This is a genomic window from Actinomadura sp. RB99, assembly GCF_014706005.1.
In the GTDB taxonomy this organism is placed as follows: domain Bacteria; phylum Actinomycetota; class Actinomycetes; order Streptosporangiales; family Streptosporangiaceae; genus Spirillospora.
The window spans coordinates 1-111,888 of record NZ_JABMCA010000013.1; the positions used below are offsets into that span (position 1 = coordinate 1).

General features: G+C 74.1%; 112 protein-coding genes. 74 read left to right on the forward strand and 38 right to left on the reverse strand.

Annotated features, from left to right (window positions below; all coding sequences use genetic code 11):
- Positions 1–133: 133 nt before the first annotated feature.
- The 4 genes from amrb99_RS14435 to amrb99_RS14450 form a co-directional block, all read right to left on the reverse strand.
- Positions 134–628: a tetratricopeptide repeat protein gene (locus amrb99_RS14435; RefSeq protein WP_190856462.1), complete on the reverse strand. Its 495-nt coding sequence runs from the start codon at positions 626–628 to the stop codon at positions 134–136.
- A gap of 171 nt (positions 629–799) precedes the next feature.
- On the reverse strand, positions 800–1,492 hold the full coding sequence (locus amrb99_RS14440) for an MFS transporter (RefSeq protein ID WP_190856463.1): 693 nt from the start codon (positions 1,490–1,492) through the stop codon (positions 800–802).
- A gap of 507 nt (positions 1,493–1,999) precedes the next feature.
- A complete protein-coding gene (locus amrb99_RS14445) occupies positions 2,000–2,524 on the reverse strand; it encodes a GNAT family N-acetyltransferase (RefSeq protein ID WP_190856464.1) in 525 nt (174 codons plus the stop codon).
- Between the two features lie 22 nt (positions 2,525–2,546).
- Positions 2,547–3,410 (reverse strand): NAD(P)H-binding protein, encoded by an 864-nt coding sequence (locus amrb99_RS14450; protein WP_190856465.1) that lies wholly within the window; start codon positions 3,408–3,410, stop codon positions 2,547–2,549.
- 89 nt (positions 3,411–3,499) lie between these two features.
- On the opposite strand from amrb99_RS14450, the gene amrb99_RS14455 reads away from it, so the two are divergent.
- On the forward strand, positions 3,500–3,940 hold the full coding sequence (locus tag amrb99_RS14455; RefSeq protein ID WP_190856466.1) for a MarR family transcriptional regulator: 441 nt from the start codon (positions 3,500–3,502) through the stop codon (positions 3,938–3,940).
- 90 nt (positions 3,941–4,030) lie between these two features.
- Entirely contained in the window at positions 4,031–4,825 is a 795-nt protein-coding gene (locus tag amrb99_RS14460) for a hypothetical protein (RefSeq protein ID WP_190856467.1), read from the forward strand.
- A gap of 25 nt (positions 4,826–4,850) precedes the next feature.
- Here amrb99_RS14460 and amrb99_RS14465 read toward each other — a convergent pair whose 3' ends face one another.
- Both amrb99_RS14465 and amrb99_RS14470 read right to left on the reverse strand, forming a co-directional pair.
- Positions 4,851–5,585: a maleylpyruvate isomerase family mycothiol-dependent enzyme gene (locus tag amrb99_RS14465; RefSeq protein WP_190856468.1), complete on the reverse strand. Its 735-nt coding sequence runs from the start codon at positions 5,583–5,585 to the stop codon at positions 4,851–4,853.
- 110 nt (positions 5,586–5,695) lie between these two features.
- A complete protein-coding gene (locus tag amrb99_RS14470) occupies positions 5,696–6,577 on the reverse strand; it encodes an NAD(P)-binding domain-containing protein (protein WP_190856469.1) in 882 nt (293 codons plus the stop codon).
- Between the two features lie 93 nt (positions 6,578–6,670).
- Here amrb99_RS14470 and amrb99_RS14475 point away from each other — a divergent pair, with 93 nt between their 5' ends.
- The 7 genes from amrb99_RS14475 to amrb99_RS14505 all read left to right on the forward strand — a co-directional run bounded on the left by amrb99_RS14475 (position 6,671) and on the right by amrb99_RS14505 (position 14,900).
- Positions 6,671–7,090 carry a helix-turn-helix domain-containing protein gene (locus amrb99_RS14475; protein ID WP_190856470.1) on the forward strand — a complete coding sequence of 140 codons (420 nt, stop codon included), beginning with the start codon at positions 6,671–6,673 and terminating at the stop codon, positions 7,088–7,090.
- On the forward strand, positions 7,084–7,710 hold the full coding sequence (locus amrb99_RS14480) for a LysE family translocator (RefSeq protein WP_190856471.1): 627 nt from the start codon (positions 7,084–7,086) through the stop codon (positions 7,708–7,710). Before amrb99_RS14475 ends, amrb99_RS14480 begins: the two co-directional genes overlap by 7 nt.
- Before the next feature lie 30 nt (positions 7,711–7,740).
- Positions 7,741–9,042, forward strand: a complete 1,302-nt coding sequence (gene murA / locus amrb99_RS14485) for a UDP-N-acetylglucosamine 1-carboxyvinyltransferase (RefSeq protein WP_190856472.1) — start codon at positions 7,741–7,743, stop codon at positions 9,040–9,042.
- A 106-nt stretch (positions 9,043–9,148) separates the two neighbouring features.
- On the forward strand, positions 9,149–10,309 hold the full coding sequence (locus amrb99_RS53120) for a cytochrome P450 (protein WP_190856473.1): 1,161 nt from the start codon (positions 9,149–9,151) through the stop codon (positions 10,307–10,309).
- Between the two features lie 49 nt (positions 10,310–10,358).
- Positions 10,359–11,237 carry a hypothetical protein gene (locus amrb99_RS14495; RefSeq protein ID WP_190856474.1) on the forward strand — a complete coding sequence of 293 codons (879 nt, stop codon included), beginning with the start codon at positions 10,359–10,361 and terminating at the stop codon, positions 11,235–11,237.
- Between the two features lie 129 nt (positions 11,238–11,366).
- Positions 11,367–12,893 carry an FAD-dependent monooxygenase gene (locus tag amrb99_RS14500; protein WP_190856475.1) on the forward strand — a complete coding sequence of 509 codons (1,527 nt, stop codon included), beginning with the start codon at positions 11,367–11,369 and terminating at the stop codon, positions 12,891–12,893.
- A gap of 51 nt (positions 12,894–12,944) precedes the next feature.
- Positions 12,945–14,900 carry an aconitate hydratase gene (locus amrb99_RS14505; RefSeq protein WP_190856476.1) on the forward strand — a complete coding sequence of 652 codons (1,956 nt, stop codon included), beginning with the start codon at positions 12,945–12,947 and terminating at the stop codon, positions 14,898–14,900.
- A gap of 83 nt (positions 14,901–14,983) precedes the next feature.
- On the opposite strand, the gene amrb99_RS14510 is transcribed toward amrb99_RS14505, so the two are convergent.
- Positions 14,984–15,391, reverse strand: coding sequence for a DUF2795 domain-containing protein (locus amrb99_RS14510; protein ID WP_190856477.1), 408 nt, complete (start codon positions 15,389–15,391; stop codon positions 14,984–14,986).
- Between the two features lie 97 nt (positions 15,392–15,488).
- On the opposite strand from amrb99_RS14510, the gene amrb99_RS14515 reads away from it, so the two are divergent.
- Positions 15,489–15,839 carry a hypothetical protein gene (locus amrb99_RS14515; RefSeq protein ID WP_190856478.1) on the forward strand — a complete coding sequence of 117 codons (351 nt, stop codon included), beginning with the start codon at positions 15,489–15,491 and terminating at the stop codon, positions 15,837–15,839.
- A gap of 331 nt (positions 15,840–16,170) precedes the next feature.
- Here amrb99_RS14515 and amrb99_RS14520 read toward each other — a convergent pair whose 3' ends face one another.
- Positions 16,171–17,574: a cytochrome P450 gene (locus amrb99_RS14520; protein WP_190856479.1), complete on the reverse strand. Its 1,404-nt coding sequence runs from the start codon at positions 17,572–17,574 to the stop codon at positions 16,171–16,173.
- Between the two features lie 143 nt (positions 17,575–17,717).
- On the opposite strand from amrb99_RS14520, the gene amrb99_RS14525 reads away from it, so the two are divergent.
- A complete protein-coding gene (locus amrb99_RS14525; protein WP_190856480.1) occupies positions 17,718–17,906 on the forward strand; it encodes a DUF5302 domain-containing protein in 189 nt (62 codons plus the stop codon).
- A gap of 104 nt (positions 17,907–18,010) precedes the next feature.
- On the opposite strand, the gene amrb99_RS14530 is transcribed toward amrb99_RS14525, so the two are convergent.
- On the reverse strand, positions 18,011–18,655 hold the full coding sequence (locus amrb99_RS14530; RefSeq protein WP_190856481.1) for a pyridoxamine 5'-phosphate oxidase family protein: 645 nt from the start codon (positions 18,653–18,655) through the stop codon (positions 18,011–18,013).
- A gap of 125 nt (positions 18,656–18,780) precedes the next feature.
- Between amrb99_RS14530 and amrb99_RS14535 the strand changes: the two genes are divergently transcribed.
- Positions 18,781–19,626 carry an amidohydrolase family protein gene (locus amrb99_RS14535; RefSeq protein ID WP_190856482.1) on the forward strand — a complete coding sequence of 282 codons (846 nt, stop codon included), beginning with the start codon at positions 18,781–18,783 and terminating at the stop codon, positions 19,624–19,626.
- A gap of 131 nt (positions 19,627–19,757) precedes the next feature.
- On the forward strand, positions 19,758–20,366 hold the full coding sequence (locus amrb99_RS14540) for a TIGR03086 family metal-binding protein (protein WP_190856483.1): 609 nt from the start codon (positions 19,758–19,760) through the stop codon (positions 20,364–20,366).
- Here amrb99_RS14540 and amrb99_RS14545 read toward each other — a convergent pair.
- From amrb99_RS14545 to amrb99_RS14555, 3 genes are all read right to left on the reverse strand, one after another.
- Positions 20,348–21,385, reverse strand: a complete 1,038-nt coding sequence (locus tag amrb99_RS14545; protein WP_190856484.1) for an MBL fold metallo-hydrolase — start codon at positions 21,383–21,385, stop codon at positions 20,348–20,350. The genes amrb99_RS14540 and amrb99_RS14545 overlap by 19 nt on opposite strands.
- A 144-nt stretch (positions 21,386–21,529) precedes the next feature.
- Positions 21,530–22,462: a hypothetical protein gene (locus amrb99_RS14550; RefSeq protein ID WP_190856485.1), complete on the reverse strand. Its 933-nt coding sequence runs from the start codon at positions 22,460–22,462 to the stop codon at positions 21,530–21,532.
- Between the two features lie 29 nt (positions 22,463–22,491).
- Entirely contained in the window at positions 22,492–23,064 is a 573-nt protein-coding gene (locus amrb99_RS14555; protein ID WP_190856486.1) for a TetR/AcrR family transcriptional regulator, read from the reverse strand.
- A gap of 104 nt (positions 23,065–23,168) precedes the next feature.
- Here amrb99_RS14555 and amrb99_RS14560 point away from each other — a divergent pair, with 104 nt between their 5' ends.
- From amrb99_RS14560 to amrb99_RS14575, 4 genes are all read left to right on the forward strand, one after another.
- Positions 23,169–24,080: a TIGR03620 family F420-dependent LLM class oxidoreductase gene (locus amrb99_RS14560; protein WP_190856487.1), complete on the forward strand. Its 912-nt coding sequence runs from the start codon at positions 23,169–23,171 to the stop codon at positions 24,078–24,080.
- 92 nt (positions 24,081–24,172) lie between these two features.
- Positions 24,173–24,817, forward strand: coding sequence for a PadR family transcriptional regulator (locus amrb99_RS14565; RefSeq protein ID WP_190856488.1), 645 nt, complete (start codon positions 24,173–24,175; stop codon positions 24,815–24,817).
- 150 nt (positions 24,818–24,967) lie between these two features.
- A complete protein-coding gene (locus tag amrb99_RS14570; RefSeq protein ID WP_190856489.1) occupies positions 24,968–25,969 on the forward strand; it encodes an ATP-binding cassette domain-containing protein in 1,002 nt (333 codons plus the stop codon).
- A complete protein-coding gene (locus amrb99_RS14575) occupies positions 25,966–26,742 on the forward strand; it encodes an ABC transporter permease (protein ID WP_190856490.1) in 777 nt (258 codons plus the stop codon). Before amrb99_RS14570 ends, amrb99_RS14575 begins: the two co-directional genes overlap by 4 nt.
- Before the next feature lie 31 nt (positions 26,743–26,773).
- Here amrb99_RS14575 and amrb99_RS14580 read toward each other — a convergent pair whose 3' ends face one another.
- Complete coding sequence (locus amrb99_RS14580; RefSeq protein WP_347256683.1) at positions 26,774–28,060, reverse strand: M20/M25/M40 family metallo-hydrolase; 1,287 nt, start codon at positions 28,058–28,060, stop codon at positions 26,774–26,776.
- Between the two features lie 299 nt (positions 28,061–28,359).
- On the opposite strand from amrb99_RS14580, the gene amrb99_RS14585 reads away from it, so the two are divergent.
- The 9 genes from amrb99_RS14585 (at position 28,360) to amrb99_RS14625 (ending at position 38,822) form a co-directional block, all read left to right on the forward strand.
- Positions 28,360–29,982: an ABC transporter substrate-binding protein gene (locus amrb99_RS14585; protein WP_190856492.1), complete on the forward strand. Its 1,623-nt coding sequence runs from the start codon at positions 28,360–28,362 to the stop codon at positions 29,980–29,982.
- Between the two features lie 6 nt (positions 29,983–29,988).
- Complete coding sequence (locus amrb99_RS14590; protein WP_190856493.1) at positions 29,989–30,915, forward strand: ABC transporter permease; 927 nt, start codon at positions 29,989–29,991, stop codon at positions 30,913–30,915.
- A 19-nt stretch (positions 30,916–30,934) separates the two neighbouring features.
- The gene (locus tag amrb99_RS14595; protein WP_194736841.1) at positions 30,935–31,915 is read left to right on the forward strand and encodes an ABC transporter permease; all 981 of its coding nucleotides are present in this window, start codon (positions 30,935–30,937) and stop codon (positions 31,913–31,915) included.
- Between the two features lie 7 nt (positions 31,916–31,922).
- The gene (locus amrb99_RS14600) at positions 31,923–32,957 is read left to right on the forward strand and encodes an ABC transporter ATP-binding protein (RefSeq protein ID WP_190856494.1); all 1,035 of its coding nucleotides are present in this window, start codon (positions 31,923–31,925) and stop codon (positions 32,955–32,957) included.
- Complete coding sequence (locus tag amrb99_RS14605) at positions 32,941–33,960, forward strand: dipeptide ABC transporter ATP-binding protein (protein ID WP_190856495.1); 1,020 nt, start codon at positions 32,941–32,943, stop codon at positions 33,958–33,960. The genes amrb99_RS14600 and amrb99_RS14605 overlap by 17 nt, the downstream gene beginning before the upstream one ends.
- 66 nt (positions 33,961–34,026) lie before the next feature.
- Positions 34,027–34,887, forward strand: a complete 861-nt coding sequence (locus amrb99_RS14610; RefSeq protein WP_190856496.1) for a fused MFS/spermidine synthase — start codon at positions 34,027–34,029, stop codon at positions 34,885–34,887.
- Positions 34,888–35,847, forward strand: coding sequence for an RNA polymerase sigma-70 factor (locus amrb99_RS14615; RefSeq protein WP_241755562.1), 960 nt, complete (start codon positions 34,888–34,890; stop codon positions 35,845–35,847).
- An 18-nt stretch (positions 35,848–35,865) separates the two neighbouring features.
- Positions 35,866–36,639 carry an SDR family oxidoreductase gene (locus amrb99_RS14620; protein WP_190856497.1) on the forward strand — a complete coding sequence of 258 codons (774 nt, stop codon included), beginning with the start codon at positions 35,866–35,868 and terminating at the stop codon, positions 36,637–36,639.
- A 179-nt stretch (positions 36,640–36,818) separates the two neighbouring features.
- A complete protein-coding gene (locus amrb99_RS14625; RefSeq protein WP_190856498.1) occupies positions 36,819–38,822 on the forward strand; it encodes a SpoIIE family protein phosphatase in 2,004 nt (667 codons plus the stop codon).
- An 18-nt stretch (positions 38,823–38,840) separates the two neighbouring features.
- Here amrb99_RS14625 and amrb99_RS14630 read toward each other — a convergent pair whose 3' ends face one another.
- The 5 genes from amrb99_RS14630 to amrb99_RS14650 all read right to left on the reverse strand — a co-directional run bounded on the left by amrb99_RS14630 (position 38,841) and on the right by amrb99_RS14650 (position 44,728).
- Positions 38,841–40,016 (reverse strand): hypothetical protein, encoded by a 1,176-nt coding sequence (locus amrb99_RS14630; RefSeq protein WP_241755563.1) that lies wholly within the window; start codon positions 40,014–40,016, stop codon positions 38,841–38,843.
- A gap of 101 nt (positions 40,017–40,117) precedes the next feature.
- Positions 40,118–40,504: a DUF2267 domain-containing protein gene (locus amrb99_RS14635; protein WP_190856499.1), complete on the reverse strand. Its 387-nt coding sequence runs from the start codon at positions 40,502–40,504 to the stop codon at positions 40,118–40,120.
- Between the two features lie 101 nt (positions 40,505–40,605).
- On the reverse strand, positions 40,606–42,240 hold the full coding sequence (locus tag amrb99_RS14640) for an ATP-binding cassette domain-containing protein (protein WP_190856500.1): 1,635 nt from the start codon (positions 42,238–42,240) through the stop codon (positions 40,606–40,608).
- A 196-nt stretch (positions 42,241–42,436) separates the two neighbouring features.
- The gene (locus amrb99_RS50075; RefSeq protein ID WP_206699940.1) at positions 42,437–43,405 is read right to left on the reverse strand and encodes a hypothetical protein; all 969 of its coding nucleotides are present in this window, start codon (positions 43,403–43,405) and stop codon (positions 42,437–42,439) included.
- Positions 43,406–43,453: 48 nt separating this feature from the next.
- The gene (locus amrb99_RS14650) at positions 43,454–44,728 is read right to left on the reverse strand and encodes a cytochrome P450 (protein ID WP_190856501.1); all 1,275 of its coding nucleotides are present in this window, start codon (positions 44,726–44,728) and stop codon (positions 43,454–43,456) included.
- Positions 44,729–44,926: 198 nt separating this feature from the next.
- Here amrb99_RS14650 and amrb99_RS14655 point away from each other — a divergent pair, with 198 nt between their 5' ends.
- On the forward strand, positions 44,927–45,184 hold the full coding sequence (locus amrb99_RS14655) for a hypothetical protein (protein WP_190856502.1): 258 nt from the start codon (positions 44,927–44,929) through the stop codon (positions 45,182–45,184).
- 60 nt (positions 45,185–45,244) lie between these two features.
- Here the strand turns inward: amrb99_RS14655 and amrb99_RS14660 are convergent, their stop codons facing one another.
- A complete protein-coding gene (locus amrb99_RS14660; RefSeq protein WP_190856503.1) occupies positions 45,245–46,390 on the reverse strand; it encodes an acyl-CoA dehydrogenase family protein in 1,146 nt (381 codons plus the stop codon).
- 67 nt (positions 46,391–46,457) lie between these two features.
- On the opposite strand from amrb99_RS14660, the gene amrb99_RS14665 reads away from it, so the two are divergent.
- A complete protein-coding gene (locus amrb99_RS14665; RefSeq protein WP_241755564.1) occupies positions 46,458–47,084 on the forward strand; it encodes a TetR family transcriptional regulator in 627 nt (208 codons plus the stop codon).
- A gap of 25 nt (positions 47,085–47,109) precedes the next feature.
- Here amrb99_RS14665 and amrb99_RS14670 read toward each other — a convergent pair whose 3' ends face one another.
- From amrb99_RS14670 to amrb99_RS14685, 4 genes are all read right to left on the reverse strand, one after another.
- Positions 47,110–47,970, reverse strand: coding sequence for a DUF4253 domain-containing protein (locus amrb99_RS14670; RefSeq protein WP_190856504.1), 861 nt, complete (start codon positions 47,968–47,970; stop codon positions 47,110–47,112).
- Positions 47,971–48,093: 123 nt separating this feature from the next.
- Complete coding sequence (locus amrb99_RS14675; RefSeq protein WP_190856505.1) at positions 48,094–48,276, reverse strand: hypothetical protein; 183 nt, start codon at positions 48,274–48,276, stop codon at positions 48,094–48,096.
- 14 nt (positions 48,277–48,290) lie between these two features.
- Positions 48,291–50,732, reverse strand: coding sequence for an ABC transporter permease (locus amrb99_RS14680; RefSeq protein WP_190856506.1), 2,442 nt, complete (start codon positions 50,730–50,732; stop codon positions 48,291–48,293).
- Positions 50,729–51,451, reverse strand: a complete 723-nt coding sequence (locus amrb99_RS14685) for an ABC transporter ATP-binding protein (protein WP_190856600.1) — start codon at positions 51,449–51,451, stop codon at positions 50,729–50,731. The genes amrb99_RS14680 and amrb99_RS14685 overlap by 4 nt, the downstream gene beginning before the upstream one ends.
- 197 nt (positions 51,452–51,648) lie before the next feature.
- On the opposite strand from amrb99_RS14685, the gene amrb99_RS14690 reads away from it, so the two are divergent.
- The 3 genes from amrb99_RS14690 to amrb99_RS14700 are packed head-to-tail and all read left to right on the forward strand — an operon-like array spanning position 51,649 to position 54,037.
- Positions 51,649–52,878, forward strand: coding sequence for a sensor histidine kinase (locus tag amrb99_RS14690; RefSeq protein ID WP_190856507.1), 1,230 nt, complete (start codon positions 51,649–51,651; stop codon positions 52,876–52,878).
- Positions 52,866–53,504 carry a response regulator gene (locus amrb99_RS14695; RefSeq protein WP_190856508.1) on the forward strand — a complete coding sequence of 213 codons (639 nt, stop codon included), beginning with the start codon at positions 52,866–52,868 and terminating at the stop codon, positions 53,502–53,504. Before amrb99_RS14690 ends, amrb99_RS14695 begins: the two co-directional genes overlap by 13 nt.
- Positions 53,501–54,037, forward strand: a complete 537-nt coding sequence (locus tag amrb99_RS14700; RefSeq protein WP_190856509.1) for an NUDIX hydrolase — start codon at positions 53,501–53,503, stop codon at positions 54,035–54,037. Before amrb99_RS14695 ends, amrb99_RS14700 begins: the two co-directional genes overlap by 4 nt.
- Here amrb99_RS14700 and amrb99_RS14705 read toward each other — a convergent pair.
- The gene (locus amrb99_RS14705; protein WP_206699942.1) at positions 53,985–55,319 is read right to left on the reverse strand and encodes an aminotransferase class I/II-fold pyridoxal phosphate-dependent enzyme; all 1,335 of its coding nucleotides are present in this window, start codon (positions 55,317–55,319) and stop codon (positions 53,985–53,987) included. The genes amrb99_RS14700 and amrb99_RS14705 overlap by 53 nt on opposite strands.
- Positions 55,320–55,448: 129 nt before the next feature.
- On the opposite strand from amrb99_RS14705, the gene amrb99_RS14710 reads away from it, so the two are divergent.
- The 5 genes from amrb99_RS14710 to amrb99_RS14730 are packed head-to-tail and all read left to right on the forward strand — an operon-like array spanning position 55,449 to position 59,901.
- Positions 55,449–56,387: a hypothetical protein gene (locus tag amrb99_RS14710; protein WP_190856511.1), complete on the forward strand. Its 939-nt coding sequence runs from the start codon at positions 55,449–55,451 to the stop codon at positions 56,385–56,387.
- A complete protein-coding gene (locus amrb99_RS14715; protein ID WP_190856512.1) occupies positions 56,384–57,193 on the forward strand; it encodes a carbon-nitrogen hydrolase family protein in 810 nt (269 codons plus the stop codon). The genes amrb99_RS14710 and amrb99_RS14715 overlap by 4 nt, the downstream gene beginning before the upstream one ends.
- Positions 57,190–58,140 carry an ABC transporter substrate-binding protein gene (locus amrb99_RS14720; RefSeq protein WP_190856513.1) on the forward strand — a complete coding sequence of 317 codons (951 nt, stop codon included), beginning with the start codon at positions 57,190–57,192 and terminating at the stop codon, positions 58,138–58,140. The genes amrb99_RS14715 and amrb99_RS14720 overlap by 4 nt, the downstream gene beginning before the upstream one ends.
- Positions 58,141–58,153: 13 nt before the next feature.
- Entirely contained in the window at positions 58,154–59,092 is a 939-nt protein-coding gene (locus amrb99_RS14725) for an amino acid ABC transporter permease (RefSeq protein WP_190856601.1), read from the forward strand.
- 56 nt (positions 59,093–59,148) lie between these two features.
- Positions 59,149–59,901: an amino acid ABC transporter ATP-binding protein gene (locus amrb99_RS14730; RefSeq protein ID WP_190856602.1), complete on the forward strand. Its 753-nt coding sequence runs from the start codon at positions 59,149–59,151 to the stop codon at positions 59,899–59,901.
- Positions 59,902–59,980: 79 nt separating this feature from the next.
- On the opposite strand, the gene amrb99_RS14735 is transcribed toward amrb99_RS14730, so the two are convergent.
- Complete coding sequence (locus amrb99_RS14735) at positions 59,981–60,649, reverse strand: TetR/AcrR family transcriptional regulator (protein ID WP_190856514.1); 669 nt, start codon at positions 60,647–60,649, stop codon at positions 59,981–59,983.
- Positions 60,650–60,722: 73 nt separating this feature from the next.
- On the opposite strand from amrb99_RS14735, the gene amrb99_RS14740 reads away from it, so the two are divergent.
- On the forward strand, positions 60,723–62,300 hold the full coding sequence (locus amrb99_RS14740; protein ID WP_190856515.1) for an ATP-binding cassette domain-containing protein: 1,578 nt from the start codon (positions 60,723–60,725) through the stop codon (positions 62,298–62,300).
- Between the two features lie 83 nt (positions 62,301–62,383).
- Positions 62,384–63,262, forward strand: a complete 879-nt coding sequence (locus amrb99_RS14745) for an alpha/beta hydrolase (RefSeq protein ID WP_347256678.1) — start codon at positions 62,384–62,386, stop codon at positions 63,260–63,262.
- Here the strand turns inward: amrb99_RS14745 and amrb99_RS14750 are convergent, their stop codons facing one another.
- Complete coding sequence (locus amrb99_RS14750; protein WP_190856516.1) at positions 63,263–64,192, reverse strand: LysR substrate-binding domain-containing protein; 930 nt, start codon at positions 64,190–64,192, stop codon at positions 63,263–63,265.
- Positions 64,193–64,307: 115 nt separating this feature from the next.
- Between amrb99_RS14750 and amrb99_RS14755 the strand changes: the two genes are divergently transcribed.
- The 8 genes from amrb99_RS14755 (at position 64,308) to amrb99_RS14790 (ending at position 71,153) form a co-directional block, all read left to right on the forward strand.
- The gene (locus amrb99_RS14755) at positions 64,308–65,744 is read left to right on the forward strand and encodes a 2-hydroxymuconic semialdehyde dehydrogenase (protein ID WP_190856517.1); all 1,437 of its coding nucleotides are present in this window, start codon (positions 64,308–64,310) and stop codon (positions 65,742–65,744) included.
- 10 nt (positions 65,745–65,754) lie between these two features.
- Complete coding sequence (locus amrb99_RS14760; protein WP_190856518.1) at positions 65,755–66,570, forward strand: fumarylacetoacetate hydrolase family protein; 816 nt, start codon at positions 65,755–65,757, stop codon at positions 66,568–66,570.
- Positions 66,570–67,316 (forward strand): fumarylacetoacetate hydrolase family protein, encoded by a 747-nt coding sequence (locus amrb99_RS14765; protein ID WP_190856519.1) that lies wholly within the window; start codon positions 66,570–66,572, stop codon positions 67,314–67,316. The genes amrb99_RS14760 and amrb99_RS14765 overlap by 1 nt, the downstream gene beginning before the upstream one ends.
- Complete coding sequence (locus amrb99_RS14770) at positions 67,313–67,747, forward strand: Rid family hydrolase (protein ID WP_190856520.1); 435 nt, start codon at positions 67,313–67,315, stop codon at positions 67,745–67,747. The genes amrb99_RS14765 and amrb99_RS14770 overlap by 4 nt, the downstream gene beginning before the upstream one ends.
- Complete coding sequence (locus amrb99_RS14775; RefSeq protein WP_190856521.1) at positions 67,744–68,316, forward strand: 3-hydroxyanthranilate 3,4-dioxygenase; 573 nt, start codon at positions 67,744–67,746, stop codon at positions 68,314–68,316. The genes amrb99_RS14770 and amrb99_RS14775 overlap by 4 nt, the downstream gene beginning before the upstream one ends.
- 25 nt (positions 68,317–68,341) lie before the next feature.
- On the forward strand, positions 68,342–69,448 hold the full coding sequence (locus amrb99_RS14780; RefSeq protein WP_190856522.1) for an amidohydrolase family protein: 1,107 nt from the start codon (positions 68,342–68,344) through the stop codon (positions 69,446–69,448).
- The gene (kynU, locus tag amrb99_RS14785; RefSeq protein WP_190856523.1) at positions 69,445–70,713 is read left to right on the forward strand and encodes a kynureninase; all 1,269 of its coding nucleotides are present in this window, start codon (positions 69,445–69,447) and stop codon (positions 70,711–70,713) included. The genes amrb99_RS14780 and kynU overlap by 4 nt, the downstream gene beginning before the upstream one ends.
- Before the next feature lie 236 nt (positions 70,714–70,949).
- Positions 70,950–71,153, forward strand: coding sequence for a cold-shock protein (locus tag amrb99_RS14790; protein WP_067639228.1), 204 nt, complete (start codon positions 70,950–70,952; stop codon positions 71,151–71,153).
- Between the two features lie 60 nt (positions 71,154–71,213).
- Here amrb99_RS14790 and amrb99_RS14795 read toward each other — a convergent pair whose 3' ends face one another.
- Positions 71,214–72,059 (reverse strand): SDR family NAD(P)-dependent oxidoreductase, encoded by an 846-nt coding sequence (locus amrb99_RS14795; protein WP_190856524.1) that lies wholly within the window; start codon positions 72,057–72,059, stop codon positions 71,214–71,216.
- A 95-nt stretch (positions 72,060–72,154) separates the two neighbouring features.
- On the opposite strand from amrb99_RS14795, the gene amrb99_RS14800 reads away from it, so the two are divergent.
- Complete coding sequence (locus amrb99_RS14800) at positions 72,155–72,991, forward strand: helix-turn-helix transcriptional regulator (RefSeq protein WP_190856525.1); 837 nt, start codon at positions 72,155–72,157, stop codon at positions 72,989–72,991.
- Here the strand turns inward: amrb99_RS14800 and amrb99_RS14805 are convergent.
- Entirely contained in the window at positions 72,980–74,158 is a 1,179-nt protein-coding gene (locus amrb99_RS14805) for an MFS transporter (protein WP_206699943.1), read from the reverse strand. The two genes, amrb99_RS14800 and amrb99_RS14805, sit on opposite strands and share 12 nt — an antisense overlap.
- A 73-nt stretch (positions 74,159–74,231) precedes the next feature.
- On the opposite strand from amrb99_RS14805, the gene amrb99_RS14810 reads away from it, so the two are divergent.
- Positions 74,232–75,272 (forward strand): ROK family transcriptional regulator, encoded by a 1,041-nt coding sequence (locus tag amrb99_RS14810; RefSeq protein ID WP_347256679.1) that lies wholly within the window; start codon positions 74,232–74,234, stop codon positions 75,270–75,272.
- A 59-nt stretch (positions 75,273–75,331) separates the two neighbouring features.
- On the opposite strand, the gene amrb99_RS14815 is transcribed toward amrb99_RS14810, so the two are convergent.
- On the reverse strand, positions 75,332–76,117 hold the full coding sequence (locus amrb99_RS14815) for a TetR/AcrR family transcriptional regulator (protein WP_241755565.1): 786 nt from the start codon (positions 76,115–76,117) through the stop codon (positions 75,332–75,334).
- Positions 76,114–77,337, reverse strand: coding sequence for an acyl-CoA dehydrogenase family protein (locus tag amrb99_RS14820; protein ID WP_190856528.1), 1,224 nt, complete (start codon positions 77,335–77,337; stop codon positions 76,114–76,116). The genes amrb99_RS14815 and amrb99_RS14820 overlap by 4 nt, the downstream gene beginning before the upstream one ends.
- Before the next feature lie 45 nt (positions 77,338–77,382).
- Here amrb99_RS14820 and amrb99_RS14825 point away from each other — a divergent pair, with 45 nt between their 5' ends.
- Positions 77,383–78,129, forward strand: coding sequence for an SDR family NAD(P)-dependent oxidoreductase (locus amrb99_RS14825; protein ID WP_190856529.1), 747 nt, complete (start codon positions 77,383–77,385; stop codon positions 78,127–78,129).
- 47 nt (positions 78,130–78,176) lie between these two features.
- A complete protein-coding gene (locus amrb99_RS14830) occupies positions 78,177–79,133 on the forward strand; it encodes an NADPH:quinone oxidoreductase family protein (RefSeq protein WP_190856530.1) in 957 nt (318 codons plus the stop codon).
- Between the two features lie 32 nt (positions 79,134–79,165).
- Here the strand turns inward: amrb99_RS14830 and amrb99_RS14835 are convergent, their stop codons facing one another.
- Positions 79,166–79,846 (reverse strand): response regulator, encoded by a 681-nt coding sequence (locus amrb99_RS14835; RefSeq protein WP_190856531.1) that lies wholly within the window; start codon positions 79,844–79,846, stop codon positions 79,166–79,168.
- Positions 79,847–79,868: 22 nt separating this feature from the next.
- Entirely contained in the window at positions 79,869–81,116 is a 1,248-nt protein-coding gene (locus tag amrb99_RS14840) for a sensor histidine kinase (protein ID WP_190856532.1), read from the reverse strand.
- 304 nt (positions 81,117–81,420) lie between these two features.
- Between amrb99_RS14840 and amrb99_RS14845 the strand changes: the two genes are divergently transcribed.
- From amrb99_RS14845 to thrS, 3 genes are all read left to right on the forward strand, one after another.
- On the forward strand, positions 81,421–81,936 hold the full coding sequence (locus amrb99_RS14845) for a cysteine dioxygenase family protein (RefSeq protein ID WP_190856533.1): 516 nt from the start codon (positions 81,421–81,423) through the stop codon (positions 81,934–81,936).
- Positions 81,937–82,075: 139 nt separating this feature from the next.
- Positions 82,076–83,545: a sugar porter family MFS transporter gene (locus amrb99_RS14850; protein WP_190856534.1), complete on the forward strand. Its 1,470-nt coding sequence runs from the start codon at positions 82,076–82,078 to the stop codon at positions 83,543–83,545.
- Between the two features lie 302 nt (positions 83,546–83,847).
- The gene (gene thrS, locus amrb99_RS14855; RefSeq protein WP_190856535.1) at positions 83,848–85,833 is read left to right on the forward strand and encodes a threonine--tRNA ligase; all 1,986 of its coding nucleotides are present in this window, start codon (positions 83,848–83,850) and stop codon (positions 85,831–85,833) included.
- A gap of 54 nt (positions 85,834–85,887) precedes the next feature.
- On the opposite strand, the gene amrb99_RS14860 is transcribed toward thrS, so the two are convergent.
- On the reverse strand, positions 85,888–87,030 hold the full coding sequence (locus amrb99_RS14860) for a hypothetical protein (RefSeq protein ID WP_190856536.1): 1,143 nt from the start codon (positions 87,028–87,030) through the stop codon (positions 85,888–85,890).
- Positions 87,031–87,126: 96 nt separating this feature from the next.
- On the opposite strand from amrb99_RS14860, the gene amrb99_RS14865 reads away from it, so the two are divergent.
- A complete protein-coding gene (locus tag amrb99_RS14865; RefSeq protein ID WP_190856537.1) occupies positions 87,127–87,693 on the forward strand; it encodes a TetR family transcriptional regulator in 567 nt (188 codons plus the stop codon).
- Between the two features lie 92 nt (positions 87,694–87,785).
- Entirely contained in the window at positions 87,786–88,409 is a 624-nt protein-coding gene (locus amrb99_RS14870) for a hypothetical protein (protein ID WP_190856538.1), read from the forward strand.
- Between the two features lie 35 nt (positions 88,410–88,444).
- Here the strand turns inward: amrb99_RS14870 and amrb99_RS14875 are convergent, their stop codons facing one another.
- Complete coding sequence (locus amrb99_RS14875) at positions 88,445–89,011, reverse strand: Asp23/Gls24 family envelope stress response protein (protein ID WP_206699944.1); 567 nt, start codon at positions 89,009–89,011, stop codon at positions 88,445–88,447.
- A gap of 282 nt (positions 89,012–89,293) precedes the next feature.
- Here amrb99_RS14875 and amrb99_RS14880 point away from each other — a divergent pair, with 282 nt between their 5' ends.
- Positions 89,294–89,806, forward strand: coding sequence for an HIT domain-containing protein (locus amrb99_RS14880; protein WP_347256684.1), 513 nt, complete (start codon positions 89,294–89,296; stop codon positions 89,804–89,806).
- 48 nt (positions 89,807–89,854) lie between these two features.
- Positions 89,855–90,256, forward strand: coding sequence for a DUF393 domain-containing protein (locus tag amrb99_RS14885; protein ID WP_206699945.1), 402 nt, complete (start codon positions 89,855–89,857; stop codon positions 90,254–90,256).
- 44 nt (positions 90,257–90,300) lie between these two features.
- Here the strand turns inward: amrb99_RS14885 and amrb99_RS14890 are convergent, their stop codons facing one another.
- The 4 genes from amrb99_RS14890 to amrb99_RS14905 form a co-directional block, all read right to left on the reverse strand.
- Positions 90,301–91,245, reverse strand: coding sequence for a hypothetical protein (locus amrb99_RS14890; protein WP_190856539.1), 945 nt, complete (start codon positions 91,243–91,245; stop codon positions 90,301–90,303).
- On the reverse strand, positions 91,242–91,697 hold the full coding sequence (locus amrb99_RS14895) for a hypothetical protein (RefSeq protein ID WP_190856540.1): 456 nt from the start codon (positions 91,695–91,697) through the stop codon (positions 91,242–91,244). Before amrb99_RS14895 ends, amrb99_RS14890 begins: the two co-directional genes overlap by 4 nt.
- Before the next feature lie 9 nt (positions 91,698–91,706).
- Positions 91,707–92,513: a polysaccharide deacetylase family protein gene (locus amrb99_RS14900; protein WP_190856541.1), complete on the reverse strand. Its 807-nt coding sequence runs from the start codon at positions 92,511–92,513 to the stop codon at positions 91,707–91,709.
- A 200-nt stretch (positions 92,514–92,713) separates the two neighbouring features.
- Positions 92,714–94,882 (reverse strand): elongation factor G-like protein EF-G2, encoded by a 2,169-nt coding sequence (locus amrb99_RS14905; protein WP_190856542.1) that lies wholly within the window; start codon positions 94,880–94,882, stop codon positions 92,714–92,716.
- A 320-nt stretch (positions 94,883–95,202) separates the two neighbouring features.
- On the opposite strand from amrb99_RS14905, the gene pgsA reads away from it, so the two are divergent.
- From pgsA to amrb99_RS14990, 17 genes are all read left to right on the forward strand, one after another.
- A complete protein-coding gene (pgsA, locus tag amrb99_RS14910) occupies positions 95,203–95,925 on the forward strand; it encodes a phosphatidylinositol phosphate synthase (RefSeq protein ID WP_190856543.1) in 723 nt (240 codons plus the stop codon).
- 76 nt (positions 95,926–96,001) lie between these two features.
- Complete coding sequence (locus tag amrb99_RS14915) at positions 96,002–96,946, forward strand: phosphatidylinositol mannoside acyltransferase (protein ID WP_347256680.1); 945 nt, start codon at positions 96,002–96,004, stop codon at positions 96,944–96,946.
- A complete protein-coding gene (locus amrb99_RS14920) occupies positions 96,943–98,115 on the forward strand; it encodes a glycosyltransferase (RefSeq protein ID WP_190856544.1) in 1,173 nt (390 codons plus the stop codon). Before amrb99_RS14915 ends, amrb99_RS14920 begins: the two co-directional genes overlap by 4 nt.
- 11 nt (positions 98,116–98,126) lie before the next feature.
- Positions 98,127–98,666, forward strand: coding sequence for a hypothetical protein (locus tag amrb99_RS14925; protein ID WP_190856545.1), 540 nt, complete (start codon positions 98,127–98,129; stop codon positions 98,664–98,666).
- 193 nt (positions 98,667–98,859) lie between these two features.
- Positions 98,860–99,891 carry a DUF3048 domain-containing protein gene (locus amrb99_RS14930; RefSeq protein WP_190856546.1) on the forward strand — a complete coding sequence of 344 codons (1,032 nt, stop codon included), beginning with the start codon at positions 98,860–98,862 and terminating at the stop codon, positions 99,889–99,891.
- Positions 99,892–100,017: 126 nt separating this feature from the next.
- Entirely contained in the window at positions 100,018–100,932 is a 915-nt protein-coding gene (gene pdxS, locus amrb99_RS14935) for a pyridoxal 5'-phosphate synthase lyase subunit PdxS (RefSeq protein ID WP_225991471.1), read from the forward strand.
- Between the two features lie 195 nt (positions 100,933–101,127).
- Positions 101,128–101,742 (forward strand): hypothetical protein, encoded by a 615-nt coding sequence (locus tag amrb99_RS14940; protein ID WP_190856547.1) that lies wholly within the window; start codon positions 101,128–101,130, stop codon positions 101,740–101,742.
- A gap of 130 nt (positions 101,743–101,872) precedes the next feature.
- Positions 101,873–102,496 carry a pyridoxal 5'-phosphate synthase glutaminase subunit PdxT gene (gene pdxT, locus amrb99_RS14945; RefSeq protein WP_190856548.1) on the forward strand — a complete coding sequence of 208 codons (624 nt, stop codon included), beginning with the start codon at positions 101,873–101,875 and terminating at the stop codon, positions 102,494–102,496.
- Positions 102,497–102,500: 4 nt separating this feature from the next.
- A complete protein-coding gene (locus amrb99_RS14950) occupies positions 102,501–103,256 on the forward strand; it encodes a YebC/PmpR family DNA-binding transcriptional regulator (RefSeq protein WP_190856549.1) in 756 nt (251 codons plus the stop codon).
- Positions 103,257–103,352: 96 nt separating this feature from the next.
- Positions 103,353–104,507 carry a GNAT family N-acetyltransferase gene (locus tag amrb99_RS14955; RefSeq protein ID WP_190856550.1) on the forward strand — a complete coding sequence of 385 codons (1,155 nt, stop codon included), beginning with the start codon at positions 103,353–103,355 and terminating at the stop codon, positions 104,505–104,507.
- Positions 104,508–104,588: 81 nt separating this feature from the next.
- Complete coding sequence (ruvC, locus tag amrb99_RS14960) at positions 104,589–105,224, forward strand: crossover junction endodeoxyribonuclease RuvC (protein ID WP_190856609.1); 636 nt, start codon at positions 104,589–104,591, stop codon at positions 105,222–105,224.
- Positions 105,221–105,826, forward strand: coding sequence for a Holliday junction branch migration protein RuvA (ruvA, locus tag amrb99_RS14965; RefSeq protein ID WP_190856551.1), 606 nt, complete (start codon positions 105,221–105,223; stop codon positions 105,824–105,826). The genes ruvC and ruvA overlap by 4 nt, the downstream gene beginning before the upstream one ends.
- Before the next feature lie 115 nt (positions 105,827–105,941).
- Entirely contained in the window at positions 105,942–107,012 is a 1,071-nt protein-coding gene (ruvB, locus tag amrb99_RS14970) for a Holliday junction branch migration DNA helicase RuvB (RefSeq protein WP_190856552.1), read from the forward strand.
- A gap of 175 nt (positions 107,013–107,187) precedes the next feature.
- Positions 107,188–107,691 (forward strand): preprotein translocase subunit YajC, encoded by a 504-nt coding sequence (yajC, locus tag amrb99_RS14975; RefSeq protein WP_190856553.1) that lies wholly within the window; start codon positions 107,188–107,190, stop codon positions 107,689–107,691.
- A gap of 48 nt (positions 107,692–107,739) precedes the next feature.
- Positions 107,740–109,536 (forward strand): protein translocase subunit SecD, encoded by a 1,797-nt coding sequence (secD, locus tag amrb99_RS14980; protein ID WP_190856554.1) that lies wholly within the window; start codon positions 107,740–107,742, stop codon positions 109,534–109,536.
- Between the two features lie 3 nt (positions 109,537–109,539).
- A complete protein-coding gene (gene secF / locus amrb99_RS14985) occupies positions 109,540–110,703 on the forward strand; it encodes a protein translocase subunit SecF (protein ID WP_190856555.1) in 1,164 nt (387 codons plus the stop codon).
- A gap of 105 nt (positions 110,704–110,808) precedes the next feature.
- Complete coding sequence (locus tag amrb99_RS14990) at positions 110,809–111,333, forward strand: adenine phosphoribosyltransferase (protein WP_173100828.1); 525 nt, start codon at positions 110,809–110,811, stop codon at positions 111,331–111,333.
- The last annotated feature ends 555 nt before the right edge of the window (positions 111,334–111,888 follow it).

The following is a 111,888-nucleotide window of genomic DNA, read 5'->3' on the forward strand; positions in this document are numbered from 1 at the left end:
ACCCGGAAGTTAAGCCCTTCAGCGCCGATGGTACTGCATGGGAGACTGTGTGGGAGAGTAGGACACCGCCGGACATTTTGTGAGGAAGGCCCCGCCGTTCACGGCGGGGCCTTTCGCATTTTCGGATGTCCGCTCAGGGCTCGATCAGTGCCTTCGCGTAGTTGGACAGGGAGCGGTTGTAGCGCGGCAGATGGCGGGAGAGCGCACCGAGCGCCAGCGCGGCCGCCTCGCGGTCACGGTCGAGATCGGTGAGCGCCAGGGCGAGGAAGGCCGTGACGGCGTCGTCCAGCTCGTCGGAGCCGGCGTCGCGTTCCGCCGTGAGAAGCCTGACGCTCTCCTCCGCCTCGCCGAGGTTGCGGAGGGTGCTGGCGAACTGGATGGTCGCCTGGCGCCGATGCGAATCGGGCAGGCCCTCGGCGAACGCACGACGGTAATGGACGGCCGCCTCGGCCTCATGCCCGGTGGAGTCATAGGCGGAGGCGAGTTCGTACTCGGCGATGGCGTTTCCGGCGGGCAGCTCGCCGGCCAGGTCCTTGACCTTGGCGAGGAAGTCCTGCGGTTCGTGATCATCGAAGGTGGCCCAGAGGTCGGCGATCCGCCGTTGCCACCGTTCGTCCGGAATGGTCATCCGGGAAGCCTTTCACACGACGCCGGTGGTGCGCCCGGCGCGCCCGCTGGGCAGGGACGCAACGCGTGTGCAACGTGTGATGAGTGATAATTAAACTGTCTGGCGATGACCGGACTCATGGTCGCGCCGGTGCCAACCCACACACTGCACCGGCGCGGCCACCGGCCCGTGTCACAGATCGGCGTGGTGGCCGTGCGTGTCGCGGTCAGGAGTAGGTGACGTGCTCCGTCCCGGCAGTCCGAAGAGGGCGATCCCGGCAAGGAAACAGGCCCCGGCGATGATCGGAAGGGCCCCAGGGCCGAGGGAACCGATGGCCCAGCCGCCGAGACCGGCTCCGAGCGACGCACCGAGGTAGACGGCACTACTGCTGAGTGCGAGCGCCTGCGGACCGACTTCAGGACCGGTGAGTGTTAGGACGCGTGCCTGCACGGCCGGCGGTACCGACCAGGCTGCGGCCGACCAGACCAGCAGCAGCGGGACGACCAGGGCCAGGTGGACGGGACGCGCCGGCCAGCACATAGCGAGCCCCGCCATCGCCAGGGCGAACGCCGGCGCGGCCAGGCCGAACGACCGCTGCGGGCCGATGCGGTCGACGAGGGTGCCGCTGAGCCGTGCACCGGCGATACCGGCGAGCCCGGTGAGCGTGAGCAGCAGCCCGAGGCCGGACGGCGTCACACCCGCGAGGCCGTGCAGCAGGGGAGCCAGGTAGGTCTGGATCATCATGTTGCCGAGGACCGCGACGGCCGCGGCCAGCAGGGCGCGGAGGACGGCGGGCGCCGCGAGCGGGCGGAGCCGTTCGCCGAGTCCGGCGAGAGGAGGCGGCGGGACGTCCGGAAGGGTGGCGCGGAGGCAGGCCAGCGCCACCGCGCCGAGGACTCGGGCAGAGCACGCGCGTCCTCACGCATCACTTCGCGGACAAGGACGCGCTGCTGGCGGCGCTGCTGAAGCGGCTCGACGAGGTCCAGCACGAGCAGCTGCGGGCCACCGAGGGCTGGGACGACGCGGACCGGGGGATCGGCGCGATCGTCCGCGACTCGTGGCACCGCCACCTCGCGCCGGAGAACATCGCGCACACGCGGCTGATCCACGAGATCGAGGGGCTCGCGGCGGCGGGCCGCCTCGGCGACCGGGTACCCGCGTTCCTGGCCGCGCGGGCCGAGTTCGTCGCCGGAGCGCTGGTCGCCCGCGGCCTGGGGCCGGACGAGGCCCGCGTCAACGCGACGCTCCTCAACAGCGCCTACTCCGGCCTGCAGGCCGACTTCCTCACGACCGGCGACCGCGAGCGGGTCGAGGCCGCCCTCGACCGGCTCTGCGCCCTCGCCGACTCCTGGACGGCCGGCCGCCCCGGCTGACCGGCGCGGTGCGCGCCGGTCAGGGGGCCGTGTGCGTCCAGGTGAGCAGGGTGAACGAGCGCCGGTCGCCCTCGACGACGGTGGCCGGCGCGTCGGTCGGCCGGTAGCCCGCGGACCGCGCGACCGCGATGCTGGCCTGGTTGTCCGGCTCGATCTCCAGGAGGGTGCGGGGGAGCCCGGCTTCGGCGTGCGCGTAGCGGGTCATCAGCTGGAGAGCGCGCGAGGCGAGGCCCTGCCCCCGGTACCGGGCGCCGACGACGTAGCTGATGGTGCCGAGCAGCCGGTTGAGCCGGATCTCGCCCTTCGCCTCAAGGCCGTCGGTCGTGATCGCGAGCTGGACGCGCTCGCCGCTGCGTCCAGCCTTGCGCGCGTCGTCCAGATAGCGCCGGGCCGCAGCGAGGTCGAAGGGCGAGGGGAGCGGGGTGCGGTGGGCGACCACCGGGTCATCGAGCAGCGCGACGAGGGCGTCCAGATCGCCGTCCGCCCATTCGCGCAGCACCAGTCCGTTCCCGCGCACTCGTCGCGGCGGTGGCGTCTCGTCCATCAGGCACCTCGCTCCGCTCCGGTCAGGCGCCGGGGTCCTCCCGGAACGCGGCGGCGTTGCGGGCGCACCAGTCGGCGAACGTCCGCGGCGCGCGTCCGGTCAGCCGTTCCACCGTATCCGTGCGGAACCCCGTGGTGTCCGCGCGCATCAGCGCGAACCCCTCGACGAGGGCTTCGGCGAGCGCCGGGGGAGCGCCGGCGGGGAACCGGGCGCGCACCGCCTCCTCCGGCGTGCGGACCTCCCGTATCCGCAGGTCGCGGCCGATGGCGCGGGACAGGATGGCGACCTGTTCGGCGACGGTGAGCAGCTCGTCGCCGGTGAGCGCGTACGCCTCGCCCTCGTGGCCGTCCCCGGTCAGGACGGCGGCGGCCACGGCGGCGATGTCGGCGGTGTCGATCGGCGCGAACCGGCCGGGGCCGACCGGGTCGAGGACGTACCCGCCCTCCCGGATGGTCGGCAGCCACTCCAGGGCGTTCAGCATGAAGCCGCCCGGCCGCAGGATCGTGGCGGGGACGCCGGACGCGCGGACCGCCTCCTCCCGCTCGTGGTGCCAGCGGCCCATGGCGGGCATCGGGTCGCCGAGCACGTTCGTCGACGACAGGAGCACGATGTGCCGGACCCCGGCGTCGCGTGCGGCCGCCGCGGCGTTCGCCGCCTGGGCGGTGCCGATGCCCGGGGTGAGGAGGAACAGCCGCTCGGCGCCGCGGAAGGCGGCCGGCAGGGTGGCGGGGTCGTCCAGGTCGCCGACCGCGCGCTCGGCGCGGGCGGGCAGGTCGGCGGCGCGGGCCGGGTCGCGGACGAGGATCCGCACGTCGGCGCCCTTGGCGTCCAGCTCGCGGACGAGGTCGCGGCCGATGTTCCCGGTGGCTCCGGTGACGAGTAGCATGGCCTCTCCAGAAGTCGTTTGCCGTCTAATGAACACGGGGAACGTTAGCCGGTAAATGATTGGCCGTCAATCGATCTTTCGGAGGCCCGATGCCCGAGTTCCTGGACCTGCACGGCAGGACGTCGAAGGCGCTCCGCGCGGCGGCCGACGACGGCATGCGCCGGCACGGGCTGCATCTGGGGCAGAACCACCTGCTCGCCGCCCTCTGGGAACGCGACGGCCGCACCCCCGGCGAGATCGCCGCCGAACTGCGCGTCACCACGCCCACCGTCGTCAAGATGGCCACCCGGATGGCCGCCGTCGGGCTGCTCACCCGCCGCCGCGACGAACGCGACAACCGGCTCGTCCGGCTGTGGCTGACCGACGAGGGGCGGGCCCTCCAGGAACCGGTCGAGGGGGAGCGCCGCGCCTTGGAGGAGGCGGTCCTTGCGGACCTGACCGGGGCGGAGCGCGAGCACCTGATGGCCGCCCTCGAGAAGATCCACCGCGCCGCGACCGCCCTGCTCGAGGACTCCCGCTCGGCGGACTGACCCGTCCCGCCCAGGGGACGTTGCCGGCCGCTCATTCCCTCGTAGAGATCAATTCCGCGTTCTGTCAGAGGCCGTTGTTAGTTTGCGGGCATGACTCTGCTCGGGACGTACGAGGACGGCGATTATCGAGCCGAATTCGGCGCGCTCGTGGTCCGTGGCTTCTGGCCCGCCGGGGTCGGAGGAACGGGCGAACTCCGCCACCTGAATCTGCCCCTTCTCGCGGAGGACGCCTTCGCGGGAGGGGCGCGGAGCGATCTCGCCAGGGCGGGCGCCGGCTGGGTTCTCGGCACCGCGGCCCCGCATGCGCACGTGCGTCTGGAGGCGCATGACGCCCCGCCCGGACGAGGTTCCGGTGGGTGGAGCGATGCGCTCGATACGCCGTTTCTCACTTCGCGCGGCGATATAAAGCTGACCCGCGGGCGCGGCGACGATTCGCCATGGAACCTGAAACTCGCACGGGCCGGGCTGCACCGGCTCCGCGTTCTCCGCCGCCGGACCTCCGACGGGCACCGATGGCTTCTGCAATTCTGGCCGGTGGCCGGTTCTCCCGAACCGCCGCGATTCCTGGCCCGTTCCCGTCCGGCCGTCGCCACCGGCGGTCCGGGGCAGGGGGACAAGCGCTACGGGCCTCTGGCCATGGACGTCCTGTCGGTGGCGCTGTGGTCGCCCGGCCGCCACACCCGCGCCGCCCTGGCGGATCGTCTCATGGCGACCCCCGAGCAGGTCCGCGAGGCGCTCCGGTACCTGACGAGGCGCGGGCTGCTGCGCGTCGGCGGCGCCGACGCCGGTCCCACCTCCACGATCGCCCTGGTTCCCGAACGCCCGCGTCCTCCCGGCGTGAGCGTCCCGTCCCCGGCACGGCCCTGGTCGACGGCCGCACGATGAGCCGGCCCGGCGGGGCGGTGAGGGGTCAGGCGGCGTAGTTGCGGACGAGGCGGAGCGCCTCGGCGGCGTCCGGGCCTTCGGCGGTGAGGGCGGTCTGCTCGGGCGTGAGGCGGCGGGCGCCGACGCGGCAGAAGTCCGCCGCCGGACCGGTGATCCGGTTGGGCGCCGCGGGGTCGCCGAAGGTCCAGCGGGTGCCGTCCGGTGCGGTGAGGTCGCAGTGGACGGCCGCGTCGGGACGGTCCGCGACGGAGAACGCATAGGGAAGGGTCCGGTGGGCCAGCCAGGCGATGTGGCGCAGGCGGCCGGTGTCCGGGTAGTCGATGCCCAGCGGGACGGTGATGTCCTGCGCGTGCGCCCAGTGCTCGGCGAGCCGCGTCGTGGCGAGCGTCCGCGGGGACAGGGACGTCCGCACCCAGGCGAGGCGGGTGCCCGGCGGGTAGGAGCGGAGCGTGTCCGGCGTGGCGAACGCCGCCTTGCGCCAGCGGGCGAGCAGGGCGTCCGGCGGCATGCCGCGCTCGGCCGCGACCAGGCCGGCCATCGCGCCGTCGACGGTGGTCGCGGTGGACGGCAGGAACGACCCGGTGTCGCCGACGGCCGGGCTGCCGACCGCCTCCTCGCTCTGCGCGAGGTGCAGGACCACGTCGGCGACCGTCCAGCCGTCCGCGCCGGACGGCGCGGACCACTGCGCCGGGCTCAATGCCGCCAGCACGGCGTCCAGTTGCCGGTACTCGGCCGCGAGGTCGTCGAGGACATCCGCCATGCCGCCACCTTACCGAATTGCGTTCGGTTCGGCGGTGGCCGATGGCGGCCGCCCCGCGCGCCGTTCGTACCGGCGGCTCGCGGGGCCCGGCCGCCACCGGCGGCTCGCGATCAGCGGGCGATGAGGTCGACGACGCCGGCGGTGCCCTCGTCGGGGTGGCCGTCGTCGAGGCGGCGCCGCATCAGGTCCATGAAGGGCGTCAGCAGCTCGGGGCTGACCCCCTGCTCCTCGGCCGTGCGCAGCAGCGTCGCGTTGCCCCGCACCATCATGGCGAGGTTGGACGTCACGCCCCTGGTGTAGTCGCCGCTGTCCAGCTGCTCGGCCATGCCGTTGGCGTAGCCGGCCATGGCCGTGAGCCAGCCGCTGAGCATGGGGGCGAAGTCCTTCAGCGCGACGTCCTCGCCGCGGACGAGCGCGAACGCGTGCGCGACGCCGGCGAACATCCCCGTCATCGCGCTGAGCAGCGCCACGTCGTGCAGGGCGGCGAAGCCGGGGTCCTCGCCGACGTAGACGGTTCCGGCGGGGACGGCGAGCGTGGCGCGGTGCTCGTCGAAGAGGGGACGGGACCCGCTGTAGAAGACGTAGCCGCCGGACCTCTCGGCCCCGATCATGGGCGGGACCGCCATGATCCCGCCGTCCAGGAAGCGGGCGCCCCGCTCCTCGGCCCACGCCGCCCGCGCGCGGGCCTCGGCGGGGGTGCCGGTGGTGAGGTCGACCAGGTCCTTGCCCGCCAGGTCCGCGTCCGCGAGGACCCCGCGGACCGACGCGTCGTCGAGCAGGCAGACGACGACCAGGTCGCCGGCCGCGACCGCGGCGGCGGCCGTGTCCGCGACCTCGGCGCCCGCGGCGGCGAGGGCATCGGCGCGGCCGGGCGTGCGGTTCCAGACGGTCAGCGAGCGCCCGGCGGCGAGCCAGGCGCGGGCGAGCGCCGTCCCCATGTCGCCGAGCCCGAGCAGAGTGAGCGAAGTGGTGTCCGAATCAGTGTGGTTCATGCCGACTAGGCTTCTCGTGGGGCCCGCGGATGATCAAGTACGCACTTCGAAGTGCGTGGTTACCGCAGGGTCAGTGAGCCGGCGGGAGGGCTGATGGGGATCGGGCGGAGGCCGGGTGCGTACGTGTGCGGGATCGACGCGGCGATGGACGTGATCGGCGGCAAGTGGAAGGTCCTGATCCTGTGGGCGCTCGCCGAGCGGCCCTGCCGGTTCGGTGAGCTGCGCAGGAACCTGCCCGGGGTGACCGAGAAGGTGCTCACCGCCCAGCTGCGCGAGCTGGAGGCGGACGGCATCGTGCACCGCGAGGTGTTCGAGGAGGTGCCGCCCCGGGTGGAGTACTCGCTGACCCCGCTGGGCGCGTCGCTGAACGAGGCGCTGGCGCCGCTCGGCGCGTGGGGGCGCGAGCACATCATCGGCGGCGCGTACGAGGCCCGCCACGAGGCCCGCCACGAGACCAGCCACGAGACCAGCCATGAGGCCCGCCACGACGTCCGCCCGCCGGCGTCATGCTGACGGCCGCGCTCGCGTTCGCCGGGGCCGCGATGATCATCAACGTGATGCCCGGCCTGGACACCCTGCTCGTGCTCCGGACGTCCGTCGCGCTCGGACGCGGCGGAGGGTTCGCCGCGGCGCTCGGGATCGTCGCGGGCTGCTGCGTGTGGGGGCTCGCCACCGCGATCGGCCTCACCGCGCTGCTGACGGCGTCCCGCCTCGCCTACGACGTCCTGCGCGTCTGCGGCGCCGCGTACCTGGTGTGGCTGGGCGCCACGGCGCTCTGGAAGGCCAGGCGGGAGCAGCCCGCCGAAGAGGTGCCGGAACCGGCCGTGGCCGGGTCGCGGTGGGCGGCGTTCCGGGCCGGGGTCGGGACGAACCTGCTGAACCCCAAGGCGGGGGTGTTCTACATGAGCCTGATCCCGCAGTTCGTGCCGCACGGGGCGCCGACATTCGGCACGACCGTCCTGTTCACGGCCATCGACGTCGTGGAGTTGGCCGTCTGGTACTGGCTGGTGTCGGGCGCGGCGGCGAAGCTGGCGGAGCGGCTGCGGCGGCCGCGGGTGCGGCGGCGCCTGGAGCAGGTCGCCGGGGTCGCGTTCCTCGGGTTCGCGGCGAACCTTCTCGCGGACCGCGCCTGACGGGTCCGGATCGGCCGTAGGCTTGCACGGGTGACCGAGAAGCTCTGGGAGATCGAACCGTCCGGACCTCTGCGCGGCGACGTCACCGTGCGGGGGGCGAAGAACGCCGTCAGCAAGCACATGGTCGCGGCGATGCTCGGCGCGGAGCCGAGCACCATCCGCAACGCCCCCGACGTCGGCGAGGTCGGGATCACGGCCGGGATGCTCGAACACGTCGGGATGGCCGTCGAGCGGTCCGGCGGCGAGATCACCGTCGTGCCCCGCCCGGTGGCGGACCCCAGCGTCGGCAAGGCGTTCACCGGGCTGAACCGGATCCCGATCCTGATGCTGGGCCCGCTGCTGCACCTGGCCGGGGAGGCGTTCGTCCCGCTGGTCGGCGGCGACCCGATCGGGCGGCGGCCCGTCGACTTCCACGTGGACGCGCTGCGCGCGTTCGGCGCCGAGGTGACGATCGCGGCCGACGGCATCCACGCCCGCGCGTCCCGGCTGGTCGGGACGCGGATCGACCTGCCGTACCCGAGCGTCGGCGCCACCGAGACCGTGCTGCTCGCGGCGGTCAGGGCGCAGGGCAAGACGGTGATCAGGAACGCGGCGACCGAACCGGAGATCATCGAGCTGGCGCTGTTCCTGCAGCGGATGGGCGCGCGGATCTCGTTCGCGCCCGACCGCCGGATCGTCGTCGAGGGCGTCGACCGGCTCGGCGGGGCCGTGACGCGGCTGGCGGGCGACCGGATCGAGGCGTTCTCCTACCTCGTGGCGGGGCTGGTGACCCGCGGCGAGGTGCGGGTGCACGGCTGCCCGCAGGACCGCCTGGTCACCGCGATCACCACGCTGGCCCGGATGGGCGCCCGGTTCGAGATCACCGACGACTGGATCATGGCGTCGGCGCCGGACGGGCTGCGTCCCGCGGCCGTGCAGACCGACACCCACCCCGGGTTCGCGACGGACTGGCAGACGCCGCTGATGGTGCTGTTCACGCAGGCGGACGGCATGTCGGTGCTGCACGAGACCGTGTACGAGAACCGGCTCGCGTACGTCCCGGCGCTGCAGAGCATGGGCGCGGAGATCGAGGTCTACGACACGTGCCTCGGCGGTCCCGCGTGCCGCTACCACGACACGGCGGCGCTGCACTCGGCGGTCGTGCGCGGGGTGTCGAAGCTGCGCGGCGGCGACGTGACGATGCCGGACATCCGGGCGGGGTTCTCGGCGGTGCTCGCGGCGGCGGTCGCCGAGGGGCCGTCCACGCTGCGCGGCGTCCACCACATCGAGCGCGGCTACCACCGGCCGGTCGAGCAGTTCCGGGAACTGGGCCTCGCTCTGCGCGCGGTCTAGCCGGCGGCACCGCCGCGCGGTCAGGTCAGGGTGGCCGGTCCGGAGATCGCCCGCGCCTTTCCGCGGCGGGTAGCGTGGGCCGTTCGTCCGCACGGAGGGACCGACCGTGGAATTCGACCGGCGCGACCCGTACCCCTGCTACGCCCGGGCCAGGAAGGTCGAGGGGCTCACGTTCGTCCCGGAACTGGACGCCTGGCTCGTCGCGCGGGACGCGGACGCCCGGGCGGTGCTGCGCGACGCGGAGACGTTCTCGTCCGCCGGCGCGATGCGCCCGGAGGCGCTGCCGGGGCCGGAGGCGATCGCGGTGCTGGAGACGGTGCCGTCGGGGCGCCCGGTGGTGCTGTCGGCGGACGGCGACGAGCACCGGTGGGTGCGCGAGCCGCTGGTCCGGGGGCTGTCGCCGCGGCGGGTCGCGGCGGCCGTCCCGTTCATCGAGCGGCGCGCCGCCGACCTCGTCGCGTCGTTCGCCAGGGACGGGCGCGTCGAGCTGATGTCCCGGTACGCGCGGGTCCTGCCGGGCGAGGTGATCGGGCACCTGCTCGGGCTCGACCCGGCGGACGTCCCGGCGGTCGTGCGGGGCAGCTACCGGGCCGAGGAGCTGGTCTTCACGCCCATGGAGCCCGCCGAGCAGGTCGCGGCGGCGCACGAGGTCGCCGGGATGAAACGGCTGCTCGAGGCGCTGGTGCGGGGGCGGGACGGCGATCCCGGCGACGACCTGACCGGCGAGATGATCCGGGCGATCGAGCCGCACGGCACGCTGATCTCCAACCTGCAGAACCTGCTGCTGGCCGGGCACCTGACGACGACGGCGCTGATCGGCACCGCCGTCCTGCACCTGCTGCGGGACCGGGACCAGTGGGAGCTGCTCTGCCGGCGGCCCGAGCTGGCCGCCGCTGCGGTCGAGGAGGCGGCCCGCTTCGACGCGCCCGTCCAGGGCTTCCGGCGGGTCGCGACGCGGCCGGTGACGATCGCCGGGACCGACCTTCCCGCGGGCGCGCAGGTGTTCGTCGCCTTCGGCGCCGCGGGCCGCGACCCGGACGCCCACGCCCGGCCGGACGCGTTCGACATCACGCGGGAACCCGCGCGGCATCTGGCGTTCGGGCACGGCGCGCACGCCTGCCCCGGGGCGCAGCTCGCCCGCGAGCAGGTGCGGATCTCGCTGGTGACGCTGGCGCGGGAGCTGCCCGGCCTGCGGCTCGCGGGACCGGTGGAGACGCAGCCGAACCTGATCCACCGGTCGCCCGAGGAACTGATCCTTACCTGGTGATGGCCGAAACCTCCAAGACGTCCGCGCCGCGCGCGGCGAGGCTGGGGGCATGGATCTGAACAGGGCCTCCGACTTCATGGCCACCCATGCCCGCCTCCTCGACCGCCGCCGTTTCGAGCTGCTCACCGGCGAAGGGGACCGGGACGCCGCGCTGGCCGCGCTGAACGCCTACCGCAACCCCGACGGCGGGTACGGCCACGGCCTCGAACCCGACCTGCGGTCGCGGACGAGCCAGCCGGGCCCCGCGCTGCACGCCTTCGAGGTGTTCGCCGAGCTGGCGCCCGTGGCGGCGCCCGAGGCGGCGGCGCTCTGCGACTGGCTGGAGACGGTGACGCTGCCGGACGGCGGCATCCCGTTCGGGGTGCGCGTCCCGGACCCGGCCGGATGCGCCCCGTTCTGGACGGGCGCCGACCCGGCCGCGTCATCGTTGCAGATCACCGCGGTGGTCGCCGCGACGGCCCATCGCGCCGCCGCCCACGACCCGGCGGTCGCCGCGCATCCGTGGCTCGCCCGCGCCACCCGCTTCTGCCTGGACGCCGTCCGCGCGAAGACGGAACCGCACGCGCTGGAGCTCGCGTTCGCCCTGTGGCTCCTGGACGCCGTCCATGCGGCCGAACCGGAGGCGGCCGAGCTGATCGCGCTGCTGGGCGAGCACATCCCGCCGGACGGCCTCGTCCATGTCGCGGGCGGGCTGGAGGACGAGATGATGCGGCCCCTCGACTTCGCGCCCCTGCCGGGCACTCCGGTAAGGGCCCTGTTCGCGCCCGACGTCGTCGCCGCCGAGCTCGACCGGCTGGAGCGCGCGCAGGAGGCGGACGGCGGGTGGCGCGTCGACTTCGCCAGCTACTCGCCCGCCGCCGAACTGGAGTGGCGCGGCTACCAGACCGTCAAGGCCGTCTCGATCCTGCGCGCCAACGGCCGCGCCTAGACGGCCGGCCGGGACCGCCGCGTCAAGGGCCGCCGGGCCGGTTTCCGGCCGTCCCTCGCGCGTGATGTGCCGCCGTTCGTGGGAAGGGGTGTAGGGCCGCACCCGCGCACGGACGGAAAGGGGATCCGGATGCCGCCCAGGCCGACGGGGAACGTGCTGATCGTGGGCGCAGGGCCGACCGGGCTCCTGCTCGCGGGGGACCTGGCCGCGGCCGGCGTGGAATGCACCGTGCTGGAGCGGCGCCCGGCGGAGACCGAGAACCTGACCCGCGCGTTCGCCGTGCACGCGCGCACGCTGGAACTGCTCGACGCGCGCGGCGTCGCCGACGAGCTGGTCGCGACGGGGGAGCGGGTCGGCGGGCTGCGGCTGCTCGGCGCCGCGGCGCTGGACCTGTCGCGGCTCCCCGGCCGCTTCCCGTTCGCGCTCGTCACGCCGCAGTACGAGACGGAGCGGGTGCTGCGCCGGCGCGCGCTGGAGGCCGGCGCGGAGATCGTCCACGGCGCGGAGGCGACCGGGCTCCGGCAGGACGCGGAGGGCGTGGACGTCGACGTCCGGATGGCCGACGGGTCCACGGCGACCCGCCGCGCCTCGTACGTCGTCGGGACCGACGGCGTCCGCAGCACCGTCCGCACGGCGCTCGGCCTGCCGTTCCCCGGCCGGGCCGTCGTGCGGTCGGTGATGCTGGCGGACGTGCGGCTGGACGACGCCCCCACCGAGGTCCTCACCGCCGGCGCGTCCGGTGACGCGTTCGCGTTCATCGCCCCGTTCGGCGACGGCTGGTACCGGGTGATCGCCTGGGACCGCCGGCACCAGGTCGCCGACTCCGAGCCCGTCGACCTGGCGGAGGTCCGCGACGTCGCGCGCCGCGCGCTCGGCTCCGACCACGGGATGCGCGACCCGCGCTGGACGTCGCGCTTCCACAGCGACGAGCGGCAGGTGCCGCGCTACCGGGTCGGGCGGGTGTTCCTCGCGGGCGACGCCGCGCACGTCCACTCCCCGGCGGGCGGCCAGGGCATGAACACCGGGATGCAGGACGCGGCGAACCTCGGCTGGAAGCTCGCCGCCGAGCTGAACGGCTGGGCGCCGTCGTGGCTGCTGGACAGCTACCACGAGGAGCGCCACCCGGTCGGCAGGCAGGTCCTGCGGGGCAGCGGCGCGCTGCTGAGGTTCGCGATGGTCGAGCAGCCGTGGCTGCGCCGCGGGCGGGCCGTCGCGGCCTGGGCGGCGACGCACGTCCGGCCGGTCGCGCGGCGGCTGGCCGGCGCGGTGTCCGGCATCGACATCGCCTACCCGGCGCCGCGCGGCGCGCACCGCCTCACCGGCATGCGCGCCCCGGACGTCCCCGTCGCGGGCGCCCCGGGACGCCTCTACCGGCTGCTCGGCGACGGGCGGTTCGTGCTCGTCGTCGCGGCCAACGACCCGGCGGTCACCTACCTGGCGACCAAGCGGTGGGCGGGACGGGTGCACTGCGCGCTCGCGGGCGGCGCGACCCGCACGACCGCGCTCGTCCGGCCCGACGGCTACATCGCGTGGGCGTGCGACGAGACCGCGCCGGACCGGCGCGCCACCGCGATCCGGGAGGCGCTCGCGCACTGGTGCGGGCGCCCGGCGGACCATGCGGCGCACGACCGGGAGCGTCCCGCCCGGCCCGTCTGAGCGCGTCTGAGCGCGTCCATTCCACGACCGGAGGGAGCGGAGGAAACGCCCATGGCCAACGGCACGGGAGGCCGCAACGTCGCCCGCAAGCTGATCGCCTCGCACCTCGTGAGCGGCGAGATGGAGCCCGGCACCGAGATCGGGATCCGCGTCGACCAGACCCTCACCCAGGACGCCACCGGCACGATGGTGATGCTGGAGCTGGAGGCGCTCGACCTGGACCGGGTCCGCACGGACGTGTCGGTGCAGTACGTCGACCACAACCTGCTGCAGGCCGACGAGCGGAACATGGCCGACCACATCTTCCTGCGGTCGGCGTGCCGCCGGTACGGCCTCTGGTACTCCAAGCCCGGCAACGGCGTCTCGCACCCCACGCACATGCAGCGGTTCGGCGTGCCCGGCGCCACGATGGTCGGGTCCGACTCCCACACGTGCGCGGCGGGGTCGCTCGGCATGCTCGCGATGGGCGTCGGCGGGCTGGAGGCCGCCATGGCGATGGCGGGCGAGCCGATCCACGTGACGATGCCGGAGATCTGGGGTGTCCGCCTCACCGGGGAACCGCCTCCGTGGGTCAGCGCCAAGGACGTGATCCTGGAGATGCTGCGGCGGCACGGCGTCCGCGGCGGCGTCAACCGGATCATCGAGTACCACGGGCCGGGACTGGCGGCCCTGACCGCGATGGACCGGCACGTCATCGCGAACATGGGCGCCGAGCTCGGCGCGACGACGACGGTGTTCCCGTCCGACGAGCGCGTCCTGGAGTTCCTGTGCGGCGAGGACCGCGAGGACGACTTCACCGAGATCCTCGCCGACCCGGACGCCTCCTACGACGTCACCGACGAGATCGACCTGTCGGCGCTGGAACCGCTGATCGCCCGGCCGTCCTCGCCCGGCGACGTGGTGCCGGTCCGGGAGGCCGCGGGGGAGGAGGTGCACCAGGTCGTGGTCGGGTCGTCGGCGAACCCGGGACTGCGCGACTTCGCGTCCGTCGCCGCGATCGTCAAGGGCCGCCAGGTGCATCCGCACGTGTCGCTGGACGTGAACCCGACCTCCCGGCAGATCCTCGTCGACCTCACGAAGATGGGCGCCGCCACCGACCTCGTCCAGGCCGGCGCCCGGATCCACCAGGCCGGCTGCCTCGGCTGCATCGGCATGGGGCAGGCGCCCGCGATCGGCCGCAACAGCCTCCGGACGTTCCCGCGCAACTTCCCGGGCCGCTCCGGGACCGCCGACGACCGGGTCTGGCTGTGCTCTCCGGAGACCGCCGCGGCCGCCGCGCTCACCGGGAAGATCACCGATCCGCGCGAGCTGGGCATGGAGCCGCCCGTCCTCCGCCTGCCGGAGCGCTCCAGCGTCAACCGGGAGATGCTCGAAGCGCCGCTCCCCGAGGACGAGGCGCGCCGCGTGGAGCTGGAGAAGGCGCCGAGCATCGGCGTGCTGCCCGAGCTGGACCCGCTGCCGGACGAGCTGGACGTGCCCGTGGTGATCAAGGTGGGCGACGACGTGTCCACCGACGAGATCCTCATGGCGGGCGCACGGGCCCTCCCGTACCGCAGCGACATCGCCAAGCTGGCCGACTTCGCCTTCGTCCGCATCGACGAGGGCTACCCGGACCGGGCGCGGGAGGCCGGGGCGCATGCTGTCGTCGGCGGCCGCAACTACGGGCAGGGCTCGTCCCGGGAGCACGCCGCGATCGCGCCGCGCCATCTCGGGCTGCGGCTCGTCCTCGCCCGCGGATACGCCCGCATCCACTGGCAGAACCTCGTCAACTTCGGGATCCTGCCGCTGGAGTTCGCCGATGAGGCCGACTACGACCGCGTCGAGCAGGGCGACCGGCTGCGGATCGAGGGCGTCCGCGCGGCGCTGGAGACGGGGGCCGAGATCGAGGTCCGCAACGTCACCAAGGACGAGACGTACCGCGCCCGGCACCGGCTGTCCCCTCGCCAGCGCGAGCTCGTCGCCGCAGGAGGCCAGATCCCGCTGCTGCGCGAGCGCGCTCGCCGTTGAGGCGCGGCGGGTCGCCGTCATGAGGCTTCATGAGGCCGGTCATGACGACGGCCCGCCGCGGGCGACGTCGTTCCGGGGGCTGGTCAGAAGCGGCGGTTCTCCCGGCCGTAGCCGAGCTCGTCGGCGACGTCGGCGACGTTCTCGTACTCGCGGTCGGGCAGCGTCTCCAGCGCGCCGACCGCCGCGTCGTCCGCTCCCGCGCCCGAGGCGTGCGCGACCAGGTCGCCGGGGCGGGCGGGGTAGCGGACGCCGGAGAGCAGCCGGGCCAGGTCGCTGCGGCCCTCCACGTCGCCCGCGCTCATCCCGGGCGGGGATCCCTCGCGCGGGTCGCCGGTGGCGGCGGTCGGGTCCCAGGGCGCGTCACCGGAGTACGGCTCGGTCTCCTTGAACTCCTCGGCGTGGGTGGGGTGCCCGCCGCGGACCATGCCCTCCGTCTCGTGGCCGATCTCGTCGTCCACCTTGGGACCGTGCTTGTCGCTCTTGTCTGGCATGTTCGTCCTCCCTGCGCCTTGACAGGAAGAGCGTTCCCGGGCGGGGTCGTCTAAACAGGCGGCGATCACCGCGGGCGGGCGCGGTACGGTGTGGCGCATGCTGCCGGAGGAGGGCGTGAACGCCGTTCGGGTCGTGGTCGGGCTGCTGGTCCGCGGCGAGTACGAGGAACTGGAGACACTGACCGAGGCCCGCCGGCTCACCGCGGCGGAGCTCGCCGCGGCCGTGGCGCGGCACGGCCGGGACCTGATCAGCCCGCCGGACGCGGCGTTCCGGGAGATCGACGCGGTCGCCGTCCCGCACGAGCCGGCGGACGAGCACGCGTTCCACGTCGCGTTCCCGCTCTGGACGGCCCAGGACGGCCTCTCGGACCTCACGCTCGGGCTGACGCTCACCGAGGTCATGGACGGCGTGTGGACGGTCGAGCTGGACGGGATCCACGCCGCCTGACCGCGCCCCGCGACCGTCCGGCCTTCTCGTGCGGGCCAATATGATCATGGTGGGGCCCGGGCGGCCCCGGCCCGTCCACCCGCCGGAGAAGGGCGAGGGGTTCGAGGCCGTCCTCGAGGAGCCGAGGCTCGGCCTGGTGTGCTTCCGGCCGCGCTGGGACGGCCTCGACGACGGCGAGGCCGACGCCGCGACGATGCGGCTGATGGAGCGGCTCAACGCGTCCGGCGACCTGTACCTGACCCACACCAAGGCCGGCGGCCGCGTCCTGCTGCGCGTGGCGATAGGCGCGGCCGGCACGACCGACGCGCACGTGGACGCGGCGTGGTGGCGGTCAGCCCTGCGACAGCCGGATCGTCCGCAGGATCCGCCGCACCAGCGACGCCGACCCGGACCCGTCGCGGTCCGGCTCCTGCGGGCTCCCGCCGGGCTCGGGCGCGGCGGGGGCCGCGCGCCGGAGTTCGCCCGCCAGCTCGTAGTCGACCGGCAGGGAGCGCAGCCCGCGGATGAGCGGGGACGAGCGCCAGGCCAGCTGGTCCGGCGGCAGCGCCAGCCGCAGCCCGGCGAACCGCTCGAACAGCCGCTCCACCGCGATCGTGGTGATGGTCGTCGCGAGGTCGCGGCCGAGGCAGGCGTGCGGCCCCGCGCTCCACGCCAGGTGCGCGCGCGAGCTGTAGATCGAGTCGGGCGCGGCGTTCCCGGTGAACGCCGGGTCCAGGTGCGCGGCGGCGGGCGACACCATGACGGGGTCGCCGGCCGCGATCTGGAACCGGCCGACGCGCACGTCGGACCGCGGCCAGCGGAACGCCAGGTTCGCCATCGGAGGGTTGGCGGTGGAGGCCCGGTTGATCGCCTCCTGGATCATCCCGGCGGACAGGCTGTCGCGGGCACCGGTCTCGCCGATCAGCACCTCGGTGATGGTGTTGCAGATGAGCGTGCCGGTGACGTCGCCGACGAGCCCCGTCATCATCGCCATCTCGCCGGTCAGCTCCTCGGCCGTGAGGTCCGGCACCGCCGCGAGCATGTAGGACGGCAGGTCCTGGCCGGGGGAGGCGGCCCGCGCCGCGCACACGCCCGCCATCCGGGCCAGCAGCCGCGTGGACGCCTCGTGGGCGTCCGGCCCGGCGTCCAGGACCCGCCACAGGTCGACGATCAGCCCGTCGTCCTCGTCCGCGCCGGTGCCGAGGAGGCGTCCGACGACCATCAGCGGCAGCGGCCGGGCGTACTGCGCCGCGAGGTCGGCGTAGCCGGTGCGGCCGCCGTTCTCGGCCAGCACGTCGATCAGCTCGTCCGCGTACCGGCGGACGGCCTCCTCCAGCGCCTTGGCCTCCGGGCGGGTCCGGTCCTGGAACGGGCGCAGCCCCTCGCTCCACGCGCTGCGCAGCCGGGTGGAGTCGGCGCCGTCGCGGAAGCCGCAGTTGTCCGACTCGACCACCGGCAGCAGCGGCCAGTCCGCGGGGACCGCGCCTTCCCGGTAGGCGCGCCACGAGTCGAGCCGGCGGCTCCATACGCCCCGGGAGTCGCGCAGGATCTCCAGCGTCTGCGGGTAGCCGATGACCAGCCACACCGGCACGCCCAGCACGTCCACCGGCGCGACGGGCCCGTACTCGGCGCGCAGCCGCTCGTAGAACACGGCGGGGCGCGTCTCGTAGTCGCGGTTGAGGAGCGGCTGGACGGCCAGCGACTCCAGCGGCGGATGGGCGGGTGCGGCCTCGGCCTGCGGGATCTGGGGCTCCACGATCACAAACCTTAGAGAGTTCCTCCCGGCCTGGCCGGTTGATGGGGAAAACTCCCAAGTTGATCTTCGGAGGGGGTGCGGATCGCCGTCCGGGGCCGGGATGTGTGAGGCTAGGGGTGCCCCTATGAGAGCTGGAGGTCCGCATGGCCGACCCGAACGGAGACGGTGAGACAGGCGAGGACGACGTGAAGCGCAGGTTCAGGGAGGCCCTGGAGCGCAAGCGCGGCGCGTCGGAGAAGAACGCCGGCGGGGCGGGGCGGAACGGGTCGAAGGTGCGGGGTGTGCACGAGCGCGCCGACCACCAGCGCCAGTTCCGCCGCAAGAGCGGCTGATCCGGCCGCTCGGCGCTCAAGACCCCCGCGCGCGAAGGCGCGGGGGTCGTTCCATGGCGCGGGACGCCCGGGAGCACGGACGCCCGGGAGCACGGGCGCCGGTGTCAGCCCTTGTAGAGCTTCTTCTCGTAGGCCGGACCGTAGTGCCGCTCCAGCTCGTCGAGGCTCTCCTCGGTGTACTGGACGTCCTTGACGATCCGGGCGTGCGAGGGGAGCGTGTCCTCCGCCCACTGCTCGGGCCTCCACATCCTGGAGCGCATCAGCGCCTTCCCGCAGTGGAAGAAGATCTGCTCGATGTCCACGATGAGCGCCAGCGACGGCCGATGGCCCTTGACGACCATGTCGTCGAAGAACGGCGCCTCCCGGACCAGCCGGGCCCGGCCGTTGATCCGCAGCGTCTCGCTGCGCCGCGGGACCATGAAGAGCAGCCCGACGTGCGGGTTGCTCAGGATGTTCAGGAAGCCGTCCGCGCGGCGGTTGCCGGGGCGGTCCGGGATCGCGATCGTGGTGTCGTCGAGCACGTGCACGAACCCGGGCGGGTCGCCCTTGGGGGAGACGTCGCAGTTGCCCTCGGCGTCGCTGGTGGAGATGAGGCAGAACGGGGACCGCGCGAGCCACTCCCGGTCCCAGGCGTGCAGCGTCACGCGCTCCTTGTCGACGGCCCGCCGCATCGGGGCGCCGAGCAGCGCGCGCAGCTCCTCCGCGGAGGTGATCTCGACGATGTCGGTGGACTCGGGGGCGAGCGTCATGGCGCTCCTTCCGCCGGGGGACTCGGAAGATCATGTTAACCGGCGGCGCCGCGCCGCCCGCGGGCCGGGGCCCCGGTGGGACCCGCCCTTGCGCCGCGGTGTTCCGCCATGGTCCTTATAGGGGCATGACGGCGATCGCAGACCTCGAGTTCTTCGACTCCCACGTGCACTTCTGGCGGCCCGAGGCCAACGACTGGTACCCGGGGCTGGCCGTGTGGAGGCCCGAACTCGTCCGCGACCACCTCCCGGACGGGTACCGGGCGGCGGCGGACGGCGTCGAGATCACCGGCGTCGTGCACGTCTCGGCGGTGACCAAGCCGGGCGCGCACCTGGACGAGACCCGCTGGCTGGACGAGACGCGCCGCGCCACCGGCGACCCCGCCGCGATCATCGGCACCGTCGACCCGTCCGCGCCGCTCGGCGCGATCGCCGCCGACCTCGACGCACAGGCGGAGAGCCCCGCGTTCCGCGGGATCCGGGTCTTCGACGGCCTGGACCCGGAGGCGGCCGGCGACCTGTTCCGGCTGCTCGGCGACCGGGACCTGGTCTTCGACCTCGTCGTCCACCCCGGCGACGCCGCCGCCCACGCGGCCGCCGCCGAGCGGGCGCCCGGCACCGCGTTCGTGCTGGAGCACTCCGGCTGGCCGGACGGCGACGGGCCGGACCAGTTCCGCGCGTGGCGCGACGGGGTGGCCCGGCTCGCCGCGCTCCCGCACGTCGACTGCAAGATCTCCGGGCTCGGGATGGCGCTCGGCACCCTGGAGACGGCGCGGCTGCGGCCGTTCGTGGAGACCTGCCTGGAGCTGTTCGGCGTCGAGCGGTGCTTCTTCGGCAGCAACTTCCCCGTCGACGGCGTCGCCGGGACGTTCCCGCGGCTCATCGGCGCCTACCGGGAGATCGTCGAGCCCCTGTCCGGCGGTGAGCGGCGGCGCCTGTTCTCCGGCAACGCCCGCCGCCGCTACCGCGCCTGACGTCCTGCCGCTACCGCGCCTGACGTCCCGACGGCGCGCGACACGCGAAACTCGTCCGCCTTCCCCGGTGACTTTCCCGCCCCGCCGGGGTCAGTTCAGGTGGGGACGGTCCCCGGAAGGCGAGGGCGGGGATGAGTTCGGTGGAGACGGTGGCGCTGCTCGAACGGTCCGTCGGATACGCGCTCGGCGGGCTCGGGGGCGTCACGCCCGCGGCGCTGGGCCGGGCGACGCCGTGCCGCGGCTGGAACCTCGGGGCCCTGCTGCGGCATACCGCCGAGTCCCTGGACGCCCTGATGGAGGCCGTCGACACGGGCTCCGTCCGGCTGCACCCGGCGCCCGGTCCGGCGTCCGGCGGCGCGCCGCCGGACGACCCGGCGGCCGCGCTGGTGGCGGCGTTCCGGTCCGGCGCGGCCCGGCTCCTCGGCGCCTGGACGAGCACCGGCGACCGGCCGGTCACCGTCGGCGGATGCCCCCTGCAGGCGTCCATGGTCGCCATGACGGGCGCCATCGAGATCGCCGTGCACGGCTGGGACATCGCCTGCGCGACCGGGAACCCGCGGCCGATCCCGCCGGGCCTCGCCGGGCTGCTGCTGGACCCCGCCATGGCGCTGGTCACCGACGCGACCCGCGCCGGCCTGTTCGCCCCGGCAGTCTCCGTCCCCCGCACGGCCGCGCCCGCCGACCGGCTGCTGGCCCACCTGGGCCGCGATCCGCTCGCCTTTCAGGCGCGCGGCGCGTAGCGGCGGACGCCGCCCTCCTCGTGGACGTCCAGGAGGCCCTGGTCGGCCAGCACGTCCAGGTGCGCCTCGATCTCCAGCACGGCGAGCATCCGGCTGAAGGCGTCCAGGTCGGCGAGCGCGCGGCGGCGCCGCGTCCAGGCCATCGACGCGGCGACCTCGAAGGCCGTCCCGTGGCCCGCGCGGACCCGCTCGGCGGCGGCGTCGAGGCGGGCGGCGTGGTGCTCCAGCAGCTCGTCGATCCGGGTGTGAACGCTCGCCGTCACCGGCCCGTGCGCGGGCAGCAGCAGCGTGTCGGGCATGTCGCGGACGAGCCGCAGCGAGTCCAGGTAGCTGCGCAGCGGCCGCCGCTCCGGCTCGGCCTCGAGGCCGATGGACGGGCTGATGTGCGGCAGGACGTGGTCGCCGGCGAACAGCAGCCCGGCCGACGCGTCGCGCAGCACCACGTGCCCGCGGGTGTGGCCCGGGGTGGCGAACACGTCCAGCCCGCGCCCGGCCAGCGCGACCCGCTCCCCGTCGTCCAGCCAGGCGTCGGGCGCGGTCAGCGGGTCCTCCTCGCCGGCGGGGCCGCTCGTGATCCCGGCGATCTCCGCGGCGAGCTCGCCGGCGCCGCAGCGGCGGAGCATCTCGATCTGGCGCGCGTGCACGCCGCGCGGGGCCGCGGACGCCTCGATCGACGGCCGCTCGCCGCGCCCGATCCGCACGCGGGTGCCGAACGATCCGCGCAGGGCGAGCGCCTGCGAGTAGTGGTCCCGGTGCGCGTGCGTGACGAGGAACTGCGCCACGTCGTCGAGCCCGTGGCCGAGCGTCCGCAGCGCGGCTTCGAGCGCCGTGCGGCTGTCGGGCATCGCCCAGCCGGAGTCGACCAGGACGGGGCCGTCCGGGTCCTCGATGACGTAGACGTTGACGGCGTGCAGCGACGGTATGGGCAGCGCCAGCGGGATCCGGTGCACGCCGGGCGCCACCGGATGGGCCCCGGGCTCGTACCATTCCGCCGCCTGTTCCACCACCGGTGCCGTCACCGCGCGCCCCCCGATTCTCGAATCGCGTTCTATTAGTGGAACTTACTTCATCCGGGGAACCGGCGCTGCCGCCGGGGTCCCCGCAGTCGGCCGTGCGGCGTCCCGGTCGGTTGTGGGCGTCCCGGTCGGTTGTGGGCGTCCCGGTCAGCCGTGCGCGGCGTCGCGGTCGGCCGCGCGCCGCGCCTCCTTCGCCGCCTTGCGCGCCTCTCGCGCCGCCTCCTCCGCCCGGTCGCGCGCCTGCTCGGCGCGCTCCGCCTTCCGCGCCGCCGAGTCCCGCTCCGCGGTGGCCCGCTCCAGCTCGTGCCGCAGCCGCCCCACCTCGGCGGACGCGTCGTCGGCCGCCCGCCTCGCCGCGTCGGCGCGCTCGGTCCTGTCCGCCAGGGCGCGCTCCGCCTCGTCCGCCCGCCTGGCGAGGGCCTCCGCGCGCTTGGCGCGTGCCGCGCTCGTCCGCGTGACCTTCGGCCGCTCGGCCTTCTTCTGCGCCGGGGCGGCCGGTTTCCGCGCAGCGGGGGCCTCCTCCCCGGCAGAAGCGGCCTTCTTCTGCGGTTTCGGGCGCTTCTCGGCCTTCGGCTCCCGCTCCGCCCCGGTCTCGGGGGCGAGGGCGAAGCCCGCCGGGACGAAGCCGGTGTGGCTGCGCGGCTGCGGCAGCCGCCCCTCGCGCACCTCGTCCGCGACCTCCTCGTCCACGGTGGCCGCCTGCAAGGTGTCCTCGACCTCGCGGACGGCCTGGTCGCGCAGCGGACGCCCCGCCTCGGCCGCGAGCTCGCCCGCGCGGCGCAGCAGCGCCGCGACGAGCCGGGCCCGCTGCCGCTCCAGGTCGCCGAGCCCGCCGCCGGAGCCCCACGCCTCCCGCATCCGCGCGCCGACGTCGAGCAGCCCGCCGAGGTCGTCCGCCGCCGACCGCGCCAGCAGGTTCACCGCCCAGGCCGACAGCGTGGGCCTGCGCAGACCGCCGATCCGCTTGGCGAGCGCGGCGTCGCCCTCGGTCCTGGCCTCGCGCGCCAGGCGCGTCCGGGTCGCCACGAACTCCTCCGGCACGACGCCGTACAGCTCGTCGGCCGCCGTTGAGAACTCCACGACCGTCTCCTACCCGCCCGGACGCGGCCTCAGGGGCGCAGCGCGTCCTCGACCAGGGCGAGGAGGCGGGCGGGCTGCCCGGGGTCGTGCGCCGCGCCCTCGGTGGCGAGCGCCACGCCGACGACCAGCTGCGTCATGTCGGCGGCCGTCACGTCGGGACGCGCCGCGCCGGCCCGCTGGGCGTGGCCGAGGACGCGTCCGGCCGCGTCCCGGATCGCGGCGTGGCAGTCGAAGCCGAGGTCCGGCGGCCCCGCCAGCGCCGCGCCGCCGAGCCCGTGGTCGCCGCTCGCGTGCTCGAGGAAGGCGCGCAGCCAGCCCGACAGCGCGGCCGCGGGGGTCTCCGAGGCGATCAGCAGGTCCGCGCGGGCGCACAGCCGCTCGACGCGGTCGGCGAGGACGGCGGCCAGCAGCGCCCGCCGGGTGGGGAAGTGCCGGTAGAGGGTGCCGGGGCCGACGCCGGCGCGCCGCGCGATCTCGTTGAGGGAGGCGTCCGGGCCGCTCTCGGCGAACGTCTCGCGGGCCGCCGCCAGCACCCGCTCGCGGTTGCGGCGGGCGTCCGCGCGCAGCGGGCGCCCGGGGCGCGTCTCGTCCGCCGTGGTCATCGCCCCATCCTCGGCCGTCGCGGCCCGGGTAGCCAACTGGAGAAGTTCTCCGTATCGTACCCCGAAGGAACCGGAGAAGTTCTCCGGAAATCGGGAGGCATGCGATGCAGCGGGACGGGCTCGGCCGGGTCGGGATCTGGACGTTCGCGTTCGACGGGCAGCCGGCGGGACGGGTGCGCGAGGCGGCGGCGGAGATCGAGGAGCTCGGCTACGGGGCCATCTGGTTCGGCGAGGCGTTCGGGCGCGACAGTGTCGGGCAGGCGTGGCTGGTGCTGGGCGCGACGCGGCGGATCGCCGCCGCGTCCGGGATCGCCAACATCGCCTTCCGCGACCCGATCGCGACGGCGGGCGCCGAACGCACCCTCGGGGAGGCGTTCCCGGGCCGCTACCTGCTCGGACTCGGCGGCCACCGGGCCGGCGACGCCGGCGAGCTGGACGGCTACGCGATGCCGCCGGTCGGGCGGCCGGTGCCGATGATGCGGGCCTACCTCGACGCGATGGACGCGGTGCCGGTGCACGGCGTCCCCGCCGATCCGGCGCCGCGCCGGGTGCTGGCGGCCCTCGGGCCGAGGATGCTGGAGCTGGCGGCGGAGCGGACGTGGGGCGCGCACCCGTACTTCGTGCCCGTCGAGCACACCGTGCGGGCCAGGCGGATCATGGGCCCGGACGCGTTCCTCGGCGTCGAGCAGGCCGTCGTACTGGACACCGACCCCGCCCGGGCCCGCGAGATCGCGCGGGCGCACGTCCGGGGCTACGTGCAGGCGGCGGAGCACCAGCGGGCCAGCGTCCGGCGGCTCGGCTACGGCGACGACGACCAGACGGGCGGTCCCGGAGGCGGCCCGAGCGACCGGCTCGTGGACGCCATCGTCGCGCACGGGGACGTGGACGCGATCCGCGCGCGCGTGCGGGAGCACCTGGACGCGGGCGCCGACCACGTCTGCGTCCAGGTCCTCACGGCGGACCCGGCGGAACTGCCGCTGGAGCAGTGGCGCGAACTGGCCCCGGCGCTTCTCTGACCCTCCTGCTTCTCTGAGCCGGCTGGGCATGGACGCGATATGTCGCTTCTGCTTATACTCGTCCACGAGTAATCGCGGACGAGGAGCACGGCATGGCGAAGCGGCGGAAGGTGGGCAACCTCCTGGGGCTCGCCGTGCTGTCGACGGTCTCCGCCAGGCCGATGCATCCGTACGAGATGGCCTCGCTGATGAAGGCCCGTGGCAAGGACCACGACATGGACATCAAGTGGGGCTCGCTCTACACGGTCGTCCGGAACCTGGAGAAGCACGGCTTCCTGGAGGTGGCGGGCAGCGTCCGCGACGGCGCCCGCCCCGAACGCACCGTCTACCGGATCACCGACGCCGGGCGCGAGGAACTGGCCGACTGGGTGCGGGAGCTGATCGAGGTCCCCGAGCCCGAGCACCGGCGGCTCGAGGCCGGGCTGTCGGTGCTCGGCGCGCTCGGCCCGGACGAGACCGCCGAGCTGCTGCGCCGCCGCCTCGACGCGCTGGAGCGGCGGATCGCGGACGAGCGCGCCGCGCTCGACGCGGAGACCGAGGTGCCGCGCGTCTTCCTGCTGGAGGCCGAGTACGCCCTGGCCATCGTGCAGGCGGAGGCGGACTGGGTGCGCGCGTTCCTCGGCGAGATCACCGGCGGCACCCTGGAGGGCCTGGCGATGTGGCGCGCGTTCCACGCCACCGGCCGCGTCCCGGCGGAGATCGCGGAGCTCGCGGAAAGGGGTGCCGCACCGAACTGATCACGGCCCGGCGGCGATGCTGCAACACCGCCGCCGGGCCTCAGAACCCACCACGGAAACCCGCTCGCGGAGCAGGTCCCGGCGGCGAGACCTCGAAACCAGCCTATCCGGGACGCCCCGCCGAGCACGTCTCGCCGTACGGAGGCGACCATGGCGCACGCCATCGAGGCCGACCATCTGGTCAAGCACTATCCCGGCGACGTCCGGGCCCTGGACGGGCTGTCCGTCACCGTCGGCCGGGGAGAGATCCTCGGCCTGCTCGGCCCCAACGGGGCGGGCAAGTCCACCACCGTCAAGATCCTCACCACCCTCGTCCGGCCCGACGCGGGCACCGCGTCCGTCGCCGGGCACGACGTCCTGCGCCGCCCCGGCCGGGTGCGGCGCGCCATCGGGGTCGTGGCGCAGCAGTTCGGCGCCGACCCCGGCGCCTCGGGCCGCGCGAACCTGGTCCTGCAGGGCCGCCTGCACGGGATGGGCGGCGCGGACGCGCGCCGCCGCGCCGACGAGCTGCTCGACCGCTTCGGGCTGCGGGACGCCGCGTCCCGCCAGGTGAAGACCTACTCCGGCGGGATGCGGCGCCGGCTGGACGTGGCGCTCGGCCTCGTCCACCGGCCGCAGGTGCTGTTCCTGGACGAGCCGACCACCGGGCTCGACCCCGAGGCCCGCGCGTCGATGTGGGCGGAGATCGCCAGGCTGGCGGGCGACGACGCGCTCGCGATCCTGCTGACCACCCACTACCTGGACGAGGCGGACCGGCTCGCCGGGCGGCTGGCGATCGTCGACCGCGGCCGGGTCGTCGCGGAGGGCGCCCCCGACGCGCTCAAGGGCGAGCTGCGCGGCGACGCCGTCCACCTGGAGTGGCGGGAGGCGCCGGACGAGGCGCGGGTGCGCGAGGCGCTCGGCCGGCTGCCCGGCGTCCGCGACATCGTGCTGGACGGTGCGCGGCTCAGCGCGCGCGCCGACGACGGCGCGTCCGCGGTGCCCGCCGTCCTGGCCGCGCTCGACCAGGCCGGGCTGCCGGTGGCGGCGGCGACGGTCGCGCGGCCCTCGCTGGACGACGTGTACCTGCGCTACGCCGGACGCCGGTTCGCGCATGCCGACGCCGCCCCCGGCGCGGCGTCCGAGCCTGCGGAGATCGGAGGCGTGCGATGAGCGGGCTCCTCACCGGCACCTGGTGGATGACGCAGCGCCGGCTGTCGGCGCTCGGCCGCAACCCGGCCGTCCTGGTCATGACGCTCGTCCAGCCGATGATCTGGCTGTTCCTGTTCGGCGAGCTGTTCAAGCGGGTCGTGGAGCTGCCCGGCTTCGGCGCCCCGTCCTACCTCGACTACCTCGTCCCCGGGGTCGTGGTCATGAACGCGGTGTCGCTGAACTCGTTCGCCGGGATGGCCACCATGGACGAGATCGAGCGCGGCACCCTGAACCGGTTCCTGGTGACGCCGGTCCGGCGCAGCGCGATCACCAACGCGGGCATCGTCGAGCAGGCGCTCAGCACGGCGTTCCAGTCCATCGTGATCATCGCGCTGGGCTGGGCGGCGGGCGCGCGCTACCCGGGCGGGGCCGGCGGGCTCGCCGTGCTCGTCGCCGCGTCCGTGCTGGTCGGCGTCGTCCTCGCCGCGCTGTCCAACACGCTGGCGCTGCTGCTCCGCGACCGCAACACCATCATCGGGCTCAACGTCATGCTGCTGCTGCCGCTGACGTTCCTGTCGTCGGCGTTCATGGCGAAGGGCCTGATGCCTGCCTGGATCCGGCACGTGGCGGCGTTCAACCCGGTGAGCTGGGCGCTGGACGCCGGGCGCGCCGCGATGGCCGGCGACCCGGACCGGGGCTCGGTCGCGCTGCACGGCGGATGGCTGCTGGCCCTGACCGCGCTCACCGTCGCCCTGGCGATCCTCTCGCTGCGCAGCTACCAGAAGTCGCAGTGACCCCGGCACGGCGGGCGCGTGCGGCCCGGGGTCAGCGCGTGTCCAGGAAGCGGTCGAGGACGCGGGTGCCGAACGCCAGGCCGTCCACCGGCACCCGCTCGTCCACGCCGTGGAACATGCCGAAGTAGTCCAGGTCCGGGCCGAGCCGCAGCGGCGCGAACCCGAAGCTGGTGATGCCGATCGCGTTGAACGACTTGGCGTCGGTGCCGCCCGCCATCACGTACGGGACGGGCCGGGCGAGCGGGTCCTCGGCCCGCAGCGACCCGGCGAGCGCGGCGAACGTCGCGCCCGCCGGGTCCGCCGCCGGGGCCTCCTCGTGGTTGATGAACTCCCGGGTGACCTTCGGGCCGAGCAGCCGGTCGACGGTGGCGAGGAACTCCTCGCCGGTCCCGGGCAGGTACCGGCCGTCCACCTGCGCGGACGCCGTGCCCGGCACGACGTTCACCTTGTACCCGGCCTCCAGCCGCGTCGGGTTGGCCGAGTTGCGGACCGTCCCGGCGAACAGGTGCCCGGCGCGGCCGAGCCGCACCGCCTCCTCGTCGAGCCGGTCGTGGTCGATGGTGGTGCCGAGGGCGTCCGCCAGGCCGTCCAGCAGCGCCCGCACGCCCGGCGTCAGCCGCACCGGCCACTCGTACGAGGCGATCCGCGACACCGCGTGCGCGAGCTCCGCGACGGCGTTGTCGGGCGCCGGCTTGGACCCGTGCCCGGCGGTGCCGCGCGCCGTCAGCCGCATCCAGGCGGTGCCGCGCTCGCCCGTCGCGACCGGGTAGATCCGGGCGCCCGCGCCGTCCCCGGGGGACGCGGTGTCCACGCTGAACCCGCCCGACTCGCTGATCGCCTCGGTGCAGCCCTCGAAGTACCCGCGGTGCTCGCGCGCCACGTACCGGGAGCCGTACTCGCCGGTGCACTCCTCGTCGGCGAGGAACGCCAGCACCAGGTCGCCGCGCGTCCGGCGGCCCGCGCGCAGCCGGGCCCGGACCGTCGCGAGCGTCATCGCGAGGCTGCCCTTCATGTCGACGGCGCCGCGCCCCCACACGCATCCGCCGAGCACCTCGCCGGAGAACGGCGGGACCTGCCAGTCGGACGCGTCGGCGGGGACCACGTCCAGGTGCCCGTGGACGAGGAACGCCGGGTGCGTCGGATCGGTGCCGGGGATCCGGGCCAGCACGCTGGCGCGGCCCGGCGCCGACTCCACGACCTCGGCCGCGACGCCGACCTCGTCCAGCAGCGCCGCGACGTGCTCGGCCGCGGGCCGCTCCGGGCGCGCCACGCCCTCGCCCCGGTTGGTGGTGTCGAAGCGAATGAGGTCCGCGCAGATGGCGGCCGCCTCCGCACCCGCCTCCGCACCCGGGTCCCTGCCCGGGTCCGGTGCCGTCTCCGTTTCCGCCGTCTCCGCCGTGGCGTCCGGCCGCCGAGTCACCCGTCGAGCCCCTTTCGCAGGAAAGTTTAATTTTCCCCCGCCGCTGACCTGTGTCAACGGTTGATCAACAAGTCTCGATCCGGTTTCGACTCGGTCAGCGCCATACCGAAACCGCCGCGCCGGTACGACGCTGCCACCAACCTGAAGTGCGGCGGGTGTCCGGGCCCGGTGCACGAGGGGACAGCACGAGGAGGAGCATGACCAGCCTCAGGGACGCGGGCCCGCGCAGGGGCGCGCGGGGGAAGGTCGCGGCGCTCGCCGCGGTGGCGCTGGCGGCCTCGCTCGGCCTGTCGGCCTGCGGCGGGAGCGGGAAGAAGAGCGACGGCGTGTTCACCGTCGGCCACTCCGAACCCGACCACCTGGTGCCGGGCAACACCACGAGCAGCTACTCCTTCGACGTGCTCAGCGGGCTGTTCGACAACCTGGAGGGCCTCACCAAGGACGGCAAGCCGTACAACCTGGCCGCCGAGTCCGTCACGACCACCGACCAGAAGGTCTGGACGATCAAGGTCCGCGGCGGGCAGAAGTTCCACAACGGCGAGCCCGTCACCGCGGAGAGCTTCGCCGACGCCTGGAACAACGCCGCGTACGGGCCGAACGCCTACTCCGCCAACGACTACTTCTCGCACATCCAGGGGTACGACGCGATGAACCCCGAGGACGAGAAGGCCAAGCCGAAGGCCGACAAGCTCTCCGGCGTCCAGGTCGTCGACCCCTCGACCCTCAAGGTGACGCTCACCGCGCCGTTCAACCAGTTCCCGCTGCTGCTGACCTACCCGGCGTTCGCGCCGATGCCGAAGGCCGGTCTGCAGGACCTCAAGGGCTTCGACAACCACCCGATCGGCAACGGCCCTTACATGATGAGCGGGAACTGGGAACGCAACAGGCAGATCAAACTCGTGCCGTTCCCCGGTTACACCGGCCCGCGCAAGCCGAAGAACAAGGGCGTGATCTGGAAGAGCTACTCCAGCGCCGACAGCGCCTACACCGACCTGCGCGCCGGGAAGATCGACGTGCTGCTGACGATCCCGGCGGCGAAGGTGCCGGAGGCGAAGCGGCTGCTCGGCGACCGGTTCCTGCCCCGCAAGATGGGCACGATGGACTACCTCGGCTTCCCGCTGTGGGACAAGCGGTTCGCGAACCCGGACCTGCGCAAGGCCATCTCGATGGTCATCGACCGGCAGGGCATCAACAAGGCCGTCTACAACGGCGACTACTTCCCGGCCGACTCGCTGCTGCCGGCCATCATCGACGGGCACCGTGCGAACGCCTGCGGTGAGCTGTGCACCTTCGACCCCGCGAAGGCCAAGACGCTGTTCGACAAGGCCGGCGGGTTCAAGGGGACGCTGGAGTTGTACTTCTCCAACGCGCAGCCCACCTACTACCAGTGGATGCAGATCGTCGCGAACTCGCTGAAGCAGAATCTCGGCATCCAGAACATCGAGTTCCGGCAGGTGCCCGCGTCCGACTACTTCTCGATGCTGAACAAGCGCACGGAGAAGGGCCCGTACCGGCAGAACTGGGAGGCCGACTACCCGAGCGCACAGAACTACCTCGAGAACATGTGGGCGTCGGACGCCAACCGCATGGGCTGGAAGAGCAAGGAGTTCGACGACCTGATCGCCAAGGCGAACAGCTCCGCCGACCACCAGCAGGCGCTGCAGTTCTACAACCAGGCCGAGGACGTCGCCATCCGCGAGATGCCGATGATCCCGCTGTGGACGTGGGCGGGCCAGGGCGGCCGCTCCAGCCACGTCGACAACGTCACGATCACGGCGTGGTCGACCGGCCTGATCGTCAACGAAGTGACGGTGAAGTAGCCGGCGATGTGGCGCTACGTCCTGCGGCGGCTCCTCCAGGCGATCCCCGTCTTCGTCGGGACGACCCTGCTCATCTACGCGATGGTCTTCGCGTTGCCGGGCGACCCGATCCAGGCGCTCGCCGGGGACAAGCCCATCCCCGCGAACGTCCTGGCGACGCTGCGGGACCGCTACAACCTGAACGACCCGCTGCTGGTCCAGTACGGCAAGTACATGTGGGGCCTCGTCCGGGGCAACCTGGGGGAGAACTACGACGGCCAGAACGTCGCGGACATGCTCGGGGGCCGCTGGACCGTGACCGCGCAGCTCGCGCTCACCGCCTGGATCTTCGAGCTGGTCATCGGGATCGCGCTCGGCGTGTGGGCGGGGCTGCGCCGCGGCAGGATGGCCGACACCCTCGTGCTCGGCGGTACCACGCTGCTGATCGCGGTGCCGGTGTTCGTGCTCGGCTACACCGCGCAGATCCTGTTCGGGCTGCACTGGCAGATCTTCCCGACCGCGGGGACCGACGACGGCTGGCCGATGAGCTACCTGCTGCCCGGCATGGTGCTCGGCTCCCTCGGCCTGTCGTACGTCGCCCGGCTGACCAGGACGAGCCTCGCCGAGAACCTGCGCGCCGACTACGTCCGCACCGCCAACGCCAAGGGGCTGTCGCGGGCGCGGGTCGTCGGCCGGCACGCGCTGCGCAACTCGCTGATCCCCGTCGTGACCTACCTCGGCGTCGACTTCGGGAACCTGATGGGCGGCGCGATCGTGACCGAGGGCATCTTCAACCTGCCGGGCATCGGCCAGCAGGTGTTCCAGTCCATCCAGCTGAAGGAGGGGCCGGTGGTGGTCGGCGCGGTCACCGTGCTGGTGCTGATCTTCCTGCTGGTCAACCTGGTCGTGGACCTGCTGTACGGGCTGCTGGACCCGCGGATCAGGTACGAGTGACGAGCGACCCGGAGGGGCATTGAAGACGATCGACCCGGGCGCGGCCGACCCCGGCCCGCCGGGCGCGGAGCCGGAGCCGGCGGACGCCGGGGCGGGCGCGGGCGCGCCGGGCACCGCCGCGGCGGCCGTCGCGGTCGCCGGCGGGCAGCTCGGCCGGGCGTCGCTGTGGGACGACGCCTGGCGCGACCTGCGGCGCCGCTGGGTGTTCTGGGCGTCGTCGGCGTTCCTGCTGCTGGTCGCGCTGATGGCGGCGGTGCCGCGGCTGTTCACCTCGACGGGCGTGAACGAGGGCTGCGACCCGAACCACGCGAAGCTCGGCCCGTCCGGCGCGCACTGGTTCGGCACCGACCTGGCCGGCTGCGACTACTACGCGCACGTCGTGCACGGCGCCCGGCCGACCCTGCTGATCGGCGTCGCGGTCACGCTGTTCGCGTTCGCCATCGCGCTGGTGTTCGGGATGCTGGCCGGCTACTACGGCGGGCTCCTGGACGCGCTGATCGCGCGGCTCACCGACGTGTTCTTCGGGCTGCCGTTCGTGCTCGGCGCGACCGTCATCCTGGTCGCCTTCCCGAGCCACGGGGTCGGCGCGATGACGCTGGTGCTGGTGCTGCTCGGCTGGACCACGATGATCCGGATCATGCGGGCGCAGGTCATCGCCGTCCGGGACGCCGACTACGTGCAGGCGGCGCGGCTGCTCGGCGCGTCCGACCGGCGGATCATGGCGCGGCACATCCTGCCGAACGCGATCGCGCCGGTGATCGTGGTCGCCACCCTCAACGTCGGCAACGTGATCGCGGGCGAGGCGACGCTGGACTTCCTCGGCGTCGGCCTGCAGTACCCGAAGGTGTCCTGGGGCCTGCAGCTGAACCTGGCGCAGGACTCCTTCGTCGACCACCCGCACCTGCTGATCTTCCCCGCGGTGTTCCTGTCCGCCACGGTGCTGAGCTTCCTGATGCTCGGCGACGCGGCCCGCGATGCCCTCGACCCGAAGCTGCGGTGAGCGCACGATGACGACCGAGCTGACCGAAGACGTCCCGCGGGAACCGGACGCGCCGCCGCCGCTGCTGGAGGTCGAGGACCTGCACGTGCTGTTCCGCGTGCGGGACCGCGACGTCCGCGCGGTGAACGGGCTGTCCTACACGCTCGGCGAGGGCGAGACCGTCGCGATCCTCGGCGAGTCCGGCTCCGGCAAGAGCGTGGCGGCGCAGGCCGTCATGGGCATCCTCGACACCCCGCCCGCGCGGATCACCGGCGGCTCGGTGCGGCTGCGCGGCGAGGAGCTGCTGGGGCTGCCCGAGCGGCGCCGCCGCGGCTACCGCGGCGACCGCATCTCGATGATCTTCCAGGACGCGCTGACCGCGCTGAACCCGGTGTTCACCGTCGGCGACCAGATCCGCGAGATGTACCGGGTGCACCGCGGCCTCGGCCGCCGGGCGGCCCGCGACAAGGCGGTCGAGCTGATGGAGCGGGTGCGGATCCCGTCCGCCGCGCAGCGGCTCGGCGACTACCCGCACCAGTTCTCCGGCGGCATGCGCCAGCGCATCATGATCGCGATGGCGCTGGCGCTGGAGCCGGACGTGCTCATCGCCGACGAGCCGACCACCGCGCTCGACGTGACCGTCCAGGCGCAGATCATGCGGCTGCTCGCCGCGCTCCAGGACGAGCTGCGGATGGGCATGGTCCTCATCACCCACGACCTCGGCGTCGTCGCGGGCGTCGCGGACCGGATCGTCGTGATGTACGCCGGGTCGGTGGCCGAGCAGGCGCCCGCCCGGGAGCTGTACGCGCGGCCCGCCCACCCCTACACGCGCGGGCTGCTCGCGTCGGTGCCGCGGCTGGACCGGCGCGGCGACGCGCTCGTCCCCATCAAGGGGTCGCCGCCGAACCCGGCCGCGCTGCCGCCCGGCTGCCCGTTCCAGCCGCGCTGCCCGCGCGCCGAGGCGCTCTGCGCCGCCGAGCGCCCGCCGCTGGTCACCGTCGCGCCCGGCCACGAGGCCGCCTGCCACTTCGCCGAGGAGGTGCACGGTGCCGGAGCCGAGTGAGAGCCCGATCCTGCAGGTCGACGGCCTGGTCAAGCACTACCCCGTCACCCGCGGCGTGGTGGTCAAGCGCACCGTGGGGCACGTCCGGGCGGTGGACGGCGTCGACCTGGAGCTGCGGCGCGGCGAGACGCTCGGCGTCGTCGGCGAGTCCGGCTGCGGGAAGTCGACGCTCGCGAAGCTGCTGCTGGCCGCCGAGCGCCCGACCGCCGGGACCGTCCGGTTCGACGGGCGGGACGTCTTCGCGCTGCCGCGCGGGGAGCTGCGCGCGCTCCGCCGCCGCATCCAGATGGTGTTGCAGGACCCGTACTCCTCGCTGAACCCGCGGATGACCGTCGGCGACATCGTGGGGGAGCCGTTCGCGATCCACCCGGACGCGGCGCCCAAGGGGGAGCGGCGCGCCCGCGTCCAGGAGCTGCTGGAGCTGGTCGGCCTCGACCCCGACCACGTCAACCGGTACCCGCACCAGTTCTCCGGCGGGCAGCGGCAGCGCGTCGGCATCGCCCGCGCTCTCGCCCTGCGCCCCGACGTCATCGTCTGCGACGAGCCGGTGTCCGCGCTGGACGTGTCCGTCCAGGCGCAGGTCATGAACCTGCTCGGCGAGCTGCAGCGCGAGCTCGGGCTGGCGTACGTGTTCATCGCGCACGACCTCGCCGCGGTCCGGCACATCTCCGACCGGATCGCGGTCATGTACCTCGGCAAGGTCGTCGAGACCGGCGACGAGGAGCAGATCTACGAGCACCCCACCCACCCGTACACGCAGGCGCTGCTGTCGGCCGTCCCGGTGCCCGACCCGGACGCGCCCGGCTGGGCGGGGCAGATCCAGATGGAGGGCGAGCCGCCGTCGCCGCTGGACCCGCCGTCCGGCTGCCGGTTCCGCACCCGCTGCTGGAAGGCCCGCGACGTCTGCGCGGAGGACGTCCCCGAGCTGGTGGAGCGCGACGGGTCCGCGCACCCGAGCGCCTGCCACTTCGCCGAGGAGCAGGCGCTCACCGAGCAGGCCTGACGCCGCGCGGCCGCGCGGTCCCGACACCGGTCGGGACCGCCCGGGACGGTTCCGTAGGGTGGAGGCATGGCGCGCAAGGGCAGGCACGGTCCGCGGCCGGACACGTTCACGATCGCGGGCGGCGAGGCCGAGCTGCTGCGCGACGCCGACCGCGACGGCGGCTGGATGCTGCTCGTCGGCGGCGTCCCGCAGTCCTACGTGGACCTGTCCGACCCCACCTACCTCGACTTCGAGTACATGCGGCTGATGGGCGACGTCGTCGACGCGCTCGGGCTGGAGGACGAGGCGTTCGACGCGGTGCACATCGGCGGCGCCGGGTGCACGCTGCCCCGCTACATCGCCGCGACCCGGCCGGGGTCGCGGCAGATCGTCCTGGAACCGGACGCCGAGCTGGTGCGGGTCGTGCGCGAGCGGCTGCCGGTGAAGGGCGTGCCGGGGCTGCGGATCCGCGTCACCGACGGGCGCAGCGGCATCGCCGCGCTCGCCGACGAGGCCGACGACCTGGTCGTGATGGACGCCTTCGCCGAGGCGTCGATGCCGGTGGAGCTGGCGACCCGCGAGTTCGTGCTGGACGCGGCGCGGGTGCTGCGGCCGCGCGGGGTCTACCTGGCGAACGTCGCCGACGGGTTCCGGCTGCCGTTCGCGCGGCGCGTCGCCGCGACCGTCCGGTCGGTGTTCCCGCACGCGCTGCTGATGGGCGACCCGGGCGTGCTGCGCGGCCGCCGGTTCGGCAACCTGATCATCGCCGCCTCGCGCGCGCCGCTGCCGGTCGCCGAGCTCACCCGGCGCGCGGCCGGCGGCGCCGCGCGGGCCCGGATGGTGGCGGGCGACGACCTCGCCGCGTTCTGCGCCGGCGCGGCGCCGCTGCACGACGGCGAGGAGATCGTCGCGCCCACCCCGCCGCCCCAGGTCTTCGGGAGGTCGTGAATGGAGGCCGGCGCCGCCGATCTCATGGACGAGGCGGGCCTCGCGGCGTTCGAGGAGCTGCGGCCCCGGCTGACGGGCCTGGCGTACCGGATGCTCGGCGAGGTGCAGGAGGCCGAGGACGCCGTGCAGGACGCCTACCTGCGCTGGAGCGGGACGGACCGGGCCGCCGTCGAGGAGCCCCGCGCCTGGCTGATCAAGGTCGTCACCAACCTGTGCCTCAACCGGCTCGCCTCGGCGCGGGCGCGCCGCGAGACCTACGCCGGGCCGTGGCTGCCCGAGCCGGTGCCCGCCGGCGCCGGCGGGCTCGGCGCGCGGGTGCTCGGACCGCTGGAGACCGTCGAGCAGCGCGACACGGTGTCGCTGGCGCTGCTCGCGCTGATGGAGTCGCTCACCCCGGCCGAGCGCGCGGTGTTCGTGCTGCGCGAGGCGTTCGGGTACCGGCACCGCGACATCGCCGGGGTGCTGGACGTGACCGAGACCGCGAGCCGCCAGCTGCACCGGCGCGCCCGGCAGCGCGTCGCGTCCGCCGAGCGGCGGTTCGCTCCGGCGGGCGAGCGGTGGCGGCGGCTCGTCGAGCGGTTCCTGGACGCGGCGATCCGCGGCGACCTGGCCGGGCTGGAGGCGGTCCTGGCCGAGGACGTCGTCGCCTGGTCCGACGGCGGCGGCAAGGTCTCCGCGGCCCGCAACGCCGTCACCGGGCGGGCCCGGGTGGCGCGCTTCTTCGCCGGGGTCGCCCGCCGCGCGGTGGACCTGCCCGGGGCGTCGCTCGAACCGTCGATCGAGGAGATCAACGGCGTCCCGGCCCTGGCCGTCCGGGTGGACGGGGAGCTCACCATGATCGCCGTGCTGGAGGCGTCCGGCGACCGGGTCACCGCCGTGCACGCCGTGCTCAATCCGGACAAGCTCGCATTCGCGGCCCGCGCGCTGTCACGCTCTGGGAGACTGCCCGGTCCCTCTTAGTGGACGAAGGAGGAGCCAATGATCATCGTGACCGGGGCGAGCGGGACGCTGGGCGCGCCCCTGACCCGCAGGCTCGCGGCGGCCGACGCCGCCGACGTGCGCGCGCTGAGCCGGCGCTCCAGGACGTCGGAGAACGGCGTGACCTGGCATCGGGCGGACCTCAAGACCGGCGACGGGCTCGGCGCGGCCCTCGACGGCGCCGACACCATCGTGCACTGCGCCAGCGACTGGCGGCACTACAAGGACGACCTGACCGCCGCCCGGAACCTCGTCGACGCGGCGTGGAAGCAGGACGCGCCGCACCTGGTCTACATCTCGATCGTCGGCGTCGACAAGATCCCGTACCCGTACTACCGGATCAAGCACGAGGTGGAGCGGCTCATCGAGGACTCGGGGCTGCCCTACACCATCCTGCGCGCCACCCAGTTCCACACGCTTCCCGCGATGGTGCTGGACGCCCTCACCAAGGTCCCCGGGCTCATGCCGCTGCCGTCCGGGCTGCGGATCCAGCCGGTGGACGCCGACGAGGTCGCCGAGCGGCTGGCCGACCTGGCGCTCGCGCCGGGGCCCGCCCGGCGCGTCGACGACATGGGCGGCCCCGAGGTGCTCGCGCTCGAGGACATGGCCCGCGCCTATCTGCAGGCGCGCGGCAGGCGCGGTCTGCGGCTGCCGTTCCCGCTGTTCGGCAAGGCGGCGCGCGGCTTCAAGGAGGGCCACCACCTCGCCCCGGACCGCAAGACCGGAAAGCGGACCTGGCAGGAGTACCTCGACGAGCGGTGGCCGCGCCGCTGACCGGCGCCTCCGGCCGCCGGTCCGGAACCGGAGGACGGCCGCCCCGGGCGGGCCGCTCGCCGCCCGCCCGCGGAGCCCGTTCGCGGTCCGCGGGCGGCGGCCCGCCCTAACGGAATTCCGGACCGGTCTCCCGCGCCGTATCGGCCTCATCCGGCGGCGCCATGTCCCATAATCGAGCGATGGAGTCGTCCACCCGAATTCTCATTCTCGGCACGGATTCCTCGGGGAGAATACTCCAGTCCGAGCGGAACGCCGCCGCCGTTCTCGCCGCGAATCCGGACGGCCTCCTGGGCGCCTCCCTCGACGAGGTGATCCCCGGCGCGCGCGAGCCGCTGCTGGAGGCGGTGAGGCACGGGCGGGAGCGCACCGCGATGCTGGCGGTCGAGACCGCCGACGGCGCCACCCTCGACGCGGTGGTCACCGTCCACCCGATGTACGGCGCCGAGCCGGGCGGCCTCGCCGCGCTGGCGGTGGTCCGGGTCCCGGTGCCGCTCGCCGACCGGTTCGTCGACCCCGCCGTCATCCGCCGGGCGCTGCTGGACGACGGGCTTCCCCGCATCGGCTCCACGCTCGACCTGGAACTGCTGGCGCGCGGGCTGATGGACGTCCTCGTCCCGCATTTCTGCAATTCCGGCGCGCTGATGCTGCTGGAGAGCCATCTGGACGCCGAGGAGGCGCCCGCGGGCCCATCCGGGCCGCCGCTGCGCCGGATGGCGATCGCGTTCGACGACGGCGACCCCGCCTGGGACGCGGCGTTCCCGACCGGCGAGTCCGTCGTCTACCCGGCGGGCACCCCGTACGCGCGGTGCCTGGAGGCGGGCGAGCCGGAGCTGACCGCGCTCGGCGGCGAGGGCGCGGCGCGGCTCGCCGAGGTCTGGCAGCGCGCGCCGGTCGCGGACCTGCTCAAGGGCTCGTCGATGCTGCTGCTGCCGATCATGTCGGCGGCGGGGGTGCTCGGCTTCTTCGTGTGCGTCCGCAACGTCGCGCACCGGCCGTTCGACCGCTACGACATCGAGATCGGGATGGAGTTCGCCGCCCGCGCGTCCAGCCACGTGGAGAGCGCCCGGCAGTACTCGCTGGAGCGGGCGACCGCGTTGACCCTGCAGCGCAGCCTGCTGCCGACCGGGCTGTCGGCGCCGTCCCCGATCGAGGTGCACCACCGGTACCTGCCCGGCAGCCGGCTCATCGAGGTCGGCGGCGACTGGTACGAGTCGATCGCGCTGCCGGGCGCGCGGGTCGCGCTCGTCGTCGGCGACGTCGCCGGGCACGGCGTGAAGGCGGCCGTCACGATGGGCCGGCTGCGCACCTCGATCCAGACCCTCGCCGAGCTGGAGCTGCCGCCCGCCGAGGCGCTGGAGCGGCTGGACTCGCTGATGCGGACCCTCGGCGACCGCGAACCGCACTTCGCGACCTGCGCCTACGTGGTGTACGACGCGGTCAGCGGCCGCTGCGAGGTCGCCAGTGCCGGGCACCTGCCGCCGCTGCTGGCGCCGCCCGGCGCCGCGTCCCACTTCCTCGCGGTGCCGCCCGCGCCGCCGCTCGGCGTCGGCGGAGACGGCCCGATCGTCAGCCGCGAGTTCACCGTCGAGGACGGCACGCTGCTGTTCCTGTACACCGACGGGCTCGTGGAGAACCGGGCCCGCGACATCGACGACGGCCTCGCCCGGCTGCAGCGCACCTTCGGGCCCGGCGCGGCGTCCCGGCCGCTCCGGGACCTGTGCCAGGACGCGCTCGACGGCGTCTACGACGACCAGCACCGCGACGACATCGCGATGCTGGTCGCGCGGCTGTGCCGGATCCCCGAGGACCACCACGCCACCTGGGAGCTGCCCGCCGAGCCGGCCGCCGTGCGGCGGGCCCGCGGCCTGGTCCGCGACCGCCTCTCCGGCTGGGGCCTGGACGAGCTGGCCGACTCCACCGTCCTGATGGTGTCCGAGCTGGTCACCAACGCGATCCGGCACGCCGGCGGCCGCGTCGGCCTGCGGCTGGTCCGCGAGGGCGGGCTCGTGTGCGAGGTGTTCGATTCCGCCGACGGCCGCCCCCGCGTCCGGCCCCAGGACGACGAGGGCGACATGCCGGAGTCGGGCCGGGGGCTGCACGTCGTCGGGCGGCTCGCGCAGCGCTGGGGCGTCCGCCGCACCGCCGACGGGAAATCCGTCTGGTGCGAGCAGGAACTGCCCTGACCGCCGGTTCTCCGGCCGCTATCGCAGTACCGAGATGTGCACGTGGTCGTAGTGGTTCTGGGTGATTCCGCCCCGGTCCGCCATCGGGCGCCATCCGCCGCCCCGCACATTCCAGATGTGCTGTTTCCAGATGACGTAGGAAATGCCGAGACGCCGCGCGTTCGCGACCGCGTACGCCGCGACCTCGTCGCCGTGCCGCTGCGCCGACGCGCTCGGCATCCGGCCGCCCGTGCTCTCCATGAAGTCGCAGGCGCGGCCGTCGCCGTGGTCCTGCGGGTCGCCGGTGGAGCGGTAGCAGCCGATCGTCGGGAACGGCCCGAACATCCCGTTCACCTCCAGCAGCACGCCGCGCATCGCCGGCGTCATCAGGTCGCCGGTGATCGGGGTGCGGGCGGCCGGCGCCCCGTCCGGGCGGCCGGTCATCCGCGGGGCGCTCTTCGGCGTCGTGTTCCGGCCGCGTGACGACGGCGCGTTCAGCTCGGCGATCCGCGTCCCGCGCGGCAGGATCCGCTTCAGCCGCCCGCTCAGCTTGCGGATGTCGGCCTTGGGCGCGCTGAGCAGCAGCGCGTTGCCGTCGGGCATGCCGAGCGCGTGGGCCTGCGCGTGCGAGACGACGGCGTCGACGCTGCCGATGCCGAGCGACGCGTACGCGCCGACCCGCACCCGGCCCGGGTGCGCGCTGCCGCCCGCCGGCACGACGGTGCCGAGCGGGAACGCGCCGTCCTGCCCGAGGGCGAACGACAGGGCGAGCCCGCCGGACGCCACCGTCCGCCAGAGCTGGTCGGATGCGGCGGTCGCCTCGGGCGCGAACGCCCGGAACGACGACGGGTCGACGCCGAGCAGCCCGACGCGGTGCCCGCCGACCTGCGCGCGGGCCGCGTCCACGACGGTCATCCCGGCGACCCCCTTGAGCCGCCGGGCGCGCGCGACGGCCGTTTCCGGCAGCGGTGCGGGCCCGGCGACCAGGAGGTGCGGGGTGTAGCGGCGGGTCAGCGGCGCGACGGCCGGGACCGCAGGCGCGCCGGCCTTGGCGACCGACACCAGGTCGCGGGGCGGCCGCTCATGCCCGCCGCCGTCGGCCCGGCCCGTCGCGAGCACCCAGGCGTTCGCGCCGAGGGTCAGCACCACCGCCGCCGCGACGATCGCGGGCAGCGTCCTGCCGCGCCCGCGCGGCGTTCCGCCCTGCCCGCGCATCGAGCCGCCCCCGTCCCCTCGGTCCCTCGCGGCATCGTAGAGGACGGGGAGCGGCCGGTGCCGGGCGGCGGGCGGTCGGTGCCGCCCGCCGGCGCCGCCGGTCAGTGCTGGACGGGCTGCGTGCCGAGCAGGTCGTCGTAGTCGTCCGGGAGCTGCGCCATGATGTGCTCGAACAGCCCCGGCTCGACCGACGCCTTGACGGCGGCCACCACCGCCCGCGCGTGCTGGCGGGCCTGCGGCGGCCGGGTGCCCTCGTTGTCGGCGACCCGCTCGTAGAACTCCTCCAGCCCGAAGCGCAGCCCGGGGCCCTCCTCCGGCAGCGCCTCGGCTAGCGCGGGCGGAAGCTGCGCGGCCAGGTCGCGGCTCTGGCCGCCGGCCAGCCGCTCGCCGAGGACCGCGAGCGTGGCGTCGATGGCGCGCTCGGCGTGGTCGGTGGTGTCGATGCGCCCGGTCTCGCGGACGGCCGACACCATTTCGTGCTCCTTCATGATCCCCCCGAAGGTCGGCTCAGACGGTCACGGCCATGGGGGATCCGATACCCGCCGGTCGGAGAAGGCATTCATCCCGGACGACCCGCTCCGGGACGGGGTCAGGCGGGCGCCGCGGCCTCCAGCAGCCGGCCGTCGGCGAGCCGCAGCCAGCGGTTCACCCCGATGTCGGCCAGGAACCGCTCGTCGTGGCTCACCACCACGAACGCGCCCTGGTAGGCGTTGAGCGCGCCGACGAGCCAGGCGGAGCTCGCCAGATCGAGGTTGTTCGTCGGCTCGTCCAAGAGCAGCAGCTGCGGCGCCGGCTCGGCGCACAGCACGCACGCGAGCGTGGCGCGCAGCCGCTCCCCGCCGGACAGCGCGCCGACCCGCAGGTGCGCGCGGGCGCCGCGGAACAGGAACCGGGCGAGCAGGTTCATCCGCTCGGCCTCCGGCACGCCCGGCGCGAACGCGGCGAGGTTCTCCGCCACCGTGCGGTCGAGGTCGAGCAGGTCGAGGCGCTGCGACAGGTACGCGACGCGCCCGTCGGCCCGCCGCGCCGTCCCGTCGCCCTCGGGGGAGAGGTCGCCGCCGATCAGCCGGAGCAGGGTCGACTTGCCGGTGCCGTTCGCGCCGATCAGCGCGACCCGCTCGGGGCCGCGGATCTCCAGGCTCGCGCCGGGCCCGGCGAAGACGTCCCGGTCCCCGTAGCGGACCCGCATGCGCTCGCCGAGGAACACCGTCCGCCCGGCGGGGACGGCGGTGGCGGGCAGCTCCAGGCTGATCGCCTGCTCGTCGCGCAGGGCGCGCTCGGCCTCCTGGAGCCGGGCGCGGGCGTCGCCGAGCCGCGCGGCGTGCGCCCCGTCGGCCCTGCCGGCCGACTCCTGGGCGCGCCGCTTGCGCGCACCGGCGAGGATCTTGGGCAGGCCCGCGTCCTTGAGGTTGCGCGCGGCGTTGCTCTGCCGGCGCGCCGCCCGCTCCCGGGCCTGCTGCATCTCGCGCTTCTCCCGCTTCACCTCCTGCTCGGCGCTGCGGACGTCCTTCTCCGCGGCCTCCTGCTCGATCCGCAGCGCCTCCTCGTAGGCGGTGAAGTTCCCGCCGTAGAAGCGCATCTCGCCGCGCTCCAGCTCGGCGATGCGGTCCATCCGGTCGAGCAGCGCCCGGTCGTGGCTCACCACGAGGAGGCACCCGTTCCAGTCCTCCAGGACGCCGTACAGCCGGTGCCGCGCGTCGATGTCGAGGTTGTTGGTCGGCTCGTCGAGCAGCAGCACGTCCGGCCGCTTCAGCAGCTGCGCGGCCAGGCCGAGCGAGACGACCTGGCCGCCGCTGAGCGTGTCCAGCCGGCGGTCCAGGGCGACGTCCCCGAGGCCCAGCCTGTCGAGCTGGGCGCGGGTGCGCTCCTCGATGTCCCAGTCGTCGCCGATCACGGCGAAGTGCTCCTCGGCGGCGTCGCCGGACTCGATGGCGTCCAGCGCGCGGATCACCGGGGCGACGCCGAGGACGTCCGCCACGGTCAGATCGCCGTCCAGCGGGAGCGTCTGCGGCAGGTGGCCGAGCACGCCCTCGACCGAGACGGTCCCGGCGGCCGGGCGGAGCTCCCCGGCGATCAGTTTCAGCAGCGTGCTCTTGCCGGCGCCGTTCGGCGCGACGAGGCCGGTGCGGCCGGCGCCGACGGTGAACGACAGGTCCTGGAAGACCGGGACGTCGCCGGGCCAGGAGAAGGAGAGGGCGGAGCAGACGATGCGGGCATCGGACACGTGAGGGACCTCATGGGATGCGGCGGGCGTACCGGAGCCGCCCGGCAGGGGCAGGGATGAGAAGCGACGACGGGACGGCCACGTCGGCGGCGCTCGTCCGCGCGCACCGGTGGCCGATCACTTCCGGGATCACCCGGAGATGTCGTCGTCACCTGCCACTGCTGATCTCCCTCTGCGGATCACTCGTCCCATTTTATCAGCGCGCGGCGCCCACCTGACCCAGCAGCGCTGCGGTGGCGTCCTCCGCGAGGGCGCCGGGCAGGTCGGAGCCCATCCGGTCGGCGGCCGCCGCGCGCAGCCGGACGGCGGCCGCGGCGCTCGCGGTGGCGGTCGCGGTGGCGAGCACGATGGGCGGCCCGCTGCGGATGCCGTCGCGGCGCGCCATGGCCCGGGCTGCGACGGCCGCGAGGGCCACGCGGGGCGCCAGGCCCTGGGGCGAGGTCCGCGGCGGGGTGGACGGGAGCTTGTCGAGCCCCATCTCGGCCACCGTGAACAGGCCGTTCAGCACCTTGACGGCGGGATGGGAGAGCCGTCCGGACAGCCCCGGGTAGTAGCGGCGCGAGCGCAGCGCCAGCGCGCTCAGCCCGGCGGAGCTGCGGCAGCCGGTGGCCGCGCCGAGCGCCGCGGCCCGCATCAGGGCGCCGCGGGACGGGCGGTCGGGCGCCGGCTGCCGGAGGGCCTTGCGCTCCTCGTCGGCGCGGAACATCGCGCGGAGCGCGGAATGCGTCGTGATCCCGTACACGAGGTGCGGGATCGCGTCGGACGCCCAGTCCGTCCTGGTCCAGGTGCGCGGATCGGAGATCCCCAGCCGGGCGATCGGCAGGTCGGAGGCCGCCATCGCCGCCGCGCCCAGCAGCGGCCCGCCGATGACGGCGGGCAGCCGGAGCCCGGCGGCGCGCAGCGCTCCGGCCAGCGCGCCCACCGCCATCCCGGTGCACGTGCCGCTGAGCGCGCCGAGGCCGTCCAGCCGGTTCGCCCGCTCCAGCTCGCCGCCGGGCAGGCGCACTCCGGTTCGGTCGGTCAGCGCGCCCGCGACGGCGGCCGGCGTCCCGCTCGCCGGGCGGCCTCTTATCGCCATGTCCGCTTCGGTCGTCGCGTTGAGCGCGGTCGTCCCCGCGGCGCCGGCCGCCATGCCGCGCAGGACGCCCTTCAGTAGTGAGGTCACGCCCCGGCACTACCCGCGCTGTTCGCGATTACCCGCGCGCCCGCGCGCTCAGCGGAGATGCACCGGCAGCGAGTTGACGCCGTAGACGATCGACAGCTTGCGGTAGCTCAGCTTGTCCGGCTCCACCGCGAGCCGCAGGTCTGGGAACCGGCGGACGAGCGCGGGGTAGGCGGCGCGCAGCTCCATCTTGGCCAGTTCCGCCCCGATGCAGCGGTGCGCGCCCCAGCCGAACGCCAGGTGCGGCGGGGTCTTGCGGCTGGCGTCGAAACCGTCCATCTCGGAGCCGAGCGCCGGGTCGCGGTTCGCCGCCGACAGCGAGATCAGCACCACGTCGCCCTCCGCGATCCGCACCCCGTCGACCTCGGTGTCCTTGCGGGCGAACCGCGGGAACGCCAGCTGCACCACCGTCAGGTACCGCAGCAGCTCGTCCACGAACGGGACGATCGCCTCGTCGTCGTCGTGCACCCGCTGGAACTGCTCCCGGTCGCGCAGCAGCACGATCGAGCCGAGCGCGAGCATGCTCGCCGTCGTCTCCAGGCCGCCGGTGAGCACGCCGTCGGAGAGCCCGGCGATCTCCAGGTCGTCGAGCTCGTCGCCGTGCTCGCGGATCAGCATGCCGATCAGGCCGGGGCCCGGCTCGACCCGCTGCCGGCGGACGACCTCGAGCAGGTAGTCCATCGACTCGGAGATCGCGCCGACCGACGCGCTCGCCCCGCCGAACAGGTCGAACCGGGCGCTGCTCAGCCGCTGGAAGTCGCTGCGGTCGCGGTGGGAGACGCCGAGCAGCTCGCAGATCGTCAGCAGCGGGACGGGCAGCGCGAACGACTCCATCAGGTCGACGGGGCCGGTCATGTCCGCCATCGCGTCGAGCCGCTCCTCGACGATCGTGTGGATCAGCGGCGTGAGGCGGCTCAGCCGGCGCATGGTGAACTCCGGCGTCAGCAGCTTGCGCCGCCGGGTGTGCACGGGCGGGTCGGAGAACCCGAGCCCGCCGGGCGTGAACCCGGCCGGGACGTCCACCTTGCCGACGAGGTTGGACAGGTCGTTGCTGAACGAGTCCGCGTCCGCGAGGACGGCCTTGGCCTCCTCGTAGCCGGTCACCAGCCAGACGCCGAAACCGAACGGGAGCGGCAGCTTGCTGATGCGCCGCGCCTCGCGCATCGCGGTGAGGTCGCTCACCGGGTCCAGGCCGTCGCGGCGCAACGGTGCCAGCGTGGAGTTGGGCAGGAACCGGATCGACTCGAGATTGAAGCCGGCACGCTGCTTCCTGGCGATGTATCCCCGTACAAGCCACTTGGCCGCGCGTGCCCCGACATTCGCCATGATCGCAGGTTATTGATCAGAAGCGCACATCGCACCTCCGTGCAGGATCTAAAACATCACATCTTTGAGACGGCGGCCACCGAATCTCGCTTTGTGTCTGCTTCGTCCCGCTCTGCGACTGATGGGGTGTTGCGGTCGAATGGCTCCGGGACGGGGCGGGTAGGACGGTGACCGCAGGCCGGAGACAGGGGGGATGTCATGGCCGGCAAGAAGATGGAAGGGAACGTGGAGCAGCGCCGGAAGGCCGCCCGCGAGGCCAGGGAGCAGGGGAAGGCCCCGAGCGCCCGGAACGTCACCACCGGCGCGTCCAAGCAGCGGCACTCGGCGCCGAAGCACCAGCCGCACCACCACGCCGAGCGGCTCGACCGCATCCACCGGGGCAAGCAGCAGGACATCTCGCCCGACCCGAAGCCGGGCTACGGCGAGCCGGCGTCCAAGAGGCGCCGCCAGGGCTGAGGCCGCACCCGGGCGCGCCCGGCCGCGGCCGGTGCTTGCGGCCGGCCGCGGCGGCGCGGGTCAGAGCCCGGCGTCGCGGCCGATGATCTCCTTCATGATCTCGTTGGAGCCGGCCCAGATGCGGGTGACGCGGGCGTCCATCCAGGCGCGGGCCACGCGGTACTCGCGCATGTAGCCGTAGCCGCCGAACAGCTGGACGCAGCCGTCGATGACCTGGTTCTGCACGTCCGAGCTCCACCACTTGGCCTTGGACGCGTCCACCGCGGACAGCTCGCCCGCCACGTGCGCGGCCAGGCACTGGTCGACGAACGCCTGCGCGACGTCCAGCTTCGTGATCAGCTCGGCGACCAGGAACTTGTTGTGCTGGAACTGGCCGATCGGCTGCCCGAACGCCTTGCGCTCCTTGACGTAGGCGATCGTCTCGTCCAGGACGCCGCGGGCGTGCGCGACGTTGGCGACGGCGCAGGAGAGCCGCTCCTGCGAGAGCCGCTCCATCATGTGGATGAAGCCGCGGTTCAGCTCGCCGATCATGTGGGAGTCCGGCACCCGGACGTTCTCGAAGAACAGCTCGGACGTGTCGGCCTCCGGCTGGCCGACCTTGTCGAGCTTCGTGCCGCGGCTGAAACCGGGCGTGCCGGCCTCGACACCGAACAGGGTGATGCCCTTCGCGCCGCGCTCGGGATCGGTCTTGGCCGCGACGATGATGAGGTCGGCGTGGCCGCCGTTGGTGATGAACGTCTTCGACCCGTTGATCACCCACTGGTCGCCGTCGCGGACCGCGGTGGTCTTCAGCGCCGCGAGGTCGGACCCGCCGGACGGCTCGGTCATGCCGATCGCGGTGATCAGCTCGCCGGTGCAGAACCCGGGCAGCCACTTCTTCTTCGCCTCGTCGGTCGCGAGCTCCAGCAGGTACGGGGCGCAGATGTCGATGTGGATCGACACGATCGAGTTGTAGGCGACCGCCACGCGGGCGAGCTCCTCGCCGATCACGGCGTTGAAGCGGAAGTCCCCGGCGCCCTGGCCGCCGTACTCCTCGGGCACCTGCATGCCGAGGAAGCCCTGCCGGCCGGCCTCCAGCCACACCTCGCGCCTGAGCATCCGCTCATTGCGGATGTCCTCGTCCAGGGGCAGGAGCGTCCGCTCGACGAACTCCCTCACGGACTCCCTGAACAGCTCGTGGTCGGCCTCGAAGACGGTGCGCCGCATGCGGATCCTCCCGGAATGGTGCGAAGTGCGGGCCCAGTGTACTGAGCGATCGCTTAGGCTTCTGCGCATGGCTTCCGGCAGCGGCTCCACGGACGGCGACGGCGGCATGTGGGCGGGCGTCGCGCCGGACGCGTCCCGCCGCCTGCTGCTCGCCGCGGTCGACTCCTTCGCCGAACTCGGCTACCACGGCACCTCGACGCGGCACATCGCGGCCGGCGCCGGGATGAGCGCCGGCGCCCTCTACGTGCACTACCGGACGAAGGCGGACCTGCTGTTCCAGATCGCGCTGACCGTCCACGAGTCCGTGCTCGCGGAACTGGAGGGCGCGGTCGGGGGCGTCGAAGGGCACGCCGCGCGCGTCCGGGCGCTGATGTACGCGTTCGCGCGCTGGCACGCCCGCCACCACCGCGCCGCCCGCGTCATCCAGAACGAGCTGGGCGCGCTGGACGCGGCGCACGCGCGGCGGATCGCCGCGATCCGGCGCCGCGTCCGCGCCCTGGTGCGCGAGGAGGTGCGGTCGGGCGCCGCGGCGGGCGCGTTCGACGTCGCCGACATCGAGGGCACCGCGCGCGCGATGTCGTCCCTGGCGATCGACGTCTGCCGCTGGTACCGCCCCGAGGGGCCGCGCTCGCCGGAGGAGGTCGGCGCGCTGACCGCCCACCTGGCGCTGCGGATGCTCGGCGCGCGCGGCTAGCGCGGCCTGCGCGGCCTGCGCGCCTCTAGTCCCACCAGAACGACCAGTGCGTCTTGCCCCGGATCTCCTCGGCGTAGCCGGCGAGGGTGCCCGGCCCCTGGAAGAGGATGTCGGGGCAGAACGCCCAGTGCTCCGCCGCGACGTGCACCGCGTGGCGGGTCGTCACGGGCGGCGCGGCGACGCTCAGGTCCAGCGTGTTGAACCCGAGCCCGACGACGCGCGCGCCGAACCGCTCCTCCCAGCCCCGCAGGACGGCGGCGAGCGGCGCGGTCCACTCGTTGTGGTTCAGCGCGCCCTGCCAGCCGACCGCGGCGATCGCGTCGGCGCCGCGCTCGACCGCGACCAGCCCGAGGGACGGTCCCCGCGCGCCGAGGGCGCGGGCGTACCGGTCGGCGACGGCGTCCGGATCGTCCAGCAGGGTGCCGGCGGGGGCGGGACCGGGGCAGTGCCGCCCGAACGGGGCCAGGTCGTCGTGGTCCTCGTCGGCGGCCTGCTCCGCCCAGTCGGCCCACACCTCGTAGAGGAACGCGTCGGGCGAGTAGTTGCCGATCTCCGCGACCGGCTCCGGCGCGATCTGGCCGGACGCCCACGGCTGGTCGGTCTCGTCGAGCAGCAGCGGCCAGAGGCCGGACCGGGAGTGCTCGGCGCGCAGCCGGCCCCACAGCTCGCCGTGCACGGGCTCGTCGCTCAGCCAGAAGGCGGGCCGCATCAGCGACTGCCGCTGCGGGTAGCCGGGGTCCGGCCACACCACGTCCCCTTCGGGGAGCGACACCGACAGCGTCCGCCCGGCGGCGCCGTCCGCGCCCGGGCCGGCGCCGTCCGCGCCGTCGGCGAACAGCTGCGGGAGGTTGCCCGGCAGGTGCCGCCGGATCTCGACATCATCCATTTCACGCCGTTCCGGTACAGAGCATGCCAACGGGATCTTGGCACTCCGAGATGGTAACGGCGGTGCGGGCCGCCCGGGGGACGAGCCGGAGGTTCGGTCGGCCGGGGCGGCCCGCACGGGGTGTCAGCGTTCCCGGCGGCGGCCTCGCAGGAGGTAGTCGAGGACGACGGCGAGGACGCCGAGTCCGGTGAGGACGCTGACGGGGATCTCCAGCCAGGTGCCCTTGAGCGTGATGTTGGAGACCACGTTCACGGCCAGGAACAGGCCGAACAGGGTCCAGCGGGCGGTGTTGCCGGTGCCGTTCATGATGTGCGCGCCTTTCACGGGAGTTTCGGGGAGCTGTGCCGGCGGAGCATCGCCCGGGCCGGCAGGAGGATGGCGGCGGCGCCGGAGCCCGCCACGGTCGCGAGGATCGCCGCGCAGGTCAGCGGGGACACCGCGGGCAGCGGCAGCCCGGTGACCGCCGTCGCGAACGCGGGGACGACCACGGCGACGATGAGGGAGCCGGCGGTGGCGCCGGTGCCGAGCACGATGAGCGCCTCCAGGCGCAGCATCCGCAGCACCTGCCGGCGGGTCGCTCCGACGAGCCGCAGCAGCGCGAACTCGCGGCGCCGCGCCGCGGTCGCGAGCGCCAGCGTCGTGACGAGCCCGATGACGATGAACCCGGCGATCGCGCCGACGACGACGTAGTTGATGAACCCCTGCAGCCTGGTCTCGTCCGACAGCCGGGCGCCGAAGGCGTCGCGGTCGACGGCCTGCGCGCCGAGGTACGCCGCCGTCACGGACCGGAGGTCGGCGTCCCCGCGGACGAGGACGTGGTCGTCGAGCGACGTGGACGAGTGCGCGGCGACCAGGTCGTGGGGGAGGAGGACGTCGCCGAAGCCGAGCCCCCGCTCGTACACCGCGACGACCCGGGCGTCGATCCGCGTGCCGTCGCCCAGCCACAGCGGCGTGGTGGAGCCGGCGTGGAGGCCGCCCGCGACGTCGCGGCTCAGGGCGACCGCGTCGCCGCGCAGCGCGCCGAACCCGCCCGAGGCGACCTTGGGGTCCATCGTGGCGGCGGCGTCCGCGCCCACCCCCTGGGCGGTCAGCGACCGCAGGTTCTTCTCGCCCAGCTCCTTCACGGCCATGACGACCGTGGTGCGCTTGACGGGCGTCGCGGCCGTGACGCCCGGGACGCGCCGCGCGGCGTCGGCCGCTCCCTGCGGCAGCCCCGGCCCGCTCGCCACGATGACCTGGTCGGCGCGGTTCCCGGCGGCGAACTGCGCGGTGGTCGCGTGGGCGATCGTCGACTGGGCGAAGAGCTGCACGCCGGCGAACGCGATGGCCAGCGCGACCGGCGTCATGATCGAGCCGGCGCGCAGCGCGGCGGCGCTCGCCGCGTGCCGGGCGAGCCGCCCCGCGACCGGGGACAGCGCGGCGGCGGTCCGTCCGAGGACCCGCTCGCCGGCCCGGGCCAGCAGCGGCCCGAGCAGCGCGACGGAGACGATCAGCGCCATGACCAGCCCGCCGAGCGAGGCGCTCGCGGTCGGCCCGGTCGTGACCGCCGCGACCCCGAGCGCGTTCGCGCCGGCGACGAGGAGGACGACGCCGGTGACGACGCGCCAGCGGGGCAGCCGCGCGGGCTCGGCGGCCGACTCGCCGAGGGCCTGCACCGGACGGATCCGGGAGACGCGCAGCGAGGCGAGCAGCGCGGACGCGGTCGCGGCGAGGACCGTGACGGCGAGGGCGGCCAGCGCCGGCAGCGGGGTGAGCGAGAGCCCGAACCCGTCCGGGAGCACGCCCTTGCGGATCATCGCGGCGTGCATCGCCGCGCCCGCGCCGAGCGACAGGACGCCGCCGATCAGCCCGGCCGGAACGGCGGCGCGCGCGGTCTCGCGGACGAGCCGCCCCCGCACCTGCCAGGGCGTCGCGCCGACCGCGCGCAGCAGCGCGAACTCCCGCCCCCGCTCCCGCACCGACAGCGCGATCAGCCCGCCGACGACGACCAGCGCGGTCATGACGGCGACGCCGCCGAACGACCCCGCGATCTCCACGATGTCGGGCCGCGCGGTGGCGACGGCGCGGTCCTCGGCGTCGCCGCGCGCCGCGCCGGTCGCGACGGTCAGGCCGGGCGCCGCCTTGCGCAGCGCGGCCGCGTCCGGCTTCCCGCCGGTGAGCACCGCCAGGGCGTCGGCCTGCCCGGGGTGCCCGTTCAGCGCCGTCGCGGTCGCGGTGGTGAAGAACGCCGCCGCGGGTCCGGACGACACCAGTCCGGTGACCCGGTAGGCGTGGGGCGCGCCGCCGGCCTGCAACCGGACGGTCGAGCCCGTCCGGGCACCGGCCGAACGGCTCAGCACCACCTCGTCCGGCCCCTGCGGCGCCCGGCCCTCGCTCAGCTCGTAGGGCCGCAGCGCGGCAGACTCCCAGCCGTGGCCCGTCACCGCGCGCCCGGTGGACGTCAGGACGGGGAACGACACGTCCGCGACCACCGCGCGAACACCCGGCACCGACCGCAGCGGTCCGGCCGCCGCGACCGGGACCCGCGCGCGCTCCGCGAGGGGCCTGCTCTGCGTCTCCGGATCGTCGCCGACCCGCTTCATCCGCTGGGTCACCTTCTGCGGGCCCGTCACGACCGCGTCCGCCGCGGCGTACCGGTCCACCGGCGCGTGCGCGCGCAGCGCCGACTCCAGCAAGACCCCGCACGCCCCGACCAGGACCGCCGCGAACAGCAGCGCCGCGAAGACGCCCGCGAACGCGCCCTTCCCCTCCAGCCTCTTCACAGCGACTCCCACCGGTTCATCACGGCCGCGACGGAGGGCGCGGACAGCTCGTCGACGATCCGGCCACCGCTGAGGAACAGCACCGAGTCGGCGGTCGCCGCGGCCAGCGGATCGTGGGTGACCAGCACGACCGTCTGCCCGGTCAGGTCCGCGGCCTCGCGCAGCAGCCGCAGCACGCCGCGGGCCGACCGCGGGTCGAGCGCGCCGGTCGGCTCGTCGGCGAACACCACTTCGGGGCGGGTGATCAGCGCGCGGGCGACCGCGGCGCGCTGCTGCTGCCCGCCCGACAGCTCCGCCGGGCGGTGCCGCAGCCGGTCCGCCAGCCCGACCCGGCGCACCACCTCCTCCAGCCACGCGGGATCGGGCTCCGCGCCGCCGAGCCGCAGCGGGAGCGTGATGTTCTGCTCCACGTCCATGGACGGGATCAGGTTGAACGCCTGGAACACGAACCCGATCCGCTCGCGGCGCAGCCGGGTCAGCTTCGCCTCGCCGAGCCGGCCGAGGTCGGTCCCGGCGATCCGGACCGTGCCGGCGGTCGGCCGGTCCAGGCCGGACGCGCAGTGCAGGAACGTGCTCTTGCCCGAGCCCGACGGCCCCATCACCGCCGTGAACCCGCCGCGCGGGAACGTCCAGGTGACGTCGTCCAGCGCCCGCACCGCGCCGTAGGTCCTGGTGACCGACTCCAGGCGCACCGCCACCGCGGTCGCCTCGGCCGTCATCGTCGTCATGCTCGCCCTCCGTGGGAAACCCGCCCTCACCAGGACGAACCTAGGTTCCGGGGCGGTCCGGCCACATCGGTGCGCACTCCCCGATCGATGGTGTAGCGGGCTACACCATCGGCATGGGAGCCGGCCCGGATGCGCCGCGCGGCGCGCTCACATAGCGTGTGCCGAGAGGCGAGATGACAAGGGCACAGATGAGCGTGAAGGCGGCGCTGCGGCGCAGCGCGGAGGCGACGGGCCGCCTGGTGGGCGCGCTGCGCATCACCGTGCCCGCGCTGCTCGGCGTGGCGCCCCTGATCGTGTTCCTCGCCCTGCTGGTCGTCGCGCTGCCGTGGCTGCCGGACGCGGTGAAGCCGCTGCGCGCGCTCGCGAACGCCGAACGCCGCCGAGCCGGGCAGGTGCTCGGCCGGGAGATCCCCGAGCCGTACCCGCCCCGCGAGGACGCGGGCCTGGGGGAGGCGCGCCGGATCGTGCGGTCGCCGGCGCTGTGGCGGGACATCGCGTGGATGGCCGCGCACGGCTACAGCGGCCTGGTGATGGCGGTGATGGCGGTCGGGCTCTGGCCGGCGATCCCGTACGCGGCGTCGATACCGCTGTGGTGGTGGGCCGCGCCGAAGGGCTCGGTGGCGGCGTTCGTGGACCTGTACACCTGGCCGCAGGCGCTCACGTTCCCGTTCCTCCAGGCGGGCCTGGACCTGGCGGCGCTGCTCTGGCTGGTGCCGCGGTTCGTGCGCTGGCAGGCCCGGCTGGCCGAGGTGCTGCTGCGCCCCACCCGGCGCACCAGCCTCACCGAGCGGGTGGAGGAGCTCACCGAGACCCGCGCCGAGGCGCTGGAGGCGCACGGCGCCGAGCTGCGCCGCATCGAGCGCGACCTGCACGACGGGACGCAGGCACAGCTGGTCGCGGTCGCGCTGCGGCTCGGCCTCGCCGACCGCCGCTTCGACGCCGACCCGGCCGCCGCCCGCGCGCTGTTCCTGGAGGCCAGGGACGGCGTGGAGGAGGCGCTGACGCAGCTGCGGACCGTCATCCGCGGCGTGTACCCGCCGATCCTGTCCGACCGGGGCCTCGCCGGTGCCGTGCGCGCGCTCGCCGCCGGGCAGCACATCCCGGTCGAGATGGACCTCGACGAGGCCGGCCGCGCGCCCGCCGCCGTCGAGGCCGCCGCCTACTTCGTCGTCGCCGAGGCGCTCACCAACATCGCCAAGCACAGCGGCGCCCGCACCGCGTCCGTCACCGTCCGCCGCGAAGGGGCCCGGCTGCTGATCAGAGTGCGCGATGATGGCAAGGGCGGGGCCGACGCGGGCCGCGGCAGCGGCCTGGCGGGCATCCGCCGCCGGGTGGCCGCGCTCGACGGGACCACCCGCATCGACAGCCCCGACGGGGGAGGGACGACGCTGGAAGCGGACCTGCCGTGCGGATCGTGATCGCCGAGGACAACGTGCTGCTGCGCGAGGGCCTGGTGCTGCTGCTGACCTCCGACGGGCACGAGGTCGCCGCCGTCGCCGGCAGCGGCCCCGAGGTGCTGCCCGCGCTGCTGGAGCACCGGCCCGACGCCGCCGTCCTGGACGTCCGGCTCCCGCCCGGGTTCCGGGACGAGGGGCTCCGCGCCGCCATCGAGGCCCGCAAGCGGATCCCGGGGCTCCCGGTGCTGGTGCTGTCGCAGTACGTGGAGGAGACCTACGCCGCCGAGCTGCTGTCCGGGGGCGCGGAGGGCGTCGGGTACCTGCTCAAGGACCGGGTCAGCCGGGTCGACGAGTTCCTCGACGCGCTCGCCCGGGTCGCCGCCGGCGGCACCGCGCTGGACCCCGAGGTCGTCTCCCAGTTGATGACCGCCCGCAGTGACCCGCTGCGGGCCCTCACGCCCCGCGAACGCGAGGTGCTCGGGCTGATGGCGCAGGGCCTCGACAACGCGACGATCGCGACCACGCTCGTCATCACCGAGCGGTCGGTCAGCAAGCACATCGGCGCGGTGTTCGCCAAGCTCGGCCTGCCGCCCACCGACAGCGGCCACCGCCGCGTCCTGGCCGTCCTCGCCTACCTCAACTCATGACCGCCGCCCCCGAGTCCGCGCCCGCGCCCCGCCTCCGGCGGGCCGTCCGCGCGCTCCTGCTCGACGGCGGCGACCTGGTGCTGCTGCGCCGCACCCGGCCCGGCCGCGCCGTCTACTGGACGACCCCGGGCGGCAAGATCGAGCCGACCGACGCCGGCCCGGAGGCGGCGCTGCGCCGGGAGCTGGACGAGGAGCTCGGCGCGACCGCCGGCCCCGTCCGGCAGGTGTTCGCGTGCGCCGAGCAGACGCCGGAACTGCACCGCCTCAACGTCTTCTACGTCTGCCGGCTCGTCACGATGGACCTGTCGCGCCGCCACGGCCCCGAGTTCGACGACCCGTCCAAGGGCCGGTACGACGTCGACCGCTTCCCGTGCACGCCGGCGGGCCTGGCGCCGGTCGATCTCATCCCGGAGACGCTGGGCGCCTACCTCCAGATGCACGCCGAGGACCTTCCGGGCCTGGTCCCCGGCGCCGCCCCGGTCAGTGCGGACGCGCCGCCAGCGCCACGAGGTCGGCCAGCTCCGCGACGCTGAGCGGGGCGTCGGGGAGGCGGCCGGTCGCGATCCGCACGTGGGCGCCCGCCGGGACGATCTGGTACCGGCTGCCCGGGACGGCCGCGACCCCGTGCGCCGCGAGCGTGACCAGGGCCGCGGACTCGTCGGCGACCGGGACCCACAGCATCAGCCCGTCCCGGTTGCCGGTCCGGACGCCGCGCTCGGCGAGCGCGGACGCGAGGCCCTCGCGGCGTTCGGCGTAGGCGGCGCGGGCCCGGTCGACGGCCGCGACGGCCGCCGGATCGGTCAGCAGGTGCGCGAGCGCGTCCTGGAGGATGCGGCTCGTCCAGCCCGTCCCGAAGCTGCGCAGGACGCGGACGCGCTCCACCGGCTCCGCCGCGCCGCCGATCACGGCGAGGCGCAGGTCCGGCCCATGGGACTTGGAGTAGGAGCGGACGAGCACGGTGCGCTCGGGCAGGTGCGCGCCGACGCTGACCGCCGGCGACGACGACACCTCGCCGGTGCCGTCGTCCTCGACGGCGAGGGTGTTGGTCGGGGCGAGCAGCTCGGCGAGGGCCGCCGCGCGGGCCGGGGTCAGCGCGTGCCCGCGCGGGGTGTGGGCGCGGGGCTGGTAGACGAACGCGGCGGGCCCGGTGGCGAGCGCCTCGGCGAGCGCGTCCGGCTCGGGGCCCTCGTCGTCGCAGGCGACCGGCACGACCTCGGCGCCCTGCGCCTCCAGGATGTCGAGCAGGCGGGCGCCGGTCGGGTCCTCGACGGCGACGCGGTCGCCGGGCACGGCGACGGTCTGGCAGACGAGCTGGACTCCCTCGTAGCCGCCGCCGACGGCGAGCATCCCCGCGGGCGGGAACGGCCAGCCGGGTTCGACGGCCGCGCGCAGCGCCGGGGTGATCGTCTCCCGGGTGTAGTCGTTCAGCCGCGCGGTGCGGGCGCCCGCGGCGAGCGCGGCGTCCAGCGGCGGCAGCAGCGCGGGGTCGGGCGCGGCGATCGCGAGGTCGACGGCCAGCCGGTTGCCGAACTCGCCGATGCGCTCGTAGCGGGCGGGGTGCGGGATGTTCGGCGGGCCGATCACGACCGTGCCGCGGCGCCGCTGCGCGCTGACGACGCGGTGCCGGCGCAGCGTCGACCAGGCGTCGGCGACCGTGCCCGGGCTGACCCCGAGCTCGGCGGCCAGCCCCCGCACGGTCGGCAGCCGCGTCCCGGCGGGGAGCTCCCCGCTGCGGATCAGGGTGGTCATCGAGGCGGCGATGCCCCGGGCCGTGCGGTCGCCGATGCGCTCGGCCAGCCATGCCGCGTCGATCACGTTACCCCCGCGCAAAACTTTGTGTAGTAACAAAACACCCATTGTACGCGGTACAAACGCGCCCTAAAGTCGGGTCCCATCGCGCCCCGAGCGCGACAAACCCCCTGTTACATGCGGAAATGGAGCGTTGTGCCGATTCCACGTATTCGCCTGGCGCTGCGGGACTGGGACCATCTCGTCCCGCTGCTCACCGGCCGGGTGCGCGCCCGCGGCGTGGCGCTGGAGATCGAGACCCGGGAGATCACCCCGGACGTCCTCGCCGAACCCGGGCTCGACGGCGGCGAGACGTCCTTCAGCCGCTACGCCCTCGGGCGCGGTGACGGCGACGAGCGGCTCGCCGGGCTGCCGGTGTTCGTGATGCGCGGCTTCCGGCAGCGCTGCGTGCTCGTCCGGAACGACAGCGACCTCGCCGCGCCGCGCGACCTGGCCGGGGCGACGATCGGGCTGACCGGCTGGCCCGACTCCGGCAACACCTGGACCCGGGCGCTGCTGCGCGCCGAGGGCGTCGACCTGTCGGCGATCCGGTGGCGCGTCGGGCCGCTCGCCGCCGGCGAGACCGGCAAGGACCGGCTCGGCGCGCGCCCGCTGCCCGCCAACGTGCGGGTCGCGGACCGGTCGCTGATCGACGGCCTCGCCGACGGCACCTTCGATGCCGTGTTCACCCCGTTCATGCCGCCGGAGATGTTCACCCGGCACAGCCGGTTCCGGCACCTGTACGAAGACCACCGCCGGGCCGAGAAGGAGTACTTCGCCCGCACCGGCTTCGTCCCCGGCATCCACATCCTCGCGCTCAAGCGGGAGGTCGCGGACGAGCACCCGTGGCTCCCCGAGGTGCTGCAGGACGCCTTCGAGGAGTCCAAGCGGGTGTGGCTCCAGCGCCGCCGGCTGCTCACCGACACCACGCCCTGGCTGCTGGACGAGCTGGAGACCCAGGCGCGCCTCTTCGGCGACGACTGGATGCCGTACGGCGGCGGCGCCAACGCCGCGATGGTCGCGGCGTTCTGCGAGGAACTGTACGAGCAGGGCATCGCGCCCCGCCCCATCAAGGCCGAGGAGGTCTTCGCGTGAGGATCGCCGTGGGCCAGTTCGCCTCCACCGAGGACTGGCAGACCAACCTCAAGACCTGCATGACGCTCATCGACGGCGCCGTGGAGGGCGGCGCGGACCTCCTCGTCCTGCCCGAGGACTCCCTCGCCCTGTTCATCGACGAGCCGGACCGGATCGCCGAGGCCGCGCAGCCGCTCGACGGCCCGTTCGTCACGGGCCTGCTGGAGCACACCGCCGGCTCGCGCACCACCGTCGTCGTCGGCGTCCACGAGCCCGCCGGGGACGGCAAGGTGCACAACACCCTCGCCGCGATCCGCGACGGCGGGATCGTCGCCGTCTACCGGAAGGTCCACCTGTACGACGCGTTCGGCGCGCGGGAGTCCGACCGGGTCCGCCCCGGCGACGGCGAGCCGGTCGTGTTCGACTGCGCCGGCTGGCGGGTGGGGCTCATGACCTGCTACGACGTAAGATTCCCGGAAACGGCCAGGCTGCTGGTCGACGCGGGCGCCGAGGTGCTCGCCCTGCCGGCGGCCTGGGTGCGCGGCCCCGCCAAGGAGCGGCACTGGGAGGTCATGGTCACCGCCCGGGCGCTGGAGAACACCTGCTACGTGGCGGCCTCCGGCGAGTGCGGCCGCCGCAACATCGGCGCGAGCATGGTCGTCGACCCGCTCGGCACCGTCCGCGACCGGCTCGCCGACCGGCCCGGGCTGCTGTGGGCGGTCGCCGACCGCGAGGAGCTCGACGAGGCCCGGCGCAGGCTGCCGGTGCTCGCGAACCGGCGCTTCCGCGTCGACCCGTCCATCCGGCCCAGAGAGGAGACGGCATGAGGGGCCGCACGGCGCTCTCCACCGCTCTCGCGGGCGCGCTGCTCGCCGCGACGGCCGCCTGCGGCGCGAACCCGCCCGAGGCCGAGGGGATCCTCGGCGGCGGCAAGTCCGCGCAGGGCGTCAAGGAGGCCGACCTCCGCCAGACCGTCGACCATGCGTTGCACGACGCGCTGCCCGCCGAGAACAAGGCGTCCGGCAAGCTGGTCTCGGTCAACAACGGCTCGTTCCCGCCGTACGAGATCGCCGGGTCGGACGGCCGCTCGCTGTCGGGGGCGTCCGCCGACCTCGCCACCGCGCTCAGCCAGCTGCTCGGCGTGAAGATCGAGCACGTCACCGTGGACGGGCTGCCGAGCGAGCTGACCGGCATCAAGGCCGGCCGGTACGACTTCGCGCTCGGCCCGATCGGCGACTTCCCGGAGCGGGAGGGCGACAACGTCTTCGTCGACTGGGTGCGCGAGTTCGTCGTGTTCGCCGTCCCGAAGGGCAACCCGAAGCACATCGGGTCCATCGCCGACACCTGCGGGCTGAAGATCTCGGTGATGGCGGGCGGCTCGGCCGAGGACGTCGTCAAGAAGCAGTCGGGGACGTGCGTCCAGCAGGGCAGGCCGGCCGTGCAGGTCCAGTCGTACAAGGACCAGCCGACCGCGACCCTCGCCGTCCGCTCGCACCGCGCCGACGCCTTCTTCTCCTCGCAGGCGCCGCTCGGCTACTTCGTCAAGCAGTCCGGCGACGACCTGCAGCTCGCGGGCACCGGCAAGGCCAACGGCTTCGGCGACCTGTACCAGGGCGCCGTCGTGGCCAAGGACTCGCCACTCAAGGACGTCCTGCTGCGGGCGCTGCGCAAGCTCGTGGAGAACGGCACCTACAAGAAGGTCATGACCGAATGGGGCCTGACCGCGAACATGCTCGACGCGCCGGGCGTGAACCTGGCGCCCAGGGAGGGGTGAACCGGCGGTGACCATGACCGAGAAGCGCTCCGGCGACACCGTCGCCGACGTCGACGTGGCGGGCGCCGCGCACGTCCGGCACCCGCTGCGGTGGGTGGCCTCGCTGGTCGTGCTGGTCCTCGCGGCCCAGTTCGCGCACCTGCTGTGGACCAACGACAACTTCCAGTGGGACGTCGTCGGCCGCTACGTCAACGCCTCCCTCATCGGGGACGGCATCGCGATCACGCTGGAGCTGACCGTCATCGCGATGGCCGTCGGCATCGCGGGCGGGATCCTGCTCGCGGTCGGCCGGCTGTCGGACAACCCGCTGCTGCGCGCCGCGTGCGGGCTGTACGTGTGGTTCTTCCGCGGCATCCCCGTGCTGGTGCAGCTGGTGATCTGGTACAACCTGTCGGCGCTGCTGCCGCGCATCTCGGTCGGGATCCCGTTCGGCCCGGAGTTCGCGCACGGCAGCACCAACCAGCTCATCACCCCGCTGGTCGCGGCCATCCTCGGGCTCGGCCTGAACGAGGCCGCCTACATGGCCGAGATCATCCGCGGCGGGCTGCTCGCCGTCGACCCGGGCCAGACCGAGGCCGCGCAGGCGCTCGGGATGGGCGGCGTCCGCACGTTCCGCCGGATCGTGCTGCCGCAGGCGATGCGGTTCATCGTGCCGCCCACCGGCAGCCAGGTGATCAACATGCTGAAGGCGACCTCGCTGGTCAGCGTGATCGCCCTCGCCGACCTGCTCTACACCGTCCAGTCCATCTACAACCGGACGTTCCAGACCATCCCGCTGCTGCTCGTCGCCTGCCTCTGGTACCTGGTGATCACCTCGATCCTGTACGTCGGGCAGTCGTTCATCGAGCACCACTACGCGCGCGGCGCCACCCGCAACGCCCGGCAGGGCTTCTGGGACTTCGTCCTGATGCGGCGCCGCCGCCCCGTCCCGCCCCCGGAGGTGACCGCTTGAGCACGCTGGAGAAGGACGCGCCGCGGGAGAAGGACGCGCCGCGCACCGGCGTCCCGATGGTCCGCGCCCGCGACGTCCGCAAGAGGTTCGGGCACCTGGAGGTGCTGAAGGGCGTCGACCTGGACGTGGACCCCGGCGAGGTCGTGGTGATCCTCGGGCCGTCCGGGTCCGGCAAGTCGACGTTCCTGCGGTGCGTCAACCACCTGGAGACCATCGACGGCGGCTCCGTGCACGTGGACGGCGAGCTGATCGGGTTCAGCGCGTCCGGCGGGAAGGTGCGGCACCTGCGCAAGCGGGACGTCACCCGGCAGCGCCGCGAGATCGGCATGGTGTTCCAGCAGTTCAACCTGTTCCCGCACCTGACCGTCCTGCAGAACGTCATCGAGGCGCCCACCGGCGTGCGCGGGGAGCCGCGCGCCAAGGCCCGCGAGCGGGCCCGCGAGCTGCTCGCCAAGGTCGGCCTGGCCGACAAGGCGGACGGCTACCCGCGGCAGCTGTCCGGCGGCCAGCAGCAGCGCGTCGCGATCGCCCGCGCGCTGGCGATGCGGCCGAAGCTGATGTTGTTCGACGAGCCGACGAGCGCGCTGGACCCCGAGCTGGTCGGCGACGTGCTGGAGACGATGAAGACCCTCGCCGAGGAGGGCCTCACCATGATCGTCGTCACGCACGAGATCGGCTTCGCGCGCGAGGTGGCCGACCGGGTGGTGTTCATGGACGGAGGCGTCGTCGTCGAGTCCGGACGGCCCGCCGACGTGCTCGACCACCCGTCCAACGAGCGCACGAAGGCGTTCCTCAGCAAGGTCCTCTGAGAACCGCCGCCCGCGCCCGGCCCCGCCTTCCGGGGCCGGGCGCGACGCGTTATGCGGAACCGAACGCGGGACCGCCGGATCAGAGGCGCTGGGCGATCCCGTCCAGGAGGCAGTCGAGGCCGCGCGCGAACGCGTCGTCCCAGTCGTGGCCGCTGAGATGCCCGTGCTCGGCCAGGCTCGGGTAGCGGTCCCGCTCCCGGGCGAGGAGGCCGTCCGCCGCCTCGCGCGCCTCGTCGGCGCCGCCGGAGGCGACCTGCATCAGCGCGGAGCCGATGACGAAGTTGGCGAGCGCGTAGGCGGCCGCGACCAGGTCGGGTCCGGTGAGGCCCGCGCCGGCGAGCGCGGAGTGCAGGAACTCGGTGCGCGCCAGGACGTTCGGGCCCAGCAGCGGACGCCCGAGCACGGCGACCGACCAGGGGTGGCGGAGCATCGCCGCCCGCCAGCCGTGCACCAGCGAGGCCGCGTCCGCGCGCCAGCCGCCCCGCTCGCCCGAGGATCCGCCGGACGGCACCGCCACCTCGCCGAAGACCGTGTCGAGCGCGAGGTCCAGCACGTCGTCCTTGGTCTTGACGTGCCAGTACAGCGTCGTGGACCCGGTGCCCAGACGCTCGGCGAGGCGGCGCATCGTCAGCCGGTCCGCCCCCTCCTCGTCCAGCAGCGCGACGGCCTCCGCGACGATCCGCCCGCGGCTCAGCGGCGGAGCCTCGCGCCGTGCGCGGTTCTCCCGCAGCCACACGCTCTCGGTCATGCGACCAGGCTAGTACATTGGGCGGGCACCGGATCAACGATCCGGTCCGTCGAACACCGTACGAGGAGGCGTGATGGGACACATCGACGTGAGCCGCCTGACGTACCGGCTCCCGGACGGCCGGCCGCTGCTGGACGACGTCTCCTTCCGGATCGGCGAGGGGGCGAAGGGCGCGCTCGTCGGCCCGAACGGCGCGGGCAAGACCACGCTGCTGCGCCTGATCGCCGGGGACGTCGCGCCGTCGGCGGGAACCGTGACGAGCACCGGCGGGCTCGGGGTGATGCGGCAGTTCATCGGCGGCGTCCGGGACGACCGCACCGTCCGCGACCTGCTGCTGTCGGTGGCGCCCGCACCGGTCCGCGCCGCCGCGGGGGCGCTGGCGAGGGCGGAGCGGGACCTGGGCGAGAGCGAGGAGAGCCAGCTCGCCTACGCGCGGGCCATCGCCGACTACACCGACGCGGGCGGCTATGACATCGAGGTCGTCTGGGACACCTGCACGACCGCCGCGCTCGGCCTGCCCTTCGACCGCGCCGCGGCGCGCAGGGTGGCCACGCTGTCGGGAGGCGAGCAGAAGCGGCTCGTCCTGGAGGCGCTGCTGCGCGGCCCCGACGAGGTGCTCCTGCTCGACGAGCCCGACAACTACCTGGACGTGCCCGGCAAGGAGTGGCTGGCGGGACGGCTGCGCGCCACGGGCAAGACCGTCCTGCTGGTCTCGCACGACCGGCGGCTCCTCGCCGACACCGCCGACCGGATCGTCACGGTCGAGTCCCGCGACCTCTGGGTGCACGGCGGCGGGTTCGCCGGGTACGCGGCGGCGCGGCGGGAGCGCACCGGACGGCTGCACGAGCGGCGCCGCCGGTGGGACGAGGAGCACGCGCGGCTGAAACGCCTGGTCCACACGCTGCGGCAGCGGGCGGCGAACAACGACGCGGTCGCCTCGTCGTACCAGGCGGCGCGCACCCGGCTGCGCAGGTTCGAGGAGGCGGGGCCGCCGCGGAGCGCGCCGAAGGAGCAGAACGTGCGGATGCGGCTGCGCGGCGGCCGCACGGGCAAGCGCGCCCTGGTGTGCGCGTCGCTGGAGCTGACCGGCCTCGCCCGCCCCTTCGACCTGGAGGTCCAGTACGGGGAGCGGGTCGCGGTCCTGGGCTCGAACGGGTCGGGCAAGTCGACGTTCCTGCGCCTGCTCGCCGGGGCGGACGTGCCCCACCGCGGCGAGGCGCGGCTCGGCGCGCGGGTCGTCCCCGGCCACTTCGTCCAGACGCACGCGCGGCCGGACCTGCGCGGCCGCACGCCCGCCGAGATCGTCATGACCGGGCACGCCCTGACCCGCAACGACGCGATGGCGGCGCTGGCCCGCTACGAGCTGGCGCCCGCCGGGGCACGGCCGTTCGAGACGCTGTCGGGCGGGCAGCAGGCGCGGCTGCAGATCCTGCTGCTGGAGCTGTCCGGCGCGACGCTCCTGCTCCTCGACGAGCCGACCGACAACCTCGACCTCGCGAGCGCCGAGGCGCTGCAGGACGGGCTCGCGTCCTACTCCGGGACCGTCCTGGCCGTCACGCACGACCGCTGGTTCGCCGCCGACTTCGACCGGTACCTGGTGTTCGGCGCCGACGGGCGGGTCACGGAGTCGGACGAGCCGGTGTGGGCATAGCGCGATGGTGATAGCGGCGGACGAGACGGGTATTTGATCGACCCGGCGCCGCGGGGGAGGCTGGAGCGGACCGGGAGGGGTGGGTGGTCGTGGTCGACCTGGACGACTGGCCGGGCAGCGGGCTGAGCGACGAGGAACTGGACGTCGCCTACAACGTGCGGCGCAAGGCCGGGCCGGAGCTGTTCGAGCGGCACATGGCCCGGTACCGGGCCGAGTCGGAGGCGGCCGTGGACGGACTGCCCGGTCACCCCGGGATCGTCTACGACGAGCCGAGCGGCGAGCGGCTGGACGTGTGGGGCGTCGGCGACGACGGCCTGCGCCCGGTGTTCGTGTTCCTGCACGGCGGCTACTGGATGGCGCTGTCGCGCGCCGAGTCCTCGTTCATGGCGCGTGCGCTCTACGAACAGGGGATCGCCACCGTCGTCCCGGACTACACCCTGGCGCCGAAGGCGACACTGGAGGAGATCGTCCGGCAGGTGCGGGCGTCCATCGCCTGGGTCCATCGGCACGGTCGCGAGCACGGCCTCGACCCCGAGCGGATCGTGGTCGGCGGCAGCTCCGCCGGCGGGCACCTCACCGGCATGACGATGGTCGGCGGATGGCAGGAGGAGTTCGGGCTGCCCGCCGACGTGGTGAAGGCGGCCATGCCGTTCAGCGGCCTGTTCGACATCCGCCCGATCACCCGCGTCTACGTCAACGAGTACGTGAAGCTGGACGTGCCGCGGGCCGCGGCGCTCAGCCCGGCGCTGCTGCCGCGCGAGCGGCGCTGCCCGGCGGTCGTCGCGGTCGCCGAGCACGACGGCACCGGCTTCGTGGAGCAGTCGCGGAGGTTCGCGCCGCTGTGGGGCGCGGGCGAGGCGATGGTGGTGCCGGACCGCGACCACTTCGACGTGGTGCTCGACCTCGGCGACCCGGCGTCGGCGCCCTTCGAGGCGCTGCTCGGCCTGGTCCGCTCGCTGTGATCAGTCCTCCGCGATCTCCGCGGCCTCGCGGCGCAGGTGGTCGAGCATCAGCCGGGCCGACGGGGTCGGCGCGCGGTGCGCGGGCAGCGTGACCCCGACCTGCCGGCGGACGGTCTCCAGCGGCACCGGCAGCGGCGCGATGTCGTCGTCGGTCCGCGCGACCAGCTGCGGCAGCGCGGCGATCATGTCGGTGTCGCGGACCAGCGTCCGGACGGTCAGCACCGACGTGCACTCCACCAGGTCGCCGGGCGGCTCCAGGCCCTCGGCGCGGAACACCTGCTCCAGCTCGGCGCGCAGCGCGGTCTGCTCCAGCGGCAGCACCCACGGGTAGTCGAGCAGGTCGGCGAGCGAGAGCCCGGCGCGGGACCGGGCCGGATGGCCGTGCCGCGCCACCAGCCGGACCGGCTCGCCGTACAGGGTGATCTGGCGCAGCCCGCGCAGGTCGCCGATCGGGTTGAGGCGGCCGAGGATCAGGTCGATCTCGCCGTCCAGCAGCCGCGGCACCTGCGCGTCGAACGTGGCCTCCTGGACGATCACGGTGATGCCGGGGCGGTCCTTCTTCAGCGCCGCGATCGCGCGCGGCAGCAGCACGTTCGAGCCCGCCAGCAGGGTGCCGATGGTGACGGTGCCGACCTCGCCGTCGGCCAGCCCGGTGATCCGCTCGCCGGCGCGGCGCAGCTCGGCCAGCACGGCCCGGGCGTGCTCGACGAACGCGTCCCCGAACATCGTCGGCGTCACGCCGCGCGGGCCGCGGGTGAACAGCTCGACGCCGAGGATGTGCTCGACCTCGCGCAGGCTGCGCGTCACGGCGGGCTGCGCCAGCCGCAGGTGCTCGGCGGCGCGCAGCACGCTGCCCTGGTCGGCGATGGCGACCACGAGGACGAGGTGCCGCAGCTTGAGCCGCCCGTTGAGCAGGTCGATCGCGCGCATACCGCTTTGATATCACAGCATCGTGATAGCTCTGCGGATCTTTGGTATTTGCACGGCATAGCTCCGCGGGCAGAGGATCGGTACGTCAGGGCAGATCGCGTCGTGGAGGAGCGGAATGAAGGCTGAGCACTACGTCGGCGGGGTGTTCCGTTCGGACGGACCGGCCTTCCCGCTGATCTCGCCCGCGGACGGCGCGGAGATCGGTGCCGTCCCGGAGGCGCCGCGCGAGGCCGTCGACGACGCGGTCGCGGCGGCCCGCGCGGCGCTGCGCGGCCCCTGGGGCGCCGGCGGCGCCGAGGAGCGGGCCGCGGCGCTGCGCCGCATCGCCGACGGGATCGAGGCGCGGTTCGCCGAGTTCGTGGACGCCGAGGTCGCCGACACCGGCCGCCCCCGCGCGTTCGCCGAGACGGTCGACGTGCCCCGCGCCATCGGCAACTTCCGCGCCTACGCCGACCTGCTCTACGGGCGCCCCGAGCGCGCCTACACCACGCAGGTCCCCGGCTGGAGCGCCGGCGGCGGGCAGGCCCTGAACTACACGGTGCGGCGCCCGCTCGGCGTCGTCGCGATCATCTCGCCGTGGAACCTGCCGCTGCTGCTGATGACCTGGAAGGTCGCGCCGGCGCTCGCGGCCGGGAACGCGGTCGTCGTCAAGCCGTCGGAGGAGACGCCGTCCACCGCGACGCTGCTCGCCCGGGTCGTCGACCAGGCGGGGCTGCCGTCCGGCGCGTTCAACCTGGTGCACGGGCACGGCCCCGGCGCGGCCGGCGAGCTCCTCACCGGGCACCCGGGCGTCGACGCCATCGCCTTCACCGGCGAGTCCGCTACCGGCTCGGCGATCATGCGCAACGCCGCCGACCACGTCACGCCCGTCTCGTTCGAGCTCGGCGGCAAGAACCCGGCGCTGGTGTTCGCCGACGCCGACCTCGACGCCGCCGTCGAGGGCACGGTCCGCTCGTCCTTCACCCACTCCGGGCAGATCTGCCTGTGCACCGAGCGCGTCTACGTCGAGCGCCCCGTCTTCGACGAGTTCGTCGAACGGCTCGGCGCGCGCGCACGGGAACTCGCGGACTACGGGCCGATGATCTCCGCCGCGCACCGCGACAAGGTCCTGTCGTACTACCGGCTCGCCCGCGAGGAGGGCGCCACCGTCGTCGCGGGCGGCGGCGCGCCGTCGTTCGGCGACGACCGGGACGGCGGCTTCCACGTCGAGCCCACCGTCCTCACCGGGCTCCCCGAGACGGCCCGCACCGTCCGCGAGGAGATCTTCGGGCCGGTCTGCCACGTCGCGCCGTTCGACACCGAGGACGAGGCGCTCCGGCTCGCCAACGACAGTCCCTACGGCCTCGCCTCCACCGTGTGGACCCGCGACCTGTCCAGGGCGCACCGCGTCGCGCCGAAGGTGGAGACCGGCATCGTGTGGGTGAACTGCTGGAACCTGCGCGACCTCCGCACCCCCTTCGGCGGCGTCAAGGCGTCCGGGATCGGCCGCGAAGGGGGAGAGTACTCACTGGACTTCTTCTCCGAGCCCGTCAACGTGTGCATCCAGATCTGAGAGCGAGCCAGTGACCGAACCGACCAACGAGAACACGGCGGACGCCGCGGCGATCGGCGCGGCGGCCGAGAGGCTGCTCGGCGCCCACGCCTCCGGTGTCCCGTGCGAGCCCGTCCGCGACCTCATCGCGACGGCCGACGACGCCTACGCCGTCCAGGACCGGATGACCGAGAGGTGGCTGGGGGAGGGGCGGCGGCTGTCCGGCCGCAAGATCGGCCTGACGTCCCGCGCCGTGCAGCAGCAGATGCGCGTCGACAGCCCCGACTTCGGGATGCTGTACGCCGACATGGCCGTCCCGGACGGCGACGAGATCCCCGCCGGCGCCGTCCTGCAGCCGCGCGTCGAGGCGGAGGTCGCGCTCGTCCTGGAGCACGACCTGACCCACGAGCGGCACACCGTCGCCGACCTCATCCGCGCGACCGCGTTCGCGCTCCCGGCCATCGAGATCGTCGGCAGCCGCATCCGCGACTGGGACATCACGCTCGCCGACACCGTCGCCGACAACGCCTCGTCCGGCATGTACGCGCTCGGCAACCGGCCCGTCCGGCTGGAGGACGCCGACCTGCGGCTGTGCGGCATGGTGCTGGAGCGGCGCGGCGAGCAGCTGTCCAGCGGCACCGGCGCCGCGTGCCTCGGCCATCCGCTGAACGCCGCGCTGTGGCTCGCCGACACGCTGGTCCGCGTCGGGCGGCCGCTGCGCGCCGGCGACACGGTGCTGACCGGCGCGCTCGGCCCGGTCGTGCCCGCCGCGCCCGGCGACGTGTTCGAAGCCCGCATCGACGGCCTCGGCGACGTCCGCGTCGCCTTCGGTAAGGAGGACTCCTGATGGTGGACGTGCAGGCGCTCGCCGCGAAGCTGGACGGCGCCGTCCGGGACGTCCGCGCGGTCCCGAAGCTCACCGACGCCGCACCGTTCGACGTGCCGACCGCGTACGCGGTGCAGCGCGAGCTGATCGAGCACCGGATCGGGCGCGGGGAGCGGCTCTCCGGCGTCAAGATGGGCTTCACCAGCCGCGCGAAGATGGTCCAGATGGGCGTCGACGACGTCATCTGGGGCCTGCTCACCGACCGGATGCAGGCCGGGGCGTCGGCGGACCTGTCGGGCCTCATCCACCCGCGGATCGAGCCGGAGATCGTGTACCTGATCGGCCGCGAGGTCCGCTCCGTCGCCGAGGTCGAGTCGGCCGTGGCCGGCGTCGCCGTCGGGTTCGAGATCCTCGACTCGCGCTACGAGGACTTCACGTTCACCCTCCCGGACGTGATCGCGGACAACGCCTCCGCCGCCCTCTACGGGTTCGGCGCCTGGCACGAGCCGCGCGACCTGGCCAACGTCGGGCTGCTGATGGAGATCGACGGGCGGCCGGTGCAGACCGGGTCGTCCGCCGCGATCCTCGGCGACCCGGCCCGGTCGCTGCGCGCCGCCGCGCGGCTCGCGCTCGGCGCCGGAATCCCCCTCGAACCCGGCTGGGTGGTGCTGGCGGGCGCCGCGACGGCCGCCGTCCCGCTGCCGAAGGACGCGCACGTCCGCGTCACCGGCGCCGGCCTCGGCAGCGCGGAGGTGACGACCCGGTGAGCGACGCGATCCTCGTCGAGGGCAAGGCGAAACCGCGCGGGCGGTTCCCGCACGTGAAGCGGGCCGGCGACTTCGTGTTCGTGTCCGGCACCAGCTCGCGGCGGCCCGACGGCACGTTCGCCGGCGCGAGCGCCGACCCGATGGGCGTCACCGACCTCGACATCCGCGCGCAGACCCGCGCCGTCATCGAGAACATCGCCGACCTGCTGGAGGCCGCCGGGGGAGGGCTGTCCGACGTCGTCAGCGTCACCACCTACCTGGTGAGCATGAACGACTTCGGCGGCTACAACGAGGTCTACGGCGAGTACTTCGACGAGACCGGACCGGCCCGCACCACCGTCGCGGTCCACCAGCTCCCCCACCCGCACCTGCTCATCGAGATCTCGTGCATCGCCCACATCCCACGCAACGGCGAGGAGGCCGGAGCATGACCCTGCCGCAGCTGACGTTCGGACGCCCGTTCAACTTCCAGGCGTGGATCGACGAGCACCGCGACCTGCTCAAGCCGCCGGTCGGGAACGTCCAGGTGTTCGACGACGCCGGACTGATCGTGATGGTGGTCGGCGGCCCCAACCAGCGCACCGACTTCCACGACGACCCGACCGAGGAGTTCTTCTACCAGCTCAAGGGCAACATGGTCCTGCGGGTCATGGAGGAGGAGGGCAAGCCGCCCACCGACCTGCAGATCAACGAGGGCGACGTGTTCCTGCTGCCGCCGCACGTGCGGCACTCCCCGCAGCGGCCCGAGGAGGGGTCGATCGGCCTCGTGGTGGAGATCCCGCGGCCCGAGGGGCTCAAGGAGGCCTTCGAGTGGTACTGCACCGAGTGCCACCACCTCGTGCACCGCGCCGAGCTGCAGGTCCGCTCGATCGTGGACGACCTGCCGCCCGCCTTCGAGGGCTTCTACGGCGGCGACCGCGAGTGCCCGAACTGCGGCGCCGTCCACCCGGGCCGGCAGTGGCCCGCGCACATGGTCCCCACGACGGCGCCCCGCGCCTGACCCCTTCCCGTCCGACGGAGCTCCAGTGACAGTCATCGACGTCCACGCCCATGTCTTCCCCCGGCTCGGCCGCGCCGAGGGCCGCACGCTCGCCGACCGGGACGAGCCGTGGCTGCGCGTCCACGGCGACGGCACCGGCATGATGATGAGCGGCGACCGGGAGTACCGCCCGGTCGAGGAGGGGCTGTGGGACCCCGCGCGGCGGGTGGCCGACATGGACGCCGCCGGCGTCGACGTCCAGGCCGTCTCGTCCACCCCGCTGATGTTCGGGTACGCGGCCGAGCCGTCCCGCGCCGCCGACTGGTGCGACCTGGTCAACGACCGCATCCTCGCCTACTGCGCGGACGCGCCGGACCGGCTGCTGCCGCTGTGCCAGGTCCCGCTGCAGGACCCGGCGCTGGCCTGCGAGGTCGCGACGCGGGCGGCGGCGGCCGGGCACCGGGGCGTGCACATCGGCAACCACGTCGGCGACCGGAACCTGGACGACCCCGGCATCACCGAGTTCCTCGCGCACTGCGCCCGGATCGGCCTGCCCGTGCTGGCGCATCCATGGGACATGCTCGGCGCCGACCGGATGCAGGGCCACATGCTGCCGTGGCTGTCCGGCATGCCCGCCGAGACGCAGCTGAGCATCCTCGCGCTGATGCTGTCCGGCGCCTTCGAGCGGATCCCCGAGTCGCTGCGGCTGTGCTTCTGCCACGGCGGCGGCAGTTTCGCGTTCACGCTCGGCCGCGCCGACAACGCCTGGCACCGGCGCGACATCGTCCGCGCCGACTCGCCGCGCCCGCCGTCGGAGTACACCGACCGGTTCTTCGTCGACTCCGCGGTGTTCGACCCGCGCGCGCTCCGGCTGCTGGTCGAGGTGATGGGCGCCGAGCGCGTCATGCTCGGCACCGACTACCCGTTCCCGCTGGGGGAGCAGGACCCCGGCGCGACGATCCGCGAGTGCCCCGGCCTCGACGACGCCGACCGCGCAAAGCTGCTCGGCGGCAACGCGCGGGCGTTCTTCGCGACCGCCGCCCCGGCGGAGGCCGCCGTTCCCGCCCCTTCCGCCGAGGCCGTGGAAGTCGGCAGTACGGACGTCGGCAGTACCGACGTCACCGGCACCGCCGTCACCGGGAGCGCGTCGTGAGCGCCGCACAGGAGGCCGCGGAGCGCGAGGCGCTCCGGCTCGACGAGACCGACCCGGTGCCCTCGCTGCGCGAGGAGTTCCTCGTCCCGCCCGCGCCCGGCGGCGCGTACCCGGAGGCGGCGTACTTCGCCGGAAACTCGCTCGGCCTCCAGCCGAAGGCCGTCGCGGGCCGCCTGCGCGAGGAGCTCGACGACTGGGCCCGGCTCGCCGTCGAGGGCCACACCCAGGCGCGCCGCCCGTGGGTCGACTACCACGAGCTGCTCCGCGAGCCCGCCGCCCGCCTCGTCGGCGCCCTGCCGCACGAGGTCGTCGCGATGAACTCGCTGACGGTCAACCTCCACCTGATGATGGCGAGCTTCTACCGGCCGTCCGGGGCGCGCACCCGCATCGTCATCGAGGACTCGGCGTTCCCCTCCGACTCGTACGCGGTCGCTAGCCAGGCGGTCCACCACGGCCTCGACCCGGCGGACACCGTCGTGCGGCTGACCCCCCGGCCCGGCGAGGACACCCTGCGCACCGAGGACGTCCTGGCGTTCCTCGAGCGCGAGGGCGGCACGGTCGCGCTGCTGATGCTCGGCGGCGTCAACTACCTGACCGGCCAGCTCATGGACATGGCCGCGATCACCAAGGCGGGCCGCGCCGCCGGCGCCGTCGTCGGCTGGGACCTGGCGCACGCCGCCGGGAACGTCCCGCTGCGGCTGCACGACTGGGACGTCGACTTCGCCGCCTGGTGCACCTACAAGTACCTCAACAGCGGGCCCGGCGCGGTCGCCGGCTGCTTCGTCCACGAGCGGCACGTCGCCGACCCGTCGGTGCCGAAGCTGTCGGGCTGGTGGGGGACCGAGCCGTCCGTCCGGTTCCGGATGGACCCCGACATCGCGCCGCCCGCGTCCGCCGACGCCTGGCAGCTGTCCAACCCGCCGATCCTCGCGCTGGCGCCGGTGCTGGCCTCCCTGGAGATCTTCGACCGGGTCGGGATGGACGCGCTGCGCGCCCGCAGCGAGCGGCTCACCGGCTACCTCGCGGCGCGGCTCGCCCCGCTGCGCGGCGTCCAGGTGATCACCCCGGACGACCCGGCGGCGCGCGGCAGCCAGCTGTCGCTGCGGGTGGCCGACGCCGGGGGGCTGGTCCGGCGGCTCGCGCGGGGCCACGGCGTGGTCGCCGACGCCCGCGAACCGGACGTCGTGCGGTTCGCGCCCGTCCCGCTCTACTGCACGTTCCACGACTGCCATCGCGCGGCCGTGGCACTGGATGATCTGACTTAGGTGTGTCGGGGTTCGGGGCGGCCCCGTATGGGGTAGGTTCGATCCTGTCGCCGCGACCGGCCAGGTGCGGCGGCCAGTCAGGCAGTCTCGAACGTTTGCTCTACGAAACGCCCGTAGAAGTTCAAGACGACGGGCGTTCTCCGTTTCTCCGGGTGACCGGCGGACGTGAGATGAGTCCGCTTGCAGCCCGGTCCGCCGCCCGGCGGCCCGGTGGTCACACCCAGAGGAGAAAGACCATGGCCGAAGGCACCGTGAAGTGGTTCAACGCCGAAAAGGGCTTCGGGTTCATCGCCCCCGACGGCGGCGGCCCGGACGTGTTCGTCCACTACTCGGCGATCACCACGAACGGCTACCGCAGCCTCGACGAGAACCAGCGCGTCGGCTTCGAGATCACCCAGGGCCAGAAGGGCCCGCAGGCCGAGGGCGTCTACCCGCTCTAAGGCCCGCGCTCAACGCGTGAACAGGCCGGGGACGCACGGCGTCCCCGGCCTTTCGCATGCCTAGGCGCGGTAGGTCGCGGCGTTGATGCCGACCGTGCGGAGGAGCAGCCGGTCCCTTGTGTGGTCGGGGAGCCGGGCAAGGGTCGCCATCATGCGGGCGTCGCGGCCGACCAGGTAGCGCGCCTTCGGGCGGCGCGCCGTCAGCGCCTTGACGATCGCCTTCACGGCCGAGTCGACCGGCCCCGGTTTCGCGCGGGCGCCGAACTCGGCCATCTTCGCGGTGACGCCCTCGTAGATGCGCTGGGCGTCTGCGTCGCCGCGCCAGCCGGTCGCCCGCCGAGAGGCGCCGGACTTGTCGAAGATCTCGGTGTCCAGCAGGCCGGGCTCGATCACGCTGACCTTCACCCCCAGCGGGCGCATCTCCACCCGCAGCGCCTCGGTGACCGACGCCAGCGCCGCCTTCGACGCCGCGATCGGCCCGAACGCGGGCCCGCTCATCCGGGAGCTCACGGCGCCCACGTTGACGACCCGCCCCTTCGCGGCGCGCAGCATCGGCAGCACCGCCTGGGCCATCGCGACCTGGCCGACCACGTTGACGTCGAACTGCCGCCGCCAGTCCTCCAGCGGCACCAGCTCGACCGGTCCCTCGACGATGACGCCGGCGTTGTTGACCAGCGCGTCCAGCCGCCCGCCGGTGCGGGCGGCGATCTCCTTGGCGGCGGCCTCGACGGTCTCCTCGTCGATCAGGTCGATGGTCAGGGCGTGGACCCCGGCGGGCAGCCGGCCGGCGTCGGACGGCCGCCGGATCCCGGCGTACACGTCCCAGCCGAGCCCGGCGAGCCTGCGGACGGCCGCGCCGCCGACGCCGCCGGCCGCCCCGGTGATCAGTACGGTTCGAGTGCTCATGGAGCCGATGCTGGGCCCCCCGGCCGAGCCGGACAAGACTACTGTTAACGCTATTAACGCGGCTAACAGGCATACACGAAGCGAGGTGACCGGTCGTGCCCGCACCGACCGCCGACGCACGCCGCCGGGAACTCGGCGACTTCTTGCGGTCCCGGCGCGGCCGGGTGACGCCGCACGAGGCGGGCATCGTGCCCGGACCGCGGCGCCGGACGCCCGGGCTGCGGCGCGAGGAGGTCGCGGCCGCCGCCGGCGTCAGCCTCACCTGGTACACGTGGCTGGAGCAGGGCCGCGTCAACGGGGTGTCGCGGCAGGTCCTCGACAGCCTCGCCCGGGCGCTGCGGCTCGGCGACGCCGAGCACCGGCACCTGCTGGAGCTGGCCGGCGAGCCCGCCGCCGAGCCGCCGGGCCCGGCGACGGTGACCCGCGAGGTCCGCGACCTGCTGGCGATGGTCGAGCCGAACCTCGCCCACGTGGTGACGCGCCGCTTCGACCTCGTGGCCTGGAACGCCCCGCTGGACGCGCTGCTGCGCAGCATGCCCGAGCGGCCGTCCGGCGAGGACCTCAACGTCGTCTGGCTGATGTTCCACAGCGCCTGGATGCGCGAGCGGTTCGTCGACTGGGAGGCCGAGGCCCGCTGGCTGACGGCGCTGCTGCGCAACGAGGCCGGGCGGCAGGTCGGCAATCCCGGCTTCGAGCGGCTCGTGGCGCGGCTGACCGCGACCAGCCCGCGGTTCCGCGCGTTCTGGGAGTCGCACGACATCACGCCGTTCACCCCGTCCGAGCGGCGGTTCCGGCACCCGGACCTCGGCGAGATCACGCTCCGCTACATGAAGATCAACGTCGAGAACGACCCGGACCAGAGCGTCCTGGTGCACTACGCGACGCCCGGGTCGCCGGCCGCCGAGGCCCTCGCCCGCCTCTCACGCGCGTAGCTCCCGGACGGGCGGCGCGGCGGACTCGGGCAGCCGGGCGGGACGCGGACGCAGCGCGCCGGCCAGCAGGACCGTCGGCGCGCAGATGCAGGTGATCAGCGCGAACGCGGCCGGGTAGGACAGCGCGCCCGCCGCCCAGCCGGTCACCGCCGGCGCGGTCAGCCCGGACAGGTAGGTGATCGTCGCGACGCCCGCGACGCCCTCGCCCGGCGTGTTCCCGGCGTTACCGGCCGCCGCGAACACCAGCGGCACGACGGTCGCGACGCCCGCGCCGATCAGCGCGAATCCGGCGATGCCCGGCACCGCGTCCCGCGCCGCCACCACCAGGACGCCGCCGAGCACCGCGACGGACCCGCCGCAGCGGACGACCGCGGCGGGGCCGAACCGGCGGACGAGGCGGTCGCCGGCGAGCCGCGTCCCGGCCATGCACGACATGAAGACCGTGAAGCTGGCGGCGGCGAGCCCGGGGCCGGCGCCGGCGACCTTGGTGAGGTAGACGGCCGACCAGTCGGCGCTCGCGCCCTCGGCGAACGTCGCGCAGAACCCGACGACGCCGATCGCCGCGACCGCCCGGTTCGGCAGCGCGAACCGGCGCGGCGCCGGGGCGTCCGCCGCGCCCGCCCGGTCGGGCAGGAGGCCGCGGCCCGCCGCGGCGCCCGCGGCGAGCAGGACGAGCGCGACCGCCCCGAGGTGGATCCGGGCGTCCACTCCGGCGTGCGCGGCGAGGATGCCGGCGCCGCCCGCGGCGAGGCTCCCGACGGCCCACAGCCCGTGCAGCCCCGACATGATCGGCTTCTTCAGGTGCCGCTCCACCGACACGGCGTGCCCGTTCATCACCACGTCCGACATGCCGGCGCCCATGCCGTACAGGAGCATCGCGGCGAACAGCCAGCCGGGCGCGGGCGACAGGGCGGGCAGCGCGAGGACCGCCGCCCAGTACGCGATCAGCAGCCGGGTGGCGGTGCGCTCCCCGATGCGGTGCGCGATCCGGCTCGCGGTCGGCATCGTCACGAACGCGCCGATGGACGGGCAGAGCAGGGCGAGCCCGAGGACGGTGGCGCCGAGGCCGAGGCGGTCCTGGATCCAGGGGATGCGGGTCGCCAGGGTGCCCGCGACGGCGCCGTGCACGGCGAAGACGGCGGCGATGGCGCGATGGGGACGGCTCATGCCCGATAAACTAACAGGCAGCCTTCCTGATGAAAAGCGGCCACGGGCGGCCCCGCTCACTACCATGGGGCTCGTGAAGACCGCCGACCCGACGATGGCCCGCGCGATCAACGACCGGCTCGCGCTCGACCTGCTGCTGGAACGCGGCCCGCTGACCGCCCCGCAGCTGCGCGCGCTGACCGGGCTGTCCCGGCCGACGGTCTCCGACCTGGTCGAGCGGCTCCGCGCGGACGGGCTGATCGAGGTGGCCGGGGAGACCGGCGCCGACCGGCGCGGGCCGAACGCCCGGCTCTACGGCCTGGTCGCCGGCCGCGCCCACGTCGCCGGTGTCGACCTGCGGCGCGACGCCGTGCACGTCACCGTCGCGGACCTCGCCGAGAACCCGGCCGGCTCGTCGTCGCGTCCGCTGCCCGACGCCCCGGACCTGCCCGGCCTGATCTCGGAGGCGGTCGCCGAGGCCGCCGGAGGCACCGCCCTGCACGCCGTCGTCGTCGGCACCCCCGGCCTGATCCATCCGGGCACCGGCCTGGTGACCGACGGCGACATGCCCGGCTGGCGCCCCGACCTGCGCCGGGCCCTTCAGGACCGGACGTCCGCGCGCGTCGTCGTGGAGAACGAGGTCAACCTCGCGGCCGTCGCCGAGCACCGCGACGGCGCGGCCGCCGGCCACGACGACTTCGCGCTGCTGTGGCTGGACGACGGCGTCGGCGCCGCGATCGTGCTGGACGGGCGGCTGCGGCGCGGCGCGTCCGGCGGCGCGGGCGAGGTGGGGATGCTGCGCTTCGGCGGCAGCGACCTCTGCCACGCGGTCGAGGTCGCGTCCGCCGGGCACCTGGACACCGAGGCGCTCGCGGACCGGGTCACCGAAGGCGTGTTCGCCCTCGTCGCGGTCCTGGACCCCGGCCTCGTCGTGCTCGGCGGCGCGCTCGGGCGCGGCGGCGGCGACCGCCTCGCCGGGCTGGTCGCGGACCGGCTCGCCGAGCTGAGCCCGGCCGCCACGGTGGTGCGCCCGGCCGCCGTGCCCGAGGGGGACGCGGTGCTGCGCGGCGCCGTCCTCACCGCGCTGGACCTCGCCCGCGACGACGTCTTCGGCCGCCCGGTCGCCGCGGGCTGACCGCCCGCCCGCGTCCGTGCCGCCGCCGCGGGCCCCGGCCTACCGCCGCGGTCCGGCCGTCACTCCCGGGGCAGCCGCTCGCCGGTGCGCAGCCGGTCCAGGCCGAGCCAGATGAACTCCAGCGCCATCTGCTCGGCGCGCTCGCGCGGCGTGTCGGGATGCTCCAGCCACCACGACACCATCGACAGCATCGACCCGTACATCAGCGGGACGAGCAGCCGCGCCCGCCGCTCGTTCACCGCGAGGGCGGCCGGCGACAGCTTCGGGTCGGCGCGGCGGCGGCGCAGCAGCAGGTCGGCGAACGCGGTGCCGAGCCGGTCGCGCAGCTCCCGCAGCTCCAGCCCGACCTCCGGCTTGTCCAGGTGCCGGACCACCAGCGACCACGCGTCCGGCTCCTCGGTGGCGTAGTCGAACAGCACCCGGATCATCGCCCGGATGCCGCCCGCCGTGCCGTGCGCGGCGGGCACCGCCTCGTTGAGCCGCGCCGTCAGCTCGCCGACGATCGCCTCCGTGACCTCGGCGAACAGCTCCTCCTTGGACACGAAGTGCTGGTACAGCAGCGCCTTGGACACCTGCGCCGCCGCGGCGACGTGCTCCATCTGCGTGAGGTGGTAGCCGCGCCGGCCGAACTCGGCCAGCGCCACCTGGAGCAGCTGCTCACGCCGCCGGGCGTACGGCATCCGCCGCCGCACGACCGGCCCCGTTCCCGCGGTCCCGGTGTCCGCCGGCCGCGTACCGGCCGGCTCCGCGCCCGCCGGCCCGGTTTCCGCAGGCTCGGTGCCCGCCGGTTCCATGCCGGCGGGCACCGTCCCGTGCGTTCCCGCGTCCCCCGTGCCTCCGGTCATTTCCCGAGGTACTTGCCCAGTTCGGCGCGCGCGACCGAGCGCACGTGGACCTCGTCGGGCCCGTCGGCGAGGCGCAGCGTGCGCAGGCCCGCCCACATGGCGGCGAGCGGGGTGTCGTCGCTGACGCCGGCGCCGCCGTGCACCTGGATCGCCCGGTCGACGACCTCCAGCGCGACCCGCGGCGCGATCACCTTGATCGCCGCGACCTCGGACCGCGCGGCCTGCACGCCCTGCTTGTCGATCAGCCACGCGGTCTTCAGCGTGAGCAGCCGGGCCTGCTCGATCGCCATCCGCGACTCGGCGATCTGCTGGCGCACCACGCCCTGCTTGGCGAGCGGCCCGCCGAACGCCACGCGGGACGCCGCCCGCTCGCACATCAGCTCCAGCGCCCGCTCGGCCATCCCGATCGCGCGCATGCAGTGGTGGATGCGGCCGGGCCCGAGGCGCGCCTGCGCGATCGCGAAGCCGCCGCCCTCCTCGCCGACGAGGTTCTCCACCGGGACGCGGACGTCGGTGAAGGTGATCTCGCAGTGGCCGTGCTGGTCCTGGTAGCCGAACACGGGCAGCGGCCGGACGACCTCGACGCCCGGGGCGTCGATCGGCACCAGCACCATCGACTGCTGCCGGTACGGGTGGCCCTCCGGGTCGGTCTTGCCCATCACGATCATGATCTTGCAGCGCGGGTCGGCGGTGCCGCTGATCCACCACTTGCGGCCGTTGATCACGTAGTGGTCGCCGTCGCGCTCGATGCGGGTGGAGATGTTGGTGGCGTCCGAGCTCGCCACGTCCGGCTCCGTCATCGCGAACGCGCTGCGGATCTCGCCGTCCAGCAGCGGCCTCAGCCAGCGCTCCTTCTGCTCGGGCGTGCCGAACAGGTGCAGGACCTCCATGTTGCCGGTGTCGGGCGCCGCGCAGTTGGTCGCCTCGGGCGCGAGGCTGGGGGAGCGGCCCGTCACCTCGGCGAGCGAGGCGTAGTCGGTGACGCTCAGGCCGTGCGCCGGGTCCTCGCTGTCGGGTAGGAACAGGTTCCACAGGCCGCGCTTGCGGGCCTCGACCTTGAGGTCCTCGACGACCTGCGGGACGTGGTGCTCGCGGCCCTGCTCGCGCAGCTCCGCCCGCTGGGCCGCGTACACCGGCTCCGCGGGGTAGACGTGGGAGTCCATGAATTCCTGGAGGCGGCCGAGGTGCTCCTGGGCCCGCTCGCTCAAACCGAAGTCCATTCCGCTAGAGTAACTGACGAGTCAGTTACTTGGGAGGGAGTCCCCATGGCAGCCTTCGACGGCACGGGCAAGGTCGCGCTGATCACGGGCGGATCCAACGGCATCGGCGCGTCGGTCGCGCGCCGGCTGGCCCGCGAGGGCGCCCGGGTCGTGCTCGCCGACGTCGACGCCGAGGCCGGCGGCGCGCTCGCCAAGGAGCTCGACGGCGCGTTCGTCCGCTGCGACGTCCGCGAGCCCGCCGACAGCGAGGCCGCCGTCGCCGCCGCCGTCGAGCGCTTCGGCGGCCTGGACGTCGCGTTCCTCAACGCGGGCGTCGCCGGCGGGGGCGACCTCGGCGAGGACTTCGACCCCGCGGTGTACCGCCGCGCCATGGGCATCAACCTCGACGGCGTCGTCTACGGCGTGCACGCCGCGCTGCCCGCGATCCGCGCCCGCGGCGGCGGGAACATCATCGCGACCGCCAGCATGGCCGCGCTCACCGCGACGCCCTTCGACCCCGTCTACGGCGCGAACAAGGCCGCGGTCGTCGGCCTCGTCCGCGCGCTCGGCCCCACCTACCTGCCCGAGGGCATCCGGGTGAACGCGCTGTGCCCGTCGTTCGCCGACACCGCGATCCTCGGCGAGATGAAGGGGCGGCTCCAGGAGAGCGGGTTCCCGATCCTCCAGGTGGACGACGTCGTCGAGGCGTTCATGCGGATCCTGGAGGCCGACGGCGCCGGCGAGGCGTGGTACGTCGTCCCGGGCCGCCCGTCCGAGCCGTTCAAGTTCCGCGGCGTCCCGGGCCCGCGCTGAGCCCGCCCGCCCCGCACGAAGGCGCCCACGCACCGAACAGGAGAGTCATGCGCGCGATCCAGATCACCGAGTTCGGCGGTCCCGAGGTGCTGACCGTCACCGAGCTGCCCGACCCGGTCGCCGGGCCCGGGCACCTGCTCGTCGACGTCTCCCGGGCCGGCATCAACTACGCCGACACCCACCAGGCCGAGAACAGCTACCTGTCGGAGTCGACGCTGCCGATGGTGCCGGGCGGCGAGGTCGTCGGCACCACCCCGGACGGCCGCCGCGTCGTCGCGCTCGTCGGCACCGGCGGGTACGCCGAGAAGGCCGTCGCGCCCGAGGCGCTGGCCTGGGACGTCCCGGACGCCGTCGACGACGTCACCGCGCTCGGCATGATCGTGCAGGGGGCGTCGGCGTGGGTGCTGCTGCGGCGCAGCGTGCACCTGGCGCCGGGGGAGTCGGTCGTCGTGCACGCCGCCGCCGGCGGAGTCGGCACCCTCGCCGTCCAGCTCGCCAAGGCCTGGGGCGCCGGGCGCGTCATCGCGACCGCCTCGTCCAAGGACAAGCGCGACCTCGCCCTGGAGCTCGGCGCGGACGTCGCGATCGACGCCAACGAGCCCGACCTGAAGGACGCGCTCATCGAGGCCAACGGCGGCCGCCGCGTCGACACCGTGCTGGAGATGACCGGCGGCACCGTCACCGACCAGAGCCTGAAGGCGCTCGCGCCGTTCGGCCGGCTCGCCTTCTACGGCATGGCCTCCCGCAAGGAGCCGTCGCCGGTGCGGCCCGCCTCGCTGATGTCGCACTCCACGACGATCGCCGGCATGTGGCTGGCGCACGTCTTCCAGCTGCCCGGCGACGTCATGCGCGCCGCACTGGACGAGCTGTTCGGCCTGGCCGCCGACGGACGGCTGCGCGTGGTCGGCGGCGGCGAGTACGGCCTGTCGGAGGTCCGCCGCGCCCACGAGGACCTGCGCGCCCGCCGCACCACCGGCAAGCTCGTCCTCGACCCGTCCCGCTGAGCCCCGCCGGGACCGGACCCGGAACGGCCGCGCTAGCCGACGAGGCCGTTCTCGTAGGCGAACACCACGGCCTGGGTCCGGTCCCGCAGCGCCAGCTTGGTCAGCACGTGCCCGACGTGCGTCTTGATCGTCTGCTCGGCGAGCACCAGCTCGGCGGCGATCTCGGCGTTGGACAGGCCCCGCGCGATGAGCCGCAGCACGTCCATCTCGCGCGGGGTGAGCCCCGCCGTCGCCGTCGGGCTCGGCCGCTGGTGGCGGCGCCGGCGCGCGAAGTCGCCGATCAGCCGCCGCGTGATCGACGGCGCGAGCAGCGCGTCGCCCGCCGCCACCACCCGCACCCCGGTCACCAGATCGGCCGCCGAGGCGTCCTTCAGCAGGAACCCGCTGGCCCCCGCGCCGAGCGCCTCGTAGACGTACTCGTCCAGGTCGAACGTGGTGAGCACCAGGACCTTCGGCCGCACGTCGGCGGGGTCCCCGCCGTCGGTCCCGGCGGGCGCGCCGATCAGCTCGGCGGTCGCGGCCAGGCCGTCCATCTCCGGCATCCGGATGTCCATCACCACGACGTCCGGATCCAGCGCGCGGGCCATGTCCACGGCCTCGCGCCCGTTCCCCGCCTGCCCGATCACCTCGATCTCCGGATCGGAGGACAGCAGCGCCGCGAGCCCGTCGCGGATCATCACCTGGTCGTCGGCGATCAGCACCCGAATCGTCACGACGCCACCCTACGGGGAACGATCAGTCCCCGTACGGCAGCTCGGCCGCGACCGTCCAGCCGGCGGGCGGGCGCGGGCCGGCCGACAGCGTCCCGCCGAGCATGGTGACGCGCTCGCGCATCCCGACCAGGCCGTGCCCGCCGCCCTGCGACCCGTCCGGGACCCCGCGCGGGCCGTCGTCGTCGACGGTCACCGCGAGCGCCTCGGGGCCGTACTTGATCTCCACGTGGACGCGCGAGCCCGGCGCGTACCGGGCCGCGTTGCTGAGCGACTCCTGGACGATCCGGAAGGCCGACAGGTCGACCCCGGCGTCCAGCTGGCGCGGCATGCCGACGACCACGGTGGCGACCGACAGCCCGGAGTTGCGGGCCGCCGCGGCCAGCTCGTCGAGCCGGTCCAGGCCCGGGCTCGGGGCGCGCTCGGCGCCCTCGTCGTCCGAGCGCAGCAGCCCGACCACGCGGCGGGTCTCGGTGAGCGCCTCGCGGGCCGCGTCCCGCACGACCCCGAACGTCTCGCGGGCGGCGTCCGGCAGGTCGGGGATCTTGAACGGGGCGGCCTCGGCCTGCATGGCGATCACCGACATGTGGTGGGCGACGACGTCGTGCAGCTCGCGGGCGATGCGGGCGCGCTCCTCCAGCACCGCCTGCCGGGCCAGGTCCTGCCGGTGCTGCTCCTCGCGGCGGCGCAGCTCCTCCTCCGCGGACCTGCGCCCGCCGACCGCGTCGCCGAAGGTCAGGGCGAGCGCGGTGATCCCGGCGAGGATGATGCCGAACCAGCCCGGCATGCCGAACAGCACGGCGGGCAGCAGCACCGCGACGATCGTCACCGCGCCGACCCCGACGGTCGTCTGCCGGTCGCAGCCGATCCCGGCGAAGAACAGGATGACGACCAGCGCGAGGATCGCGGTGACCGGCCACGGCATGAAGCCGGTGCCGTGCCGGACGAACACGGTGGCCAGCAGCCCGATGGCCGCGATGCGCCAGGCGGCGAGCGGCCAGCGGGCCGCGAAGATCAGCGGGGTCGCCATCAGCACCCCGAGCGGCCAGGCCGCCTCGGCGTCCACGTGGTACGCCGAGATGGAGATCGCGATGGACCCGGCCGTGAAGCCGATCGTCATGGCGAGCAGGACGGCGAGGATCGGCGCGCGCAGCAGGAGCCGGCCGGGGAGCAGGGGGACGGCGGGGTCGTCGTGGCCGGGCACGACGGCGGAGGCGACCCCGGCGAGCAGCCGGGGCCGCGCGCCGGCGCCGGGGCGGTGTGGTTCGTTCATCTCGCTGCGAGCCTAGAGCGCCCGGCGCCGCGCCCGCCTGCCTCCGGGGAGGGAGATCGGGCCGCCCCCGCTGGTATCACCGCTGCCCAGAGCCGGGGCGGCGTCTTCCAGCCTTTCCCGATTGACTTTATAGGGATTGTGGCCCATCCTCGTGGTGTGACGATCTCCGCCGCACTGCACGAACGCCTGCACGTCGATCTGCGCCTCCAGGCCAGCGCGCTGTGTCGCCGGACGCTCCGCTAGCGGACACCCGCTCGCGGCCGCGTTCCCGCACGTTCCACAGCACAGCCGAGGAGAGCGACAGATGACCGTCACCGCCACCGAGTCCGGCGCGCCCGAGTCCGGCACGCCCGCGCAGACCGCACCGCAGGAGGCGGGTGCGCCGTTCGCGCCGGCGCGGCTCGCCGAGCGCGCCCGCGCGCTGGCCGACCACCCGGAGGAGTGGGTCCACCGGGTCCGGCTCGACCCGCAGGGCCGCTGGTACGAGCGCCTCCACCAGGACGCCGACCACGAGATCTGGCTGATCAGCTGGCTGCCCGGCCAGGCCACCGGCTTCCACGACCACGGCGGCTCCGCCGGCGCCTTCGCCGTCGCCCTCGGCACGCTCGAGGAGCACCGCGTGCACGACCGGCGCGAGGTCGGCGCCGGGCAGGTGCGCTCGTTCGGACCCGACTACGTCCACGACGTCCGCAACACCTCGGACGCGCCCGCGGTCAGCGTGCACGTGTACTCGCCGCCGCTGTCGACCATGCGCCGCTACGACCTGGACGCGGGCGGCGAACTCGTCCGCCTCACCGCCGAGTCCGCCGAGGACTGGTGACGCGGGGGCCCGCCAAGGAGCGCGTTCCGGGAACGCGGCCCAACTCCGTCCCAGGGCACGGTCGCGGAACCGCCATTCGCGGGTGGGGCACGGGCAACGCAGCCGCATAAGGTCTTTTCTACGGGGAAGATCCGGCTCCATGAGCACACCGGGAAGCGGATCGAAGACCACGGTAGGCGAGGAGCACGGCGGCCCTTCCCACTCGGCCGCCACCGCCGCCCTCCTGGCCGGAGCCGCGGCGCTCGGCGGGTTCCTGTTCGGTTACGACTCCTCGGTCATCAACGGCACCGTCGACGCGCTCAAGGACACCTTCCACCTCAGCGGCTTCGTCGTCGGCTTCGTGGTCTCGGCCGCGCTGCTCGGCTGCGCCGTGGGCGCCTGGTTCGCCGGCCCGCTCGGCGACCGGATCGGCCGGGTGAAGGTGATGCTGGCCGCGTCCGCCCTGTTCGTGATCAGCTCGCTCGGCTCGGCGTTCGCGTTCAGCGCCGCCGACCTCACCGCGTGGCGGCTGGTCGGCGGCCTGGCGATCGGCGCCGCGTCCGTCATCGCGCCCGCCTACATCGCCGAGATCGCGCCCGCCGAGCTGCGCGGCAGGCTCGGCTCCCTCCAGCAGATGGCGATCGTCCTCGGCATCTTCGCGGCGCTGGTCGTCGACTACGTCATCGCCCAGGTGTCCAAGGGCGGCGCGACCGGGACGTTCCCCTGGGGCGGCGGCGCCTGGCGCTGGATGTTCGCCAGCGCGGCCGTGCCCGCGGTGTTCTGGGGCGTCATCGCCACGACGATCCCCGAGTCGCCCCGCTACCTGGTGAAGAAGCACAAGATGACCGACGCGAAGCGGGTGCTCGCGCGGGTCATGGGCCGCGGCGACGTGGACGGCAAGATCAAGGACATCGTCCGGTCGATCGCCGAGGACCGCGCCGTGCACCTGCGGGACCTGCGCGGCTCCCGGCTCGGGCTGCTGCCGATCGTGTGGGTCGGCATCCTGCTGTCGGTCTTCCAGCAGTTCGTCGGCATCAACGTGATCTTCTACTACTCGTCCTCGCTGTGGCAGGCGGTCGGGTTCTCCGAGAGCAACGCGATGCTCACCTCCGTGATCAACTCGATGGTGAACGTGGCGTTCACGCTGGTCGCGATCGCGCTCGTCGACCGGGTCGGGCGGCGCCCGCTGCTGCTCGGCGGCGCGGCGGGCATGGCGCTGTCGCTCGGCACGCTGACGGCCTGCTTCTCGACCGCCCACGTGGTGGACGGCAAGCCGGAGCTGAGCGGCGCCGCCGGGCCGATCGCGCTCGTCGCCGCCAACGTCTTCGTCGCCGCGTTCGCCGCGACCTGGGGCCCGGTCGTGTGGGTGATGCTCGGCGAGATGTTCAACAACTTCATCCGCGCGTCGGCGCTGGCCGTCGCCGCCGCCGCGCAGTGGATCGCCAACTGGCTGGTCACCACGACCTTCCCCGGCATCTCCGGCTTCTCGCTCAGCCTGGCCTACGGCCTGTACACCGCGTTCTCCGTGCTGGCGTTCATCTTCGTGATCCGGGCCGTCCCGGAGACGCGGGGGCGCGAGCTGGAGGACATGGACCGGCTCGAACGGCCGAGGCGGGAGGCCCGCGCATGACCGCGGAAACCGCCCTGCCGGGCGCCGCCCGCGTCGGTTACGATGGACCCATGCAGGCCGTATCGCTCGTGCTCGAGACGACGACGCCGGGTCGCCCCCGGCGCCACGGCCGCATGCACTGACATCGCACGCTGTGAAGGCCCCGGGAGCGATCCCGGGGCCTTCACCGCTTTCCGGGGTCGTTCCGGGGCCTCCCAGAGGAGGACAGGAGCAGTCCGATGGAGCCGGATGCGTCCGGGGCACACCCCGAGTCGATAGCATCGGAACCCGTTGATCCCAACCCACCATCCCGAGGAGTACCCGTGTCCACCGTGTCTGAGCTGCGCATCACCCTCGACGGGAGCGAGCGGGCGGTGCCGGCGGGCACCACCGCGGGGCAGGCACTGGACGCCGACGGCCGCACCGTGATCGCCGCCCGGGTCAACGGCGAGCTGCGCGACCTGGCCGGGGAACTGCACGACGGCGACGCCGTCGAGCCGGTCGAGATCGGCTCCGACGACGGCCGGGCGATCATGCGGCACTCCGCCGCGCACGTCATGGCGCAGGCCGTGCAGGAGCTGTTCCCCGAGGCCAAGCTCGGCATCGGCCCGCCGGTCGAGAACGGCTTCTACTACGACTTCGACGTCGCCGAGCCGTTCACCCCCGACGACCTCAAGCGCATCGAGAAGCGGATGCGCGAGATCGTCAAGCAGGGCCAGCGGTTCTCCCGCCGTCCCGTCTCCGACGAGGACGCCCGCGCCGAGCTGGCCGCCGAGCCGTACAAGCTGGAGCTCATCGGCCTCAAGGGCTCGGGCCCGGTCGAGGACGCGGCGGACGGCGCGAACGTGGAGGTGGGCGGCGCCGAGCTGACCATCTACGACAACCTCGACGCCAAGTCCGGCGAGCTGCGCTGGAAGGACCTCTGCCGCGGCCCGCACCTGCCGTCCACCCGCGTCATCCCCGCGTTCAAGCTGATGCGGTCCGGCGGCGCGTACTGGCGCGGCAGCGAGAAGAACCCGCAGCTGCAGCGCATCTACGGCACCGCGTGGGAGTCCCGGGAGAAGCAGGACGAGTACCTGAAGTTCCTGGAGGAGGCCGAGAAGCGCGACCACCGCCGCCTCGGCGCCGAGCTCGACCTGTTCTCCTTCCCCAACGAGATCGGCAGCGGCCTCGCCGTCTTCCACCCGAAGGGCGGCGTCGTCCGCCGCGTCATGGAGGACTACTCGCGGCGCCGCCACGAGGACGCCGGGTACGAGTTCGTCAACACCCCGCACATCACCAAGGGCAACCTGTTCGAGATCTCCGGCCACCTCGGCTGGTACAAGGACGACATGTTCCCGCCCATGGAGGTGGACGGCGGGGACTACTACCTCAAACCGATGAACTGCCCGATGCACAACCTGATCTTCCGGGCGCGCGGGCGGTCCTACCGGGAGCTGCCGCTGCGGCTGTTCGAGTTCGGGTCGGTGTACCGGTACGAGAAGTCCGGCGTGGTGCACGGCCTCACCCGCGTCCGCGGCATGACCCAGGACGACGCGCACATCTACTGCACCCGCGACCAGATGGTCGGCGAGCTGAAGAACCTGCTCACCTTCGTGCTCGACCTGCTGCGCGACTACGGCCTCAACGAGTTCTACCTGGAGCTGTCCACCCGCGACGAGTCGGAGAAGTTCATCGGCTCCGAGGAGGACTGGGCCGAGGCCACCGCGGCGCTGGAGGAGGCGGCGGGCGACTCGGGGCTCGACCTCGTGCCCGACCCGGGCGGCGCGGCCTTCTACGGGCCGAAGATCTCCGTCCAGGCCAGGGACGCGATCGGCCGGACCTGGCAGCTGTCCACCATCCAGGTCGACTTCAACCAGCCGAAGCGGTTCGAGCTGGAGTACCAGGCGGCCGACGGCACCCGCAAGCAGCCCGTCATGATCCACCGGGCGCTGTTCGGGTCGATCGAGCGGTTCTTCGGCGTGCTGCTGGAGCACTACGCCGGCGCCATGCCGCCGTGGCTGTCGCCGGTGCAGGCGGTCGGCATCCCGATCGGCGACGCGCACGTCGCGCACCTGGACCAGGTGGCCGCGCGGCTGCGCGAGCGCGGGATCCGGGTGGAGGTCGACTCCTCCTCCGACCGGATGCAGAAGAAGATCCGCAACGCGCAGAAGCAGAAGATCCCCTACATGCTGCTCGCCGGCGACGAGGACGTCGCCAAGGACGCGGTGTCGTTCCGGTACCGCAACGGGGAGCAGAAGAACGGCGTGCCGATCGACGAGGCCGTCGAGGAGATCGTGAAGGCCGTCGAGGCCCGCGTCCAGATCTGACACCCGCCCGTCCCGGGCCGCGCCCGCCCCCGCGCGGGCGCGGCCCGAGGGCGGTCATCCCCTCGAGATCGCGAAAGGCGCGCCGGCCCGCGCGCCGACCGCCCACACCGTTCCTGTGCCGGGGACGTGCGCCAGCGCGGTGATGGACGTCTTGGAGCCGGACACGGTCGCCTCCCTGCGCCAGGTGCCGTCCGCGTAGTGCAGCAGGTCGGACGTGCCCGCGAGCGTGCCGCTGTCCACGGTCGCCCAGAGGCCGCCTGTCCTGTCGTCGGCGAGTGCGCCGCCGAAGTGGGCGCCGCCCGGTGCCGCCGCCTCCTGCCAGGCGGTCCCGTCCCAGTGGTACGAGCGGTCCACGCGCTGCTCACCGGCCGTGGTGTACCCGGTCGCCCAGACGTCGTCGGGGCCGAGCGGGAGGACGCTGAGGAGGGTCCCGCGCGCGTTGGCGAGCTGCGGGGGCGTCACGGTGCGCCAGGACGAGCCGTCGTAGCGCGCGGCGTACGGGGCGCCGTTCGCATCCGCGCCGACGGCCCAGACGTCGTCCGGGGTGCGTTCGCTGAGGCCGCTGATCGTCGCGGCGAGCGAATAGGGGATCCAGGCGAGCCCGTTCCACCGGTACACCGGCGAGCCGTTGTACCGGGCGTTCGCGGTTCCCGCGAGCCACGCGCCCTGCTGGTCGGCAGCAAGGGCGGCGATGTGGTCGAGTCCCGTTGGTGCTTGCAGTTCGGTCGACGTGGTGCCGGTGAAATGGGCGATGTAGTCGGGGCCCTCGTCGCTGTACTCGCTGTACCGCATGCCGACCGCCCACAGATCGCTCACCGAGACGGCGTCCAGGCGGAGGATCCGGCCGAGGTCGGGCATCCCCGGTGTGTTCAGCCAGTGCCATGCGGCTCCGTCCCACCGCTGAAGGGTCGGATTGAGGAGCGCCGGGAGCGACCAGCACACGACGCCGAGGCACGGATGGTCGTTGGGGCGCTCGAACTGGTACCCACCGGTCCAGACGGCGCCGGGTGAGGCGGCGGCGACGGCGAGGAGGGCGCTATCGCCGACCGTGGGGGGCGCGGGTTGCACCGTCCATTCGCCGGAGGCGCGCGCCGTATTGGCGGGCACCGCGAGGACGGCGGCGACGACCGCGCCCGTCGCCACGGCGGCGAGCCCGGCGCGCAGGGCACGGGCGCGTGTCGTTCTGGCGATCGTCATGTCACGCAATATGTGACAACGCGCCGGTTACTCTCTTGTCCGGAGCGTGACAAGTTCTCCGTGCGCGGCGTGATCCGCACTGGGCACAATCGCGGGATGTGTCCACGCAACGGGCCCCGCGAGCGGATGCTCGACGCCACTTCCGCGATCGTGGAGGACGGGGACTGGGGCGCGCTGCGCCTCGCCCGCGTCGCGCGGGCCGCCGGGGTCAGCCGCCAGACCGCCTACAACGAGTTCGGGTCCAAGGTCGGGCTCGGCCGCGCGCTCGTCGAACGGGAGGTCGACGTCTTCCTCGGCGGCGTCCAGGAGCGGATGGAGCGGCACGCCGACGACGTCCCGGCGGCGGTGGAGGCGGCCGTGCTGTTCGCGCTCACCGAGGCGGAGCGGCGGTCCCTGCTGAAGAACATCTTCGGGGCCGGGCGGTCCCGCGACGACGAGCTGATCGCGCTGGCGACCCGCGGCCGGGACCCGGTGGTCGGGCACGTGGTCGCGGCGTTCCGCGGCTACGCCGACGCGACCTGGCCGGACGTCCCCGTCGACGTCAAGGACCTGCTGGTCGAGACGTTGATGCGGGTCACCGTCAGCCACGCGGTCGCGCCGCTGCACGCCCCCGCCGAGGTGGCGCGGAGCCTGGCGGAGCTGACCCGGCGGCTGCTGGCCTGAGCGCGGCGGCCCGCCGCCCGTGAGCGGACGTGCGGGATGCGCGGAGTTGGTAGCCTCAACGGTCACGTTCACGGACCGGGGAGACGAGCGAGATGAAGTCCACGAGGCCGCGGCGGCCGGGGCCGCGGCGGGCGCGCTCGGTCTGGGGCCGGATCGCCGGCTACGGGGGCGCCGCGCTGCTCGTGGCCGCCGCCATCGTGGTGCTCCTGGTCCCGCTGCTCGACAAGGACAAGGACGGCACCGGCGCCGCGGGGACGACGAGTCCCGGCGCGTCGCCCACGGCGGGCCTGGGCGGCGTCCCGGGCGCCTCCGGCGGGCCGGTGAACCCGACCAACCCCGTCCCGCAGAACACCGGCGGCTCGCCCTACACGGGCGGCGGCCAAGGGGGCGGGCAGAGCGGCGGACAGGGCGGCGGCATGCAGATCCCCGACCAGAACGGCACGGGCGGCACCGGGTGGTGCCCGCAGGGGACGGCGTTCTACCGCGCCGCCAAGGGCGGTGTCGATGTCACCATCACGGTCTCGTCCAGTGGCGCGATCCGCGCCGAGTTGTCGATCAAGGGGCACGCGCCGCAGGCGCAGCAGACGACGGTGTCGGGCGGCAGGCCGCACACGTTCCGGTTCAAGGGCGTGGCGGCGCAACTGGTGCGGCGGGTGAAGGTGACGACCGTGTCGGTCGGCGTGGCGATGCAGAACTGCTACGCACGGCCCGCCTGACGACCGAGGCCGCCCGGTACGCGGGCGGAGTCCGCCTAGCGCGCGTGTCCTGCGTCCAGGCCCGTTCCCATGGGCGGGAGGGGAGCGGACGCGGCGCCCGCCTCGCCGGAGCCGGGCCCCGACGTGCGGCGGACGTCCTCGACCGTCACGTTGACCGCGGCGACCCGGGCGCCCAGCATCAGCCCGGCCATCCGCGCGACCCCGGCCTGCACCGCCGCCGCCACGTCCCTGATCACGTGGCCGTACTCGACGGCGATGCCGACGTCGACCGTCACCGCGTCGCCGGCGGACCGCACCCGCACCCCCGACCCGAGCGCGCAGACCCCGCCGACCTCCAGCGCGGCGAGCACGGCGACCTTCTCGGCCACCTCGTCGCCGACCGTGATCCGTCCCTCCACCCGGGGCGGCGCGGCGGGCGGCGCGGCGGGCGGCGCCGCATGCGCGCCGCCCGGCGGGCCCCCGGCGGGGGGCGCGGGCAGCGGCGAGCCCGGCGGCGGCACCGGGCCCGGCATTCCCGGCGCTCCCGGGAAGAACGGCGTCGGACCCGCTCCCGGGCGCGGCTCGGCGCCGTCTCCGGCGCGGCCCTTGTCGAGCTCGGTCATGATCGCTCCCACTGTTCGGCTGGACGACCCATGGTGTCGGAGAGCCGGGCGGGACGTCACGCCCCCTCCCGCGGGCGCGTCCGGCGTTCGGCGGGGGCATCCCGGCTACGTGCCGGCGCGCGGGTCTCTCTATGCTGCTGGTCAGGCCGTGAACAAAAGGAGACCGCCGCCTTGACCACAGAGCCGGAGAAGCCCGTGGAGCAGCAGGGGCGCGACGAGGCGTCCGGCGAGGGCGCCGCGGAGCACCAGTCCCGCCTCGAGGAGGAGAGGGGCGGCGCGGGCGTGCCCGACAACTTCCAGCGGCTGTGGACTCCGCACCGGATGGCCTACATCAAGGGCGAGAACAAGCCCACCGGGCCGGGGGCCGGGGAGGGCTGCCCGTTCTGCGAGATCCCGGCGATGAGCGACGAGGACGGCCTCGTCGTCGCCCGCGGCCGGTCGGTGTACACCGTGCTCAACCTCTACCCGTACAACTCCGGGCACCTCATGGTCGTCCCGTACCGGCACGTCGCCGACTACGGCGAGCTCGACGAGGCGGAGTACACCGAGCTGGCCGTGTTCACCCGCCGCTCGCTCGCCGCGCTGCGCAAGGCCAGCGGCGCGCAGGGCTTCAACGTCGGCATGAACCTCGGCCTGGTCGCCGGCGCCGGCATCGCCGCCCACCTGCACCAGCACGTGGTGCCGCGCTGGGGCGGGGACACCAACTTCATGCCGGTCGTCGGGCACACGCGGGTGCTGCCGCAGCTGCTGCGCGACACCCGGCAGATCCTCGCCGACGCCTGGCCGCAGGACTGACGGTCCCCTCGCGCGCGGGCGGCCGCGGGCCACGGCATGATGGACGCCATGACGCGACGCGAGCGGCCGGTGCTGGTCTACGACGGAGACTGCGGGTTCTGCACCACCTCGGTGCGGTTCCTGGAACGCCACGTGCCCGTGGACGCCGAGGTCGTCGCGTTCCAGTTCACCGACCTCGGCGCGCTCGGCACCACCCAGGAGCGCGCCGAGCACGAGGTGCTGTGGGTCGACCGGGCGGGACGGGTCAGCGGCGGCGCGGACGCGATCGGGCGGCTGCTCACGGCCGCCGGCGGGATCTGGCGCGTCCCGGGCGTGGTCATGCGGACGCCGCCGGTGAGCTGGCTCGCGCACGCCGTGTACCGGCTCGTCGCGAACAACCGGCAGCGGATGCCGGGCGGTACGGCCGCCTGCATGCTGCCCGCCGCGCAGCGCCCCGGCGCACAGAGCTGACCCCAGCGCCCGGGACTGACCCCCGCGCCGCGCGGTGCGGGCCTTCAGACCGCCTCGGGCGCGGTCGCTCCCGCCCGGCCGCCGAGCACCCGGCGGAGCCGCACCGGCACGTGCCCGGTGAGCCGCTCCAGCGGCAGGAACGCCGCCAGCCAGATCGCGTGCGGCAGGAAGTGGATGCTCATCAGCGCGTAGGTGACGGCGTGGAACCCGGCGAAGAACAGCACGAACAGGTACAGCGGCCGCCCGCGCAGGAACAGCAGCGCCGGTGAGATCGCCTCCGCCGTGAACATGAACCACTGGCTGGCCTTCAGCAGCACCGGGTAGTCGATGAGGCTGCGCCCGAACGCCGTCCCGCGGCGGCTCAGCGCCCACTGGACCGTCGCCCCGTTCGGCCACTCGGGGAACCCGCCGATCTTCACCTTCGCCCACATGGACAGGAAGTAGGCGGCCACCACCGAGACCTGGATCCCGCGCACCGCCCACGCGGACGCCTCGCACCCGCGCTCGTCGTCGATCCGGGCCCGTCCCACGCTCGGCAGGACGAACAGCGCCACCACGAGCGCGAGGTGGTCGTGGTCGACCTTCCCGTACGACATGCTGATCGTGACCCACCACAGGTATCCGCAGGCGCAGACGTAGCCCGTCAGGCGCGGCAGGAACCGGCCCGTCGCCGCGGCGAACCCGGCCGCGAGCGTCACGGCCAGCAGCGCGTACATCGCGGCGGGCGTCGGCGCGGGCAGATGCAGCAGCCGCCCGAGAAGCACCGGCTGGTACAGGTCGGCGGGCAGCCGGGCGTGCGCCAGCGAGCTGCCGGTCAGCAGCAGCATGTCGAACGGCAGGAACACGTACCCGAGGAGGCGCAGCCAGGCGATCCGGGCGCGGGGGACCGGCCCGAACCACCACCGGCCCCACGGCGTGCGGGCGAGGTCCGGCCCGGGGCCCGCCGGTGCCACGGGCCGGGGCGCCTCCGGCGTCGCGGCGGCGGTCACCGCACGTCCCAGACCACGCGGTTGACGCGCTTGGTCGACACGACCTTGCCGTGCTCCAGCCTCTTGATCTCCTCCACGACGTAGACCCGGGTGAGCCGCGGGTCGCCGGGGTGCAGCCGGTGCTGCCCTTCGGCGATGCCCTGCAGCAGCGACGGGTCGCGGACGATCCGGCCCATCTGCCCCTCGATCTCGGCGCGCTTCATGCCCGTCCCGACGGCGTCCCGGGACAGCTCGACGTGCCGGCCCTCGGCGGTGTCGGCCTCGAGCCAGAACGAGCCGATGGTCCCGCCGTCGTTCTTCACCGAGAACGCGAACTGCGTCATCGGCCCGATGGGGAAGTCGTCGTTGCTTCCGAACGCGCTCGTGAACAGCAGCGCGGCGACGAACACCGCGCCCGCGAGCGATCGCCAGAGGCGCGCGCGGGCGCCCAGGCGGAGTGGGGGGAGGCTCACCGGACAAGCCTAGATCGCTGCGCGTCGCAGCTGCGACACGGTGACGAACTCGAAACCGCGGCCGCGCAGCCCGCGGATCATCGCGGGCAGCTGCGCGACGGCGGTCTCCCGGCTGGCGGCGCCGACGTCGTGGCCGAGGACGATGGTGCCGGGCCGGGCGTTGTCGACGACGGCGGCGACCATCTCCGCCGGCTCGTGGCCGAGCCGCCGGTCCTGCACCAGCAGCGACCACAGCACGAGGTCGTAGCCGTGCTCCGCGGCGACGTGCAGGGTGGTGCCGCCGAGCCGGCCCCACGGCGGCCGCAGCAGCGTCGGGGCCCGCCCGGTGACCTCCTCGATCGTCCGGTGCGTGCGGTGGATGGAGCGGCGGGCGTGCGCGAGGCTCAGCTTGGACAGGTCGTCGTGCTTCCAGGTGTGGTTGCCGACCTCGTGCCGGTCGAGCCGGCCCTCGACGAGGCGGGCGTTGCGGGCGAGCCGGCTGCCCACCATGAAGAACGTCGCCGGCGCCTTCGCCTCGTCGAGCGCGTCGAGGGCCTGCGGGGTCCACCGCTCCATCGGCCCGTCGTCGAAGGTCAGCGCGACCAGCCGGCGGCGGGTGTTCACCGCCCAGACGACGTCGACCTGCCGGTCGGGCGGCTGCCAGGAGTCGACCGACGCCGCGGACGCGGGGGTCGGCGGGTCCTCCCGGCGCCACGCCTGCTCGGTGGCGAACCCGGCGCCGCCGGCGAGCAGCCCGCCGGCCGCGAGGCCGAGGCCCCGGATGATGTTGCGGCGCCTGGGCCGGGCGGGCCGCCGGTCTTCCCCCGTGTCTTTCATGGCGCAGTCAGAGTTTCACGCCGCGAACCGCCCGCCATCGCCCCAGATGCCGAAATCGGAGTCACCCTCAGGGATGAGTCCGCGCCGCCATTTGGACGACTCCGGAAGGATCAAGGGAGGTGTCCCGGGGGGACCAAGCGGTCCCAGGGGGCCGAGCGGCGGGCGGGGCGGGGAAGCGGCCCGTCCCGCCCGCCGGCGACCTAGTCGTGCACCGCCTCGGCCTTGGCGACCTTGTCGGCCAGGTGCGAGGGGAGCGGCTCGTACCGCAGGAACGCCCGGTCGAACGTGCCGGTGCCCTGCGACATCGACCGCAGGTCGATCGCGTACCGGACGATCTCCAGCTGCGGCACCTCGGCTTTGATCATCGTGCGGCCGCCCGGCACCGCCTGCGACCCGAGCACCCGGCCGCGCCGCGAGGTCAGGTCGGACATCACCGCGCCGACGTACTCGTCGGCGATCAGCACGCTCACCTCGTCCACCGGCTCCAGCAGCAGCACCGGCACCTGCCCGGCGGCGTCCTTCAGCGCGAGCGCCCCGGCGGCCTGGAAGGCCATGTCGGAGGAGTCCACCGAGTGCGCCTTGCCGTCGTACAGCGTGACCTTGATGTCGACCAGCGGGTAGCCGGCGGAGACGCCGCGCTCCATCTGCTGCCGGACGCCCTTCTCGACCGACGGGATGAACTGCCGCGGCACCACCCCGCCGACGATCTTGTCGACGAACTCGAAGCCCTCGCCGGACGGCAGCGGCTCCACCTCGATGTGGCAGATGCCGTACTGGCCGTGGCCGCCGCTCTGCTTGACGTGCCGGCCGAGCCCCTTGGCGGACCCGCCGAACGTCTCGCGCAGCGGCACCCGCAGCTCGACCCGCTCGACCTCGACGCCGTACCGGGCGCTGAGCCGGTCGATCAGCACGTCGGCGTGCGCCTCGCCCATGCACCACAGGACCAGCTGCCGCGTCTCGGCGTTGTTCTCCAGCCGCAGCGTCGGGTCCTCGGCGACGAGCCGGCCGAGCGCCTGGCTGAGCTTGTCCTCGTCGGCCTTGGACTGGGCGCGGATCGCGACGGGCAGCAGCGGGTCCGGCATCGTCCACGGCGCCATCACCATCGGCGACGACGGGTCCGACAGGGTGTCGCCGGTCTCGGCGCGCGACAGCTTCGCCACCGCGCAGATGTCGCCGGCGCCGCACGAGGCGACCGTCCGCTGGGTCTTGCCGAGTGGGGAGGTGAGGGCGCCCACCCGTTCGTCGACGTCGTGGTCCTCGTGCCCGCGCTCCTCCATGCCGTGCCCCGAGACGTGCACGGTGGAGTCGGGGCGCAGCGTCCCGGAGAACACCCGGACCAGGGAGATCCGCCCGACGTACGGGTCGGACGTGGTCTTGACCACCTCGGCGACCAGCGGCCCGTCGGGGTCACAGCCGATCTCCACCGGCGGCCCGCCCTTGACGGGCGTCACCTGGGGGATGCCGTGTTCGAGGGGCGAGGGGAACGCCTGGGTGATGACCTCCAGCAGCTCCAGCATGCCGACGACCGGGCCGGGGTGGTCGCCGTGCGGCACCGACGTGGCGAGGACCGGGTAGAAGCTGCCGCGCGCCACCGCGGTCTCCAGGTCCTCGATGAGCGCCTTGACGTCGATCTCCTCACCGGACAGGTACCGGTCCATGAGGGTCTCGTCCTCGCTCTCCTGGATGATCCCCTCGATCAGCGACGCGTGCTGCTCGGCGATCTGCTCCAGGTACCGCGGGTCGGGCGCGCACTCGGTGCGCTTGCCGGTGGAGTAGTCCAGGCAGCGCTGCGTGAGCAGCCCGATCAGGCCCTTGAGCCCGTCGCCGTCCGCCGCCGGGAAGTACAGCGGGAGCACGCCCTCGCCGAAGGCGTCCTGGCAGCCGAGCACCACGTCGTCGAAGTCGCCGCGCTGCTGGTCGATCTTGGTGATGACGACCGCGCGGGGCATCCCGACCCGCGCGCACTCCTCCCAGATCATCCGGGTGAGGCCGTCGATCCCGTCCACCGCGGAGATCACGAACAGCGCCGCGTCGGCGGCCCGCAGCCCGGCCCGCAGGTCGCCGACGAAGTCGGCGTAGCCGGGGGTGTCGATGAGGTTGACCTTGATGTCGCCGTGCGTGAGCGGGGCGAGCGCGAGGTTGACCGAGCGCTGCTGGCGGACCTCGACGTCGTCGAAGTCGCTGACGGTGGTGCCCTCCTCGACCCGGCCGGCCCGCTGCAGCGTGCCCGCCGCGGTCAGCAGCGCCTCCACGAGCGTGGTCTTTCCCGCCCCCGAATGGCCGACCAGCGCGACGTTGCGCACCCTGTCGCAGCCGCCGGCCTCCGGTGCCCTGCCGGGGGCTCCCGGATGTCCTCCCTTGTCCGCCATGACTACCTCCTCGGACGGGCCTCCTCGCGGGGGCCCGCGTCGGCTGGGGCCCGGCCCGGAGGGACCGGCCCTGACGTCCGAGTGCGGCGTCCTCGTCCAACGTGCGTGACCGACGTCACACCCGTGTCAACACCCTTTCCCGTGCGCGGCGGGATCACAAGGGGTGAACGGCAAACAACCTGCTTCTGTCCGCCGCGCGGAACCGCAAACTCGGGCCTGACCGCGCCGGGTCGGCGGCGGCACTACGATTGGGCGCGCCAACGGCGGCCCCCTGGCCGATGCCGGCGGCCCCACTTCCGGCAGCAGGAGAACGGACGGCGATGCTCAACAGAATCAGGCCCGCGCTGGGGCGCGTCCTGACGCCCATCGGACGGACGGTCGCGCGGACCGGGGTGTCGCCCAACGCCATCACCGTCATCGGCACCGCCGGCGTCGCCGCGGGCGCGCTCGTGCTGTTCCCGCGCGGGGAGTTCTTCTGGGGCACGATGGTGATCACCGCGTTCGTGCTGTTCGACATGCTCGACGGCGCGGTCGCCCGGGTCACCGGCAAGATCTCCAAGTTCGGCGCGTTCCTCGACTCCACCATGGACCGGGTCGCGGACGCCGCGATCTTCTCCGGGCTGATGATCGGGCTGTACCGGGACGGGCAGCACGGCCTCGCCGGTGTCGCCCTGTACTGCCTCGTCGCCGGCGTCGTGGTGTCGTACGCCAAGGCCCGCGCCGAGGGCCTCGGGTACACCTGCAACGTGGGCATCGCCGAGCGCGCCGAACGCCTGATCGTCGCCCTCGTGGCGGCCGGGTTCGACGGCCTCGGCGTCCCCTACATCCTGGCGGTCGCGCTGTGGGCGCTGGCGGTGCTCAGCACCGTCACGGTCGGGCAGCGGTTCGCGACGGTCTACGCCCAGGCGAAGGAGGACCCCGCGCCGAAGCCCGCCGCGTCCGGTCCCGCGCCGGGATCGGGGGCGTCCGCCGCCGGGAACGAAGAGGACGAGGAGAACGGCGAGAGGGCGCACGCGAAGGCGGGCCCGCAGCCGCGCCGGTGACCCCGCCGCGCCGAACGCCGTACCCGTGACCGGGCCGCGCCGACGACCAGGCCGCGCCCAGGAGGGAGCCGTGCCCGTGACCGCGCCCGCAGGCGGCTCCGCGCCCGCGTCGCTGCGCGACGAGGTGATGGACGCCGCCTACGCGCTGGGCTGGACGGTCGTCCGCAAGATGCCCGAGGGCGCCGCCCGGCTCGTGTTCACCGCGGTCGCCGACCGCGCCTGGCAGGCGCACGGCGGCGGCGTGCGGCAGCTGGAGCGCAACCTGTGCCGCGTCCTCGGCAAGGACGCCGTGGACGACGAGGTCCGCGTCCTCAGCAAGCGCGTGCTGCGCTCGTACGCCCGGTACTGGCTGGAGGTGTTCCGGCTGCCCGAGTACGGGCGGGAGCGGATCGTCGGCCGGATGCGGGTCACCGGCGAGAAGAAGATCTTCGCGAACCTGGAGGCCGGCCGCGGCGTGGTCCTCGCGCTGCCGCACATGGGCAACTACGAGCACGCGGGCGCCTGGCTCGCCGCCTGCGGGCACCCGTTCACCACGGTCGCCGAGCGGCTCAGGCCCGAGTCGCTGTTCGACCGGTTCGTGGAGTTCCGCGAGAGCCTCGGCATGGAGGTCCTCGCGCACACCGGCGCGTCCGCGTTCGGCCGGATGGCGCAGCGGCTGCGCGCCGGGCGGCCCGTCTGCCTGGTCGTCGACCGCGACCTCACCGCGAGCGGCGTCGACGTGGAGTTCTTCGGCGCCACCGCGCGGATGCCCGCCGTTTCCGCCGCGCTGGCGCTGCAGACGGGCGCCGCTCTCATTCCCGTGACACTCTGGTACGAGGGGAAGTACTGGGGAGCGCGCGTCCACGAGGAGGTCCGGGTCCCGGACGGGGGCGCCAGGCGGGAGAAGATCCAGACCATGACGCAGGAGATCGCGCGGGTCTTCGAGGCGGGCATCGCCGCCCACCCGGAGGACTGGCACATGCTGCAGAAGGTCTGGGTGGACGACCTGGACCCGGCCGGGCCGGGGAAGGCGCCCCGGTGAACGTCGGCATCGTCTGCCCCTACACCTGGAACGTCCCGGGCGGCGTCCAGCAGCACATCCGCGACCTCGCCGAGGCGCTGATCGCGCTCGGGCACCGGGTGTCGGTGATGACGCCCGCCGACGACGACGCCGACCTGCCGCCCTACGCCGTGCCGGCGGGGCGCGCCGTCCCCGTCCCCTACAACGGCTCGGTGGCGCGGCTGGCGTTCGGGTTCCTGTCCTCCGCGCGGGTGCGCCGCTGGATCAACGAGGGCGGCTTCGACGTCCTGCACGTGCACGAGCCCGCCGCGCCGTCGCTCGGCCTGCTGGCCTGCTGGGCGGCGGACGGGCCGATCGTCGGCACCTTCCACGCCTCCTACGAGCGGTCCCGCGCGCTGTCGGTGACCGCGCCGATCCTGCGCAGCGCGCTGGAGAAGATCAACGGCCGGATCGCGGTGTCCGAGGCGGCCCGCACCAGCCTGGTCGAGCACCTCGGCGGCGACGCGGTGCTGATCCCGAACGGGGTCGCCACCGAGCGGTACGCGATGGCCGACCCGCTGCCGGGCTGGCGGGGCCGGGAGGGCGCCGGGAGCGCCGGGCGGGCCCGGGACGGCGGCGAGGCGCTCGGCTTCCTCGGCCGGATGGACGAGCCCCGCAAGGGCCTGCCGGTGCTGCTGCGCGCCTTCGAGATCCTCGGGCGCCGCCGGCCGGGGCTGCGGCTGCTCCTCGCCGGGCCGGGCGACGCCGACGACGTGGCCGCCCGCGTCTCGCCGGAGCTGCGCGACCGGGTGATCGTGCTCGGCATGGTGAGCGAGGAGGACAAGATCCGCGCCTACCACTCGGTGGACGCGTTCGTCGCGCCCAACCTCGGCGGCGAGAGCTTCGGCATCGTGCTCGCCGAGGCGATGTCGGCGGGCGCCCCGATCCTCGCCAGCGACATCGAGGCGTTCGACCGGGTGCTGCTCGGCGGCCGCGCCGGGGTGCTGTTCCCCGCCGGCGACCACGAGGCCCTTGCCGCCGCTGCCGCCGCCCTGCTCGACGACCCGGCCCGCCGCAAGCAGCTGTCCGCGGAGGCCCGCGCCGCCGTCCGCGCCTACGACTGGTCGTCGGTGGCCCGCGACGTGCTGCGGGTCTACGAGACGGTCGCCTACGCGGGCGCGGGCGTCGTCGAGTCCGGCTCCGGCGCCTGAGGAACGGTCCCATGCTCTACCACTGGATCGTCGACGTGCTGTTCTGGGTCGCCGTCGTGTTCCTCGTCGGGGTGTACGTGTCGTGGCGCGCCACCCGGCTGGACCGGCTGCACGTCCGCGTCGAGACCGCCCGCGCCGCGCTGGACGCCGCGCTGGTCCGGCGGGCCGCGGCCGCGCTGGAGCTCGCCGCGTCCCGGCTGCTGGACCCGGCCGCGAGCCTCGTGCTGGCCACCGCCGCGCACGAGGCCCGGACGGCCGACGCCGACAACCGCGAGTTCGCCGAGAGCGATCTGTCCCGCGCGCTCCGGGCCGTCGCGGACCAGCCCGACTTCGCCGGGACGGTCGCGGGGGAGGGCGGCGACGGCACCGACGTCCTGGAGGAGCTGTCCTCGTCGGCCGCGAAGGTCGCCTATGCCCGCCGCTTCTACAACGACGCCGTCGCGCAGGCGCGGGCCGCGCGCCGCAAGCCGCTGATCCGCGTCCTGCCGCTGGCCGGCCGCGCGCCGCTGCCGGACTTCTTCGAGATCGACGACGACCCGCCAGGGATCTGACGCCCGCCGCGAAGCCCGCCGCGGAGCCCCCGGCGCGCCTTCCGCCGCGGCGAGGGCGCGCCTTCCGCCGCGCCGTCCATCGTGCCCTCGCCGCCGAGTTGATCGCCTGGAGGCCGTCCCCGCGTACAGCGGACCGGGCGAACGCGTCATTTCCGTTCGCTACCCTCGGGCAGATCGCCGCAAAGGGAGGGTTATGCGACACGCGTGGCACAGGACGGTACGAGGCCGGGCGGCCGTGGGGCTCGGTGCCGCCGTGCTCGGCACCGCGCTCGCGGCCTGCTCCGACTCGCACGGACCGGGCACCGCGGCGCCGCCGAGCGCGCACGGCGGGACGGCGTCCGGGACCCCGGCGCCGACGACGCACCCGTTCAACGGCGGCACCACCGGGCTGGCCAACCCCGTCCTCGCGGTGAAGATCGAGAACACCAAGCCCGCGCTGCCGCAGGCCGGGGTGTCGGCCGCCGACATCGTCTACGTCGAGCAGGTGGAGGGCGGTGAGACCCGGCTGATGGCGGTCTTCTCGTCCAAGCTGCCCAAGCGCGTCGGACCGGTCCGCAGCGCCCGCATCTCCGACCTGCACATCCTCCCGCAGTTCGGGCATCCCGCCTTCGCGTTCTCCGGCGTGCAGAGCAAGATGAAGAAGTACATCCGCAAGGCGCCGGTGTACGACATCTCACAGGAGAACGCGGGTTCCGCCTACTCCCGCTCCAGCGCGCGGCAGATCCCCTACAACCTCTACGGCGACCCGAAGGCCCTGCTCAAGAAGGCGCCCAAGGCGTCCGCGCCGCACGACATCGGCTTCCGCTTCGGCCCGGCGCCCGAAGGCGGCAGGCCGACGAGTTCGTTCACCGCGAAATGGCCGGCGGCGACCATGGGGTTCACGTGGTCGGCCAAGCAGAAGCGCTGGCTCGCGAGTTGGGGCGGCAGGCCCGACACCGCGGCCGAAGGCGGACGGCTCGGCGGCGCCACGGTCGTCGTCCAGTACGCGAAGACGACCCGCTCCCGGTTCCACGACTTCCTCGGCAGCTACACCCCGCTCATCCAGACGACCGGCACCGGCCGCGCCGTCGTGCTGCGCGACGGGAAGTCCTATGACGCCAAGTGGTCGCGCCCCTCGGAGACCGCCGGGACCACCTACACCACCGCCGACGGCAAGCCGATGACCTTCGCGCGCGGACAGGTCTGGGTCGTCCTGCTGAACGACGGCAAGCCCCACATTCCATAGCGCCGGAGGCGGCCGGTCAACGGCCAATTTCCGGCCATTGGCCTGCCCCGGAGGGGCGTCGAAAAGCCCCGCTAGCAGGCAATATCATGGGGAGCGACCTGTCGTCCGCGCACGTGAGGAATGCCCGTGTCCACTTTGAATTCCGCCCCGGAGAACGCGCCCGAGACCGGCACCGCCCGCGTCAAGCGCGGCATGGCGGAGATGCTCAAGGGCGGCGTGATCATGGACGTCGTCACCCCCGAGCAGGCGAAGATCGCCGAGGACGCCGGCGCCGTCGCGGTGATGGCCCTGGAGCGGGTGCCCGCCGACATCCGCGCCGAGGGCGGCATCTCCCGGATGAGCGACCCCGACATGATCGACGGCATCATCTCCGCCGTGTCCATCCCCGTGATGGCCAAGGCCCGCATCGGCCACTTCGTCGAGGCCCAGGTGCTGCAGGCCCTCGGCGTCGACTACGTCGACGAGTCCGAGGTGCTCACCCCGGCCGACTACGAGAACCACATCGACAAGTGGGCGTTCACCGTCCCGTTCGTCTGCGGCGCCACCAACCTCGGCGAGGCGCTGCGCCGCATCACCGAGGGCGCGGCGATGATCCGCTCCAAGGGCGAGGCCGGCACCGGCGACGTCTCCAACGCCACCACGCACATGCGGCAGATCCGGCAGGAGATCCGCCGGCTCCAGTCGCTGCCCGAGGACGAGCTGTACGTCGCGGCCAAGGAGCTCCAGGCCCCGTACGAGCTGGTCAAGGAGGTCGCACAGGCCGGAAAGCTGCCCGTGGTGCTGTTCACCGCCGGCGGCATCGCCACGCCCGCCGACGCCGCGATGATGATGCAGCTCGGCGCCGAGGGCGTGTTCGTCGGCTCCGGGATCTTCAAGTCCGGCAACCCGGCGCAGCGCGCCGAGGCGATCGTCAAGGCCACCACCTTCCACGACGACCCCGGCGTGATCGCCAAGGTGTCCCGGGGCCTCGGCGACGCCATGGTCGGCATCAACGTCGCCTCCCTCGGCGAGGACCAGAAGTTCGCCCACCGCGGCTGGTGAACGCCCCGGCGGGGCGCCGACCGCGGGTCCGGCCGCCCGGTCCGATGACCGGGCGGTCAGCCGGGTGGCCCCCTCCCCGCCGCGGCGCCGGAGGGATTACGCTTGCGGCGCGGCCGGTGAGGGACCGGGTCGCCGGGGCGGGCCCCCCGGAGACCGGGCGCCCCTGCGCGGTGCCCGGCCGCGGGAGGGGAGAGCATGGCTTGGTCCGTCGCGCTGGCGTGCGCGAGCGCGGGTGAACCCACCGAGGTGTTCCGGCCGGGCCTCGTGCCCGACCCCGACGCGGCCGCGCGGATCGCACGCGGCCTCTACCCGGCGGACACCCTCACCGAGACCGGCGACACAGTCCTGGACTTCGCGCTCTGGCCGTACGAGGACGAGCTGTTCGTCGGCGCGTTCGAGCGGGCGCTGCTGCTGTGCGACCGGCGGCTGTTCTGCCTGGACGACGACGCCCGCCGGATCGCCGACACCGCCGCCGCCGCGCTGCCCGGCGCGTCCTGCGGTGTGCTCGTCCTGCACACGGTCATCCGCGGCTGCTGGTTCCGCTGGTACACCGCCGGCGAGCTGCGCCGCGACGTGTTCGTCACCGCCGAGGACGGCGTCGTCGTCGACCAGGGCGAGCGGCTCCCCGCGGAGCGCCCGTTCTGGCGGGCCATCGACGCGGGCGCCCCGGACGTCCCGCTCCCGTTCGACCACGAGGAGTTCGGGCTCGCCCTCGCCGCGGCCCACATGTTCGGGCGCGGCATCGCCGACCGGGGCAAGGACGGCTTCCTGCCGCTGGAGCTCCCGCTCCGCCGCTTCAAGCACGCGTGATCTCACGCGAGCCCGCCCCAGGGTGCCCGGAGCACCCTGGGGAAGATCCACCGCGCCCTGCCACGTTGTAAGGAACGTCCAGGGTTTTGCCCATACCGCGCCAGCGCGACCCCGAGAGGTGTTCACCCACGTGACTGCTGCCGTACCAACGATCGGCGTCCTCGCCCTCCAGGGCGACGTGCGCGAGCACGCCCGCGCCCTCGAGCAGGCCGGCGCGCGCACCCTGAACGTGCGGCGCGCCGAGGAGCTCGACCGGATCGACGGGCTCGTCCTGCCCGGCGGGGAGTCCACCACCATGTGGCGGCTGGCGCGCGCGTTCGAGCTGCTGGAGCCGCTGCGCAAGCGGATCGAGGGGGGCCTGCCCGCCTACGGGTCCTGCGCAGGCATGATCATGCTGGCGGACCGGATCAGGGACGGCGTGGCGGGGCAGGAGACCGTCGGCGGCATCGACATGACCGTGCGGCGCAACGCCTTCGGACGGCAGGTCGACTCCTTCGAGTCCGACGTCCCGCTGACCGGTATGGGGGACACGCCGTACCACGCCGTTTTCATCCGCGCGCCCTGGGTGGAGTCCGTCGGCGACGCCGTCGAGGTCCTCGGACGCGCCGAGAGCGGGCCGAACGCCGGTAGGATCGTCGCCGTCCGCCAGGGTCGTCTCATGGCGACCTCCTTCCATCCGGAGCTGACGGGCGACTTCCGCGTGCACCACTACTTCGCCGATCTGGTGCGCCGGGCGATGCGCAAGGAGGATTGACTGAATGTCCGGCCATTCCAAATGGGCGACGACCAAGCACAAGAAGGCGGCCCTCGACGCCAAGCGGGGCAAGCTCTTCGCCAAGCTGATCAAGAACATCGAGGTGGCGGCCCGCACGGGCGGCGGCGACCCCGACGCCAACCCCACCCTCTATGACGCCATCTACAAGGCGAAGAAGAACTCCGTCCCCAACGACAACATCGAGCGCGCGCGCAAGCGCGGCGCCGGTGAGGAGGCCGGGGGCGCCGACTGGCAGAACATCACCTACGAGGGCTACGCCCCCGGCGGTGTCGCCGTGCTGATCGAGTGCCTGACCGACAACCGCAACCGCGCCGCGTCCGAGGTCCGGGTGGCCCTCACCCGCAACGGCGGCTCCCTCGCCGACCCCGGCTCGGTGTCGTACATGTTCAACCGCAAGGGCGTCGTGATCGTCCCGAAGGCGGGCACCTCCGAGGACGACCTGATGATGGCCGTCCTGGACGCCGGCGCCGAGGAGGTCAACGAGCTCGACGACGAGAACTTCGAGGTCGTCAGCGAGGCCGGCGACCTCGTCGCCGTCCGCAAGGCCCTGCAGGACGCCGGCATCGACTACGAGTCGGCCGAGAGCAAGTTCCTGCCGAGCGTGACCGTCCCGCTGGACGAGGACAACGCCCGGAAGGTCTTCCGGCTGCTGGACGCCCTGGAGGACTCCGACGACGTCCAGGACGTCTACGCCAACTTCGACGTCTCGGACGACGTGATGGAGAAGATCGACGCCTGAGCCGCGCCGCATGCCGTGAACGCCGCCGCCGCCCGGAAGGGCGCGGCGGCGTTCGGCTTCCCGGGCGGTCCGCGCCATGGTCTACGGTCGGGGATCATGGAGATCCGCGTACTCGCCACCGCCGAGGAGATGGCCGCCACCCGCGACATCCGCGCCCGCGCCTTCGGGCCGCTGCCGGACGCCGAATGGGAGGCCACGCTGCGCCGCACCGCGCCGGTGCTGGCGGCGGGACGGCAGTTCGCGGGCTTCGACGGCGAGCGGATCGTGGCGACGGCACGCATCCACGACATGACCCAGTGGTGGCACGGCCGGGCCGTGTCCACGGGCGGCATCGGCGGCGTCACCGTCGCGCCGGAGGAGCGCGGGCGGGGCCTCGGGCGCCGCCTGATGACCGAGGTCCTCGAACGCTGCGCCGGTTTCGGGCACGCCCTGGCGATGCTGTACCCGGCGACGACGCGGATCTACCGGTCGCTCGGCTGGGAGCACGCGGGCGCCCAGCACACGATCGAGATCCCGGCGGAGGCGCTGCGCGGCATCGCCGCCGACCGGGTGCCGGTGCGCCGCGCCGGCTCCGGCGACGCGGCCGAGGTCGCGGCGGTGATCGGCCGCGTCCACGCGTCCGCCGGGGACTGCGGGCCGATCGGCTGGCACGAGTCCATGTGGCCGGCGTTCCTCGACACCCCCGACGAGTACTGCTACCTGGCCGAGGACGGGTTCCTCGCCTACCGCTGGGCCGAGGGGAACGCGGCGCTGGAGGTGATCCGGGCGGTGGCCGCCTCCGAGCGGACGCTGCGCGTGCTCTGGGCCATCGTGGGGTCAGGCTCCTCGACGGCTCCCACGGTGAAGGCCTGTGTCTCGCCCATGGACCCGGTCCTGTGGCTGCCGGGGGAGCGGGAGAAGGAGATCGTCCGGCGCAGCCAGTGGATGCTGCGGGTGGTGGACGCGCCCGCCGCGATCGAGGCGCGCGGGTACCCGGAGGGCGTCGCCGCCGCGGTCCCGCTGGAGATCGACGACCCGCAGCGGCCGGGGAACTCCGGCCACTGGCGCCTGGAGATCAAGGACGGCGCGGGGCGCCTGGAACGCTCCCGCGAGGACGCCGCCGCCGTCCGCCTGGACGTGCGGGGCCTGTCCGCCCTCTACGCCGGCGTCCCGGTGGCGACCCTGCGCCGCGCCGGCCTGCTCGGCGGCGGGGACGCCGGGGCGCTCTCCGCCGCGTTCGCGGCCACGCCGTTCTCCCTCGACTACTTCTAGCGGGACACGCCCGCCGCACGTGAACGATGTCATCCTGAGTTGGTAGCGTGTTCGGCCGAACACATGATCGAAGGAGCGGCCGTGCGGGTGATGGGGGTGGACCCCGGCCTCACCCGGTGCGGGGTCGGGGTCGTCGAGGGCGCGCCCGGCAAGCGGCTGCACCTGGTGCACGTGTCGGTGGTGCGGACCGACGCCGACGAGGACCACGCGCTGCGCCTCCTCGGCGTCGAGCGGGGGATCGAGGCGCTGATGGACGAGCTGCGCCCCGACGCCGTCGCCGTCGAGCGGGTGTTCTCCCAGCACAACGTCCGCACCGTGATGGGCACCGCGCAGGCCGCCGGAATCGCGATGCTGGCCGCCGCCCGCCGCGGCCTGCCGGTCGCCCTGCACACCCCGAGCGAGGCCAAGGCCGCCGTCACCGGCAACGGCCGCGCCGACAAGGCGCAGGTGACCGCCATGGTCACCCGCCTGCTGCACCTCGACACGGCGCCGAAGCCCGCGGACGCGGCCGACGCGCTCGCCCTCGCCATCTGCCACGTGTGGCGGGGTAGCGCGCAGCGGCGGCTGGCGCGGGCACGCGTCTCGCGAATCGAGGACCTGGCGCGGGCCGAGCGCGAGCGGCTCGCCGCCCGGAACGCCGCCGCCCCCGCGGGCGGCCCCCCGGCCCCCCGGGGCTCTCGTCCGAAGGACCCGAGCAGAGGAGGAAGTGCCCAGTGATCGCCTTCGTCAGCGGCCAGGTGGCCGCCGCCGGGCCGGACGGCGCGGTGATCGACGTGCACGGCGTCGGCCTGGCCGTGCAGTGCACGCCCGCCACCCTCGCCGGGCTGCGGGTCGGCGACCAGGCGAAGGTGCCGACCTCGCTGGTCGTCCGGGAGGACTCGCTGACCCTGTTCGGGTTCGCCGACGACGACGAGCGGACGGTCTTCGAGCTGCTGCAGACCGCCAGCGGCGTCGGCCCCCGCCTCGCGCTGGCGATGCTCGCCGTGCACACCCCGAACGCGCTGCGCCGCGCCGTCGCCGCCGAGGACCTGACCGCGCTGACCAAGGTGCCGGGGATCGGCAAGAAGGGCGCCCAGCGGATCGTCCTGGAGCTGAAGGACCGGCTCGGCGGCCCCGTCGGCGACGGCCCCGCGGAGGTGCGGGCGCCCGCCGCGGCCGAGGCGTGGCGCACGCAGGTCCAGATGGGCCTGATCAACCTCGGCTGGTCCGCCAAGGACGCCGACGCGGCCGTCGACGCCGTCGCCGCCGACCTCGACGGCGCCGAGGCGCCCCCGGTCGCGGCGCTGCTGAAGTCCGCGCTGAAGAAGCTCGCCAAGTGATGCGCGCGAACGGCCGCGTCGTCGCCGGACTGAGGAGCGCAGGGAGCGTGCGAGCGGAGCGACGAGGGAAGCGGCGGCGTGGAAAGGCCGTTCGCCGCCGAGCGGAGGCGAGGCGATGAGCGGCGAGGCGGACCGGCTGGTCTCGGCGGACGCGGACGGCGCCGAGGAGCAGGTGATCGAGGCGGCGCTGCGGCCGAAGCGGCTCGAGGACTTCGTCGGCCAGGAGCGGGTCCGCGAGCAGCTGTCGCTGGTGCTGCACGGGGCGCTGCGGCGCGGCCGCACGCCCGACCACGTGCTGCTGTCCGGCGGCCCGGGGCTCGGCAAGACGACCCTCGCCATGATCATCGCGGCGGAGCTGGGCCAGCCGCTGCGGATCTCCTCGGGGCCCGCGATCGAGCGCGCCGGCGACCTCGCGGCGGTGCTGTCCACCCTCGCCGAGGGCGAGGTGCTGTTCCTGGACGAGATCCACCGGCTGGCGCGGCCCGCCGAGGAGATGCTCTACATGGCGATGGAGGACTTCCGGGTCGACGTCGTCGTGGGCAAGGGGCCGGGCGCGACCGCGATCCCGCTGGACATCGCGCCGTTCACGCTGGTCGGCGCGACGACCCGGGCGGGCATGCTGCCGGGGCCGCTGCGCGACCGGTTCGGGTTCGTCGCGCACATGGACTTCTACGAGCCCGCCGAGCTGGAGGTGATCGTCCGGCGGTCGGCGCGGCTGCTGGACGTGGAGATCACCGACGACGGCGCCGCCGAGGTCGCCGGGAGGTCGCGGGGGACGCCCCGGATCGCCAACCGGCTGCTGCGCCGCGTCCGCGACTACGCCGAGGTCCGCGCGGACGGCGTGATCACGCGGGACCTGGCCGAGGCCGCCCTGCGACTCTACGAGGTGGACGAGCGTGGTCTGGACCGGCTCGACCGCGCCGTCCTGGGGTCCCTGTTGCGCAAGTTCGGCGGGGGGCCGGTGGGGCTGTCGACGCTCGCGGTGTCGGTGGGGGAGGAGCCCGAGACGGTCGAGGTCGTCGCCGAGCCGTTCCTCGTCCGGCAGGGCCTGCTGGCCAGGACGCCCCGCGGGCGCATCGCGACGCCCGCCGCGTGGGCGCATCTCGGCGTCGCGCAGCCGCCCTCGTCGCCGATGGCCGGTACGCTGTTCGAGGTGGACGACGACGCCGATCGGCCCGAACAGTGATCATGTTGTAACGGGATGGGAACTTCCCGGCGTCGCGGATCGTCACGTCGTTGCCGGGGTCTCGCGTACTCTCTAGACTCCGGGACTTGGTTCCACCGTCTCCAGCCCGCGTTCCCCATGGGGTGGCCGATCCGGTCACAGGCTGGGCAAACCACATCGGAAGGATGCCCCAGTAATGGGCAGCGACATGATTTTGGCGGCTTCGTCCGGCGGCAGCGGGGGCTTCAACCTGCTGCTGCTCCTCGCCGTCCCCGTGGTCTTCTACTTCCTGCTCATCCGGCCGCAGAGCAAGCGGCGCAAGGAGCAGATGAACATGCAGAGCGCCATGGAACCGGGAGCCCGGGTGCTGACGACCAGCGGCATCCGCGCCACCGTGGTCTCCGTCGACGACGACGGTCTCCTGCTGGAGATCGCGCCGGGCGTCGAGGTCCACTTCGTCAAGCAGGCCGTCATGCAGGTCCTCAAGGACGACGAGCCGGAGGAGCTGGACGACGAGGCCGACGACGACGAGCTCGAGGCGGACGAGGACGACGAGCGCGTCGACCTGTCCAAGGACGAGCCGTCCGAGGTGGACCTGTCCAAGGACGCCGACCGCGTCGAGGACGCGGACCTCGGCGACGAGGACGAGGCCGAGGAGTCCAAGCCCAAGGCGAAGGCCAAGGCCGGGGAGAAGCCCTAGGCCTGACACGCCTCCGGCAACGACTCAAGGACGGGAAGAAAACGACCAGTGGCCTCGCCTAGCAACGTTCCCAAGCCCGGGCGCACGCTCTTCGCGCTCTTCGCGGTCATCGCGATCCTGGCCGGCGTCGCGCTCCTGCAAGGGCAGACCAAGCCGAAACTCGGCCTGGACCTGGCGGGCGGGACGACCGTCACGCTCACCGCCAAGACCGAGAAGGGCAAGAACCCGCCGGCGGACCTGATGGACCAGGCCGTCAAGATCATGACGCAGCGGGTCAACGGTCTGGGCGTGTCCGACGCCGAGGTCGCCAAGCAGGGCAGCAACAACATCGTGGTGAACGTGCCCGGCGAGGGGCAGGGCCGCGTCGTGGGGCTGATCGGCACGACCGCGAAGCTCCAGTTCCGGCAGGTGTTCGCCTACACCGACGGCAAGCCCACGGCGGGCGGGGCCACGCCCTCCCCGTCCGCGAGCCCGTCCGGCACGGCGAGCCCGTCCGGCAAGCCGACCGCGAAGCCGTCGGGGTCGGCGTCCCCGTCCGCGTCCGCCACGCCGCGCAAGCGCGCGGTGTCGGACGCGCTGGCGGCGCCGACGCCGAACCCGTCCGGCTCGGGCTCGCCGTCCCCCACGGCGTCCCCGTCCGCGTCGCCGTCGTCGCCGCTGGTGTCGCCGGCGCCGTCCACCGGCACCCAGACCTACCCGGGCGTCACCGACAAGGCGGTCATCCAGCAGTTCGAGTCGCTGGACTGCTACAACGGCGACCGCCACGCCCCGGGCGCGAACGACCCGAACCGCAAGTTCGTCGCGGCGTGCGCGCAGAAGGTCGAGAACGGCCAGGTCGGCAAGTACATCCTCGGCCCGGTCCGGGTGCTCGGCGAGAACGTCAAGAGCGCGACCGCGATGCCGCCGAACTCCCAGCAGGGCCAGGCGAGCTGGTCGGTGGCGCTGAAGTTCGACGGCAAGGGCGCCCGCCAGTTCGGCGACGTCACCACCGACGCGTCCAAGGCGTACCAGAGCGACTCGTCCTCGCCGCAGTCGCAGGTCGCGATCGTCCTGGACGGCCAGGTGGTCTCCGCGCCGCAGATCAACCAGGGCGCGATCACCGGCGGCAGCGCCAGCATCGACGGCCCCGCCGACAGCTTCACCCAGCAGTACGCGACCGACCTCGCCAACGTGCTGAAGTACGGGGCGCTGCCGCTGGAGTTCAAGCAGAGCTCCATCGACGAGGTGTCGTCCACGCTGGGCTCCGACCAGCTGACCGGCGGCCTGATCGCCGGCGCGATCGGCCTCGGCCTGGTCGTCCTCTACTGCATGCTGTACTACCGGGGCCTCGGCCTCGTGGCGGTGTCCAGCCTGATCGTCGCCTCCGTGATCACCTATGAGGCGGTGGTGATCCTCGGCGAGGGGATGGGCTTCCGGCTGTCGCTGCCGCACATCATCGGCCTGATCGTGTCGATCGGCATCACCGCCGACTCGTTCATCGTCTACTTCGAGCGGCTGCGGGACGAGCTGAGAGCGGGCCGCAGGCTCCGCTCCTCGGTGGAGAACGCCTGGAAGCGGGCGCGGCGCACCATCCTCGTCGCCGACGCCGTGACGTTCCTGGCCGCCGTGGTGCTGTACTTCCTCGCGGTCGGCGGCGTCGCCGGGTTCGCGTTCGCGATGGGCCTGACCACGCTGATCGACATCGTGGTGGTGTTCTTCTTCACCAAGCCGATGGTGGCCCTGCTGTCGCGGACGAACTTCTTCGGCCGCGGGCATCCGATGTCCGGGCTGGACGCCAAACGGCTGCGCCGCAACCTGCAGGACGCCGACGGCGTCGCCGCCCGCAAGACGAGCCAGGAGGCCTGAGCCATGGGGCTGCGCGCGGTCCTCTCCCGGATCTACCGGGGTGAGATCAGCGCCGACATCGTCGGCAAGCCGAAGATCTGGTACTCGCTGTCCGGGGCGCTGCTGATCCTGTCGATCGCCGGGCTGCTGATCCAGGGCCTCAACTTCGGCGTGGAGTTCAAGGGCGGCTCGGTCTTCACCTTCAAGTCGCCGAGCTCCTCGATCGAGCAGGTGCGCGGCGCCGCGTCCGACGGCGGCGCGCACGACCCGATCGTGCAGAAGGCCGGCGACGACTGGCGGGTCACGACCCAGAGCCTGTCCTCGGACCAGGTCACCCAGGTCAAGGCGACCATCACCAAGGAGCTGAAGGTCCCCGCCAGCAAGGTCAGCACCCAGGTGGTCGGCGCCTCGTGGGGCGGGGAGATCCAGAAGAAGGCGTGGCAGGCGCTCATCGTCTTCATGATCCTGATCATCGGCTACCTGTCGGTGGCGTTCGAGTGGCGGATGGCGCTCGCCGCCGTGGTCGCCCTCGTGCACGACCTGGTCATCACGGCGGGCGTGTACGCCTGGTCCGGGTTCGAGGTCACGCCCGCGACGCTGCTGGGGTTCCTGACGATCCTCGGATACTCGCTGTACGACGCGGTGGTCGTGTTCGACATGATCAAGGAGGTCACCAAGCCGCTCGGCCCGACCTCCAGGACCACCTACAGCGAGGCGGCGAACCAGGCGCTGAGCAGCACCCTGGTCCGGTCGCTGAATACCTCGCTGGTCGCGATCCTGCCCGTCGGCGCGATCCTGTTCATCGGCACCACGCTGTTCGGCGCGGGCACGCTGAAGGACCTGTCGCTCGCGCTGTTCGTCGGCATGATCATCGGTACGTACTCCTCGCTGTGCGTGGCGACGCCGCTGCTGGTGCAGCTCAAGGAGCGCGAGCCGAAGTACAAGCAGATCCGCGCCAACATCGCCCGCCGCGAGCAGAGCGCCAAGCGGCAGGCCAGGAGCGCGAAGGTCAAGGCCGCGACCGGGGCGTCCGGCGACGCGCCGCCGGACGACGGGCCGGACGACGGCGACGACGACGCGCCGGCCTCCGAGGAGCTGCCGTCCGGCGTGACCGTCCGGAAGGTCGTGCAGACGGGACCGCGGCAGCAGCCGCGCCGCGGCACCCGCCAGCAGCGCCGCGGCAAGTAGAGCAGGACGCGCCGTGCCCGCGCCGGTCACCCACCGTGGTGACGGGCGCGGGCACGGCGCGGTCATGAGCGGGATCACGTGGGATTCGTCACAGGGAGTGAAACGGTGGACCTCGGCAAGCTGATCCAGGAGCGGATCCGCGACGTGGACGACTATCCGAAGCCGGGCGTGGTGTTCAAGGACATCACCCCGCTGCTGGCCGACCACGTCGCGTTCGCCGGGGTCGTCGACACGATCGTCAACCACCACGGCCGCGGCACCGTCGACAAGATCGTCGGGATCGAGGCGCGCGGGTTCATCCTCGCCGCGCCGGTCGCCTACCACTTCGGCGCCGGCTTCGTCCCGGTGCGCAAAAAGGGGAAGCTGCCGTCGCGGACGCACGAGGAGACCTATGATCTCGAGTACGGGACGGAGACGATCGAGATCCACGTCGACGCCTTCGAGCCCGGTGACCGGGTGCTGATCGTCGACGACGTGCTGGCCACCGGCGGGACGGCCCGGGCCGCCGCCGAGCTGGTCCGCCGCGGCGGCGGGGAGGTCGTCGGCCTGTCGGTGCTGCTGGAGCTGTCGTTCCTGCACGGACGCGACAAGCTGGGGAATCTGGACGTCCACTCATTGGTTACGGTCTAGGACGAAATGCCCGGCGGATACACTGGCCACCAGGATCCGCCGGAGACGGGTGCGTCCCGCCGGCGCGGAGGCGGCGCCCGCGAGGGCTGAGGAGGCTGGGTGCGCGGTGAGGTGGTATCGACCGGAGCGGTGACCGACGCCGCCGTGGACGCCGCGGACGAGGCCCGCCGGGAGCGGGACGCCGCGGAGCCCGCAGAGCGGACCGGTGCGCCCGCCGCCGGCCTGCGGCGCGCCCCCGACGAGCCCGCCGCCCGCCCGCCCGCCGACGGCCCGGAATCCGCCGACGGCCCGGAATCCGCCAACGGCCCGGAATCCGCCAACGGCCCGGAGCCCTCCACCGCCCAGGAGCCCTCTGCCGGCCAGACGCCCTCCACCGGGCAGGAGCCTTCCGACACCGGATCGCCGCCCGCCGACACGTCCGCCTCCGGGACCTCCGACGCCGGGACCTCCGACGCCGGCTCGCCGCCCGCCGACGAGTCCGCCGCGCGGCCGTCCGGGTCGTCCGGGTCGAAACCGTCCGCACCGAAACAGGCGGCGACGAGACCGTCCGCCGCG

Excerpts from the sequence above, each read along its gene's own strand:
- amrb99_RS14475 (WP_190856470.1), top strand. The coding sequence starts at position 6,671 with ATGGGGATCGGGCGGAGGCCGGGTGCGTACGTGTGCGGGATCGACGCG.
- amrb99_RS14740 (WP_190856515.1), top strand. The coding sequence starts at position 60,723 with ATGGGACACATCGACGTGAGCCGCCTGACGTACCGGCTCCCGGACGGC.
- amrb99_RS14655 (WP_190856502.1), top strand. The coding sequence starts at position 44,927 with ATGGCCGGCAAGAAGATGGAAGGGAACGTGGAGCAGCGCCGGAAGGCC.
- amrb99_RS14515 (WP_190856478.1), top strand. The coding sequence starts at position 15,489 with ATGCTGCCGGAGGAGGGCGTGAACGCCGTTCGGGTCGTGGTCGGGCTG.
- yajC (WP_190856553.1), top strand. The coding sequence starts at position 107,188 with ATGGGCAGCGACATGATTTTGGCGGCTTCGTCCGGCGGCAGCGGGGGC.
- amrb99_RS14830 (WP_190856530.1), top strand. The coding sequence starts at position 78,177 with ATGCGCGCGATCCAGATCACCGAGTTCGGCGGTCCCGAGGTGCTGACC.
- amrb99_RS14900 (WP_190856541.1), bottom strand. The coding sequence starts at position 92,513 with ATGAAAGACACGGGGGAAGACCGGCGGCCCGCCCGGCCCAGGCGCCGC.
- amrb99_RS14565 (WP_190856488.1), top strand. The coding sequence starts at position 24,173 with ATGGCGAAGCGGCGGAAGGTGGGCAACCTCCTGGGGCTCGCCGTGCTG.
- amrb99_RS14585 (WP_190856492.1), top strand. The coding sequence starts at position 28,360 with ATGACCAGCCTCAGGGACGCGGGCCCGCGCAGGGGCGCGCGGGGGAAG.
- amrb99_RS14620 (WP_190856497.1), top strand. The coding sequence starts at position 35,866 with ATGATCATCGTGACCGGGGCGAGCGGGACGCTGGGCGCGCCCCTGACC.
- secF (WP_190856555.1), top strand. The coding sequence starts at position 109,540 with ATGGGGCTGCGCGCGGTCCTCTCCCGGATCTACCGGGGTGAGATCAGC.
- amrb99_RS14850 (WP_190856534.1), top strand. The coding sequence starts at position 82,076 with ATGAGCACACCGGGAAGCGGATCGAAGACCACGGTAGGCGAGGAGCAC.
- amrb99_RS14570 (WP_190856489.1), top strand. The coding sequence starts at position 24,968 with ATGGCGCACGCCATCGAGGCCGACCATCTGGTCAAGCACTATCCCGGC.
- amrb99_RS14535 (WP_190856482.1), top strand. The coding sequence starts at position 18,781 with ATGACGGCGATCGCAGACCTCGAGTTCTTCGACTCCCACGTGCACTTC.
- amrb99_RS14480 (WP_190856471.1), top strand. The coding sequence starts at position 7,084 with ATGCTGACGGCCGCGCTCGCGTTCGCCGGGGCCGCGATGATCATCAAC.
- pgsA (WP_190856543.1), top strand. The coding sequence starts at position 95,203 with ATGCTCAACAGAATCAGGCCCGCGCTGGGGCGCGTCCTGACGCCCATC.
- amrb99_RS14685 (WP_190856600.1), bottom strand. The coding sequence starts at position 51,451 with ATGACGGCCGAGGCGACCGCGGTGGCGGTGCGCCTGGAGTCGGTCACC.
- amrb99_RS14820 (WP_190856528.1), bottom strand. The coding sequence starts at position 77,337 with ATGGACTTCGGTTTGAGCGAGCGGGCCCAGGAGCACCTCGGCCGCCTC.
- amrb99_RS14865 (WP_190856537.1), top strand. The coding sequence starts at position 87,127 with ATGTGTCCACGCAACGGGCCCCGCGAGCGGATGCTCGACGCCACTTCC.
- amrb99_RS14630 (WP_241755563.1), bottom strand. The coding sequence starts at position 40,016 with ATGCGCGGGCAGGGCGGAACGCCGCGCGGGCGCGGCAGGACGCTGCCC.
- amrb99_RS14875 (WP_206699944.1), bottom strand. The coding sequence starts at position 89,011 with ATGACCGAGCTCGACAAGGGCCGCGCCGGAGACGGCGCCGAGCCGCGC.
- amrb99_RS14720 (WP_190856513.1), top strand. The coding sequence starts at position 57,190 with ATGAGGGGCCGCACGGCGCTCTCCACCGCTCTCGCGGGCGCGCTGCTC.
- amrb99_RS14790 (WP_067639228.1), top strand. The coding sequence starts at position 70,950 with ATGGCCGAAGGCACCGTGAAGTGGTTCAACGCCGAAAAGGGCTTCGGG.
- amrb99_RS14600 (WP_190856494.1), top strand. The coding sequence starts at position 31,923 with ATGACGACCGAGCTGACCGAAGACGTCCCGCGGGAACCGGACGCGCCG.
- amrb99_RS14860 (WP_190856536.1), bottom strand. The coding sequence starts at position 87,030 with ATGACGATCGCCAGAACGACACGCGCCCGTGCCCTGCGCGCCGGGCTC.
- amrb99_RS14540 (WP_190856483.1), top strand. The coding sequence starts at position 19,758 with ATGAGTTCGGTGGAGACGGTGGCGCTGCTCGAACGGTCCGTCGGATAC.
- amrb99_RS14495 (WP_190856474.1), top strand. The coding sequence starts at position 10,359 with ATGGATCTGAACAGGGCCTCCGACTTCATGGCCACCCATGCCCGCCTC.
- amrb99_RS14445 (WP_190856464.1), bottom strand. The coding sequence starts at position 2,524 with ATGGACGAGACGCCACCGCCGCGACGAGTGCGCGGGAACGGACTGGTG.
- amrb99_RS14665 (WP_241755564.1), top strand. The coding sequence starts at position 46,458 with ATGGCTTCCGGCAGCGGCTCCACGGACGGCGACGGCGGCATGTGGGCG.
- amrb99_RS14955 (WP_190856550.1), top strand. The coding sequence starts at position 103,353 with ATGGAGATCCGCGTACTCGCCACCGCCGAGGAGATGGCCGCCACCCGC.
- ruvB (WP_190856552.1), top strand. The coding sequence starts at position 105,942 with ATGAGCGGCGAGGCGGACCGGCTGGTCTCGGCGGACGCGGACGGCGCC.
- amrb99_RS14795 (WP_190856524.1), bottom strand. The coding sequence starts at position 72,059 with ATGAGCACTCGAACCGTACTGATCACCGGGGCGGCCGGCGGCGTCGGC.
- amrb99_RS14650 (WP_190856501.1), bottom strand. The coding sequence starts at position 44,728 with ATGGCGAATGTCGGGGCACGCGCGGCCAAGTGGCTTGTACGGGGATAC.
- amrb99_RS14840 (WP_190856532.1), bottom strand. The coding sequence starts at position 81,116 with ATGAACGAACCACACCGCCCCGGCGCCGGCGCGCGGCCCCGGCTGCTC.
- amrb99_RS14575 (WP_190856490.1), top strand. The coding sequence starts at position 25,966 with ATGAGCGGGCTCCTCACCGGCACCTGGTGGATGACGCAGCGCCGGCTG.
- amrb99_RS14805 (WP_206699943.1), bottom strand. The coding sequence starts at position 74,158 with ATGAGCCGTCCCCATCGCGCCATCGCCGCCGTCTTCGCCGTGCACGGC.
- amrb99_RS14455 (WP_190856466.1), top strand. The coding sequence starts at position 3,500 with ATGCCCGAGTTCCTGGACCTGCACGGCAGGACGTCGAAGGCGCTCCGC.
- amrb99_RS14930 (WP_190856546.1), top strand. The coding sequence starts at position 98,860 with ATGCGACACGCGTGGCACAGGACGGTACGAGGCCGGGCGGCCGTGGGG.
- amrb99_RS14950 (WP_190856549.1), top strand. The coding sequence starts at position 102,501 with ATGTCCGGCCATTCCAAATGGGCGACGACCAAGCACAAGAAGGCGGCC.
- amrb99_RS14465 (WP_190856468.1), bottom strand. The coding sequence starts at position 5,585 with ATGGCGGATGTCCTCGACGACCTCGCGGCCGAGTACCGGCAACTGGAC.
- amrb99_RS14845 (WP_190856533.1), top strand. The coding sequence starts at position 81,421 with ATGACCGTCACCGCCACCGAGTCCGGCGCGCCCGAGTCCGGCACGCCC.
- amrb99_RS14735 (WP_190856514.1), bottom strand. The coding sequence starts at position 60,649 with ATGACCGAGAGCGTGTGGCTGCGGGAGAACCGCGCACGGCGCGAGGCT.
- amrb99_RS14870 (WP_190856538.1), top strand. The coding sequence starts at position 87,786 with ATGAAGTCCACGAGGCCGCGGCGGCCGGGGCCGCGGCGGGCGCGCTCG.
- amrb99_RS14590 (WP_190856493.1), top strand. The coding sequence starts at position 29,989 with ATGTGGCGCTACGTCCTGCGGCGGCTCCTCCAGGCGATCCCCGTCTTC.
- amrb99_RS14905 (WP_190856542.1), bottom strand. The coding sequence starts at position 94,882 with ATGGCGGACAAGGGAGGACATCCGGGAGCCCCCGGCAGGGCACCGGAG.
- amrb99_RS14670 (WP_190856504.1), bottom strand. The coding sequence starts at position 47,970 with ATGGATGATGTCGAGATCCGGCGGCACCTGCCGGGCAACCTCCCGCAG.
- amrb99_RS14610 (WP_190856496.1), top strand. The coding sequence starts at position 34,027 with ATGGCGCGCAAGGGCAGGCACGGTCCGCGGCCGGACACGTTCACGATC.
- amrb99_RS14660 (WP_190856503.1), bottom strand. The coding sequence starts at position 46,390 with ATGCGGCGCACCGTCTTCGAGGCCGACCACGAGCTGTTCAGGGAGTCC.
- amrb99_RS14510 (WP_190856477.1), bottom strand. The coding sequence starts at position 15,391 with ATGCCAGACAAGAGCGACAAGCACGGTCCCAAGGTGGACGACGAGATC.
- amrb99_RS14925 (WP_190856545.1), top strand. The coding sequence starts at position 98,127 with ATGCTCTACCACTGGATCGTCGACGTGCTGTTCTGGGTCGCCGTCGTG.
- amrb99_RS14555 (WP_190856486.1), bottom strand. The coding sequence starts at position 23,064 with ATGACCACGGCGGACGAGACGCGCCCCGGGCGCCCGCTGCGCGCGGAC.
- amrb99_RS14450 (WP_190856465.1), bottom strand. The coding sequence starts at position 3,410 with ATGCTACTCGTCACCGGAGCCACCGGGAACATCGGCCGCGACCTCGTC.
- amrb99_RS14690 (WP_190856507.1), top strand. The coding sequence starts at position 51,649 with ATGAGCGTGAAGGCGGCGCTGCGGCGCAGCGCGGAGGCGACGGGCCGC.
- amrb99_RS14755 (WP_190856517.1), top strand. The coding sequence starts at position 64,308 with ATGAAGGCTGAGCACTACGTCGGCGGGGTGTTCCGTTCGGACGGACCG.
- amrb99_RS14700 (WP_190856509.1), top strand. The coding sequence starts at position 53,501 with ATGACCGCCGCCCCCGAGTCCGCGCCCGCGCCCCGCCTCCGGCGGGCC.
- amrb99_RS14750 (WP_190856516.1), bottom strand. The coding sequence starts at position 64,192 with ATGCGCGCGATCGACCTGCTCAACGGGCGGCTCAAGCTGCGGCACCTC.
- amrb99_RS14725 (WP_190856601.1), top strand. The coding sequence starts at position 58,154 with ATGACCGAGAAGCGCTCCGGCGACACCGTCGCCGACGTCGACGTGGCG.
- amrb99_RS14525 (WP_190856480.1), top strand. The coding sequence starts at position 17,718 with ATGGCCGACCCGAACGGAGACGGTGAGACAGGCGAGGACGACGTGAAG.
- amrb99_RS14730 (WP_190856602.1), top strand. The coding sequence starts at position 59,149 with ATGGTCCGCGCCCGCGACGTCCGCAAGAGGTTCGGGCACCTGGAGGTG.
- amrb99_RS14470 (WP_190856469.1), bottom strand. The coding sequence starts at position 6,577 with ATGAACCACACTGATTCGGACACCACTTCGCTCACTCTGCTCGGGCTC.
- amrb99_RS14530 (WP_190856481.1), bottom strand. The coding sequence starts at position 18,655 with ATGACGCTCGCCCCCGAGTCCACCGACATCGTCGAGATCACCTCCGCG.
- amrb99_RS14885 (WP_206699945.1), top strand. The coding sequence starts at position 89,855 with ATGACGCGACGCGAGCGGCCGGTGCTGGTCTACGACGGAGACTGCGGG.
- amrb99_RS14815 (WP_241755565.1), bottom strand. The coding sequence starts at position 76,117 with ATGACCGGAGGCACGGGGGACGCGGGAACGCACGGGACGGTGCCCGCC.
- amrb99_RS14765 (WP_190856519.1), top strand. The coding sequence starts at position 66,570 with ATGGTGGACGTGCAGGCGCTCGCCGCGAAGCTGGACGGCGCCGTCCGG.
- amrb99_RS14940 (WP_190856547.1), top strand. The coding sequence starts at position 101,128 with ATGGCTTGGTCCGTCGCGCTGGCGTGCGCGAGCGCGGGTGAACCCACC.
- amrb99_RS14775 (WP_190856521.1), top strand. The coding sequence starts at position 67,744 with ATGACCCTGCCGCAGCTGACGTTCGGACGCCCGTTCAACTTCCAGGCG.
- amrb99_RS14505 (WP_190856476.1), top strand. The coding sequence starts at position 12,945 with ATGGCCAACGGCACGGGAGGCCGCAACGTCGCCCGCAAGCTGATCGCC.
- amrb99_RS14635 (WP_190856499.1), bottom strand. The coding sequence starts at position 40,504 with ATGAAGGAGCACGAAATGGTGTCGGCCGTCCGCGAGACCGGGCGCATC.
- amrb99_RS14615 (WP_241755562.1), top strand. The coding sequence starts at position 34,888 with ATGGAGGCCGGCGCCGCCGATCTCATGGACGAGGCGGGCCTCGCGGCG.
- amrb99_RS14560 (WP_190856487.1), top strand. The coding sequence starts at position 23,169 with ATGCAGCGGGACGGGCTCGGCCGGGTCGGGATCTGGACGTTCGCGTTC.
- amrb99_RS14460 (WP_190856467.1), top strand. The coding sequence starts at position 4,031 with ATGACTCTGCTCGGGACGTACGAGGACGGCGATTATCGAGCCGAATTC.
- amrb99_RS14435 (WP_190856462.1), bottom strand. The coding sequence starts at position 628 with ATGACCATTCCGGACGAACGGTGGCAACGGCGGATCGCCGACCTCTGG.
- amrb99_RS14625 (WP_190856498.1), top strand. The coding sequence starts at position 36,819 with ATGGAGTCGTCCACCCGAATTCTCATTCTCGGCACGGATTCCTCGGGG.
- amrb99_RS14675 (WP_190856505.1), bottom strand. The coding sequence starts at position 48,276 with ATGAACGGCACCGGCAACACCGCCCGCTGGACCCTGTTCGGCCTGTTC.
- amrb99_RS14500 (WP_190856475.1), top strand. The coding sequence starts at position 11,367 with ATGCCGCCCAGGCCGACGGGGAACGTGCTGATCGTGGGCGCAGGGCCG.
- amrb99_RS14825 (WP_190856529.1), top strand. The coding sequence starts at position 77,383 with ATGGCAGCCTTCGACGGCACGGGCAAGGTCGCGCTGATCACGGGCGGA.